This window comes from Haemophilus parainfluenzae ATCC 33392 (assembly GCF_031191205.1).
Lineage (GTDB): Bacteria > Pseudomonadota > Gammaproteobacteria > Enterobacterales > Pasteurellaceae > Haemophilus_D > Haemophilus_D parainfluenzae.
The window spans coordinates 1,332,703-1,448,045 of the sequence record NZ_CP133470.1 but is presented as its reverse complement, the minus strand read 5'-3'; the positions used below and the strand labels follow the sequence as shown (position 1 = coordinate 1,448,045).

At 40.1% G+C, this 115,343-nt stretch carries 103 protein-coding genes, 3 tRNA genes and 3 rRNA genes (2 of these 109 only partly in view); 40 read left to right on the top strand and 69 right to left on the bottom strand.

Annotated features, from left to right (window positions below; all coding sequences use genetic code 11):
• The 8 genes from orn to glnE form a co-directional block, all read left to right on the top strand.
• On the top strand, positions 1 to 395 hold the 3' portion of the coding sequence (gene orn / locus RDV53_RS07130; RefSeq protein ID WP_032822840.1) for an oligoribonuclease. It extends 154 nt beyond the left edge of the window; 395 of the gene's 549 nt are visible here — the last part of the coding sequence; the start codon falls outside the window, past its left edge; the stop codon is at positions 393 to 395.
• Between the two features lie 93 nt (positions 396 to 488).
• A tRNA-Gly gene (locus tag RDV53_RS07125) sits at positions 489 to 564 on the top strand.
• A gap of 20 nt (positions 565 to 584) precedes the next feature.
• A tRNA-Gly gene (locus RDV53_RS07120) sits at positions 585 to 660 on the top strand.
• A 115-nt stretch (positions 661 to 775) separates the two neighbouring features.
• Positions 776 to 1,246, top strand: a complete 471-nt coding sequence (gene tsaE / locus RDV53_RS07115; protein ID WP_005695630.1) for a tRNA (adenosine(37)-N6)-threonylcarbamoyltransferase complex ATPase subunit type 1 TsaE — start codon at positions 776 to 778, stop codon at positions 1,244 to 1,246.
• Positions 1,247 to 1,257: 11 nt separating this feature from the next.
• Positions 1,258 to 2,871, top strand: coding sequence for an N-acetylmuramoyl-L-alanine amidase (locus RDV53_RS07110; RefSeq protein WP_005695629.1), 1,614 nt, complete (start codon positions 1,258 to 1,260; stop codon positions 2,869 to 2,871).
• A gap of 8 nt (positions 2,872 to 2,879) precedes the next feature.
• Positions 2,880 to 4,727 (top strand): DNA mismatch repair endonuclease MutL, encoded by a 1,848-nt coding sequence (mutL, locus tag RDV53_RS07105; protein ID WP_005695628.1) that lies wholly within the window; start codon positions 2,880 to 2,882, stop codon positions 4,725 to 4,727.
• Between the two features lies 1 nt (position 4,728).
• Entirely contained in the window at positions 4,729 to 5,682 is a 954-nt protein-coding gene (gene miaA, locus RDV53_RS07100) for a tRNA (adenosine(37)-N6)-dimethylallyltransferase MiaA (RefSeq protein WP_005695627.1), read from the top strand.
• Positions 5,683 to 5,685: 3 nt separating this feature from the next.
• A complete protein-coding gene (glnE, locus tag RDV53_RS07095) occupies positions 5,686 to 8,619 on the top strand; it encodes a bifunctional [glutamate--ammonia ligase]-adenylyl-L-tyrosine phosphorylase/[glutamate--ammonia-ligase] adenylyltransferase (protein ID WP_005695626.1) in 2,934 nt (977 codons plus the stop codon).
• Positions 8,620 to 8,787: 168 nt separating this feature from the next.
• Here glnE and rrf read toward each other — a convergent pair.
• The 9 genes from rrf to gmk all read right to left on the bottom strand — a co-directional run bounded on the left by rrf (position 8,788) and on the right by gmk (position 20,225).
• A 5S ribosomal RNA gene (gene rrf, locus RDV53_RS07090) occupies positions 8,788 to 8,903 on the bottom strand.
• Positions 8,904 to 9,046: 143 nt separating this feature from the next.
• Positions 9,047 to 11,944, bottom strand: a 23S ribosomal RNA gene (locus RDV53_RS07085).
• Between the two features lie 180 nt (positions 11,945 to 12,124).
• Positions 12,125 to 12,200: transfer RNA gene (locus tag RDV53_RS07080), tRNA-Glu, on the bottom strand.
• Between the two features lie 112 nt (positions 12,201 to 12,312).
• Positions 12,313 to 13,852: ribosomal RNA gene (locus RDV53_RS07075) — 16S ribosomal RNA — on the bottom strand.
• The 16S, 23S and 5S rRNA genes sit together here with 1 tRNA gene alongside, the layout of an rRNA operon.
• 322 nt (positions 13,853 to 14,174) lie before the next feature.
• Complete coding sequence (murI, locus tag RDV53_RS07070) at positions 14,175 to 14,966, bottom strand: glutamate racemase (protein ID WP_005695625.1); 792 nt, start codon at positions 14,964 to 14,966, stop codon at positions 14,175 to 14,177.
• 30 nt (positions 14,967 to 14,996) lie between these two features.
• Positions 14,997 to 17,078, bottom strand: a complete 2,082-nt coding sequence (recG, locus tag RDV53_RS07065) for an ATP-dependent DNA helicase RecG (RefSeq protein WP_005695624.1) — start codon at positions 17,076 to 17,078, stop codon at positions 14,997 to 14,999.
• A complete protein-coding gene (gene spoT / locus RDV53_RS07060) occupies positions 17,078 to 19,198 on the bottom strand; it encodes a bifunctional GTP diphosphokinase/guanosine-3',5'-bis pyrophosphate 3'-pyrophosphohydrolase (protein WP_309201267.1) in 2,121 nt (706 codons plus the stop codon). The genes recG and spoT overlap by 1 nt, the downstream gene beginning before the upstream one ends.
• Before the next feature lie 74 nt (positions 19,199 to 19,272).
• Entirely contained in the window at positions 19,273 to 19,539 is a 267-nt protein-coding gene (rpoZ, locus tag RDV53_RS07055) for a DNA-directed RNA polymerase subunit omega (protein WP_005695622.1), read from the bottom strand.
• A 59-nt stretch (positions 19,540 to 19,598) separates the two neighbouring features.
• A complete protein-coding gene (gene gmk, locus RDV53_RS07050) occupies positions 19,599 to 20,225 on the bottom strand; it encodes a guanylate kinase (protein ID WP_032822854.1) in 627 nt (208 codons plus the stop codon).
• 219 nt (positions 20,226 to 20,444) lie between these two features.
• Here gmk and gap point away from each other — a divergent pair, with 219 nt between their 5' ends.
• Together gap and RDV53_RS07040 are read left to right on the top strand one after the other, a co-directional pair.
• Entirely contained in the window at positions 20,445 to 21,464 is a 1,020-nt protein-coding gene (gene gap, locus RDV53_RS07045) for a type I glyceraldehyde-3-phosphate dehydrogenase (protein ID WP_005695620.1), read from the top strand.
• Positions 21,465 to 21,692: 228 nt separating this feature from the next.
• Entirely contained in the window at positions 21,693 to 23,510 is a 1,818-nt protein-coding gene (locus RDV53_RS07040; protein WP_005695619.1) for an AMP-dependent synthetase/ligase, read from the top strand.
• 47 nt (positions 23,511 to 23,557) lie between these two features.
• Here RDV53_RS07040 and selD read toward each other — a convergent pair whose 3' ends face one another.
• The 3 genes from selD to RDV53_RS07025 form a co-directional block, all read right to left on the bottom strand.
• The gene (gene selD, locus RDV53_RS07035; RefSeq protein ID WP_080553567.1) at positions 23,558 to 24,595 is read right to left on the bottom strand and encodes a selenide, water dikinase SelD; all 1,038 of its coding nucleotides are present in this window, start codon (positions 24,593 to 24,595) and stop codon (positions 23,558 to 23,560) included.
• Between the two features lie 62 nt (positions 24,596 to 24,657).
• On the bottom strand, positions 24,658 to 25,926 hold the full coding sequence (locus tag RDV53_RS07030; protein WP_032822857.1) for an HlyC/CorC family transporter: 1,269 nt from the start codon (positions 25,924 to 25,926) through the stop codon (positions 24,658 to 24,660).
• A gap of 79 nt (positions 25,927 to 26,005) precedes the next feature.
• Complete coding sequence (locus tag RDV53_RS07025) at positions 26,006 to 26,791, bottom strand: cytochrome C assembly family protein (RefSeq protein ID WP_005695616.1); 786 nt, start codon at positions 26,789 to 26,791, stop codon at positions 26,006 to 26,008.
• Between the two features lie 139 nt (positions 26,792 to 26,930).
• On the opposite strand from RDV53_RS07025, the gene ffh reads away from it, so the two are divergent.
• Positions 26,931 to 28,322, top strand: coding sequence for a signal recognition particle protein (gene ffh, locus RDV53_RS07020; protein WP_005695615.1), 1,392 nt, complete (start codon positions 26,931 to 26,933; stop codon positions 28,320 to 28,322).
• Positions 28,323 to 28,738: 416 nt separating this feature from the next.
• Here ffh and RDV53_RS07015 read toward each other — a convergent pair whose 3' ends face one another.
• The gene (locus RDV53_RS07015) at positions 28,739 to 29,203 is read right to left on the bottom strand and encodes a hypothetical protein (RefSeq protein WP_005695613.1); all 465 of its coding nucleotides are present in this window, start codon (positions 29,201 to 29,203) and stop codon (positions 28,739 to 28,741) included.
• A 568-nt stretch (positions 29,204 to 29,771) separates the two neighbouring features.
• Here RDV53_RS07015 and RDV53_RS07010 point away from each other — a divergent pair.
• The 5 genes from RDV53_RS07010 (at position 29,772) to hda (ending at position 35,419) form a co-directional block, all read left to right on the top strand.
• A complete protein-coding gene (locus tag RDV53_RS07010) occupies positions 29,772 to 32,015 on the top strand; it encodes a nitric-oxide reductase large subunit (protein WP_005695612.1) in 2,244 nt (747 codons plus the stop codon).
• 182 nt (positions 32,016 to 32,197) lie between these two features.
• Positions 32,198 to 32,536 (top strand): PM0253 family protein, encoded by a 339-nt coding sequence (locus RDV53_RS07005; RefSeq protein WP_005695611.1) that lies wholly within the window; start codon positions 32,198 to 32,200, stop codon positions 32,534 to 32,536.
• 120 nt (positions 32,537 to 32,656) lie between these two features.
• A complete protein-coding gene (upp, locus tag RDV53_RS07000) occupies positions 32,657 to 33,283 on the top strand; it encodes a uracil phosphoribosyltransferase (RefSeq protein WP_005695610.1) in 627 nt (208 codons plus the stop codon).
• A 120-nt stretch (positions 33,284 to 33,403) separates the two neighbouring features.
• Positions 33,404 to 34,651, top strand: a complete 1,248-nt coding sequence (locus tag RDV53_RS06995; protein WP_005695609.1) for a nucleobase:cation symporter-2 family protein — start codon at positions 33,404 to 33,406, stop codon at positions 34,649 to 34,651.
• Between the two features lie 72 nt (positions 34,652 to 34,723).
• Entirely contained in the window at positions 34,724 to 35,419 is a 696-nt protein-coding gene (gene hda / locus RDV53_RS06990) for a DnaA regulatory inactivator Hda (protein WP_005695608.1), read from the top strand.
• A 55-nt stretch (positions 35,420 to 35,474) separates the two neighbouring features.
• Here the strand turns inward: hda and RDV53_RS06985 are convergent, their stop codons facing one another.
• From RDV53_RS06985 to ccmA, 12 genes are all read right to left on the bottom strand, one after another.
• Entirely contained in the window at positions 35,475 to 35,780 is a 306-nt protein-coding gene (locus tag RDV53_RS06985) for a hypothetical protein (protein WP_005695607.1), read from the bottom strand.
• 3 nt (positions 35,781 to 35,783) lie between these two features.
• On the bottom strand, positions 35,784 to 36,377 hold the full coding sequence (locus RDV53_RS06980; RefSeq protein ID WP_005695606.1) for a DUF8095 domain-containing protein: 594 nt from the start codon (positions 36,375 to 36,377) through the stop codon (positions 35,784 to 35,786).
• A 22-nt stretch (positions 36,378 to 36,399) separates the two neighbouring features.
• Entirely contained in the window at positions 36,400 to 36,798 is a 399-nt protein-coding gene (gloA2, locus tag RDV53_RS06975) for an SMU1112c/YaeR family gloxylase I-like metalloprotein (RefSeq protein WP_005695605.1), read from the bottom strand.
• On the bottom strand, positions 36,798 to 37,715 hold the full coding sequence (gene ccmI, locus RDV53_RS06970; protein ID WP_005695604.1) for a c-type cytochrome biogenesis protein CcmI: 918 nt from the start codon (positions 37,713 to 37,715) through the stop codon (positions 36,798 to 36,800). The genes gloA2 and ccmI overlap by 1 nt, the downstream gene beginning before the upstream one ends.
• On the bottom strand, positions 37,715 to 38,179 hold the full coding sequence (locus RDV53_RS06965) for a cytochrome c-type biogenesis protein (protein WP_005695603.1): 465 nt from the start codon (positions 38,177 to 38,179) through the stop codon (positions 37,715 to 37,717). Before RDV53_RS06965 ends, ccmI begins: the two co-directional genes overlap by 1 nt.
• A complete protein-coding gene (locus RDV53_RS06960; RefSeq protein WP_005695602.1) occupies positions 38,179 to 38,724 on the bottom strand; it encodes a DsbE family thiol:disulfide interchange protein in 546 nt (181 codons plus the stop codon). Before RDV53_RS06960 ends, RDV53_RS06965 begins: the two co-directional genes overlap by 1 nt.
• A gap of 54 nt (positions 38,725 to 38,778) precedes the next feature.
• Positions 38,779 to 40,728 (bottom strand): heme lyase CcmF/NrfE family subunit, encoded by a 1,950-nt coding sequence (locus RDV53_RS06955; RefSeq protein ID WP_005695601.1) that lies wholly within the window; start codon positions 40,726 to 40,728, stop codon positions 38,779 to 38,781.
• On the bottom strand, positions 40,728 to 41,258 hold the full coding sequence (gene ccmE, locus RDV53_RS06950; RefSeq protein WP_005695599.1) for a cytochrome c maturation protein CcmE: 531 nt from the start codon (positions 41,256 to 41,258) through the stop codon (positions 40,728 to 40,730). The genes RDV53_RS06955 and ccmE overlap by 1 nt, the downstream gene beginning before the upstream one ends.
• On the bottom strand, positions 41,255 to 41,458 hold the full coding sequence (ccmD, locus tag RDV53_RS06945; RefSeq protein WP_005695598.1) for a heme exporter protein CcmD: 204 nt from the start codon (positions 41,456 to 41,458) through the stop codon (positions 41,255 to 41,257). The genes ccmE and ccmD overlap by 4 nt, the downstream gene beginning before the upstream one ends.
• Before the next feature lie 29 nt (positions 41,459 to 41,487).
• Positions 41,488 to 42,228, bottom strand: a complete 741-nt coding sequence (locus RDV53_RS06940; protein ID WP_005695597.1) for a heme ABC transporter permease — start codon at positions 42,226 to 42,228, stop codon at positions 41,488 to 41,490.
• Between the two features lie 67 nt (positions 42,229 to 42,295).
• A complete protein-coding gene (gene ccmB / locus RDV53_RS06935) occupies positions 42,296 to 42,961 on the bottom strand; it encodes a heme exporter protein CcmB (RefSeq protein WP_005695596.1) in 666 nt (221 codons plus the stop codon).
• 6 nt (positions 42,962 to 42,967) lie between these two features.
• Positions 42,968 to 43,609 (bottom strand): cytochrome c biogenesis heme-transporting ATPase CcmA, encoded by a 642-nt coding sequence (gene ccmA, locus RDV53_RS06930; protein WP_005695595.1) that lies wholly within the window; start codon positions 43,607 to 43,609, stop codon positions 42,968 to 42,970.
• A gap of 284 nt (positions 43,610 to 43,893) precedes the next feature.
• Here ccmA and sodA point away from each other — a divergent pair, with 284 nt between their 5' ends.
• A complete protein-coding gene (gene sodA, locus RDV53_RS06925) occupies positions 43,894 to 44,538 on the top strand; it encodes a superoxide dismutase [Mn] (protein ID WP_005695594.1) in 645 nt (214 codons plus the stop codon).
• 51 nt (positions 44,539 to 44,589) lie between these two features.
• Here the strand turns inward: sodA and RDV53_RS06920 are convergent, their stop codons facing one another.
• From RDV53_RS06920 to rlmN, 7 genes are all read right to left on the bottom strand, one after another.
• Positions 44,590 to 45,033, bottom strand: coding sequence for a methyltransferase family protein (locus tag RDV53_RS06920; protein WP_005695593.1), 444 nt, complete (start codon positions 45,031 to 45,033; stop codon positions 44,590 to 44,592).
• 51 nt (positions 45,034 to 45,084) lie between these two features.
• Entirely contained in the window at positions 45,085 to 45,699 is a 615-nt protein-coding gene (locus tag RDV53_RS06915; RefSeq protein ID WP_005695592.1) for a YfgM family protein, read from the bottom strand.
• Between the two features lie 18 nt (positions 45,700 to 45,717).
• Positions 45,718 to 46,989, bottom strand: coding sequence for a histidine--tRNA ligase (hisS, locus tag RDV53_RS06910; RefSeq protein WP_005695591.1), 1,272 nt, complete (start codon positions 46,987 to 46,989; stop codon positions 45,718 to 45,720).
• A gap of 9 nt (positions 46,990 to 46,998) precedes the next feature.
• The gene (ispG, locus tag RDV53_RS06905; RefSeq protein WP_005695590.1) at positions 46,999 to 48,105 is read right to left on the bottom strand and encodes a flavodoxin-dependent (E)-4-hydroxy-3-methylbut-2-enyl-diphosphate synthase; all 1,107 of its coding nucleotides are present in this window, start codon (positions 48,103 to 48,105) and stop codon (positions 46,999 to 47,001) included.
• A gap of 18 nt (positions 48,106 to 48,123) precedes the next feature.
• A complete protein-coding gene (locus RDV53_RS06900) occupies positions 48,124 to 49,152 on the bottom strand; it encodes a RodZ domain-containing protein (RefSeq protein ID WP_005695589.1) in 1,029 nt (342 codons plus the stop codon).
• Positions 49,153 to 49,225: 73 nt separating this feature from the next.
• Positions 49,226 to 49,768, bottom strand: coding sequence for a type IV pilus biogenesis/stability protein PilW (gene pilW / locus RDV53_RS06895; protein WP_005695588.1), 543 nt, complete (start codon positions 49,766 to 49,768; stop codon positions 49,226 to 49,228).
• Between the two features lie 69 nt (positions 49,769 to 49,837).
• Positions 49,838 to 50,986, bottom strand: a complete 1,149-nt coding sequence (gene rlmN / locus RDV53_RS06890) for a dual-specificity RNA methyltransferase RlmN (protein WP_005695586.1) — start codon at positions 50,984 to 50,986, stop codon at positions 49,838 to 49,840.
• A 301-nt stretch (positions 50,987 to 51,287) separates the two neighbouring features.
• On the opposite strand from rlmN, the gene RDV53_RS06885 reads away from it, so the two are divergent.
• The 5 genes from RDV53_RS06885 to RDV53_RS06865 all read left to right on the top strand — a co-directional run bounded on the left by RDV53_RS06885 (position 51,288) and on the right by RDV53_RS06865 (position 55,776).
• Complete coding sequence (locus RDV53_RS06885; RefSeq protein WP_005695584.1) at positions 51,288 to 52,163, top strand: D-alanyl-D-alanine carboxypeptidase family protein; 876 nt, start codon at positions 51,288 to 51,290, stop codon at positions 52,161 to 52,163.
• A 154-nt stretch (positions 52,164 to 52,317) separates the two neighbouring features.
• Positions 52,318 to 53,199, top strand: coding sequence for a metal ABC transporter substrate-binding protein (locus tag RDV53_RS06880; protein WP_005695583.1), 882 nt, complete (start codon positions 52,318 to 52,320; stop codon positions 53,197 to 53,199).
• Entirely contained in the window at positions 53,199 to 54,095 is an 897-nt protein-coding gene (locus RDV53_RS06875) for a manganese/iron ABC transporter ATP-binding protein (protein ID WP_005695582.1), read from the top strand. The genes RDV53_RS06880 and RDV53_RS06875 overlap by 1 nt, the downstream gene beginning before the upstream one ends.
• Positions 54,096 to 54,098: 3 nt before the next feature.
• Positions 54,099 to 54,950, top strand: coding sequence for a metal ABC transporter permease (locus tag RDV53_RS06870; protein WP_005695581.1), 852 nt, complete (start codon positions 54,099 to 54,101; stop codon positions 54,948 to 54,950).
• Positions 54,943 to 55,776 carry a metal ABC transporter permease gene (locus tag RDV53_RS06865; protein ID WP_005695579.1) on the top strand — a complete coding sequence of 278 codons (834 nt, stop codon included), beginning with the start codon at positions 54,943 to 54,945 and terminating at the stop codon, positions 55,774 to 55,776. Before RDV53_RS06870 ends, RDV53_RS06865 begins: the two co-directional genes overlap by 8 nt.
• 33 nt (positions 55,777 to 55,809) lie before the next feature.
• Here RDV53_RS06865 and rlmC read toward each other — a convergent pair whose 3' ends face one another.
• The 11 genes from rlmC to rpmH all read right to left on the bottom strand — a co-directional run bounded on the left by rlmC (position 55,810) and on the right by rpmH (position 65,183).
• Complete coding sequence (gene rlmC / locus RDV53_RS06860) at positions 55,810 to 56,982, bottom strand: 23S rRNA (uracil(747)-C(5))-methyltransferase RlmC (RefSeq protein ID WP_005695578.1); 1,173 nt, start codon at positions 56,980 to 56,982, stop codon at positions 55,810 to 55,812.
• Positions 56,979 to 58,022, bottom strand: coding sequence for a beta-N-acetylhexosaminidase (nagZ, locus tag RDV53_RS06855; protein WP_005695577.1), 1,044 nt, complete (start codon positions 58,020 to 58,022; stop codon positions 56,979 to 56,981). The genes rlmC and nagZ overlap by 4 nt, the downstream gene beginning before the upstream one ends.
• A 3-nt stretch (positions 58,023 to 58,025) precedes the next feature.
• On the bottom strand, positions 58,026 to 58,373 hold the full coding sequence (locus RDV53_RS06850; protein WP_005695576.1) for a DUF1425 domain-containing protein: 348 nt from the start codon (positions 58,371 to 58,373) through the stop codon (positions 58,026 to 58,028).
• Positions 58,373 to 58,723, bottom strand: coding sequence for a purine nucleoside phosphoramidase (gene hinT / locus RDV53_RS06845; protein ID WP_005695575.1), 351 nt, complete (start codon positions 58,721 to 58,723; stop codon positions 58,373 to 58,375). Before hinT ends, RDV53_RS06850 begins: the two co-directional genes overlap by 1 nt.
• Positions 58,724 to 58,823: 100 nt before the next feature.
• Positions 58,824 to 60,701 (bottom strand): peptidylprolyl isomerase, encoded by a 1,878-nt coding sequence (ppiD, locus tag RDV53_RS06840; protein ID WP_005695574.1) that lies wholly within the window; start codon positions 60,699 to 60,701, stop codon positions 58,824 to 58,826.
• 67 nt (positions 60,702 to 60,768) lie between these two features.
• Positions 60,769 to 61,326 (bottom strand): manganese efflux pump MntP, encoded by a 558-nt coding sequence (locus RDV53_RS06835; protein WP_005695573.1) that lies wholly within the window; start codon positions 61,324 to 61,326, stop codon positions 60,769 to 60,771.
• Between the two features lie 10 nt (positions 61,327 to 61,336).
• The gene (mnmE, locus tag RDV53_RS06830; RefSeq protein ID WP_005695571.1) at positions 61,337 to 62,695 is read right to left on the bottom strand and encodes a tRNA uridine-5-carboxymethylaminomethyl(34) synthesis GTPase MnmE; all 1,359 of its coding nucleotides are present in this window, start codon (positions 62,693 to 62,695) and stop codon (positions 61,337 to 61,339) included.
• A gap of 126 nt (positions 62,696 to 62,821) precedes the next feature.
• Complete coding sequence (yidC, locus tag RDV53_RS06825) at positions 62,822 to 64,450, bottom strand: membrane protein insertase YidC (protein ID WP_005695570.1); 1,629 nt, start codon at positions 64,448 to 64,450, stop codon at positions 62,822 to 62,824.
• The gene (gene yidD / locus RDV53_RS06820; RefSeq protein WP_005695569.1) at positions 64,450 to 64,713 is read right to left on the bottom strand and encodes a membrane protein insertion efficiency factor YidD; all 264 of its coding nucleotides are present in this window, start codon (positions 64,711 to 64,713) and stop codon (positions 64,450 to 64,452) included. The genes yidC and yidD overlap by 1 nt, the downstream gene beginning before the upstream one ends.
• Positions 64,668 to 65,036, bottom strand: a complete 369-nt coding sequence (gene rnpA, locus RDV53_RS06815) for a ribonuclease P protein component (RefSeq protein ID WP_014064016.1) — start codon at positions 65,034 to 65,036, stop codon at positions 64,668 to 64,670. Before rnpA ends, yidD begins: the two co-directional genes overlap by 46 nt.
• A 12-nt stretch (positions 65,037 to 65,048) precedes the next feature.
• Complete coding sequence (rpmH, locus tag RDV53_RS06810; RefSeq protein WP_005539760.1) at positions 65,049 to 65,183, bottom strand: 50S ribosomal protein L34; 135 nt, start codon at positions 65,181 to 65,183, stop codon at positions 65,049 to 65,051.
• A 316-nt stretch (positions 65,184 to 65,499) separates the two neighbouring features.
• On the opposite strand from rpmH, the gene dnaA reads away from it, so the two are divergent.
• The 3 genes from dnaA to recF are packed head-to-tail and all read left to right on the top strand — an operon-like array spanning position 65,500 to position 69,066.
• Positions 65,500 to 66,867, top strand: coding sequence for a chromosomal replication initiator protein DnaA (gene dnaA / locus RDV53_RS06805; protein ID WP_005695567.1), 1,368 nt, complete (start codon positions 65,500 to 65,502; stop codon positions 66,865 to 66,867).
• 10 nt (positions 66,868 to 66,877) lie between these two features.
• Entirely contained in the window at positions 66,878 to 67,978 is a 1,101-nt protein-coding gene (gene dnaN / locus RDV53_RS06800; RefSeq protein WP_014064018.1) for a DNA polymerase III subunit beta, read from the top strand.
• 5 nt (positions 67,979 to 67,983) lie between these two features.
• Complete coding sequence (gene recF, locus RDV53_RS06795; protein ID WP_005695565.1) at positions 67,984 to 69,066, top strand: DNA replication/repair protein RecF; 1,083 nt, start codon at positions 67,984 to 67,986, stop codon at positions 69,064 to 69,066.
• Between the two features lie 63 nt (positions 69,067 to 69,129).
• On the opposite strand, the gene nagA is transcribed toward recF, so the two are convergent.
• From nagA to RDV53_RS06765, 6 genes are all read right to left on the bottom strand, one after another.
• Entirely contained in the window at positions 69,130 to 70,275 is a 1,146-nt protein-coding gene (gene nagA, locus RDV53_RS06790; protein ID WP_005695564.1) for an N-acetylglucosamine-6-phosphate deacetylase, read from the bottom strand.
• A gap of 36 nt (positions 70,276 to 70,311) precedes the next feature.
• Positions 70,312 to 71,115, bottom strand: coding sequence for a glucosamine-6-phosphate deaminase (nagB, locus tag RDV53_RS06785; protein WP_005695562.1), 804 nt, complete (start codon positions 71,113 to 71,115; stop codon positions 70,312 to 70,314).
• Positions 71,116 to 71,203: 88 nt separating this feature from the next.
• Positions 71,204 to 72,082 (bottom strand): N-acetylneuraminate lyase, encoded by an 879-nt coding sequence (nanA, locus tag RDV53_RS06780; protein WP_005695560.1) that lies wholly within the window; start codon positions 72,080 to 72,082, stop codon positions 71,204 to 71,206.
• A gap of 9 nt (positions 72,083 to 72,091) precedes the next feature.
• On the bottom strand, positions 72,092 to 72,958 hold the full coding sequence (locus RDV53_RS06775; RefSeq protein ID WP_005695559.1) for a MurR/RpiR family transcriptional regulator: 867 nt from the start codon (positions 72,956 to 72,958) through the stop codon (positions 72,092 to 72,094).
• Positions 72,951 to 73,889 carry an N-acetylmannosamine kinase gene (locus RDV53_RS06770; protein WP_005695558.1) on the bottom strand — a complete coding sequence of 313 codons (939 nt, stop codon included), beginning with the start codon at positions 73,887 to 73,889 and terminating at the stop codon, positions 72,951 to 72,953. The genes RDV53_RS06775 and RDV53_RS06770 overlap by 8 nt, the downstream gene beginning before the upstream one ends.
• 11 nt (positions 73,890 to 73,900) lie before the next feature.
• The gene (locus RDV53_RS06765; protein ID WP_005698367.1) at positions 73,901 to 74,590 is read right to left on the bottom strand and encodes an N-acetylmannosamine-6-phosphate 2-epimerase; all 690 of its coding nucleotides are present in this window, start codon (positions 74,588 to 74,590) and stop codon (positions 73,901 to 73,903) included.
• A 217-nt stretch (positions 74,591 to 74,807) separates the two neighbouring features.
• Between RDV53_RS06765 and nagE the strand changes: the two genes are divergently transcribed.
• Entirely contained in the window at positions 74,808 to 76,274 is a 1,467-nt protein-coding gene (nagE, locus tag RDV53_RS06760; RefSeq protein WP_005695556.1) for an N-acetylglucosamine-specific PTS transporter subunit IIBC, read from the top strand.
• Between the two features lie 507 nt (positions 76,275 to 76,781).
• Here nagE and crp read toward each other — a convergent pair.
• From crp to coaBC, 5 genes are all read right to left on the bottom strand, one after another.
• Positions 76,782 to 77,450, bottom strand: a complete 669-nt coding sequence (gene crp, locus RDV53_RS06755) for a cAMP-activated global transcriptional regulator CRP (protein ID WP_005695555.1) — start codon at positions 77,448 to 77,450, stop codon at positions 76,782 to 76,784.
• Positions 77,451 to 77,466: 16 nt separating this feature from the next.
• The gene (locus tag RDV53_RS06750; protein WP_005695554.1) at positions 77,467 to 77,685 is read right to left on the bottom strand and encodes a YheU family protein; all 219 of its coding nucleotides are present in this window, start codon (positions 77,683 to 77,685) and stop codon (positions 77,467 to 77,469) included.
• Positions 77,686 to 77,706: 21 nt separating this feature from the next.
• Complete coding sequence (slmA, locus tag RDV53_RS06745; RefSeq protein WP_005695553.1) at positions 77,707 to 78,360, bottom strand: nucleoid occlusion factor SlmA; 654 nt, start codon at positions 78,358 to 78,360, stop codon at positions 77,707 to 77,709.
• Positions 78,361 to 78,363: 3 nt separating this feature from the next.
• Entirely contained in the window at positions 78,364 to 78,819 is a 456-nt protein-coding gene (gene dut / locus RDV53_RS06740) for a dUTP diphosphatase (protein WP_005695552.1), read from the bottom strand.
• 73 nt (positions 78,820 to 78,892) lie between these two features.
• Complete coding sequence (gene coaBC / locus RDV53_RS06735; protein ID WP_005695551.1) at positions 78,893 to 80,095, bottom strand: bifunctional phosphopantothenoylcysteine decarboxylase/phosphopantothenate--cysteine ligase CoaBC; 1,203 nt, start codon at positions 80,093 to 80,095, stop codon at positions 78,893 to 78,895.
• Between the two features lie 201 nt (positions 80,096 to 80,296).
• Between coaBC and radC the strand changes: the two genes are divergently transcribed.
• From radC to mutM, 4 genes are all read left to right on the top strand, one after another.
• Positions 80,297 to 80,962: a RadC family protein gene (gene radC, locus RDV53_RS06730; protein WP_005695550.1), complete on the top strand. Its 666-nt coding sequence runs from the start codon at positions 80,297 to 80,299 to the stop codon at positions 80,960 to 80,962.
• Positions 80,963 to 81,180: 218 nt separating this feature from the next.
• A complete protein-coding gene (rpmB, locus tag RDV53_RS06725; protein WP_005599762.1) occupies positions 81,181 to 81,417 on the top strand; it encodes a 50S ribosomal protein L28 in 237 nt (78 codons plus the stop codon).
• Positions 81,418 to 81,428: 11 nt separating this feature from the next.
• Complete coding sequence (gene rpmG / locus RDV53_RS06720) at positions 81,429 to 81,599, top strand: 50S ribosomal protein L33 (protein WP_005613503.1); 171 nt, start codon at positions 81,429 to 81,431, stop codon at positions 81,597 to 81,599.
• A 72-nt stretch (positions 81,600 to 81,671) separates the two neighbouring features.
• On the top strand, positions 81,672 to 82,487 hold the full coding sequence (gene mutM / locus RDV53_RS06715) for a DNA-formamidopyrimidine glycosylase (RefSeq protein ID WP_005695549.1): 816 nt from the start codon (positions 81,672 to 81,674) through the stop codon (positions 82,485 to 82,487).
• Between the two features lie 23 nt (positions 82,488 to 82,510).
• Here mutM and RDV53_RS06710 read toward each other — a convergent pair whose 3' ends face one another.
• Together RDV53_RS06710 and RDV53_RS06705 are read right to left on the bottom strand one after the other, a co-directional pair.
• Positions 82,511 to 83,230 (bottom strand): DUF554 domain-containing protein, encoded by a 720-nt coding sequence (locus tag RDV53_RS06710; RefSeq protein WP_005695547.1) that lies wholly within the window; start codon positions 83,228 to 83,230, stop codon positions 82,511 to 82,513.
• Between the two features lie 114 nt (positions 83,231 to 83,344).
• The gene (locus RDV53_RS06705) at positions 83,345 to 90,847 is read right to left on the bottom strand and encodes a YadA-like family protein (RefSeq protein ID WP_115353565.1); all 7,503 of its coding nucleotides are present in this window, start codon (positions 90,845 to 90,847) and stop codon (positions 83,345 to 83,347) included.
• Between the two features lie 346 nt (positions 90,848 to 91,193).
• Between RDV53_RS06705 and nrfA the strand changes: the two genes are divergently transcribed.
• The 9 genes from nrfA to RDV53_RS06660 all read left to right on the top strand — a co-directional run bounded on the left by nrfA (position 91,194) and on the right by RDV53_RS06660 (position 101,137).
• Positions 91,194 to 92,717, top strand: a complete 1,524-nt coding sequence (nrfA, locus tag RDV53_RS06700) for an ammonia-forming nitrite reductase cytochrome c552 subunit (RefSeq protein WP_172461365.1) — start codon at positions 91,194 to 91,196, stop codon at positions 92,715 to 92,717.
• Between the two features lie 72 nt (positions 92,718 to 92,789).
• Positions 92,790 to 93,455, top strand: coding sequence for a cytochrome c nitrite reductase pentaheme subunit (gene nrfB / locus RDV53_RS06695; protein ID WP_005695544.1), 666 nt, complete (start codon positions 92,790 to 92,792; stop codon positions 93,453 to 93,455).
• The gene (nrfC, locus tag RDV53_RS06690; RefSeq protein WP_005695543.1) at positions 93,455 to 94,132 is read left to right on the top strand and encodes a cytochrome c nitrite reductase Fe-S protein; all 678 of its coding nucleotides are present in this window, start codon (positions 93,455 to 93,457) and stop codon (positions 94,130 to 94,132) included. Before nrfB ends, nrfC begins: the two co-directional genes overlap by 1 nt.
• Complete coding sequence (nrfD, locus tag RDV53_RS06685; protein WP_005695542.1) at positions 94,129 to 95,094, top strand: cytochrome c nitrite reductase subunit NrfD; 966 nt, start codon at positions 94,129 to 94,131, stop codon at positions 95,092 to 95,094. Before nrfC ends, nrfD begins: the two co-directional genes overlap by 4 nt.
• A 147-nt stretch (positions 95,095 to 95,241) precedes the next feature.
• On the top strand, positions 95,242 to 97,146 hold the full coding sequence (gene nrfE / locus RDV53_RS06680; RefSeq protein WP_005695541.1) for a heme lyase NrfEFG subunit NrfE: 1,905 nt from the start codon (positions 95,242 to 95,244) through the stop codon (positions 97,144 to 97,146).
• Positions 97,139 to 97,669, top strand: a complete 531-nt coding sequence (locus RDV53_RS06675; RefSeq protein ID WP_005695540.1) for a DsbE family thiol:disulfide interchange protein — start codon at positions 97,139 to 97,141, stop codon at positions 97,667 to 97,669. Before nrfE ends, RDV53_RS06675 begins: the two co-directional genes overlap by 8 nt.
• A 1-nt stretch (position 97,670) precedes the next feature.
• A complete protein-coding gene (gene nrfF, locus RDV53_RS06670; protein ID WP_005695539.1) occupies positions 97,671 to 98,726 on the top strand; it encodes a heme lyase NrfEFG subunit NrfF in 1,056 nt (351 codons plus the stop codon).
• A gap of 3 nt (positions 98,727 to 98,729) precedes the next feature.
• Complete coding sequence (locus RDV53_RS06665) at positions 98,730 to 99,932, top strand: BaiN/RdsA family NAD(P)/FAD-dependent oxidoreductase (RefSeq protein WP_005695538.1); 1,203 nt, start codon at positions 98,730 to 98,732, stop codon at positions 99,930 to 99,932.
• Between the two features lie 110 nt (positions 99,933 to 100,042).
• On the top strand, positions 100,043 to 101,137 hold the full coding sequence (locus tag RDV53_RS06660; RefSeq protein WP_005695537.1) for a 5-methyltetrahydropteroyltriglutamate--homocysteine S-methyltransferase: 1,095 nt from the start codon (positions 100,043 to 100,045) through the stop codon (positions 101,135 to 101,137).
• A gap of 151 nt (positions 101,138 to 101,288) precedes the next feature.
• On the opposite strand, the gene RDV53_RS06655 is transcribed toward RDV53_RS06660, so the two are convergent.
• From RDV53_RS06655 to RDV53_RS06635, 5 genes are all read right to left on the bottom strand, one after another.
• Complete coding sequence (locus tag RDV53_RS06655; protein WP_005695535.1) at positions 101,289 to 102,605, bottom strand: MFS transporter; 1,317 nt, start codon at positions 102,603 to 102,605, stop codon at positions 101,289 to 101,291.
• 53 nt (positions 102,606 to 102,658) lie between these two features.
• Positions 102,659 to 103,402, bottom strand: a complete 744-nt coding sequence (gene menH, locus RDV53_RS06650) for a 2-succinyl-6-hydroxy-2,4-cyclohexadiene-1-carboxylate synthase (RefSeq protein WP_032827503.1) — start codon at positions 103,400 to 103,402, stop codon at positions 102,659 to 102,661.
• Positions 103,403 to 103,468: 66 nt separating this feature from the next.
• Entirely contained in the window at positions 103,469 to 103,966 is a 498-nt protein-coding gene (locus RDV53_RS06645; protein WP_005695533.1) for a hypothetical protein, read from the bottom strand.
• A 54-nt stretch (positions 103,967 to 104,020) separates the two neighbouring features.
• Positions 104,021 to 105,727: a 2-succinyl-5-enolpyruvyl-6-hydroxy-3-cyclohexene-1-carboxylic-acid synthase gene (gene menD / locus RDV53_RS06640; RefSeq protein WP_005695532.1), complete on the bottom strand. Its 1,707-nt coding sequence runs from the start codon at positions 105,725 to 105,727 to the stop codon at positions 104,021 to 104,023.
• A gap of 5 nt (positions 105,728 to 105,732) precedes the next feature.
• On the bottom strand, positions 105,733 to 107,013 hold the full coding sequence (locus RDV53_RS06635; RefSeq protein ID WP_005695531.1) for an isochorismate synthase: 1,281 nt from the start codon (positions 107,011 to 107,013) through the stop codon (positions 105,733 to 105,735).
• A gap of 154 nt (positions 107,014 to 107,167) precedes the next feature.
• Here RDV53_RS06635 and RDV53_RS06630 point away from each other — a divergent pair, with 154 nt between their 5' ends.
• Complete coding sequence (locus RDV53_RS06630; RefSeq protein ID WP_032822871.1) at positions 107,168 to 108,382, top strand: pyridoxal phosphate-dependent aminotransferase; 1,215 nt, start codon at positions 107,168 to 107,170, stop codon at positions 108,380 to 108,382.
• A gap of 50 nt (positions 108,383 to 108,432) precedes the next feature.
• On the opposite strand, the gene RDV53_RS06625 is transcribed toward RDV53_RS06630, so the two are convergent.
• From RDV53_RS06625 to grcA, 8 genes are all read right to left on the bottom strand, one after another.
• Positions 108,433 to 109,365, bottom strand: a complete 933-nt coding sequence (locus tag RDV53_RS06625; protein ID WP_005695529.1) for a phosphatidate cytidylyltransferase — start codon at positions 109,363 to 109,365, stop codon at positions 108,433 to 108,435.
• 9 nt (positions 109,366 to 109,374) lie between these two features.
• Positions 109,375 to 110,007, bottom strand: a complete 633-nt coding sequence (locus tag RDV53_RS06620) for a lysophospholipid acyltransferase family protein (protein WP_005695527.1) — start codon at positions 110,005 to 110,007, stop codon at positions 109,375 to 109,377.
• 11 nt (positions 110,008 to 110,018) lie between these two features.
• The gene (locus RDV53_RS06615; protein ID WP_005695526.1) at positions 110,019 to 110,624 is read right to left on the bottom strand and encodes a CDP-alcohol phosphatidyltransferase family protein; all 606 of its coding nucleotides are present in this window, start codon (positions 110,622 to 110,624) and stop codon (positions 110,019 to 110,021) included.
• Between the two features lie 78 nt (positions 110,625 to 110,702).
• Entirely contained in the window at positions 110,703 to 111,617 is a 915-nt protein-coding gene (era, locus tag RDV53_RS06610; RefSeq protein WP_005695525.1) for a GTPase Era, read from the bottom strand.
• The gene (rnc, locus tag RDV53_RS06605) at positions 111,614 to 112,297 is read right to left on the bottom strand and encodes a ribonuclease III (RefSeq protein ID WP_005695524.1); all 684 of its coding nucleotides are present in this window, start codon (positions 112,295 to 112,297) and stop codon (positions 111,614 to 111,616) included. The genes era and rnc overlap by 4 nt, the downstream gene beginning before the upstream one ends.
• 1 nt (position 112,298) lies before the next feature.
• The gene (gene lepB / locus RDV53_RS06600; protein ID WP_005695523.1) at positions 112,299 to 113,348 is read right to left on the bottom strand and encodes a signal peptidase I; all 1,050 of its coding nucleotides are present in this window, start codon (positions 113,346 to 113,348) and stop codon (positions 112,299 to 112,301) included.
• A 12-nt stretch (positions 113,349 to 113,360) separates the two neighbouring features.
• Positions 113,361 to 115,157 carry a translation elongation factor 4 gene (gene lepA / locus RDV53_RS06595; RefSeq protein WP_032822895.1) on the bottom strand — a complete coding sequence of 599 codons (1,797 nt, stop codon included), beginning with the start codon at positions 115,155 to 115,157 and terminating at the stop codon, positions 113,361 to 113,363.
• A 168-nt stretch (positions 115,158 to 115,325) separates the two neighbouring features.
• Positions 115,326 to 115,343: the end of an autonomous glycyl radical cofactor GrcA gene (gene grcA / locus RDV53_RS06590; protein ID WP_005695520.1), read on the bottom strand. It continues 366 nt past the right edge of the window; only the last 18 of its 384 coding nucleotides appear in the window; its start codon lies off the right edge, out of view; its stop codon occupies positions 115,326 to 115,328.

Genomic DNA, 115,343 nt, shown 5'->3' with positions numbered 1-115,343 from the left:
ATGAATTATTAAACAAAATGTCCGAATGGTGCGTAAAAACCCACACAGCGAATGGCTTAGTGGAACGTGTTAAAGCGAGCAAAATTACTGAGCGTGCAGCTGAATTACAAACATTAGATTTTTTAAAACGTTGGGTACCAAAAGGCGCTTCACCGATTTGTGGTAATAGCATCGCCCAAGATAAACGCTTTCTTTACAAATATATGCCTGATTTAGCCGATTATTTCCATTATCGTCATGTGGATGTCAGCACATTAAAAGAATTGGCTTCTCGCTGGAAACCAGAGATTTTAGAAGGATTTAAAAAAGGCAATACTCATTTAGCCCTTGATGATATTCGTGAATCAATTAAAGAGTTAGCTTACTACCGTGAGCACTTTATCAATCTGGGTTGATGAAAACTTAGGCAAACTCAATCATTTGCAAAATCTACGCTTGCGTTGAATAAATTTTTTCGTATAATGTTGCCTCATTCACCAATGTGAAATGCGGGAATAGCTCAGTTGGTAGAGCACGACCTTGCCAAGGTCGGGGTCGCGAGTTCGAGCCTCGTTTCCCGCTCCAAATTTTCACATGAATACCCTGCGGGAATAGCTCAGTTGGTAGAGCACGACCTTGCCAAGGTCGGGGTCGCGAGTTCGAGCCTCGTTTCCCGCTCCAAATTCTCAATCCGTTGCTGAAAAGCAGCGGATTTTTTATTGTATTTTCCCTACATATTCCCTTCAAAATACGATAAAATCCCCCAGAAACTTTAACCTAAAAAATCACTCTAAGAATGACCGAATTAACCCAATACATTCCTGATGAAGGCACGATGCTCCGTTTTGGTAAAAAACTGGCAGAAGTGCTTGTAAAACAACCGAAAGATAATGCCATTGTGCTTTATTTTAATGGCGATCTTGGTGCAGGGAAAACCACCCTGACTCGTGGAATGGTGCAAGGTTTAGGCTACCAAGGCAATGTCAAAAGCCCTACTTATACGTTAGTGGAAGAATATAGCATTGCAGGGAAAATGATTTATCATTTCGATTTATATCGTCTTGCCGATCCTGAAGAATTGGAATTTATGGGCATTCGTGATTATTTCAGCCAAAATTGTATCTGCTTAATCGAATGGGCAGAAAAAGGTGAGGGCATCTTGCCTGAGGCTGATTTACTAGTAAATATTGATTATTACGACGATGCTCGCAACATTACGCTAATTGCTCAAAACTCAGTGGGTGAGCATATTTTGACACAACTATAAAATTGATTTACATGAAAGCAAAATTTTCGTTTCTTTTTGGAATATTTTCTCTAATTTCTACCACCGTATTTGCCGCACCACAATGGACAATCGCCATTGATCCTGGTCATGGCGGTAAAGATCCCGGTGCAATCGGAAAAAACCTCGGCATTTATGAAAAGAATGTCACCCTTTCTATCGCTCGAGAATTAAAAGCCTTATTAGATAAAGATCCTAATTTCAAAGGTGTCTTAACACGCAGTAGCGATTACTACATTTCCGTGCCAGAACGTTCTGAAATCGCACGTAAATATAAAGCTAATTTTCTCGTATCTATCCACGCCGACTCCTCCCTGAATTCAGACCAACGTGGTGCATCAGTTTGGGTGCTATCCAATCGCCGTGCCAATGATGAAATGGGACAATGGTTAGAAGATGATGAAAAACGCTCTGAGCTTTTAGGTGGTGCAGGAAAAGTACTTTCCAATAACAATGACAAATATTTAGATCAAACCGTACTCGATCTACAATTTGGTCATAGCCAACATACAGGCTATGAACTTGGTAACAGCATTTTACGTCGCTTTGCTCGAGTCACATCCTTAAGCCGTAGTACCCCACAACATGCAAGCCTTGGCGTATTACGTTCACCCGATATTCCTTCAGTTCTGGTGGAAACGGGATTCCTTTCCAATATGGAAGAAGAACAGAAACTGAATACCATTGCTTATCGTCGTCGTATTGCTTATATGATTTACGAAGGTTTGGTTGCTTATCGTAATGGTAATTTAAAAGCAATTGCCGTTCCACCTAGTGATGAGCAAGACAGCAAATCTACAAAATCAAACGATAAAAACAATGAAAAATCTGACCGCACTTCTGATGTGAAAGACAGCGGTATTCGCCATAAAGTGAAACCAGGTGAAAGCATTGGTAGCCTAGCAAATAAATATGATGTCAAAGTCAGCGAAATCATTGAGTTAAATAAACTGAAACGCAAAGAACTTTGGTTAAATGAAACCATTAAGATTCCTGATAATGGCAAAGGCAAAAAAACGGAAGAACCGATCAAAAAAGAAGAGAAAAACACCGAAAAAGCTGACCGCACTTCCGATGTCAAAGACAGCGGTGTACGTCATAAAGTGAAACCAGGTGAAAGCATTGGTAGCTTGGCGAACAAATATGATGTGAAAGTCAGTGAAATTATTGAGTTAAATAAACTGAAACGTCAAGAGCTTTGGCTGAATGAAACCATTAAAATTCCTGATAACGGCAAAGGCAAAAAGGTAGAAGAAAAACCTAAAGCAGATGATAAAGCCAAAGCCGACAACAAAGGAAAAAATAGCAAGATTGTTGAAGCTGAAAAAGCCGTTTCTAAAAAAGATAAAAAACAAGAAAAAACCGAGAGTAAAAAAGAACCTGAGAAAAAAGGTAACGATAAAAAAGACACATCTTCAAAAGAGAATGACAAGAAAGATAATAGTAAGAAAGAAACTCCGCTTTACCATACAGTAAAAGCTGATCAAACTCTCTATGCTATCTCTCGTGAATACAATGTACCGGTTAATCGTCTTTTAAAACTGAACCCGACATTGAAAAATGGCAAAGTCGTGACTGGGCAAAAAATCAAACTTAAAGAAAAATAAGGAATCCTATGGCAATCAAAATTCTTTCTCCACAGCTGGCTAATCAAATTGCCGCAGGTGAAGTGGTCGAACGCCCTGCCTCTGTGGTGAAAGAATTGGTGGAAAACAGCCTTGATGCGGGTGCCAATAAAATTCATATTGATATTGAAAACGGCGGCGCCAGTCTGATTCGTATTCGAGATAATGGCAGTGGCATTCCTAAAGAGGAATTAAGACTCGCACTCGCTCGACACGCAACCAGTAAAATTGCCGATCTCGATGATCTAGAAGCCATTTTAAGTTTAGGTTTCCGCGGTGAAGCCCTTGCCAGTATCAGCTCGGTTTCTCGTCTCACGCTTACCTCTCGCACTGCAGAGCAAAATGAAGCGTGGCAAGTCTATGCACAAGGACGAGAGATGGAAACCATAATCAAACCTGCGTCTCATCCAGTCGGCACGACAGTTGAAGTGGCGAATCTCTTTTTTAACACGCCAGCTCGTCGTAAATTCTTACGCACCGATAAAACAGAATTTGCTCATATTGATGAAGTCATTCGCCGAATTGCTTTAGCAAAATTTAATATCGCTTTTACGCTCACTCATAACGGCAAAATTGTTCGACAATACCGCCCTGCGGCAAATGAAGAACAACAACTAAAACGCGTTGCTACCATTTGTGGCGATGATTTTGTTCAACATGCCTTACGTATTGATTGGAAACATGATGATCTGCATCTTTCTGGCTGGGTGGCGACACCTGAATTTACCCGTTCTCAGAATGATTTAAGCTATTGCTATATCAATGGACGAATGGTGCGTGATAAAGTGATCACCCACGCCATTCGTCAAGCTTATGCGGAGCATTTGCATACTGAGCAATACCCTGCATTTGTACTATTTATCGATCTCAATCCACATGATGTCGATGTCAACGTGCACCCAACAAAACACGAGGTACGTTTCCATCAAGCTCGTTTAATTCATGATTTTATCTGCCAAGGCGTAACAAATGCACTCAATGCCATTCCTCAAGCTGAATTGGATTTAATGCCAGCGATGAATGAGGCAAGAGAGCCTTCGGCTTCATATCAACCTCACTATGAAACAAAACCTAATCGTGCAGCGGCAGGGCAAAATATTTTCGCCTCGCATTATAATCAGCCTCGTGAAAAACAATCAGAAAATCGACCGCACTTTTCAAACCGTAGTGAGTTCGTTCCGTCGTATGGTTATCGTGAACAACCTACAAAGATCGAACAACGCTTATATGGGGAATTAGTACGTCCAACAGAAGCATCTCAAGTTTTAACAACACCTGTCGTTGAACAACAACTCCCACAGACAAGTAATGCAGGCTATTTACGTGCATTGGCATTAATTGAAAATAAAGCATTGCTTTTACAACAAAATCAGCAGTTTTATTTGATGTCATTAGCTAAATTGCAAACCTTAAATTATGAATTAACCTTACAACAAGGTGAAATTTCACAACAGCCGTTGCTCATTCCGATTATTTTTCGCTTAGATGAAAAACAATTTGAACAATGGCAAAAACAAAAAGCCTATTTTCAACAAAGTGGTTTTGAATTCATTGAGAATGAAGCCCAGCTACGCCTTACATTAAACAAAGTACCAGCTATTTTACGTACACAAAATTTACAAAAATGTGTGGTGAGCCTGCTTGCTGAACATCTAGAAAATATGCCTGATTTCCTGACCGCACTTTGTCATACGCTAGAGATGAAACCGATTGAGGTGTTAGCGGATGCAGTCAGCTTATTAAGTGAAACGGAACGCTTACTGAATAAAGCTCATCAAGAAAAATTTAATACATTACTGAAACCAATTAACTGGCAGCCTTTTTTAACTGATTTGTAATATGACACAACAAACTGACTCCAAACCAACCGCACTTTTTCTGATGGGGCCGACGGCCTCCGGAAAAACGGATCTTGCTATTCAATTACGTCAAAGCCTGCCCGTAGAAGTGATCAGTGTCGATTCTGCATTAATTTATAAAGGTATGGATATTGGTACAGCAAAGCCTTCTAAAGAAGAACTATCCCTTGCCCCTCACCGCTTAATCGATATTTTAGATCCCGCTGAAAGTTATTCTGCGATGAATTTTCGTGACGATGCGCTCAGAGAAATGGCCGATATTACCGCGCAAGGCAAAATTCCACTTTTGGTTGGCGGCACCATGTTGTATTACAAAGCATTGATTGAAGGACTTTCCCCCCTTCCATCTGCTGATGAAAATTTACGCTTAGAGATTGAAGAAAAAGCGCAGAAATTTGGCTGGCCAGTACTTCATCAAGAATTACAAAAAATTGATCCTATTTCGGCAGAACGTATTAATCCAAATGATTCACAGCGCATTAATCGTGCATTAGAAGTATTCTATTTAACGGGCAAATCATTAACGGAATTAACTGAACAAAAAGGTGAAGAATTGCCTTATCAATTTTTACAATTTGCTATTGCTCCAGAAGATCGTGCGGTGTTACATCAACGTATCGAACAACGTTTCCATAAAATGATCGAATTAGGTTTCCAAGAAGAAGCGGAAAAACTCTACCAACGAGAAGATCTCCATCCTGATTTGCCTTCTATCCGCTGTGTGGGCTATCGCCAAATGTGGGAATATTTACGTGGTGACTATGATCATGAAGAAATGGTCTTCCGGGGGATTTGTGCAACTCGACAATTAGCCAAACGACAAATCACTTGGCTGCGCGGCTGGAAAACACCATTAAATTGGCTAGATAGTCTGCAACCGCAACAGGCTAAAGAAATCGTACTACGCAAGATTGACGAACATTTTAAGGGGTAAATTATGGCGCTTTCACTTCCGCTTTCGACTGAAAAACTCATTCAACTTGGCGAAGTGCTTTGCCAACATTTCCCTGCAATGAATCTTGATGAAATAACCCAACAAATCGAGCGAGACGCAATAGATCTCAAGACACCAATTGGACAAATCAACTATGCCATTAGTCTGTCTGATTTCTTGGAAAAAGTCTTAAAAAAACACCCGCACTTTTTAGCTCAATGGTGGCAAACGCCTCCTCAACTTTCAGATTGTCAACATTACGCTAGCCGTTTAGCTGACCAACTCTCCACTATCCAAAACGAAGAACAGCTTTACAAAACGCTACGAAATTTTCGTAATCAAGAAATGGCAAAACTCAGTTTCTGCCAAAGTTTAAATCTTGCTACCGTAGAAGAAATTTTTATTCGTCTTTCTCAACTTGCTGAAAGTCTTATTATTGGTGCGAGAGATTGGCTGTATAAACAAGCTTGTGAAGAAATGGGCACACCTTGTGATGAAAATGGCAACCCTCAGCAACTCTATATTCTTGGCATGGGAAAATTAGGTGGTTTTGAGCTAAATTTTTCCTCTGATATTGATTTAATTTTTACCTATCCTTCGCAAGGTGAAACTGTTGGTGCAAGACGAGCCGTTGATAATGCCAAATTTTTTACCCGTTTAGGACAACGTCTGATCAATGCTTTAGATCAATTCACGCCAGATGGCTTTGTCTATCGTACAGATATGCGCCTTCGTCCTTTTGGCGACAGCGGTGCGCTTGCCTTAAGTTTTTCTGCGATGGAACAATATTACCAAGATCAAGGGCGAGACTGGGAACGCTATGCCATGATTAAGGGGCGTATTTTAGGCGCTGATGCGCAAGATCCCTATGTAAAAACCTTGCAGCAATTACTTCGCCCCTTTGTGTATCGACGCTATATTGATTTTAGTGTGATTCAAGCTTTACGTGAAATGAAAGGTAAAATTGAGCGTGAAGTGCGTCGTCGTGGCTTAAAAGACAATATTAAACTAGGCGCAGGCGGGATTCGAGAAATCGAATTTATTATGCAAGTTTTTCAACTGATTCGTGGTGGACGTGAGATTAAGCTCCAACAACATGAATTGCTTAAACTTCTGCCCGAAATACGCGATCTTGGTTTAATTACGCCTCAACAATATCATGAATTAAGAGACGCTTATATCTTCCTTCGTCGTACTGAAAACGTACTACAAGCTATTGATGATCAACAAACGCAACTTCTCCCAACTGATGAAGAAAATCGCCTTAGATTAATGGTCGCTTGTCGAGAATACACTCGCTTAGATGAGAACAATCAAACTACGATGAAATCTTATCCAATTGAAAACTGGGATGATTTCTATCAAATACTACAAGCACACCAACAAAAAGTGCGGTCAGTTTTTGATGCATTAATTGGTGAAGAAAAAGATGAACGTACCGATGACAATAATCAGTGGATTGATTTTTTAGAAAGTGATCTTGATGACATTGAACAAATGTTGGTTGATAATCACATTGATGATGACGCAATTTCCGATATCTTAGATAAATTTATTCAATTCAAAGAGGGGCTTGCGCGCCGTGTTATTGGCTCTAGAGGTCGAGAAGTTCTAGCTCACTTATTACCAAATATCTTCACTCAAATATTTGAACAAAAAAATTACCGCACTTTATTGCCACGCATCCTCAACATTGTCGATAAAATTGTGAGTAGAACGACGTATTTAGAATTACTCTTAGAAAATCCTCAAGCCATTGAGCAGCTTATTGAACTATGTGCGCAATCACAGATGATTGCCGAACAAGTCGCTCGTTTCCCTATTCTACTCGATGAATTATTAAATACTGAAGCGCTACGTAATCCATTGCCGTTCACACAATATCCTGATGAATTGAAGCAATATATGCTGCGATTACCGCAAGATGATGAAGAACAATTTATTGACGGTTTACGCCAATTCAAACAGTCTATTTTATTACGCGTTGCAGCGGCAGATATTCTTGGCGTACTGCCTGTTATGAAAGTGAGCGATCATCTCACTTATCTGGCTGAAGCAATCATTGATGCCGTTGTCAATTTTGCTTGGCAACAAGTCAGTCAACGATTTGGTGTACCTGAACATTTAGTAGGTAAAACAGAAAAAGGCTTTTTAGTCATTGGCTACGGTAAATTAGGCGGAATTGAACTCGGATATAAATCTGATTTGGATTTAGTCTTTTTATATCAAGCGGTTGAAGGCCAAACTATTGGAGGGAAAAAATCCATTGATAGCAATCAATTCTATTTAAGATTGGCTCAAAAAATTGTCAGTATTTTTAGTATGAATACGAGTGCAGGCATACTCTACGATGTTGATATGCGATTACGACCTTCAGGCGATGCGGGCTTACTAGGCTGTTCGCTTCAAGCATTTGAAAACTATCAACTCAATGAAGCATGGACTTGGGAAAAGCAAGCACTTGTCCGTAGCCGTGCTATTTTTGGTGAAACTGAATTAAAAGCAGAATTTGAAAAAATTCGCTGTAATGTACTTTCCGCTCAAAGAGATATTAATCAGCTAAAAATTGAAGTAAGAGAAATGCGTGAAAAAATGTACGAACATTTATCTCATACAAAAGACGGCTTTTTTAATATCAAAACCGATCGTGGCGGCATTACCGATATTGAATTTATCGCCCAGTATCTGATGCTCGCGAACGCTCCAACTAATCCAATATTAACCAAATGGTCTGATAACGTCCGTATCTTTGATTCAATGGCAGAATATCACATTATTTCTCTAGCAGAGTGTGAAAAGCTCAAATCCTGCTACGTGACACTGCGTAATAAAATTCATCACCTGAACTTATTAGGGAATCCTGTCATTGTTGATGATTCGGAATTTATAGAAGAAAGAGCATTTGTTTGTTCTTTCTGGAATAAGCTATTTTCTTAAAAGATTAAAGGAGTCTATCACCAGATATTTGGGATAAGCTCCTTTTTATATATTCTTTACGTAAAAACAGACTAACTTTCTACCGCACTTTAACTTATCAAATTCAAATATAATAAAAATCCATAAACAAAAACCCCAAGCCATTCAGCTCGGGGTTCTACATTCACTACCTGGCGGTGTCCTACTCTCACATGGGGAAGCCCCACACTACCATCGGCGCATCGGCGTTTCACTTCTGAGTTCGGTATGGGGTCAGGTGGGACCACCGCTCTATCGCCGCCAGGATCATTCCTTTAATAACTTTTCTCTCTGCTCTCACTATCTCTAGTGCTCACAACCAAACAAGCTGATTCACTTCAAAACTTTCTTCTTCATCTCTGAGTCTTTTTATTTTAGTCTTACAACCTCAAAAACCCTTGAGCGTTGTATAGTTAAGCCTCTCGGGCAATTAGTATCTGTTAGCTCAACGGCTCGCACCGCTTACACACCAGACCTATCTACGTCTTAGTCTTAAACAACCCTTACTGTCTTAAAGACAGGGAGAACTCATCTCAAGGCAAGTTTCGTGCTTAGATGCTTTCAGCACTTATCTCTTCCGCACTTAGCTACCCGGCAATGCGTCTGGCGACACAACCGGAACACCAGTGGTGCGTCCACTCCGGTCCTCTCGTACTAGGAGCAGCCCCTTTCAATTCTCCAACGCCCACGGCAGATAGGGACCGAACTGTCTCACGACGTTCTAAACCCAGCTCGCGTACCACTTTAAATGGCGAACAGCCATACCCTTGGGACCTACTTCAGCCCCAGGATGTGATGAGCCGACATCGAGGTGCCAAACACCGCCGTCGATATGAACTCTTGGGCGGTATCAGCCTGTTATCCCCGGAGTACCTTTTATCCGTTGAGCGATGGCCCTTCCATTCAGAACCACCGGATCACTATGACCTACTTTCGTACCTGCTCGACTTGTCTGTCTCGCAGTTAAGCTTGCTTATACCATTGCACTAACCTGACGATGTCCGACCGTCATTAGCAAACCTTCGTGCTCCTCCGTTACTCTTTGGGAGGAGACCGCCCCAGTCAAACTACCCACCAGACACTGTCCGAGACCACGTTTCGTAATCTTCGTTAGAACATCAAACGTTAAAGGGTGGTATTTCAAGGACGACTCCATAATCACTGGCGTGACTACTTCTAAGTCTCCCACCTATCCTACACATCAAAATTCAATGTTCAGTGTCAAGCTATAGTAAAGGTTCACGGGGTCTTTCCGTCTAGCCGCGGGTACACCGCATCTTCACGGCGATTTCAATTTCACTGAGTCTCGGGTGGAGACAGCCTGGCCATCATTATGCCATTCGTGCAGGTCGGAACTTACCCGACAAGGAATTTCGCTACCTTAGGACCGTTATAGTTACGGCCGCCGTTTACTGGGGCTTCGATCAGGAGCTTCTCTTTCGATTACACCATCAATTAACCTTCCAGCACCGGGCAGGCATCACACCCTATACGTCCACTTTCGTGTTTGCAGAGTGCTGTGTTTTTAATAAACAGTTGCAGCCAGCTGGTATCTTCGACCGGTTCAACCTTCATCCGCAAGGGACTACAATCTACGCCGGCGCACCTTCTCCCGAAGTTACGGTGCTATTTTGCCTAGTTCCTTCACCCGAGTTCTCTCAAGCGCCTGAGTATTCTCTACCTGACCACCTGTGTCGGTTTTCAGTACGGTTTAGATAAACCTGAAGCTTAGTGGCTTTTCCTGGAAGTGTGGTATCGGTTACTTCAGCTCCGTAGAGCCTCGTCATCATCTCTCGGTGTTAAAGAAGTCCGGATTTGCCTAAACTTCACACCTACCAACTTAAACGCACATATCCAACAGTGCGATAACCTAACCTGCTCCGTCCCCACATCGCAGTTTATCCAAGTACGGGAATATTAACCCGTTTCCCATCGACTACGCTTTTCAGCCTCGCCTTAGGGGCCGACTCACCCTGCCCCGATTAACGTTGGACAGGAACCCTTGGTCTTCCGGCGAACGGGTTTTTCACCCGTTTTATCGTTACTTATGTCAGCATTCGCACTTCTGATACGTCCAACAGCCCTCTCGAGCCATCTTCATCCGCTTACAGAACGCTCCCCTACCCAACAGTATTGCTACTGATGCCGCAGCTTCGGTGCTATATTTGAGCCCCGTTACATCTTCCGCGCAGGCCGACTCGACTAGTGAGCTATTACGCTTTCTTTAAATGATGGCTGCTTCTAAGCCAACATCCTAGCTGTCTAAGCCTTCCCACTTCGTTTCCCACTTAATATAGACTTTGGGACCTTAGCTGGCGGTCTGGGTTGTTTCCCTCTCCACGACGGACGTTAGCACCCGCCGTGTGTCTCCTGAGTATCACTCTTCGGTATTCGTAGTTTGCATCGGGTTGGTAATCCGGGATGGACCCCTAGCCGAAACAGTGCTCTACCCCCGAAGGTGTCCGCTCAAGGCTCTACCTAAATAGATTTCGGGGAGAACCAGCTATCTCCCGGTTTGATTGGCCTTTCACCCCCAGCCACAAGTCATCCGCTAATTTTTCAACATTAGTCGGTTCGGTCCTCCAGTTAGTGTTACCCAACCTTCAACCTGCCCATGGCTAGATCACCGGGTTTCGGGTCTATACCTTGCAACTAGACGCCCAGTTAAGACTCGGTTTCCCTTCGGCTCCCCTATTCGGTTAACCTCGCTACAAAATATAAGTCGCTGACCCATTATACAAAAGGTACGCAGTCACCCTTAAAGGGCTCCCACTGCTTGTACGTACAAGGTTTCAGGTTCTATTTCACTCCCCTCACCGGGGTTCTTTTCGCCTTTCCTTCACAGTACTGGTTCACTATCGGTCAATCAGGAGTATTTAGCCTTGGAGGATGGTCCCCCCATCTTCAAACAGGATATCACGTGTCCCGCCCTACTTGTCGTTAGCTTAGTACCATGACCTGGACTTCGAGTACGGGGCTATCACCCTGTATCGCCAAGCTTCCCAGCTTGTTCCTCTGTCTCTGTCATTATCACTAACAGGCTCCTTCGCGTTCGCTCGCCGCTACTAACGAAATCTCGGTTGATTTCTTTTCCTCGGGGTACTTAGATGTTTCAGTTCTCCCGGTTTGCCTCACTTACCTATGGATTCAATAAGTGATAGTAGATTCTTCATCTACTGGGTTTCCCCATTCGGACATCTTGGATTAAACGCCTCTTATCGACTCATCCAAGCTTTTCGCAGATTAGCACGTCCTTCCTCGCCTCTGATTGCCAAGGCATCCACCTTGTACGCTTAGTCACTTAACTATACAACCTCAAAAATTCTTGATGTTGTGTTTTTAACTAAACACTTGATTGCTTTTGTTCAATCAAGATTTTCTTCTTACTCAGACTTTTTCTTATCCTTAAAGGACTTGAAAGTCTCTTCAGTTTTTCAGCTTGTTTCCTGGTTGTTAAAGAACAGAAGATAATAAAGTTATCTTTATTTGGCGTCCCCACGGGGATTCGAACCCCGGTTACCGCCGTGAAAGGGCGATGTCCTAGGCCTCTAGACGATGGGGACAACAAATAAAGATACTCTATCTTACACTTGCTTAACGCACTTTTCTCTCTTCATTCATTTTCTACAATATATCAATCAATCTGTGTGGACACTTATTGTCTCTCGTTTTTGGTAAGGAGGTGATCCAACCGCAGGTTCCCCTACGGTTACCTTGTTACGACTTCACCCCAGTCATGAATCATACCGTGGTAAACGCCCCCCCGAAGGTTAAGCTATCTACTTCTGGTACAACCCACTCCCATGGTGTGACGGGCGGTGTGTACAAGGCCCGGGAACGTATTCACCGCAACATTCTGATTTGCGATTACTAGCGATTCCGACTTCATGGAGTCGAGTTGCAGACTCCAATCCGGACTTAGACGTACTTTGTGAGATTCGCTCCAGCTCGCACTCTCGCTTCCCTCTGTATACGCCATTGTAGCACGTGTGTAGCCCTACTCGTAAGGGCCATGATGACTTGACGTCATCCCCACCTTCCTCCGGTTTATCACCGGCAGTCTCCTTTGAGTTCCCGACCGAATCGCTGGCAACAAAGGATAAGGGTTGCGCTCGTTGCGGGACTTAACCCAACATTTCACAACACGAGCTGACGACAGCCATGCAGCACCTGTCTCAGAGTTCCCGAAGGCACCAATCCATCTCTGGAATGTTCTCTGGATGTCAAGAGTAGGTAAGGTTCTTCGCGTTGCATCGAATTAAACCACATGCTCCACCGCTTGTGCGGGCCCCCGTCAATTCATTTGAGTTTTAACCTTGCGGCCGTACTCCCCAGGCGGTCGATTTATCACGTTAGCTACGGGCGCCAAGCTTAAAGCTCAACCCCCAAATCGACATCGTTTACAGCGTGGACTACCAGGGTATCTAATCCTGTTTGCTCCCCACGCTTTCGCACATGAGCGTCAGTACATTCCCAAGGGGCTGCCTTCGCCTTCGGTATTCCTCCACATCTCTACGCATTTCACCGCTACACGTGGAATTCTACCCCTCCCTAAAGTACTCTAGCGACCCAGTATGAAATGCAATTCCCAGGTTAAGCCCGGGGCTTTCACACCTCACTTAAGTCACCGCCTGCGTGCCCTTTACGCCCAGTTATTCCGATTAACGCTCGCACCCTCCGTATTACCGCGGCTGCTGGCACGGAGTTAGCCGGTGCTTCTTCTGTAGTTAACGTCAATCACCTAGTCTATTAAACTAAATGCCTTCCTCGCTACCGAAAGAACTTTACAACCCGAAGGCCTTCTTCATTCACGCGGCATGGCTGCGTCAGGGTTGCCCCCATTGCGCAATATTCCCCACTGCTGCCTCCCGTAGGAGTCTGGGCCGTGTCTCAGTCCCAGTGTGGCTGGTCATCCTCTCAGACCAGCTAGAGATCGTCGGCTTGGTGAGCCTTTACCTCACCAACTACCTAATCCCACTTGGGCTCATCCTATGGCATGTGGCCCGAAGGTCCCACACTTTCATCTCTCGATTCTACGCGGTATTAGCTACAGTTTCCCGTAGTTATCCCCCTCCATAAGCTAGATTCCCAAGCATTACTCACCCGTCCGCCACTCGTCATCAAAGAAGCAAGCTTCTTTATGTTACCGTTCGACTTGCATGTGTTAAGCCTGCCGCCAGCGTTCAATCTGAGCCATGATCAAACTCTTCAATTCAAGTTCAATCGCTCAATACTGCTGACATAAAATGTCACTACTTAAAAAAGTATTATGAATTTCTAGTTAGCACCTATTAAGACTTCAAAATTAAAAAATATTTTTAAAACAAGTCAATCAACAAGTGCCCACACAGATTGTCTGATATATTGTTAAAGAGCAAAAAAGAACGACGCACTGGTTTTTTCTTAATAGTCACAACAGCGCGTCGTTGTGTGGGGCGTATTATAGGCATTTCAGATGCCTTTGCAAGCTCTTTTTGTAAAAAAATGTAAATTTTTTTGCTATTTGCTTACAAACGCAGCAACACAACGAGAAAAAATCATTTTAAAACGGTAATTCCATCAAATCCCCAGAGAGCCAACGCTTGTTCTAATTGGTATTTATTCTCTACATCTTGCGTACAAAAAACCTGATTTTTCATCTCAGATTTTGATCGCACTTCTAATTTATCAAGTAAAAATTGTAGCCGTTTGGCAATCGCGAATCCAGGGTCCATAAAATTCTTCACTTGAGGTAAGCAAATTTGAATTTCATCTTTAATTAAAGGGAAATGGGTACAGCCTAAACAAATCGTATCTAAATTCTCTATTGAGGCCCAAGGAGTTAATTCATTTTTCAATGCAATCAAATCGACCGATTTTCCTTGGATTTTATGCTCTGCGATTTCAACCAGTTTAGTTGAGCCTAATCGTTCAACTACACAATGGGAGGCAAACTGATGAATAAGATCATTAACATAAGGGCGTTTAACTGTACCCTTTGTTGCCAATAGCCCAATATGTTTCGTTTGTGAGATTTCTGCTGCAGGCTTAATGGCGGGTACGGTTCCTACAATCGGAATAGAAAATTGTTCACGCAAAGGCGGTAACACCACAGTACTCGCGGTATTACAAGCAATCACAATAGCATCAAGTGGATAATCTTGATTAATCTTTTTACAAATATCCAATGTTCGCTGAATGATAGTTTCTTCTGATTTTTCTGAATAAGGAAAGCCTGCATTGTCAAAGCAATACAAATAATGGTTATCTGGCATGAGCTTTTTCGCTTCCCGATAAACGCTTAAGCCCCCCATTCCAGAATCAAAGAAGAGTACCGTTGATTTATTCATTTATAAAACTCTTTCAAAAATAACCGCACTTTAGGCATTCGAATAAATTTCTCGATTATTTAGCCAACGGCGGATTAAACTTTCTGCCACATCAGGATATTTCACTATTAATGCTTTAGCATAATGTTGAACAGTTGGAATCATTTTACGATCGCGCATTAAATTCGCCACCTTAAATTCGGCGATACCCGTCTGTTTAGTGCCCAACACTTCACCAGGTCCGCGAATTTCTAAATCTTTCTCTGAAATCACAAAGCCATCTTGACTATCACGCAATACCTGTAAACGTTTTTGCGAAACTTTACCCAACGGCGGTTTATACATTAAGACACAAAAAGAAGCCGTACTGCCACGCCCTACTCGCCCACGTAACTGATGGAGTTGTGATAAACCTAAGCGCTCAGCATTTTCAATGATCATGAGACTGGCATTCGGCACATCTACGCCCACTTCGATTACGGTTGTGGCCACAAGCAAATCGAGTTCTGCATTTTTAAAGGCAGCCATAATATCTTGTTTTTCTTGCGGTTTCATTCGCCCATGCACAAGACCAATTTTAAGCATCGGCAGCGCTTTCGTTAAATCTTCCCAAATGGCCTCGGCTGCTTGCGCTTCTAGCACTTCAGACTCATCAATCAAGGTACAAACCCAATAAGCCTGACGTTTTTCATTAATACAGGCATTTTTGACTCGAGCAACGATTTCATCACGGCGTTCTTCAGAAATAACAACTGTCGTAATCGGCGTTCTACCTGGAGGCAATTCATCGATAATAGACGTATCGAGATCGGCATAAACCGTCATTGCTAATGTTCTCGGGATTGGCGTAGCTGTCATAATCAGTTGATGGGGATAAAATCCTGCTTTTTCGCCTTTTTCTCGCAGCATTAAACGTTGATGCACACCAAAACGATGTTGTTCATCAATAATCACCAAGGCTAAATCGGCAAATTCTACTTCTTCTTGGAATAAAGCATGTGTACCCACCACCATTTGTACCGCACCAGACTTAATTTTTTCCAATTCAGCTTGGCGAGCTTTCCCTTTCACCTTACCCGCTAACCAGCCGACGTCAATACCAAAAGGCTCTAACCAACGTCGAAAATTATTTGCATGCTGTTCCGCTAAAATCTCTGTTGGCGCCATTAAAGCCACTTGTTTGCCATTATCAATCGCTAATAAGGCCGCTAAGGCTGCCACTAATGTTTTCCCCGAACCTACATCCCCTTGAACAAGCCGCATCATCGGATAATCTTTTGCTAAATCCTGTTCAATATCGGCCACCACTCTATTTTGGGCATTGGTTGGTTGAAACGGCAAAGATGCAAGAAAACGTTGTTTCAAATCAGTTTGATAATGCAATGGCAACGCTAAAAACTGCTGCGTACCCAACCGCACTTTTTGCATCGCAAGATTATGTGCAAGAAGCTCTTCAAAGATAAGTCGTTGTTGTGCCGGATGCTGTCCTTTCTCCAAAATATCTAATGAGATATCTGGCGGTGGACGATGCAAAAATCGAATAGCATCCTTTAAGCTAAAAGGATGCGGATTAAATTCATTAGGTAAAATTTCCGTTAATTGGATTTTATCGAGTAAAGCCAATGCTTGATCGGTTAGCTTACGTAATGAATTTTGTTTTAAACCTTCCGTTGTGGAATAAATTGGTGTGAGCGTTTCCTCTAAAACTAATGGCGCATTATCCCGTATAATTTGATACTCAGGATGATGAATTTCCGCCATAAAGCGCCCGCGTTTAATTTCACCAAACGCTTTAACGCGCGTACCAATCTGAAAACTATTTTTCATCCCTGCATTAAAATTGAAGAAACGAAGCATAATTTTGCTCGTTCCATCAGAAAGACTTACAGTTAAAATAGGACGGCGCCCAAAGGCAACTTCACAGGTTTGGACAACACCTTCAATGGTGGCATATTGTTCAGGGCGAAGATCGGCAATAGGCGTAATTCTCGTGCGATCTTCATAACGGATAGGTAAATGAAAAAGCAGGTCTTGGAGATTATGAATTCCAATACGGCTTAATTTATCGGAAATTGCCGCTCCCACACCAGACAAAGTAGTTAAAGGAACGGCATCAAGAAGTTGTTTGCTCATTATGCTTCATTAATATTGCGTTTCAAACGAATCACACTAGTAATTTGTTTAATTTTTCGCATAATGTTTTCTAAATGATAGATATCTCTTGCGCCAACTTGGATAATGACTAATAGGACATTATTTTCTAATTCTTCTGTCCAAATACTTTGAATATTACTTTCGCAAGTCGTAACTGCGGTCATGAGACTACCTAATGCATTTTGTTCATTAAGCATTTCGATGTGTAATTCGGCATCAAAATTGACCGCACTTTCAGCCTCTTCCCATTTTGCGGCAGTAAAATCTTTCGTATTACTTGACGCTAAATTAGAACAAGCTTGATGATGAACAACCACACCTTTCTTCGCGGTACTTATGCCCACGATAGGATCACCCGGAATTGGGTGACAGCATTGAGCGAAAGACGCTTTCATTTCACCATCTCGGCTCAATGTTAGTGTGCTTTGCGTATTTTCAGAAACGCCATCCACATCAATTTCAATAGCTTCATCCATTAATTGGTGAGCAATAACGCTCGACATTTGATTGCCCACACCAATTTCCTCAAAAAGCTCATTAAGGCTTGAGAGATTCAATTCATTCAATACTGCTTGGATTTTCTCTTCAGAAACTTCAGAGAGATAATGTGGTTTTAACGCCATTTCCAACTGTTTTTTGCCTGTCTGAACGGCATCATCTGCACGCAATAATTTTAAGAAATGACGAATACGAGTTCTTGCGCGAGCGGTCACTACAAAGTTTAACCAGCTAACGCTTGGATGAGTATTTTCACTGGTTACAATCTCAACGGTTTGACCAGATTCTAAAGCTTGTGATAATGGGTAAGGTTTATGCTCTACTACTGCCGCAACGCAATGATTTCCCACATCAGAATGCACGGCATAAGCAAAATCGACGGCTGTTGCCCCCATTGGTAATTCCACGATACGACCTTTCGGCGTAAAGACATAGATTTCTTTCGGGAAAAACTCAGATTTTACATTTTCAATAAACTCAAAGGAGTTGCCTACATTTTGTTGAATATCCACCAAGCTTTGCAACCAACGTTGTGCACGTACTTGAGCTGTGGTGCTATCGTTTTTACCACCTTCTTTATACACCCAATGAGCGGTAATTCCCATTTCGGCAACCTGTTCCATCTCTTCAGTTTGAAGATGAACTTCTACGGGGACACCATGAGGGCCAATCATTGATGTTTGTAGTGCTTGGTAGCCATTTGCACGTGGCACAGCAATATAATCTTTCACTTTACCAGGGCGAGGCTTATACAAACTATGCATTTGCCCTAATCCGCGATAGCAATCATCAACTGAATTCACAATGACACGGAAAGCATAAATATCCATAATTGAATGGAATTTCTGATCTTTCATGCGCATTTTTTGGTAAATTTTATAAAGATGTTTTTCACGTCCCCAAATACGATTTGTAATGCCTACATTATCAAGACGCTGTGAAATATCATTAGAAATACGTTGAATCAATTCTTGACGAGAGCCACGCGCTTGTTCGACAAGCTTTTTAAGCACTTCATAACGGCGAGGATGCATTGCTTCAAAAGATAAATCTTCTAATTCATTCTTGATATGCTCTATACCTAAACGGTGAGCTAATGGACAGTAAATCTCTAAGGTTTCTTTTGCAATGCGACGACGTTTATCTGGACGCAATGAACCCAGTGTTCGCATATTATGAGTACGGTCAGCCAGTTTGATTAAGACGACGCGAATATCTCGAGTCATCGCTAAAATCATTTTGCGGAAGTTTTCAACCTGTGCTTCTTGGCTGGTACGGAATTTCAATTTATCCAGTTTAGATACGCCATCTACAATTTCGGCTACGCTAGCACCAAACTCATCTTTTAATTGGGATTCGGTATAAGGGGTATCTTCGATAACATCATGCAATAATGCCGCCATGACAGCTTCATGGTCTAAATGCATTTCCGCAATGATTGAAGCCACTGCAACTGGGTGAGTAATGTAAGGTTCGCCGCTTGAGCGAAATTGTCCTTCGTGAGCATCTCGCGCAATGACGAATGCACGTTTGATTAATTCAATTTTATCGGCGGGCAAATACCCCTGAATAATTCGATCTAAATCGGCAAACAATTCCAAAGGACACCTGACTTTTTGTAGAGAGAAAGACTAGGCGATCAAAATACTTTAATTTTGACCGCACTTTAATGAGATTATTCTGCGATTAACGCTACTGCCACTTCTTCGTTACGTTGAGAAGCTGCCTCATCTAAATACTCTTTTGCATCCATGATTTCTTGGTTGATTAACCCTTTTTCAATTTCACGTAATGCAATTACCGTTGGTTTATCGTTATCTTCCGGCACTAACGGCTCACTTTGATGTAGCTCTAATTGTCTCGCACGACGAGCGGCGGTTAAAATTAAATCAAAACGGTTACCAATTTTTTCTACTGCATCTTGCACAGTCACTCGAGCCATGTTTTACTCCGATGTTAAAAATAATGTCTATAAGGGAAAACATTGTACTCAATTCAAGGTTATTTTGCTAGTAGCTGGTGAATTAAGTCTGCATTTTCTGTTTGTTGATAAGCTTTAGTCAAACGTTCTGCTTGCAAAATACTTTGAAAATCAGCCAATGCCTGTTCAAAATTATCATTCACAATAACGTAATCATATTCGTCATAATGGGAAATTTCGCTGATTGCTTTTGACATTCGTTCAGCAATCACTTCTTTGCTATCCTGTCCACGTCCCACCAAACGACGTTCCAATTCAGGTAATGAGGGCGGTAAAATAAAAATACTTTTTACTGAAGGCACTTTTTGACGAATTTGCTGTGCGCCTTGCCAGTCAATATCTAAAAAGACATCAATGCCTTTAGCCAGGTTTTCTTCGATTGCAGGCAATGAAGTGCCGTAATAATTGCCACCAAACACTTTTGCATATTCTAAGAAATGGCCTTTTTCAATTAAACGCTCAAATTCTTCTACGGAAACAAAATAATAATGCACACCATGACTTTCGCCTGGGCGAGGTGAACGTGTTGTGTGTGAAATCGACACCATTTTTTTCGTGCCTTGATTTTTCTCTAATAATGCTGAAATTAATGATGACTTGCCCGCCCCACTTGGTGCAGAAAGAATATATAAATTACCTTGAGACATAATTGAAACCTCTTCTTGTTGTTTGTTTTTATTATACAAAAAGAAAATGAAAAGTGCGGTCAAATTTTCAATTGTTTTACCAAATTGTTAAAAAGTGATCGAGATCACAAAAAAGTGGTATATACCCTTTTTTTTATCAAAATGCCCATGCTATAATCGACGGGAACTCGTTAGAGCAACGATTTTGTTTAACTTAAAAAAATAGAAGGTGAAAATCTTATGGCTATTAAAATTGGTATCAACGGTTTCGGCCGTATCGGTCGTATCGTATTCCGTGCAGCACAACATCGCGATGACATCGAAGTTGTAGGTATCAACGACTTAATCGACGTTGAATACATGGCTTACATGTTGAAATACGATTCAACTCACGGTCGTTTTGACGGTACTGTTGAAGTTAAAGACGGTAACTTAGTAGTAAACGGTAAAACTATCCGTGTTACTTCTGAACGTGATCCTGCAAACCTTAACTGGGGTGCGATCGGTGTTGATGTTGCAGTTGAAGCAACAGGTTTATTCTTAACTGATGAAACAGCACGCAAACACATCACTGCTGGTGCGAAAAAAGTCGTATTGACTGGTCCTTCTAAAGATAGCACACCAATGTTCGTACGTGGTGTAAACTTCGGTGCATACGCAGGCCAAGACATCGTGTCTAACGCTTCTTGTACTACAAACTGTTTAGCACCTTTAGCACGTGTTGTTCACGAAACTTTCGGTATCAAAGATGGTTTAATGACTACAGTTCACGCAACAACAGCGACTCAAAAAACTGTTGATGGTCCATCAGCTAAAGACTGGCGCGGTGGTCGTGGTGCGGCACAAAACATCATCCCTTCATCTACCGGTGCAGCGAAAGCTGTGGGTAAAGTATTACCAGCATTAAACGGTAAATTAACTGGTATGGCGTTCCGTGTTCCTACTCCAAACGTTTCTGTAGTTGACTTAACTGTAAACTTAGAAAAACCAGCAACTTACGAACAAATCAAACAAGCAATCAAAGATGCAGCTGAAGGTAAAACTTTCAACGGCGAATTAAAAGGCGTTTTAGGTTACACTGAAGATGCAGTAGTTTCTACAGACTTCAATGGCTGTGCTTTAACTTCTGTATTTGATGCTGATGCAGGTATTGCATTAACTGATTCTTTCGTTAAATTAGTATCTTGGTACGATAACGAAACTGGTTACTCAAACAAAGTATTAGACTTAGTTGCACACATTTACAACTACAAAGGCTAATCAAAAATAGCTAAAAAATTAACCGCTCTTTTTAGAGCGGTTTTTTTATTTCCAATCCATTTCACTTAATCAATATTTTTAAATTCTTTATTTCTCATCCAGAGATAAAAATAGAAAAATAAATATGTCTATTATTTATTCTATATTCACAAAATAACAACATTTCACTAGATTTTAAATTTATTTCGTTTATATTAGCGTACAGTTGTTCGCTCAAATAAGGCTTATATGAATTTAGAACGTCATTTCGTCAATCGAATTCGTCAACAGGCAAAAATTCGTCAAAATGCAACCGCACTTCGCCATAAAATTAATGGCTTATGGAAAGATATTTCGTGGAACTCATTTCAACAACAGCTTGATCAGCTTTCATTAGCTTTTCTTGCTTGCAATATTCAAGTACAAGATAAAATTGCGATTTTTGCGAATAATATGTCACGTTGGACAATCGCCGATATTGCGGCACTTCAAGTCCGAGCTATCACCGTTCCAATTTATGCAACCAACACGGCACAACAGGCAGAATTTATTTTAAATCATGCCGATGTCAAAATTCTGTTTGTTGGTGATCAAGAACAATATGACCAAGCGTTAGAAATTGCACATCAGTGTCCACAATTACAAAAAATTGTGGCCATGAAAGAACAAATTAAACTGACTGAAAGCACCCTTTCCTGCCATTGGGACGATTTAATTCAATTAGGTACAGCCGAATTTCAGGCTGAATTTGAAACTCGCTTAGCAAATAAGGCAATGGATGATTTATTCACGATCATCTATACCTCTGGCACAACAGGTGAACCCAAAGGCGTCATGCTCGATTACAGTAACTTGGCGCATCAACTTGAAGCCCATGATATTGCATTAGATGTTAATCAAGATGAGGTTTCACTTTCTTTTTTACCATTTAGCCACATTTTTGAGCGTGCTTGGGTTGCCTATGTGTTACATCGGGGAGCAATCCTTTGTTATCTCGAAGACACCAATCAAGTACGTGAAGCATTAACGGAAGTGCGCCCGACCTTTATGTGTGCGGTACCACGTTTCTATGAAAAAATTTATTCTGCTGTACTGGATAAAGTCCAAAAAGCGCCTTTTATTCGTCAAATGATTTTCCACTGGGCGATTGCAGTGGGGCAAAAACGTTTTGATCTTCTCTCGCAAAATAAAAAAGTCCCGTTCTTCCTGCAAAAACGTTATGCACTTGCTGATAAATTGGTACTTTCTAAACTACGTTCATTGTTAGGCGGACGAATTAAAATGATGCCTTGCGGTGGTGCAAAATTAGAACCAACCATTAGCCTTTTCTTCCATAGCATTGGGATTAATATCAAACTCGGTTATGGCATGACTGAAACCACGGCTACCGTTTCTTGCTGGGATGATCACCATTTTAATCCGAGTTCTATTGGTAAATTAATGCCAAATGCCGAAGTTAAAATTGGGGAAAATAACGAGATTCTGGTTCGTGGCAGTATGGTGATGAAGGGTTACTATAAAAAGCCTGAAGAAACTGCCCAAGCCTTCACCGAAGATGGTTTCTTGAAAACGGGAGATGCCGGTGAGTTTGATGCTGAAGGTAATTTATTTATTACCGATCGTATTAAAGAATTGATGAAAACCTCTAACGGCAAATACATTGCGCCACAGTACATTGAAGGGAAAATTGGTAAAGATAAATTTATCGAACAAATTGCGATTATTGCTGATGCCAAAAAATATGTTTCAGCCCTAATCGTGCCTTGTTTTGATAGCGTAGAAGAATATGCGAAAAAACTGAATATTAAGTATCAAGATCGCATGGAATTACTCAAACACTCTGAAATCATCAAGATGTTTGAACAACGTATCGAAAGCCTTCAAAAAGAACTGGCACACTTTGAGCAAGTGAAGAAATTTACGCTACTCTCTCAAGCATTTAGCGTAAAACTTGGTGAAATCACCCCTACGCTCAAATTACGCCGAAAAGTGATTATGGAACGCTATCGTCATATTATTGACTCAATGTATTCCAACAACAAAGAAAATAAGGAAAATAAAGAATAAAAAAGGCGGTGAATTTTCACCGCACTTTTTATTTTCACTAAAGCCATTTATTCGACTTCTACTAGTACGCCAGCTTGACGAGGTTTCAATACGCCTACCTCACTAAGCTCAATACCGGCTTTTTTCGCAATCTCTAAAATTTCCGCTTCACTTTCTGGTTTAACCGCAATCAACAAACCACCTGAAGTTTGAGGATCGCAAAGTACCGCCTTTTGATAATCGGTAAGAGGACCGATTTTATGTCCATAGCTTTCAAAGTTACGGTTAGTTCCACCTGGTACACAACCTTCTGCAATGTAATCTGCTACACCATCTAATAATTTGATTTTATCAAAATGCACAACTGCATTAAGATTTGAGCCTTCACAGATTTCAGCCAAGTGCCCTAACAAACCAAAACCCGTTACATCCGTCATAGCTGTTACGCCTGCGACTTCTGCAAATTGACTACCAATCAGATTCATTTGGCACATCGCCGCTGTTGCCAATCCTTGATGTTCAGGTTTTAATTTACCTTTTTTCTCTGCGGTAGTTAGCACACCGATACCCAATGGTTTCGTCAAATAAAGCTTACAACCCGCTTCTGCCGAGGCATTACGTTTTACACGATCGATAGCAATAACCCCTGTTACTGCTAAACCAAAAATAGGTTCTGGCGCATCAATCGAGTGTCCACCCGCTAGCGAAATCCCTGCTTGATGACAAGCAAAACGACCACCATCAACTATTTTCTGAGCCACTTCTGGTGGCAATTTATTAATCGGGAAGCCTAGAATAGCAATTGCCATAATTGGTTTACCGCCCATTGCGAAAATATCACTAATGGCATTGGTTGCAGCAATGCGACCAAAATCAAAAGGATCATCCACAATTGGCATGAAGAAATCCGTGGTACTGATAATTGCAGTACCATTACCAAGATCATAAACCGCAGCATCATCCGCTGTTTCGTTACCGACCAATAAATTGGGATCAGCAAATTTTTCGAGTTTAGTCTGTAAAATTGTCCCTAACACCTTAGGCGAAATTTTACAACCTCAACCTGCGCCGTGGCTGTATTGTGTTAAACGAATCTCATCTGTCATATTCAATCCTTTGTAAAAATAACGTACTTCTTAAACAAAAGAGCGGTTAGAAAAAGCCACATTTAAGAGGCCAATTTCTCTACTTTTGCTTGTTTAATCATATTATCGCTGACTTCTAAAATAGTAATTCGTAAGCCATCGATTTCACAAACGGTTCCTTCATCAGGAATATCTTCAAGATGCTCGAGAATCAAACCATTAAAGGTGCGAGCATCTTCTGTATCTAATTCCCAACCAAACATTTTATTTAAATCACGAAGATTAGCTGACCCCTCAATAATCATTGAACCATCAGATTGCTGAACGACTTCTTGTTCAATAGTCGGTGCAGTAGTGGTTGTAAAATCACCCACAATTTCTTCTAAAATATCTTCAAGCGTGACTAATCCTTTAATATCACCATATTCGTCCACCACTAAACCGATACGTTCTTTTTTCGTGCGGAAATTCGCTAATTGTGTTTTCAGTGGTGTCCCTTCTGGAATGAAGTACACTTCATCGACGGCACGTAGTAAAGTTTCTTTGGTGAATTCATTTTTTTCTAATAACAAACGAAACGCTTCACGCACACGTAAAATCCCTAATACTTGCTCATCAAGGCTGCCTTTATACAACACAATTCGGTTGTGTGGTGCATGATTAAGCTGGCGCATAATGGCTTTCCAATCGTCATCAATATCAATCCCAGCAATTTCATTACGTGGCACCATGATATCGTCAACCGTCACGGTTTCCATATCTAAAATAGAGAGCAACATTTGTGGATGCTGTTCATCCGGTGTAGCCTCACCAGCTTCCGATACGATACTACGGAGTTCTTCACGGCTAATCACTTGTTTTTGCATATCAGGTTTTAAACCCACCATTCGCATTAATGTCTTCGTGAAAAGATTCATTAACCAAACTAATGGATAGAATACTTTTAACAATAACGACAAAATGTGACTTGAAAATAAACCTACTTTCTCTGGATGCATCGCTGCAACGGTTTTAGGGAAAATCTCAGAAAAAACGAGCATCGTAAAGGTTAATAAACCCGTTGCAATTGCTACCCCCGCATCACCATATAAACGCATACCAATCATGGTTGCAATAGCTGACGCACTAATATTCACAAGGTTATTAAAGATCAGAATAAAACTTAACAAGGTATCAGGCTTTTCAAGCAGTTTTTCTGCTTTTTGCGCGCCTTTATTGCCTTGTTCCGCCAGAAAGCGAAGACGATATTTATTGAGAGAGAGTAAGCCGGTTTCTGAGCCAGAAAAATAGGCCGATAAAATTAAACAGATAATCAGTGTAATAAATAATGTACTAAGGGGAATACTGTCCAAGGGAAAGTCCTTTTGTTCGTTAATCAACAAAAAGTGCGGTCATTTTTTACCGCACTTTTTACTTGTTCTTTGATTCTTGCTAAATCAAACGGCTACCAAAATAACCAATCGTGAGCAGAATGATACCCGAAATTGCGTAAATAATCATCCTTTTTCCACGCCAGCCCAATCGCCAATGACCAAAACAAGCAATACCAAAACTAATCCAAGCAAGGAAAGAAAAAATCGCTTTGTGCAGATTTTCTAGGGTTACCGCTTGTAATACATGATAAGTACCTGAAATTAAAGTGAGCGTCAGTAATGCTTCACCCATCGCAAATAAACAGAAGAAATGACGTTCAACTGCCATTAATGGCGGAATTGCTGGTGAAAATTGGATTTTACGCTTTTTCAAATTACGGTCTAACCAAACCAATTGGATCACATACAGCGTTGCAATAAAACAGACCGCATAGGTAAAGAGCGACAAACCAATATGGAATAACATCAATGTATTTTGATTAAGCATTTGAATAATATGGCTTGATAAGAATGTGGCAAAGATCAAGCTAATGATCGAAAACGCATACACGATTGGTAAAACAAACCACATTGTGGAAACGAGAAACATGGAAAGCGTCGCCAATCCTGCAATAACTGCGCTCATTAAGGACGCGATTCCCATTAATGTAAAACGTTGTCCTGAAGCAAGATCCTCTAACAAAGGGAAAGTGCTGACAGCATGCAGAATAATGGCTGCAAGTGCGGTCAGAAAAAACGGGATTTTACTTTGACTCAACTTCCGTTCTGATGAGTTCATCAAAAACGGAGCGATCAACAATAAACTAAGAATGTAAAAAATAATCGAAAAAAGGGCAAACCACATAATGCTTTCTCTTTACTAGGAATTATTCTTATTTTAACGGATCTTTTCTCTAGATCGCCATAATTTTATTTGAAATGATGAAAAACGCCCAAATTTCGGTATAATCACGGCAATTTTTTAAGAAAAAACAGGATTTAAAATGTTTGAGAATTTATCGGATCGCCTTTCCAAAACGCTACGCAACATTAGCGGTAAAGGGCGTTTAACTGAAGATAATATTAAAGAAACGCTACGCGAAGTGCGCATGGCATTATTAGAAGCAGACGTTGCTTTGCCTGTCGTGCGTGAATTTATCGCTAAAGTAAAAGAAAGCGCGTTAGGTGAAGAAGTTAATAAAAGCTTAACACCAGGCCAAGAGTTCTTAAAAATCGTTCAGCGCGAACTCGAAAAAGCCATGGGTGAAGCCAATGAGAGCTTAAACCTAGCAACACAGCCACCCGCAGTTATTTTAATGGCGGGTTTACAAGGTGCGGGTAAAACCACTAACGTGGGTAAATTAGCAAAATTCTTACGCGAACGTCATAAAAAGAAAGTGCTTGTGGTCTCTGCCGACGTATATCGTCCTGCGGCAATCAAACAGCTTGAAACCTTGGCACAATCTGTTGGCGTGGATTTCTTCCCCTCTGATGTCAAACAAAAACCGGTAGAGATTGCAAAAGCGGCACTTGCTGACGCTAAACTGAAATTCTACGATGTATTAATCGTGGATACCGCGGGTCGCTTACACGTTGATAGCGAGATGATGGATGAAATCAAGCAAGTTCACGCGACATTAAATCCAATTGAAACGCTTTTCACGGTTGATGCAATGACCGGTCAAGATGCGGCAAATACCGCAAAAGCCTTCAATGAAGCTTTACCTCTTACCGGGGTTATCTTAACCAAAGTGGATGGTGATGCGCGTGGCGGTGCGGCTTTATCCATTCGTCAAATCACCGGCAAACCGATTAAATTCCTTGGTGTGGGCGAAAAAACAGAAGCCCTCGAGCCATTCCATCCTGATCGTGTAGCATCCCGTATTTTAGGCATGGGCGATGTGCTTTCCCTTATCGAAGATCTTGAACGTTCTGTGGATCGCGAAAAAGCGGAAAAAATGGCACAGAAATTCAAGAAAGGTGATGATTTCACCTTGGACGATTTTCGTGAACAGCTCCGCGAAATGAAAAAAATGGGCGGCATGATGTCAATGCTTGAAAAATTACCCGGTGCGAAAAACTTACCGGATCATGTCAAAAATCAAGTAAATGACAAAATGTTCATCAAAATGGAAGCTATTATTAATTCCATGACCTTAAAAGAACGTGCCAATCCAGATATTATCAAGGGATCTCGCCGTCGTCGTATTGCATTAGGTTCTGGCACACAAGTTCAAGATGTGAATAAGTTACTGAAACAATTTGACGAAATGCAACGTATGATGAAGAAAATGCGCAAAGGTGGCATGGCAAAAATGATGCGCGGCATGCAAGGCTTAATGGGCGGAGGCGGCTTAGGTGGCCTCGGTGGTTTAGGCGGCATGTTTAAACGTTAATCCCCTCTTCAAATAAAGTGCGGTCATTTTAAAAAACATTTTTTAGAATGACCGCCACAAATAAGTTGATAGTTTAAAAACGCGTGGTCAACTAAGCTGAAAATAATGAGTCATTTGATGATTTTCTCGAATAAACTCATTAAAATTCCTTAAAATAATAGCAGATGTAGGTTGGGTTGTGACCCAACATTTCAGGTTTTTGTTGGGTTTGCCAACCCAACCTACACTTGGCTATGCCAACAAATAATGATTTGAGTATAGTGGATTCAGAGTTAACAGAATAGTTTATAGCAAGTCATAGCCTACATTCTCGATTGTTTGGTAAAAGATCGTCTGAAAACTCTAAACTAGTTTTCAAACGACTTTGCTATTGCGTGCCACTTGAAATAAACAACGTAAATATGAGAGTTTGTTGCTTAATGTGGATTGTTAGGAATTAATCTGATTCCTGCAGCTTCCAATCTGGTTTCAGGTCTTCCTGTCATAAAATCCCAACCTTTTGGCATGGTGGATTTGAGTTTTAAATTGAAGTCCATAAACTTTGCTTCTTCTTTCGTGATATGTGCCACCTTCCAATTTTTCTGTAATGCATGCGCTAATTCTTCTTGTGTATATTTTTGTTCCTTAATTAACTCTTCAAGCTTTTCAATTATATACGCACAAGGGACAACATGCTCAATACGCCCCTGAACACCATCCAATAGTCTTTCTGATTTCCCTAAAGAAATAAAATGCTCCTGTGGGTGTAATAAAGCATCGAATATTCGGCTATGATAACCTATTCGTATTCCTGTACTCTTTTCATGTTCAACTAAATTTGTAATATGACCAACCAGCAATAAGCAAGTTTGAAAAATTAGCTTATTTTTTTCATCTAGCACTTCATTGTCTCCAAATAATTATTTGTCTAAATAAATTTACTATAAATGTTAGATTCTAACCCGATTTTATCGGTAAAGTGACAATAAATTACAATGAAAGGAGCGTTCTATATATGGTATTAAATATTTTTAGAGTAAACCAAATAGTTATTAAAGGTCGTCTGAAAACTTTTCAGATGACCTTTTCTTCATCCGCTTAGCATCTGCCATTTGGGGCTTGTATCTCTACTGCCCGTATCAATCGATTACGCCTAAGCGGGTGCTGATGGTATTTGAATTATTGGAAGGAATTTTGATGTGGCGTGAACCACAGTAAAAAAACTACAGGTTATTCTTAAACAAAGTGCGGTCAAAAACTGATAGGTTTTTGACCGTATTTCTTATCTTTTCATTCAGCATTTCCTATCTCCTTATTAAATTACTCAGTTTTAGGTAATATTTTCATCAATCGATAGTCGATATAATTGCTCAAGTATTTTACTTAGCGTAAAATCTAGCTCTTGATGGCTATTCCCGGAATAACTAGCCATCAAGGCATCGTATTTTCTAATAATCTAGGAGTGATAAAATGGGACAGTATAAAAAGTTCTGGTACCTATTAGTCGCCGTATTGATTGGGGCATTCTCCATTCTCGGCTACTACGGGTTCGAAGTTTATCGTGAAGCACCACCAATTCCGCAACAATATGTTTCTGAATCTGGCGAAAAAGTGATTACTCACGATGATATTTTACATGGCCAAACAGCTTGGCAAACTACTGGCGGTATGCAAGTAGGTTCTGTTTGGGGTCACGGTGCATACCAAGCACCAGACTGGACGGCAGATTGGCTTCACCGTGAATTAACTAACTGGTTGGACATTACAGCGAATCAAGAGTTCGGTAAAAACTTTGCAGATTTAAATGATGAACAACAAACTTTATTAAAAGCGCGTTTAACCAAAGAATATCGCGGCAGCAAAGTTGAAAATGGTACAGTTGTGCTTTCTAATACCCGTTTAGCGGCAATGGAAAAAACAGCGCAATACTACATCTCTTTATACGGGGATGATCCAGCAACCAAAGTGACTCGTGAACACTTTGCGATGAAGGATAACACTCTTCCTGATTTACAAGCTCGTAAAGACTTAGCTAAATTCTTCTTCTGGACAGCATGGACTGCATCAGCTGAACGTCCAAATACTCACGCAAGTTACACCAACAACTGGCCACATGAGCCGTTAATTAATAACATGCCAACTCCAGAAAACGTGATTTGGTCTATCGCTAGTGTGGTATTCCTCATTGCTGGTATTGGTTTTGTGGTATGGATTTGGTCATTCAAAAAACGTGAAGATGAAAAAGAACCAGCAACACCTGAGTTCGATCCTCTCACAAAATTACAACTTACCCCTTCTCAACGTTCGTTAGGTAAATACCTCTTTACTGTACTTGCTCTTTTCGTATTGCAAGTCACATTAGGTGCAGTTGTGGCACACTACACGGTTGAAGGTCAGGAGTTCTATGGTATTGATATTTCTCAATACTTCCCGTATTCATTAGTGCGCACATGGCATATTCAAGCAGCCTTATTCTGGATTGCAATGGCGTTCTTAGCTGGTGGTTTATTCCTTGCACCAATCATTAATGGCGGTAAAGATCCTAAATTCCAAAAATTGGGTGTGGATGTTCTCTACTGGGCATTAGTGGTATTGGTGGTAGGCTCATTCACTGGTAGCTACTTAGCGATTGCTCATATTCTTCCTGAAGAATGGAGCTTTATGTTCGGTCACCAAGGCTATGAATTCATTGACTTAGGTCGTTTCTGGCAAGCTGTGAAATTTGCAGGGATCTTGTTCTGGTTAGTCTTAATGCTTCGCGGCACAGTGAATGCGTTCAAACAACCAGGTGATAAAAACTTATTGGCATTATTCTTCGCCTCAGTAATTGCGATCGGTTTATTCTATGGCCCAGCATTATTCTATGGCGAGCATACTCACATTTCTGTGATGGAATACTGGCGTTGGTGGGTAGTTCACCTATGGGTAGAAGGCTTCTTCGAAGTATTCTCTGTAGCGGCACTGTCATTCATCTTCGTAAGTTTAGGTTTAGTTTCACGTCGTACTGCGACTGTTGCAACCATTACTGAAGCAGCATTGTTCTTAATCGGTGGTATTCCTGGTACTTTCCACCACTTATACTTCGCAGGTGCAACCACACCGATTATCGCAGTAGGTGCATCATTCTCTGCGCTTGAAGTAGTTCCATTAGTGTTATTAGGCCATGAAGCTTGGGAACACTGGGCAATGAAACAAAAAGCACCTTGGATGGAACGCTTAAAATGGCCTCTTTACTGCTTCGTTGCAGTAGCATTCTGGAATATGTTAGGTGCTGGCGTATTTGGTTTCTTAATCAACCCACCAATTTCGCTTTATTATATCCAAGGCTTGAACACCACTGCCGTTCATGCTCACGCCGCATTATTCGGTGTGTATGGTTTCTTAGCGTTAGGTTTCGTATTCTTAATCGCTCGTTATTTACGTCCAGATACACCATTTAACGATAAGTTAATGAAATGGGGCTTCTGGCTATTAAATGGCGGTTTAGTATTAATGATCGTATCAAGCTTACTACCAATTGGTATTATTCAAGGGTATGCTAGTATCTCTGAAGGCTTATGGTATGCACGTAGTGAAGAATTTATGCAACAACCTCTATTCGATACCCTACGTTGGGTTCGTTTCGGTGGCGACGTTGTCTTCATCTTCGGTGCTCTCGCTTTCTTCTGGCAAATCTTTACGATGGTATTCTTTAAACCGAAAAAAGCAGCATAATTAAATTTATTATTATGCAAAAGCGGCTAAGCAATTAGCCGCTTTTTATTTGTGAAAAATTAGTTAAATTTCTAACCGCACTTTGATCTTCATCAAATCATTTACCTTCTTTTAAGTATGATTAAATTCGTCTTTAGATCTATACTTTCTCTACTTTTCAACTTTTCTTATAACATTTCAACATGAGTGACAATCCATTCAACGCTAGTTGGCCATCAAAAGGCAATACGCTATGTCTAGGTCATTGGGATATTAGTTATCTCGGTTTACCTGTGGTACTGCCAATTGAACGTCGAGATAAAGATATGGGAACAAATAATATTTATAATTTCATGGATCCCGAAGATGAACTTTATCGAGAAGGCTTAATGGAAGATGATTGGATTGTGGAAAATATCGATTGGCTTTCCGATGTCTTTATTGAGCATAATATTCCCTTAGAAGAAGAAACCATGAGAGCATTTTATCAAGCAGTGAATAAGGAAGATTGGCGCTGTGGGAGCTGTGGTGGATGTATTTAATAGCAAAGTGCGGTCAATTTTATCCTTGTTTTTATACCGAACTGTCATAATAAAAATACTAGGAAATTCAATATTTCTGATATAGAATTCTCCGATTTGTTTTTTAAAAGGGAGAAAAGAATGAAACTTGTTGAAGTTAAACATCCGCTTGTTAAACATAAATTAGGCGTGATGCGCGAAGCTGATATTGATACCAAAAAATTCCGTGAACTCGCCACTGAAGTAGGTAGCTTACTCACCTATGAAGCCACTGCCGACCTTGAAACAGAAAAAGTGATTATTGAAGGTTGGAATGGCCCAGTTGAAATTGAACGTATCAAAGGTAAAAAAGTCACTGTTGTGCCAATTTTACGTGCGGGGCTTGGTATGATGGATGGCGTGTTAGAGCATGTTCCAAGCGCTCGTATCAGTGTAGTAGGGATTTATCGTAATGAAGAAACCCTTGAACCCGTCCCTTATTTCCAAAAACTAGCCAGTGACTTAGAAGAACGTTTAGCTATCGTTGTGGATCCAATGCTCGCAACAGGTGGTTCAATGATCTCTACAATTGATCTGTTAAAAGCAAAAGGTTGCCAACATATCAAAGTATTAGTGTTAGTGGCAGCGCCAGAAGGTATTAAAGCATTAGAAAAAGCACATCCGGATATCGAGCTTTATTGTGCATCTATTGATGATCACTTAAATGAACAAGGCTACATCATTCCAGGCTTGGGGGATGCTGGCGATAAGATTTTTGGGACGAAATAATTCCCTTTTAATAAGACGGCATTTATAGCCGTCTTTTTTCCGTGCGTGAAAACACAAAAGCTAAAAAAGCATAAAAACCGACCGCACTTTCAGTTAATTCAAACCGAGAGTTGAAACTAAATGAGTAATCAAACGACAACCGCACCTGTTGAGGTGCAAAGCATGGGCAAACAAGCGTTTGTCGGTTTACAGATGTTATTTGTGGCCTTTGGCGCCTTAGTATTAGTTCCCTTAATCACCGGATTAAATTCTAATACAGCCCTTCTAACCGCGGGTATTGGTACGCTACTTTTCCAACTTTGTACCGGTAAACAGGTTCCTATTTTCTTAGCCTCCTCTTTTGCCTTTATTGCGCCTATTCAATATGGCGTACAAACTTGGGGTATTCCAACCACAATGGGTGGACTTGCTTGCGCAGGTTTCGTCTATTTCGCACTGTCAACCTTAGTGAAATTACGCGGCAGTGCTGCACTCGAACGAATCTTCCCGCCTGTTGTTGTGGGGCCCGTAATTATCATTATTGGTATGGGACTTGCACCAGTTGCTGTTGATATGGCATTAGGTAAAAACAGTGCATATAGCTATGAGCATTCGGTATTAGTTTCGATGATTACCTTGGTCACCACCCTTTCTGTTGCGGTATTTGCCAAAGGCATGATGAAACTGATTCCAATTATGTTTGGTATTGTTGCTGGCTATGTGGTTTGTTTATTCCTAGGGTTAATTAATTTCCAACCTGTTCTAGACGCAAAATGGTTTGAATTACCTCAATTAACCAAACCAGAATTTAATTTAGAAGCCATTCTTTATATGCTACCCATTGCTATCGCACCAGCCGTTGAACACGTTGGTGGTATTATGGCAATCAGTTCTGTAACAGGTAAAGATTTCCTTAAAAAACCAGGCTTACATCGCACCTTATTAGGCGATGGTGTCGCAACGGCTGCAGCTTCATTAGTAGGTGGTCCACCAAATACCACTTATGCCGAAGTAACCGGTGCAGTCATGCTCACTCGTAACTTCAACCCTAATATTATGACTTGGGCAGCGGTATGGGCAATTGCAATTTCCTTCTGTGGTAAAGTAGGTGCATTCCTCTCGACTATTCCAACTATCGTAATGGGGGGCATTATGATGTTGGTATTCGGTTCGATTGCCGTTGTTGGGATGAGTACCTTAATTAAAGGCAAAGTAGATGTAACCGAACCTCGTAACCTTTGCATTATTTCTGTAGTTATGACGTTCGGGATTGGTAATATGTTTGTCAACGTCGGCGATGTTGTTTCCCTAAAAGGGATTAGCCTTTGTGCCATCGTTGCCATTGTACTGAACTTGATTTTGCCAAAAGCAAAAAATGAAGTAGAATAAAACTTCCCAAATAAAAGGGTTAAATGAAAGTTTAGCCCTTTCTTTTTTTATTTTAAATCAACTCGTTAATCCGTGAATCAGCAACTTTCTTTACCTATTCATCAAATTGATGATGAAACGCTTGAGAATTTTTATAGCGATAATAATGCATTATTGCTTAATTCTTTACGTCAAAACATGACTGATTTACAACAACAATTCTTCTACCTTTGGGGCAGCCAAAGCGTTGGGAAAACCCATCTGTTACGTGCACTCTGTAATGAATATATTCAGCAACAACGGAGCGCCATTTATGTCCCGTTGAGCAAATCACAATATTTTTCCACGGCAGTTTTTGAGAATTTAGAACAGCAAGAACTGGTTTGCTTAGACGATTTGCAAACAATTATTGGAAATTCAGAATGGGAAATTGCCTTATTTGATCTTTTTAATCGCATTAAGACTAATGGTAAAACCTTATTAGTTGTCAGTGCAGATCAATCTCCAACTTCCCTACCCGTTAAATTACCGGATCTTGCTTCTCGCTTAAAATGGGGAGAAAGTTATCAACTGATTCCACTCAGCGATGAACAAAAATTTGCAGTATTGAAGCAGAATGCCCATCAACGGGGTATCATACTTTCAGATGATACTGCCAATTTTATATTTACTCGTCTAGATCGTGATATGGCAACATTAAAAGAGGCGTTAGTTCAACTCGATAAAGCCTCATTGCAAGCTAAACGAAATCTGACCATTCCTTTCGTGAAATCTATTTTAGGTTTATAAACAGATAAAAAAATAACCGCACTTTTAAAGTGCGGTTAATTTTTTAGTCATTTAATTACCAGCAGTGATGGCAATAACCAAATGCAGGCATAATGGCCACAGGATATCGAGGATAGCGGGAATACCCAGTCATTTTTGGGCGATAATCGCTAGCATTCATTTCATTTGGAATACTGTCTCTTTGTGCAACTTCCGCTTTTTCTCGAGCACTTACCGTATTGCCACTTATTACTCGAGCATTATAATCTTGCACCGTATTCATATCATACGCAGCTACGCCATTCCCTATTGTTGAAGCCTCCTGAGGTGCGGTACAAGCCGTTAAAATAGTTAACACTGCGATAGAAATTAATTTCTTCATATTTTACCTCTTATTACAAACCACTTTATTGAGTGTATCTCTACCCTCTTTTATCCGCTCATTGGCTTTTCTTCTTACATTAGAATCTTCATGTTTCTCAATATATTTTGCTACCTTTGCATTCTTTACTGCATAAACAGGTACATATTGTGAATTTTTGGTTTCACCTTTTTTATAAATCGTTGCGCCTAAAATACTACCATAATATTCACTAGCATCATTCGGCTTCATATAATAACTACTAGAATTGGTTACGTCTACACCGTCATCACTTTTAAACCCACTACAAATTCCAGCTGGTGAAACGAAAGTTGTTTTTGAAGCAGCTATTTCATTAAATTTATATACTTCAAATTCAATACTATTAGCAAGTTCTTCCATATCTCTTTCTGATTTAGGATCTAAACTTCTCTTACCTCTTCCACCAATATATTTCACAGTTTCAGTAACATTACTCTCGGAAACATTCACTGAAACATGATTTTCAGATGTTTTCATCTTTGTTGCATATACAACACTGTTGCTTTCTGATAAAGCAACTGATGATGCAAACAAACAAAATAAATGAATACCAATTTTTTTCTTAATATGACTCATAATACTAATGTGATTCCCTAAGCTAATAATTGTTCTCGTATAATTCAATCGGTAAATAATCCGGGTCTCGGAAGAAAGTGTACGTCATTCCAGTTGATTCATCAACCCGAATTGGCTCACAAGAGATGCCTTTCTTTAGAATATAAGCAACATACTCATCAATATTATCGACTTTAAATGCCAAATGTCGTAAACCACGGGCTTCAGGGTTTGTGACTCTTTGAGGCGGATTCGGAAATGAAAACAACTCGATTTGGCTCCCATCAGGAAAACTTAAATCTAATTTATAACTATCTCGTTCTGCACGATAAGTTTCGTTTAACTGTTTCGCCCCTAAAATCTCCATATAAAAATGCTTCGAACGTGCATAGTTCGAAGCAATAATTGCAATATGGTGAAAACCTAATAATTGAGGTTTCATTATTTCTCCGGTGTGACACTTTTTGCTTTTTCTTCTTCCTGTAAAGCAAGGGCATCACGTGCAGCACGAATACTCTTTTCAAGCATTGGCACGCGAGGATCATCTGGTTCCAATAAACGTAGCATCATTGCCCAAGTGACAGCTGCCATTTTATAATCCTCACCTTCAAAATAACTGAAAGCAAGTAAACTTAATGCTTCAGGATTAGAATGATCTTGACGAATAATTCCACGTAAAAGTTGATTACCTTTCAGTTTATCCGTTTGATCTTCAGAAGACATTAACATACGCGCATAAGAAAGCTTATAATCTAAATTGTCCGGCTCAAGTTTATTCGCTTGTTGGTAACTATCAAAGGCTAATTTTCCATTACCTAAATTCATTCCTACCTGACCTAACAACCACCATTTTTTAGCATCCTTTGGTGTTTTTTGTAAATCCAAACGAAGTGCGGTCGAAAATTGCTGCATTTCTGCATCCGTCATTGGGTTTGTGTCTTCTTCTTTGATTCGTTCAAAGAAATAAGGTAATTTTGCCAATGTTTTTTCCATCATATCTTCGGCTTTCCAAGATCCCAAAGGGAAATAAGCCCCGCCGGCAATAATGGCCAAACCTAATAAACCAGAAACAAACCACAACTTACCGTAATTTTTGGTATTTTTATCGATGGTTTGGGTCTCTTGTTGAGGAATATCTTCCAATAATGTTTTTTGTAGTTCTTGTTTAAGTTGTTCAACGTTCTCTACTAAGCCTTGCTGATTATCTTGCTCAATCTCTTTTAAGCGAGAAAAATACAATGCTTTATTTAATTCATCACGCTTTTTGTCTTCTTTCGCTTTCACTGAACGCAACAACGGATAAAAACAAATCAATGCCACGACTAAAGTAAGCGCAATAATACTTAATGCAAAATTCATTATTTATCCTTTTCTTTGAGTAAAGCCGATAAACGTGCATTCTCTTCATCATCTAAAATTACGTCAGAATTGACCGCACTTGGGCTTTTGGATTTACGTTTAAATACAAATAAAATGCCAATCAACACTAACAAAATTGGGGCAATCCATAATACGATTGTTGACGTCGTCATTGGTGGATCATAAGTCACGAAATTGCCATAGCGTTGGATCATATAATCCACCACTTCATTTCGATTTTTACCTTCTTGTAACAGCTCAAACACTTTACCACGCATATCTACTGCAATGGTTGCATTCGAATCGGCAATATTGTTATTTTGACATTGAGGACAACGCAATTCTTGTGTTAATTGATGATAGTCCTTTTCTTGCTCTGGTGAAGCAAAATTCAATGCATCAATAGAAGCAGCCGCCGAGATACTCACCAAAAGTGCGGTTAAAAAAAGCCATGATTTTTTCATTATGGTTTCTCCGCGAGTTTGTCATAAATCGGTTTTAAGGTCTCATTCCAAACGCGTTCATTTACATCACCCGCTAAGCGATAATGAATCACACCTTTACCATCCACGATAAATGTTTCCGGTGCGCCATAAACACCCAAATCTAATGCAAAAGAACCTTTTTCATCTTTAAGCACAAGACTATAAGGATTGCCTAAATCTTTTAGCCATTTTACAGCTTTTGGTGATTCATCTTTATAGTCGATACCAATGATTGTTACACCTTGTTTAGCCAATTGATTCAAGTATTGATGCTCTGCATAACAAGTTGGACACCAAGTTGCCCACACATTTAATAGAATCGGTTTGCCTTGTTGGAAAATTTCATTACCGTAGGTTTTATTTTCCAATAAATCCGTTAATGTTTTCTGTGGCACAGGTTTTCCCACAAGCGCAGATTCTAACGCTTTTGGATCATCACCTTGTGCGTTACGTCCTAATTGAACTAAAAAAGCTGCCGCCACGGCAAGAAAAATAATAAGTGGGATAAGTAGTTTTTTATTCATAACACGATCAATTTACATCTATTTTTAGGGGCTTAATTTAGCCCCTCATCACGATTAAGACTGTTTTACCAAACGACTAAAACGGTAACGACGGTCAAACATACAGAGCAAGCCACCTAATGCCATAAACAATCCGCCAATCCAAATCCAACGGATAAATGGTTTATAGTAAAGGCGCAGCGCCCATGAGTTATCATCTATCTTTTCACCCAAGGCGACATAAAGATCGCGAGTAAAGCCCCAATTAATTGCTGCTTCCGTCATTGGCATTTTACTGACGGTATAAAAACGTTTTTCGGCAAATAATGTTGCTTCCAGTTTACCCGCTTTTGAAATGTCGATTTGTGCTTTACCGCCCATATAGTTAGGACCATTTGCATCACTCACGCCTGCAAATTTGAAGTCATAGTTAGCAATCTGTACCGTATCACCCACAGCCATTCGCACATCACGTTCTACACTGAAGTTTTGGCTAAAGGCAATTCCCCAAACGGTCATCGCCACACCAAGGTGAGCCAAAATCATCCCCCAATGGGAACGAGAAAGTTTGGTAATACCTTTAAAGAAAGATTCGCAGTGTGTTGCACGTTGTTTCATTTCGTAGAGACTCAGTAACACAATAATGACGGACATCATGGTACCAAGCACAGCACTGACGGTGAGTTTATTTTGTAGGAAATACGGTAAAGCAAAACCTGCAATCGCCATCACAATGACACTCACAACAACCGGTGTACGAATTTCAGAGAACTGATCGCGACGCCATTTTACTAACGGTCCAATACCCAATAATAAGGCAAACGGAGTCATAATAATCAAGAACATTTGATCAAAGAATGGTGCACCGATCGAAATAGATCCCAAACCTAATTGTTTGTGAACTAACGGTAATAACGTTCCTAAGAACACCACACAAAGTGCGGTCATTAATAGGATGTTATTTAATAATAATAAGGTTTCACGAGAATAACGTTCTGCATTATCACGTGAGCGAATTTGGTTTCCTTTGTAAGCATACAAGGTTAAAGAACCCCCAATTACCACAACCAAATAAGCAAGAATATATAAACCACGTGTTGGATCTGAAGCAAAGGCGTGTACTGACACCAAGATACCGGAACGAACTAAGAATGTACCCAGTAAGCAAAGTGAGAAAGCAAGGATAGCTAAAAGTACAGTCCAAGCTTTAAAAGAGCCACGTTTTTCAGTCACCGCTAAAGAGTGGATTAATGCGGTTCCCGCAAGCCAAGGCATTAAAGAAGAGTTTTCTACTGGGTCCCAGAACCACCAGCCGCCCCAGCCGAGCTCATAATATGCCCACCAAGAACCAAGCACGATCCCGAGTGTTAAAAACACCCAAGCTGCCATCGTCCAAGGGCGTGACCATCTAGCCCAAGCTGAGTCTAATTTTCCCGTCATTAATGAGGCGATCGCAAAGGCAAAAGCCACAGAAAAACCGACATATCCCATATAAAGTAATGGTGGATGGAAAATTAAGCCCACATCTTGCAACATTGGATTGAGTTCTCTGCCATCTACTGGGAAGTCAGGGAATGTACGGGTAAATGGATTCGAGGTAAATAATACGAAGAGTAAAAAGCCGATGCTAATAATCCCCATAATACCTAATACACGAGCCACAGCTTCTTGTGGCAAGTGTTTGCTAAATAAGGCTACTGCAGCCCCCCAAAGGGTTAATAACCAAATCCAAAGTAATAATGAGCCCTCATGTGAACCCCAAACGGCAGATAAACGATAATAAATCGGTAAGCTACTGTTAGAGTTATTCACCACATATTGCACACTAAAATCATTGACGGCAAAAAGGTAGAACAATGCTGCAAAAGCAATGGTTAAACTGAAAAATAAACCATAAGTCATTGGACGAGCCAATGACATTAATTGAGGGTGATCTTTTTCTGCGCCCCATAATGGGAAAATCGCTAAAAAGAATGAGACGGCAAGACTTAAAGCAAGCGCATAATTTCCTAATTCAGCAATCATTAGCGACCTTCTTGCGATTTTTGCTGGGTTTCTTTATAACGACGATCGGCTTCACTCTCGCCTTTTAATTCTGCCCCCATTGGTTTATGCACTTTCTGCATTTTCTCACCCAACTCTGGTGGCACATAATTTTCATCATGCTTAGCAAGCACTTCTGTTGCTTCCAATAAGGTTGGCTCTTTTAACACACCTTGCGCAACAATACCTTGTCCCTCACGGAAAAGATCCGGCAGAATACCTTCGTACTCTACTGTAATTGATGGACCAATATCATTTACATCAAAGCGAACTTTGAGACTTTTCGGGTCTCGACTAACGGAGCCTTCGACCACCATACCACCAACACGAATACGTTGCCCAACTTCAGGTTTTTGGTCAGGATTTCCATCTTTCCCTTCTACGACTTCCGAAGGGGTATAAAATAAATCAATATTTTGGCGAAGCGCATAAAGCACCAAACCTGTCGCAATCGAAATACCTAAAATCACAAAGATGATGATCGAAAGTCTTGATTTACGTCTTGGATTCATAGGGTATTTCCTTTATTTGCTTGGTTTAAACGTGCCTCACGTTGTTGCTCGCGTAACACTTCTTTTAATACGGCTTTACGCCCCTTGACGCTTTGTATCGCCAAAATAATCATTGCCACAAGGCTAATGCTATAGGAAAGCCACACATAAAAACCGTAGCCTCCCATATTGATAAAATCACTCCAACTTTGGAAAAACATTTTCCGCTCCCTAAAATAAAAATAAAAAACTATTTCAGCTTACTTGCTAACTCTTTTACCCATGGGCGTTTGCTGTCTTCTTTTAGCAATTCAACGCGGTAACGCACAAGCGTAAACCAAATGGATAAAAATAAAAATCCAAAAATACATAAAATCAGTGGAATTAACATCGGTGTTGCAATCGACGGTTTTTCAAACTTCGTGATACTTGCCCCTTGATGTAAGGTATTCCACCACTCTACGGAAAAGTGAATAATTGGTAAATTCACCACACCAACAATACACAAGATACCCGCTGATTTTGCACCCACAGCACGATCAGAAAATGCAGAATAAAGGGCTAATACACCGATATATAAGAAGAAAAGAATGAGTTCTGCGGTTAAACGCGCATCCCACACCCACCAAGTTCCCCACATTGGTTTACCCCAAATTGCACCCGTTACCAAAGCAATAAAGGTAAACATTGCACCAATCGGCGCCATGGCTATCATTGAAAGATGAGCGGCTTTAATTTGCCAAACTAACGCAATAATGGCAGCAACAGCCATCGAACCATAGACACCCATTGACCAAATCGCTGCCGGCACATGCACATACATAATTCGGAAACTATTGCCTTGCTGATAATCTGCCGGAGCATAAGCTAAGCCCCAAACAATGCCAACAGCCAATAATAGAACCGCAATCACACCAAAAAATGGACTTAATTTGCCACATAAATGATATTGGGTTTCATGTTTTGCGTAAGGATGTAACCACTTCCACATAAAAGATCCTTAATTCAAAAAATAAAAAACAGTTAAAAATCTGACCGCACTTTCACCGTCATGATGATTAATTATCTAAACTAATTCGTAGTGCCGCGGCAATAGCAAAAGGCGATAAGGTTATTGCGCCAGCCAAAATTGCACCTAAAATAGCAAGCTGTCCACCATAAGGGAGATTTAACGTAGCGGCATCTAAAATTGCTGAAGCAAAAATTAAAACCGGAATGAATAATGGTACCACAAGTAAACTCAGCAATACGCCACCTTTACGCAACCCCACCGTCAATGCCACACCAATTGCACCAATGCAGCTTAAAATCGGTGTGCCTACTAAGAGTGTAAGCACCAATGCCCACCAAATATTCACTTCTAATGAGAGTAATAAAGCAGCAATCGGAGAAAGTAGAATCAACGGCAAACCTGTTAACAACCAGTGCGCAACGACTTTTGCAAGTGCCGTTAAAGCTAAAGGTTGAGCCGTGAGCATCAATTGTTCTAAAGAGCCATCAATAAAGTCATCTCGGAATAAGCGCTCAAAAGACAGCAACGCAGAAAGCAATGCCGCCACCCAAGCGATTCCTGGTGCGATGCGAGAAAGTAACTTAGGATCCGGCCCAATGACTAATGGAAATAACGTGATGACGATTAAAAAAAACCAAAGTGGGTTTAAAATTTCCGCTTGCTTACGTGTCGCAATCTTCAGCTCACGCTTTATAATCTGTAAAAATATCATAAAAATCTAAGGGTTATATTTATAATCAGCAAGGTTGATTTTTTTCAATAGCGTACTTGGCACTTCTTGATGGCTCGTTAAAATCACCATTCCACCTTTTTTAGCATGATTTTCAAAAAGTGTGGTCAAAACTTCAACCCCTTTTTTGTCTATTGCTGTAAAAGGTTCATCCAAAATCCAAAGTGGCGCTTCCGAGATCCATAATCTCGCCAAGGCAATGCGCTTTTGCTGACCAGCTGAAAGTTGAGCTGCCGGCAAATCTTCACGTCCAAGTAAACCTACTGTATCCAAGACATCCCATAAAATATCGGTGCCTTGTTGGCTTTGACTAATCTGCTGATAAAATTTTAAATTTTCCCATGCGGTTAATTCAGGTTTCACGCCAGAATGATGACCGAGATAAAGCAGCTGATGATGGTATTCTTCGCGTTGTTTTGTGATCTCGTCTGAATTCCACCGCACTTTACCTTCTACTGGTTGTGCAAGGCCTGCTAAAATCCGCAATAAACTTGTTTTACCGATACCATTGTGCCCTTCAATTTGCACGAAATCACCACTTTGAAATTGCAGTGAAAGATCAGTGAACAACACGCGATCGCCACGTTGGCACGCTAATTGTTCTAATTGAAGTTGATGAGCAGGAAACATAGTCTCAGCCTTAAAAATAAAATCTTCTGAAAAATCAGCGGGTATTCTACCACAAGGGGAAATTTTGACGAGATTTTAAACCCCTCAGAATATAACCATTTAGAAGTAGATCGGCATGTTTATTGATTTAAAACAAACTAAATTTTCCTAGCTTTTTCATCGGATAATCAAATAATTAAAAGATTTGATGATCTAAATCAAATTTTCTGCTACTATTTAGTTATTTTTTGATGTTGTTTTATCAAAAAACATTACCTTAACTTCATTTAAAAAAGGAACATATTATGTCTTATACTCTACCTGAATTAGGCTACGCTTATGATGCGTTAGAACCACATTTTGATGCACAAACAATGGAAATTCACCACTCTAAACACCACCAAGCCTATGTAAATAATGCAAATGCCGTGTTAGAAACTTTACCTGCTGAATTTTCTGAAATGTGTGCAGGTCAATTAATCAGCCAATTAGATAAAATCCCTGCTGAAAAACGTACGGCATTACGTAACAACGCAGGCGGTCACGCAAACCACAGCTTATTCTGGAAATCATTGAAAAAAGGCACTACTTTACAAGGTGATTTAAAAGCCGCTATCGAACGTGATTTCGGTTCTGTAGAAAACTTCAAAGCTGAATTTGAAAAAGCTGCAGCGACTCGTTTCGGTTCTGGTTGGGCATGGTTAGTAATTAACCAAGGTAAATTATCTGTTGTTTCTACCGCAAACCAAGATTCACCATTAATGGGTAAAGAAATCGCAGGTTGTGAAGGTTTCCCTCTTTTAGGTTTAGACGTTTGGGAACACGCTTACTACTTGAAATTCCAAAACCGTCGTCCAGACTACATCAAAGAATTCTGGAATGTTGTAAACTGGGATTTCGTTGCAGATCGTTTTGCGAAAAAAGTCGCAGACTGCTGTGCAGCTAAATAATCGTTTCTCAAAATGTAAAAAATCGCCTTTATTAGGCGATTTTTTTATTGGTTAAATCCAACGTCTGACTTTTTTCTTGTACTCTAAATAAGACTCACCAAACTTTTTCTCTAACCAGTATTCTTCAGGTTTAATTTGCCATTGCGTGATGAAATAAATAAACAGAAAAACACCTAGAAAACTGACCGCACTTTGCAAATAAACCGCCCATGCAACTAGCAAGCTAGCTAAACTTAAATACATTGGGTTACGGCTAAAACGATAAATACCATTTGCCACAAACACATCACTTTTTTCTAAGTGAATTGGGTTGATATTCGCTTTATTTTTGTAGAATTGCCAAACACTGAAAAAACCAACAAAAGATGAAGCCAACGCAATCAGATAAGCAATCACGATATTGATTGTAACAGGGTAAGGATTAGGTAAGCATGTCATGATAAGTGCACAGCCAATAAAAATGACGGGTGGCGGCACAATAGGTTTCTGAATCATAAGATCAAAAATCCAATAAAAAAGCCCGAGCAATTCGGGCTAATTAAAACATTACAGATTATTTAATTTCATCTGCGCCATTTGTTTTTCTAATGGGTTACCGCTTTTTTGTGCATTCTCAAAGCTTGCTTTAGCACCATTTACATCGCCTTTTGCGATTTGAATATCGCCCGCTAAAAGATCTTTACGTGCACTAAAGCCTTGGCTTTTCACTTGATTTAGACTTGCTAATGCTGCATCAAATTGACCTTGTTGGAATTGCACAGCAGACAAACGAAGCGCTGCAAGAGACGTTAAGATATCATCTTGTGATTGAGCAATTGCTTGTTTCAAGCTATTTTCAGCAGAGGCGTAATCTTGTTTTGCAACAAAACCTTTTGCTTCATCTAATAAGCTAAATACCGCATAGCTGGTTTTATCATGCGCTTTCACAAATTCAGCCATTTTAGCTTGTTGTGCCGCGGCATCTTTGTTTGTGGTATAAACTAACGCATCATATTCAGCAGACGCTTGCATGATTTGATTGGCTTGATAAGACTGCCAATAACGCCAGCCCAACATCCCGCCCACACCAAGAATAAAAGCGGCAATAATGGTTTTGCCATTGTCTTTCCACCATTCTTTTAACTGGTTCAGTTCTTGTTCTTCTTCAATGGTATATGCCATTTTCCTATCCTTCTAAAATTAAAATTGGGCTTTTACGTGTTCAATTAAATTGGACACATCAATGGTTTGTTGCTCTGCTGCGCCAAGTAAGTGTTTTACCACAACTTGATTATTTTGCACTTCACTTTCACCAAGCACAAGAGCCAGAGTCGCACCAGACTTATCTGCGCGTTTAAATTGTTTTTTAAAGTTACCGCCGCTGCAATGCAACATGGTGCTTAAGTGCGGTAATTCTGAGCGAAGTTTTTCAGCGAACTGGAATGCGGCTAACGTTGTACCTTCACCTTGATAAACAACGTAAATATCTACCGCACTTTTTACCGGAATCGATTTATTCACTTCTTGAACGAGTAGCACTAAACGCTCTAAGCCCATTGCAAAACCGACACCACTGGTTGCGTGGCCACCAAGTTGTTCAACTAAGCCGTCATAGCGTCCACCACCACATACAGTACCTTGTGCACCTAATGCTGATGTCACCCATTCAAATACAGTTTTATTATAATAGTCTAAACCACGTACCAATTTTGGATTAATTTCATATTGAATGCCCACCGCATCTAATAGACCGCATAACTGCGCAAAATGCTCGCGACTTTCATCGTCTAAATAATCCAATAATTTTGGCGCGCCGTCCAATACATCTTGTAATGCTTGATTTTTAGTATCCAAAATACGTAATGGATTTTTTACAAGACGTTCTTTCTCTTCTTCGCTCATTAAATCTTGGTGATTTTCTAAGAAAGCCACTAATGCAGAACGATAGTTTGCACGTGCTTCTAATGAACCAATCGAATTTAATTGAAGAGAAACATGTTGATCAATACCTAATGCTTTCCACAAACGAGCCGTTAAAATAATTAGCTCCGCATCAATTTCAGGGGTTGCGATACCGAATACTTCTACACCTGCTTGATGAAATTGACGGTAACGACCTTTTTGTGGACGCTCATGGCGGAACATTGGTCCCATATACCATAAACGTTGTTCATTGTTGTAAATCCAACCGTGTTCAATCGCAGCACGCACACATCCTGCTGTACCTTCTGGGCGAAGTGTTAATTGCTCATCATTATCCCAGAATGTGTACATTTCTTTTGAGACAACATCTGTGACTTCACCAATTGCACGAGCAAATAATGGCGTACTTTCCACGATTGGCATACGCACTTCTGAATAGCCGTAGCTGCTTAAAATTTGGCGAACCTGTCCTTCAATCCATTGCCAAAGTGGAGATTCAGTTGGGGAACAGTCATTCATCCCACGAATTGCTTGAATATTTTTTGCCACGAGTTTTCCTTAAATAATTCGATTTTTTGGATCTTGTTGTGCAACTTTGGCACGAATTTTTGCTTCTAATTGGTCAATAATCGCGTCGTTGTCAAAACGTTCTTTTTGACGCTCACCATCTAAATAATAGCCACTTTTCTTATTACCACCGGTCACGCCAAGGTCAGACACTAATGCTTCACCCGGGCCATTTACCACACAACCAATAATAGACACATCCATTGGGGTGATAATATCTTCTAAACGTTGTTCCAGTGCATTCACCGTGCCGATCACATCAAACTCTTGACGAGAGCAAGTTGGGCAAGCAATAAAGTTAATCCCGCGAGAACGAATACGTAACGATTTTAAAATATCAAAACCAACTTTGATTTCTTCTACAGGATCGGCGGCTAAAGAGACACGCAAGGTATCACCAATGCCTTCTGCTAACAACATTCCTAAACCAATTGCTGACTTCACAGAGCCCGCACGTGCGCCACCTGCTTCCGTAATACCTAAATGCAACGGCTGTTTAATGGCTTTTGCCAGTAAACGGTAAGATTCCACCGCAAGGAAAACATCGGATGCTTTTACACTCACTTTAAATTGATCAAAGTTTAAACGATCCAAGATCTCAACGTGGCGTAACGCTGATTCTAATAAGGCTTCTGGTGTTGGCTCACCAAATTTCTCTTGGATATCTTTTTCTAATGAGCCTGCATTAACACCAATACGGATCGGGATATTTTTATCACGTGCGCAATCCACCACAGCTCGAATACGATCTTCACGACCAATATTGCCCGGATTAATACGTAAGCAATCCACCCCATATTCAGCCACTTTTAACGCAATACGATAGTCAAAATGAATATCGGCCACTAATGGCACATTCACTTGCTGTTTAATGATTTTAAACGCTTCGGCGGCATCCATGGTAGGTACAGAAACACGCACGATATCTGCGCCGACACGTTCCAACGATTTAATCTGTGCAACGGTCGCCTCAACATCAGTTGTGCGAGTATTTGTCATGGATTGTACAGCAATCGGTGCATCACCACCGATTGGTACATTGCCCACATAAATTTTTGTCGATTCACGACGCTTGATAGTAGGTTTTACTGCTGACATTCTTTCGTAAATTATTCGTTAAGGTTTTGGTAATTTAAATTTAGCCACACGGCCATCAACGGTAAGCGGATACGCTTCGCCTTTATAAGTAATACGAACGTTACCCGGCGCGCCGATAATCAATGCATAGTCATTACCATTAAAGGTTAAGACTTCGCCTTGTTTATATTCTTTTTGCGCTAAAACTTTACGGTTTTGGTCTTTCACACTAATCCAGCTTGAATTTTTGGTAATCTCAATAACGAGATCGCCTTTTACTGTTGTTGGTGCTTCAGAAATAGCGGGGGTTTCAACCGCACTTTGTGCATCTGGCACGGTCGGCTCTGTTGTGGGTTCTGTGTTAGGTAAGGTTTGTTCCACAACAGGGGCTTGAACTTGTTCAACGGTAGGGGCCGAAGTTGCGCCTGTTGAAACTTCTGCGTTTACTGGTTGAGATTGATTTTCTTGAGTATTTGAAACAACAGGTTCAGCAGCATTATTTTTTGCTTCCGTTACAGGTGCTGTTTCATTATTTGACGTTGCAGGCTGGCTATTTACCGCGACGGGAATTTCATTCGAATGAGTAACCGGTACCTCTGCTGTTTTTTCTTTTTCAACGTAGGTTTGCACTAAATTATCACGTTCTTCGTTTGATTTTTGATAATTCTGCCACCACCATAAGCCTGTCATTCCAACAGCCGCGAGTAAAATAATGGTTGTAAGTGTGCCGACCCAGCGACTATGAGAAGAGTATTGGTTTACTGAACGCGTCGCGCGTGCATTTTTACCTAAATCGTTTTTGTATGCTTCACCAAAGGTTAAATGCGCCCATTCGCTCTCAGGAATACGTAAAAATTTTGTATAACTACGCACATATCCTTTCATAAAAGTTGAGGGCACATTTTTTTGGACAAATTCATTATTTTCTAATTTTTCCAAAATACTTGGGCGCAAAGAAATTGCCTTTGCCGCATCTTCCAGAGAAAGATTTAACGCTTCGCGAGCTTGACGAAGTCTATCCCCAAAAGAGATGTCTGTTTTTTCGGTTTGTTCAAGGATTGTATTCATAGGTATAAAAAAAGAAATAGCAATAAAAAACTAAATGCTAAATTTTAAAGTCGAAAGGGGCTTTTGGCAATGATTATTTGAGTGAACGGAGCTTTTCCGCTCTAGAAGGATCAACTTGACGCAATTTATCCAATGCCTGTTGATAAACATCGGTTTGTTTTCCGGCGAAAGCACAAAGCGCCATGTTTTCGTAAGTATCGGCTTGATGGTAATAATTCGGCGCAGCGAGTGCCGCATTAAATTGTGAATAAGCTTGTTCAAACTCACCTTGCCCACATAAAAAAGCACCGAAGTTGTTATACACATCGCCTTGCTTATCATCTAACTTAATCGCCTGTAAATAAGCTTGCTTCGCTTTTTCCGGATCGCCTTGTAATTGATAAAAATGTGCAAGTGCTGAGTGCACAAGATAATATCGTTCATCATGCTCAAGGGCTTTATCTAAATTGAGTTTTGCTTGAACAAAATCATTTTGTTGAAGATAGCCTAATGCCAGTTCAACTCGCGCTTTTGCTGCTTGTTGTTTATTAAAGTCAACGGAAGACTGAGAGACACAAGCAGAAAAAACAAAAGGAAAAATGACCGCACTTAGAATGTTAATTGGGATTAATTTCATCTTATCACTCCTCTCTCTTATCACTCTTATCCGGGCAGTTTTCCCTTTACAAGTATTACTATATTTAGCTTAGTTAACAGCTTTCACGTCAATACCTTCACCAAACTTACGCTTCATTGCTGTACGTTTGGTTCGGTCGATCACATCCCCAGCCAACTGACCACAAGCAGCATCAATATCATCTCCGCGGGTTTTGCGTACAATCACCGTAAAGCCATATTCCATTAAGGTTTTTTGGAAGCGATCAACACGGCTATTTGAGCTTTTACCATAAGGCGCCTCTGGGAACGGGTTCCATGGGATCAAATTGATTTTACACGGTGTATTTTTCAACACTTTGGCTAATTGATGCGCATGCTCTGTACCATCATTCACGTGATCTAATAACACATATTCAATTGTCACTTTGCCATGGTTAGCATTCGATACTTCTAAGTATCTGTGCACTGAATCCATCAACATTCTGATGTTATATTTTTTATTGATCGGCATAATTTCATCACGCAATTCATCGTTCGGTGCGTGAAGTGAAATTGCTAATGCCACATCAATCTTATCGCGCAACATATCGAGTGCAGGCACGACACCTGAAGTGGATAAAGTCACGCGTCGTTTAGATAATCCATACGCAAAATCATCCAGCATAATTTCCATCGCAGGTACAACATTAGCCACATTCAGTAATGGCTCACCCATGCCCATCATCACCACATTAGTAATTGGACGAACACCAGTTACACCAAAATTACCGATAATTTTTGATGCACGCCAAACCTGACCGATAATTTCAGACACCGTTAAATTACGGTTAAAGCCTTGTTGTGCTGTTGAACAGAAAGTACAAGCTAAGGCACAGCCTACTTGCGAAGAGACACAAAGTGTTGCGCGATCCGCTTCTGGAATATAGACCGTTTCAACTTGTTGTTCGCCAACCTGCATCGCCCATTTAATCGTACCATCCGCAGAACGTTGTTCAACCGCAACTTCTGGCGCTTTAATTTCAGCGACCGCTTTTAATTTTTCTCGTAATTTTTTATTAATATTGGTCATATTATCGAAGTTATCTTCGCCAAAATGATAAATCCATTTCACTAATTGATCCGCACGAAATGGTTTCTCGCCTAATTCTGCAAAAAACTCACGCATCTGCTGACGCGTTAAATCCATTAAATTAATCTTTTTGGTATTCGTTTCAGATAAAAGGGGTTGTTCTAACATAAAGCCTCGTTATTACACATTACGGCGATGATGCTACTCAGAATTGAGCAACAAAAAATTCGCATATTAAAAATGAGCCGAGATTTTACAGATTTACCGACAGATAAGCTAGCAGATTTGAAAAACAACAAAAATTTTGACCGCACTTCTTTGCGATCAGCATCGCAAAAATCAAAAAAATGAAAGAAAAAAGTGCAGTTAAAAAACTTCAAATTTTTTCTCTTTCACACATCCCAAAGCCCTACAAAAACTGATAGAATGTGCACTTCGTTTTATTCTCTGAGTTAGCTATATTGAAGATATGTTAAAAAAAGTTCTTTCTGTATTGTGTTTAGTGCCTGCAGTCGCAACGGCACAATCTTATATTGTGTATGATTTCACTCATGATAGAGTGTTAGAAAGTAGCTCACCCAATCATGTGCAACCCATCGCCTCTGTCACCAAATTAATGACGGCGAATGTGTTTCTTGAAAATAATCGAAATGCAAACTGTACCGCATCGATTACTGACGATGATTACGATTACATCAAAGGCACTCATACAAAATTACCTAAATATACGCCGATTTCTTGTAATGAATTGTTAAAAGCAATGCTCGTTCATTCTGATAACTATGCTGCTCATGCACTTTCTCGTTCTGCAGGCATGAGCCGCTTACAATTCATCCAAAAAATGAATGAAAAAGCTCGAGAATTAGGCATGCGCTCTACTCGCTTTTCAGATAGCTCAGGTTTATCTGATAGCAACATTTCAAGTGCAATGGATTTGGTTAAGCTAGCCAAATACTCACTCAACAAAACTCAAATTAAAAATCTTTCTAATATGCCAAGCGCCTTTATTCAAGCAGGAGGACGTAGTGTTTTCGTCAAAAATACCAATAAATTAGTGCGTGAAGAAGTTTTCGATGCGGCAGTTAATAAAACCGGCTATATCCGCGAATCTGGCTATAATTTAGTCTTCGTAAACAAAAATCCATGTAATCACTCGACTATCGGCGTGATTAGTTTAAATAACCATTCATCTGCATTTCGTAGCAACTTTACGAAAGGAAAACTGGAACAATATGGTTGTACTGCTGGACGTAGCATGCAAAACTTTACCGTTGATGAAGCCCAATATGAAGAAGGCTATGATGAAGCGGGTATGGAGCGCCTGATCCAACAAGTTGGTGGTTAATCATTTCAAAAAAGAGCGGTCAATTTTTCACAAAATTTTCCGCTTTTTAATTTTAATCGCCTATGGATTTGATAATTATTTTCATTTGAAAATCTTATAAAAAATGGTATTATTCTGCAGAATGCTAATTAATCATTATTTTTAAGGAGATCTCATGAAGCATTTATTTAAAAGCCTATCTGTTATCGCTCTAGGTTTAGCTACTTTACAAGCCGAAGCGAAATTTAAAGTGGTAACCACATTTACTGTTATTCAGGATATTGCACAAAATGTTGCGGGCGATGCTGCGACGGTGGAATCCATCACTAAACCCGGTGCAGAAATTCACGAGTATGAACCTACCCCTAAAGATATTGTAAAAGCCCAATCTGCCGATTTAATTTTATGGAACGGATTAAATTTAGAGCGTTGGTTTGAGCGTTTCTTCCAAAATATCAAAGACAAACCAGCCGTTGTGGTAACCGAAGGCATTACGCCACTGTCTATTTATGAAGGCCCTTATAAAGATGCACCTAACCCACATGCTTGGATGTCGCCATCTAATGCGTTGATTTATGTCGAAAATATCAAAAATGCATTAGTTAAATACGATCCGCAAAATGCTGATGCTTATCAAAAAAATGCAGCGACGTATGCAGAAAAAATCAAACAACTCGATAAACCTTTACGTGAAAAACTCTCACAGATTCCTGCCGACCAACGTTGGTTAGTCACCAGTGAAGGTGCCTTTAGTTATTTAGCGAAAGATTACGATCTCAAAGAAGGCTATTTATGGCCAATTAACGCTGAACAACAAGGTACGCCTCAACAAGTGCGTAAACTTATCGATTTAGTGAAAAAAAATCACATTCCAGTGGTATTTAGTGAAAGTACTGTGTCAGCCAAACCTGCTCAACAGGTAGCAAAAGAAAGTGGAGCCAAATACGGTGGCGTGCTTTATGTCGATTCCCTTTCTGCTGCTGATGGCCCTGTACCGACTTATATCGATTTGCTCAATGTCACTGTATCTACCATTGTGAAAGGATTTGAAAAATAATGACCACACTTTCCGCTTCTATTTCCGTTAATGATGTAACCGTGCGTTACAACAACGGGCATACTGCAATTTATGATGTTTCTTTCGAATTACAGGGGGGAACCATCTGTGCCCTTGTCGGCGTAAATGGAAGCGGAAAATCAACGTTATTTAAAAGCATCATGGGATTAATCAAACCACAACAAGGCAACATAACGATTTGTGGTTTGCCAATTAATCGGGCGTTGAAACAAAATTTGATTGCCTATGTGCCGCAAGCGGAAGAAGTTGATTGGCAATTTCCTGTCTCTGTTTATGATGTTGTCATGATGGGACGCTACGGCTACATGAATTTCCTACGTATTCCAAAGGCTGAAGACAAACAAAAAGTGCTTGAAGCGATGCAACGAGTAAACATCGAGCATTTAGCTGAACGGCAAATCGGCGAACTTTCTGGTGGGCAGAAAAAACGTGTATTTTTAGCTCGAGCATTAGCACAACAAAGTAAGATTATCTTACTCGATGAGCCTTTTACGGGCGTGGATGTTAAAACTGAAAATGCCATTGTGGAACTTCTTCGCCAATTACGTGCTGAAGGACACTTAATTTTAGTTTCTACCCATAATTTAGGCTCTGTACCAGACTTCTGTGATCAAGTGGTGATGATTAACCGTACTGTGATTACAGCCGGTAAAACGGAAGATACATTCAATCAACATAATTTGGAAAAAGTCTTTGGTGGTGTATTACGACACATCAAATTATTGGGTGAAGATCTGCATAATGATGAAGATAAACGTGCTGTCACCGTGCTTACGGATGATGAACGTCCTGTTGTCTTCTATGGTGAAACCAAAAATGATCCGCCTGCAACGGCTGTAAAATCCTGTCGTCTGCCTCCGTCTGACAAGGAATAAGTCATGCTTGAATATTTACTGGAACCTTTCTCCTATGAATATATGCAAAAAGCCATGTGGATAAGTGCCGCAGTCGGTGGCATTTGTGCCTTTCTTTCTGCCTATTTAATGTTGAAAGGTTGGTCATTAATTGGTGATGCGCTTTCTCATTCCGTAGTTCCGGGTGTGGCAATTGCTTATGCCTTTTCACTCCCCTATGCTTTAGGTGCTTTTTTTGCCGGAATTTTGGCCGCACTTTCCATTTTATGGATCAAATCCATTTCTAAACTCAAAGAAGATGCCGTTATTGGCTTTATTTTCAGTACCTTTTTTGCCTTGGGATTGTTGATTATTTCCCTTAATCCAACCTCAATAAATGTGCAAAATATTATTCTCGGTAATATCCTCGGGATTGCCGATGAAGATATTTATCAAGTAGCCATTATTATGTTGATTTGCTTGGTCTTATTGCTTATTTTTTGGAAGGATCTGTTACTGATTTTCTTTGATGAAACGCAAGCAATAACAGTTGGGCTTTCGCCACTGTTTTACAAAGTTCTGTTTTTTACATTATTGAGTGCTTGTGTTGTTGCCGCATTGCAAACTGTTGGGGCGATTTTAGTAATTGCCATGGTAATTACACCAGGTGCAACCGCCTATTTACTTACCGATAAATTCAAAACTCTTATCCAGATTGCCGTAGCTTTGGGAGCAATCACTGGTTTTGTTGGTGTCTATTTAAGCTATTATCTGGATGGCGCAACAGGTGGTGTCATCGTGACATTACAAACCTTGTTATTTTTATTAGCTTTTCTATTCTCGCCGAAATACGGATTAATGAGTCAAAAACGACGTAAGGCGGTGGCCCATGAGTGAAATATTCGCTATTTTCGTTGAGCCATTTCAGTTTGACTTTATGCAAAATGCATTGCTCACTGCATTAGTGGTTGCCGTGATCTGTGCGCTACTCTCTTGCTATTTAGTGTTGAAAGGATGGTCATTGATGGGCGATGCCATTTCCCATGCAGTCCTGCCAGGTATTGTCTTAGCTTTTTTAGCTGGTATTCCATTAGTGATTGGTGCGTTTGTCTCAGGTATTACCTGTTCATTAGGGGTGGGTTATTTAAAAGAAAACAGCCGTATCAAAGAAGATACCGCTATGGGGATTGTATTTTCGGGGATGTTTGCCATTGGTTTGGTGCTGTTCACTAAAATCCAAACTTCACAACATCTCACACACATCTTATTCGGTAACGTATTAGGTGTAAGCCGACAAGAGCTGATTCAAACGGCTATCATCGCCTTGATCATTTTTATTTTACTAGGCTTAAAGCGTCGAGATTTTCTGCTTTATTGCTTTGACCCTAGCCATGCCCGTGTTGCAGGTCTCTCGCCTAAATTATTGCATTATGGCTTACTCACATTACTCGCACTCACCATTGTGAGTACGATGCAAGTCGTTGGGGTTATTCTAGTTGTAGCGATGCTAATTGCGCCTGGCATCACTGCTCTCACACTGACGAATCGATTCGATAAGATGCTAGTTATCGCGATTATCAGCGCAGTGACTGCAAGCCTATTAGGCGTACTACTTAGCTATCATTTTGATGCGTCCACTGGTGCATGCATTATTTTGTTACAAGCTTTATTTTTCTTAATTGCCCTGGTTTATAGCAAAATAAAAGTGCGGTTAAATTTCTAAATAGAAAAGCTAACAGAGATGTTAGCTTTTTTATTAGGGATTGAGTTTCAGCAATGCCAGGGCTTCATAATGCGCTGTATGCGGGAACATATCAAATAATTGAATTTGAGTAAGTTTATAATTGGTTAGATGCTGCAAATCTTTTCCCATGGAAATCGCTTTACAGCTGGAATAAAGAATAAAGTGCGGTTGCATTTCATTGAGAAATTCAGCGAGTTCCTTTCCGATGCCTCGACGAGGCGGATTGACGATCACCAAATCGGGTTTGTTTTCATCTTGTGTTAAAGCAAAATTAGCCGCATCCAAAGATTGGAATTTAACGTTGTTTAGACCTAACACCTGGGCGGATAGAGTCGCCGCTTGAATAGCTGATGGGGAAATTTCAATCCCAGTCAATTCCACTTCTTGTTGATGTTTATCTTGTAAAGCTTTGGCACAATGCAGTCCAAAACCTCCAACGCCACAAAAGAGATCCCAAAGTTTAGTAATAGGCAAATCTTGCACCCAATCTTGTGCCGTTGCATATAACCCTTGTGCGATAAGTGGATTCGTTTGGAAGAAACCTTGAGGGCGAATAAAGAGCGGAATACCGTTAAAGCTTTCTGATAAGATGTGCTGATCCGTTAAAAAGATTTCTTTCTCACCTTCTAAGATTGCGGCGTGTTGAGGTTGGATATTCACACTCACCACTTCAAGTTGTGGCAATTTTTCCAATAAGCCTTCAAATTCACGTTGAATTAACGGCAATTTAGTTTCTGAACGTAATACAAAACGCAACATCAATTTTTTTGTATGTTGGCTTTCTGTAAGCAGAATATATTTGAGCTCACCTTTTTGTTTAGCTACGTTATAAGGGACTAAGCCAGCGCGTCCAATAAAATCTTTTAGAATCGGGAATAGCTCTGCAAAACATTTTGGATAAAGCGGACAATCACATAAGTCCACCGCACTTTGAGGATCATTCGGGTCTTGTAAAATACCTAGAATGGGACGTTCCACCGCGCCACTTACAACCATCTTCGCTTTATTACGAAAGGCAGACTCGGAGGAAAAAAATGGCGGATGGCAAATTAAATTATTACAATCTAATTTGGCAAGTTGTTGCTTAAGATGCTCTTCTTTCTTGGCGAGTTGCTGTTCATAAGGCATTTCAAGCCATTGACAAGAACGGCAATCGCCCTTTTGATAATGGTGGCAATCAATCATTTAGAAGCAAGCCACTCTTGTTGAAGTGCGGTCAGTTTTTGATGATTTTCAATCCAACGTGAAGTTTTGGTGAGCGCTGACCAATCAAAGGATTTTTGTTTAAAGAGCGATTTCAAGCGAGCTTCGCGGGCTGCAAAATGCTCTGTGGTTTCCTCTAACTTCAGATTATCAAGCACTTGAATGACACCTTCACGTTCATTACAAAGCAATAATAAGTCACAACCAGCATTCAAGGCTTTTTCACTGCGAGCCACAAAATCGCCCATAAAACCAGCTCCCTTCATGCCTAAATCATCAGAGAAAATTGCCCCCTGGAAGCCCAGCTGTTTACGCAAAATTTCTTTTAACCAATAACTCGAACCACTTGCTGGTTGACTATCACATTGTGCATAAATCACATGAGCCGGCATAATCGCATCGAGCTTACTCTGTTGAATTAATTGCTGGAATGGCAAAATATCATGATTAAAAATCACGTCTTTTGCTCGCTCATCATAAGGCGTTTCAAGATGAGAATCAGCTAAAACATGACCATGTCCTGGGAAATGTTTTCCTGTTGTTGCCATGCCTGCTTGGTGCATACCATCAATAAAAGCAGCTGCCAAATTGACCGCACTTTTTACATCGCAGCCAAAACTACGATCGCCAATCGCACGACATTCATGCCCCAAATCCAACACCGGAGCAAAACTCAAATCAATATCTAGTGCCACCATTTCAGCCGCCATTTGCCAGCCCGCTTCTTTTGCTATTTGCTGTTGCTGAGTTGAATCCTCAACTAATGCCGCAAAAGCCTGCATTGCAGGGAGCTGAGTGAAACCTTCACGGAAACGTTGCACGCGACCACCTTCCTGATCGACCGTGATCAATAAAGGCTTTTTCACTCGTTGACGAATGGATTTGATTAGCGCTTGAACTTGCTGATGATCATAAAAATTGCGGGTAAATAAAATCAAACCAGCAACTAAAGGATGTTCCAGTAATTCAACTTCTTCTTGTTTGAGTTCATGACCTTCAAGGTCAATTAATAATGTGGACATAAACTATTGTAAATAAAGACGATAATTGGTGCTTTCTGTGCTTGGTTTTGGTAGTTCAAACACTTTCTTTTCTTGCGGTTGCAATAAAATATTGCCTGATTGGCTTTCTTGCTGATTTGGCCAAACTTGCGTTACACCTTGTGTGTTATACCAATAAAGATGGTAAAGCACATTGAGCTGTTGCGTAGTTTTATTTTTTAAAGCCGCGGTATTATCCGACAAATCGACATCTAAAGCCGGTGCTAAATTTGCCGCCATATTTAAAATTGGCTTATTGGTTCCCACAATATTTGGTGTAGATGAACAAGCAGTTAAAAATAATACCGTTGCTGTAATGAGGATCTTTTTCATTATTTCGCCAACATTCTACCTAAAGGTTCACCACCAACAAGATGCATATGGATATGGAATACTTCTTGTCCACCGTGTTTATTACAGTTCACGATTAAACGATAACCGTCTTCGGCAATACCTTCTTCTTTAGCGATTTTAGCCGCGACCGTAAATAAGCGACCTAAGGTGACTTCATCTTGTTCTGTCACATCATTAACCGTTGGAATCACTTTATTTGGGATAATCAAAATATGGGTTTTCGCTTGTGGTGAAATATCACGGAATGCGGTCACTAATTCATCTTGATAAACAATATTGGCAGGAATTTCTTTGCGAATAATTTTGCTGAAAATGGTTTCTTGAGCCATAGTCTTCTCCTTATTTTATATAAAAAAGTGCGGTCAAAATTTACCGCACTTTGCTTTTATTTTCCATCAGAAATTGATGATGAATGATATTTCAATCGGCTTAGTGAGCTGCACCTTCTTCTGAATCATCTTGATTAATAAAGGTATTATTAATCTCAATTTGTGCTTTTTCACGTAATGCTTGCATTAACTGTCCTTGCAATTCACCTTGACGTGCACGAACAAGTTGCGTGCTAAATTTCGCTAATTCTTGCTCACTTAAAGTAGGTTCTTCTACACGTTCAAGGGCAATCACAACCACATCACCTTTGCTGTTCCGGGCAACTTGATACGCCGCTTTATCATCTTGTGGTTTAGCAATAGCAAACACACCTTCATAAAGCATTGGATCTTTATTATCCATTAACGTAAAGGTTTGTGGTTCACTAAAACTAATGCCTGCTGGTAATTTTGTAGAATCAGTAGATAGTGCTTTAACCGCTTGCTCTGCTTTTTCAGCTAATACTTTATCGGCTTTTTCACGTTTTAAGAATTGCTCAATCGTTGATTTTGCTTCATCAAGGCTTTGTAAACCTTCAGCTTTATGATCCACGACACGTACCACTACAAATTCATTTTCACCTACAGTTAATGGCTCAGAATTTGCACCACCGTTTGCAATATCAGATTCAAAAATAGCAGAAGTCACATTTGGGAAATTTAATGCCGCAGGGACATTGTTTTTACCAAAGTAATCCGTTTCTTCCACTTTCACACCTGCAGCATCCGCTACCGCAGCTAATGAATCACTGCTTTCGGCTGCTTTTTCACGAACGGCTTTTTCTACTGCTTGGAAACGGCTTTCTGCTAAGTTTTTACGCACAGTATCCGCGATTTGTTCTTTCACTTCTTCTAAAGTACGTTCTTTACGATCTTGCACTAAAATAATATGGTAAGCCCCATCCACATTAACCGGTGTGCTGTATTGACCAACATTTAACAATAATGCTGCATCTTCAAAGTTTTTCGGTAATTCGTTGTCTTTTACCCAACCTAATTCACCGCCTTGAGCACCAGAAAGTTTATCTAGGGATTTTGTTTTTGCTAACTCAGCAAAATCAGCACCTTTTTTCAGTTCTTGATAAACGGAATCCGCTTCTTTCTCAGTTGATAATTGAATATGTGCTAATTTTTGGCTAATGAATTGCGCTTTATTTTCTTGATAATATTGTGCAATTTGTGTTTCAGTGACAGGTTGTAACTTACCTAATTCATTTGCTGAGACGTGAATATATTGCACTTTCGCTTGTTCAGGTTGAACAAGTGATTTCGCATTCGCATCGTAATACGCTTTAATTTCTTCGTCCGTTACTTTTTGTTTTGCAATTTCATCGGCTAATGGAAGAGTTGCAAGACGAGCGATACGTTTTTGGAAAAAGACTTGTGCGTTATCTTTCACTTGAGCCGGCACGACAAACTCACTGTCAGCCAAACCGTTTTGCATTTGTTCAAGTGTTAATGCATTACGTAAAATAGCCGCATAAGTATCGGATGTTAAGCCATTTTGGGACAATAATTGTTGATAGCGCACGTTATCAAATTTACCGTTAGATTGTAAGTTAGGATCGCTCACAATCGCGCGCTTGATCATCTCATCACTTACACCTAATTTTAATTCTTTCGCATATTGACGGATTAACTCTTGATCAACCAAACGTTGAATTAAATTTTGACGAAGTGCGGTCACAAATTCCACAGAGTCAGTTTTCGCTAGGAAGCTCTCGCCTTCTTGTTGAGCTCTAGCTTCAAACTCTTGGTTATAACGATTTAAGAAATCTTGTTGAGAGATTGTCTCGCCATTTACTTTTGCCGCAAAACTATCATTGCTGCTATACAGATAACCTGACATCCCACCAATCAAAAATGAAACTGGAATTAAAGCAAAGATCGCTTTTCCGATAAAACTATGGGCGATGCCATGCATTTTTTCAATTAACATTCAATTATTACCCTTTTAAAAAAGACAAAGTTCATAGGATTATAATCTAAAAGGCGAAAATTCGCACTTAAAAAACACCATGTTCGTGTAGGATTTTCACAGCCATGACTAATAACACTAAACCGCCAAAAATCTCTGCTTTGCTTTTGAATTTTTTCCCTAAAAAATGACCGCTCTTTACACCAATAAAAGAGATGACAAAGGTGATTAAACCAATGATAAATACAGCCAACACAATGTCTACGGAAAGAAAAGCAAAAGAGACACCAACGGCTAACGCATCAATGCTCGTTGCCACACCAAGTGTTAGTAAGTGTTTTAAACTAATCAATGATGGAGCGGGTTCATCATCTGAACTCAACCCTTCACGAATCATATTCACACCAATAAGCACAAGTAAAGCAAAGGCAATCCAATGGTCCCAATTTTGAATCATCTGACTAAATTGTAGCCCGACAACATAGCCGATTGCCGGCATAATGCCTTGAAATAGTCCAAAACAGCATGCAATGGCAAGCGCTTGTTTCCATCGAAAAGCCCGCATTGCCAAACCTTTGGAAATGGATACCGCAAACGCATCCATAGAAAGACCCAAAGCAATGACCCACAACATATGAAAAGTCATAACCTAAAACCTATTTTCCAATACAGAAAGAACTGAAAATATTCCCGAGTAAATCATCCGAGGTAAATTGCCCCGTAATTTCACTGAGGTTAGCTTGTACTAAACGAAGTTCTTCCGCTAACAATTCACCAGCATGAAACTCGGTTAATTGAACTAATCCAATTTGTAAATGTTCGGCCGCTTTTTCTAAAGCATCAAGATGACGACGACGTGCTAAGAAGCCACCTTCCATCCCTGTTTGGAAACCCATCGCCTGTTTTAAATGCTCACGTAATAAATCTACGCCTTGATGAGTTTGAGCCGATAAACAAATGGTCGTTGTTCCATTTTCTTCTTTTAGTCCAACTGCCTCGCCGCTTAAATCTACTTTATTGCGGACAATGGTCACCGGCATATTATTTGGCAATTTTGATAAAAATTCTGACCGCACTTTTTCAATATGTTGGCTATCAGGATCGCTGCTGTCCAACATCAAAATTATACGATCGGCTTGCTCAATTTCAGTCCACGCACGCGAGATGCCGATACGTTCAACTTCGTCTGTCGCTTCACGAAGTCCTGCAGTATCAATAATATGTAAAGGCATGCCATCAATATGAATATGCTCACGCAATACATCGCGCGTCGTTCCCGCAATATCTGTCACAATAGCCGCTTCTCTGCCCGCTAAAGCATTCAGTAAGCTGGATTTACCCGCATTTGGACGACCCGCAATCACCACTTTCATCCCTTCACGTAAAATCGAGCCTTGTTTCGCTTCGCTACGGACTAAATCAAGTTGATTAATAATTTCTCGTAATTTTGCTTCAATTTTACCGTCTGCCAAGAAGTCAATTTCTTCATCGGGGAAATCAATCGACGCTTCCACATAAGTACGAAGATAAATGACGGAATCCACCAACTGATTCACTTTATTAGAAAATTCACCTTGTAATGATTTTAATGCCGAACGAGCGGCTTGCTCCGAAGTGGCATCAATCAAATCTGCAATAGCTTCTGCTTGAGCTAAATCTAATTTATCGTTTAAAAAAGCCTGTTCTGAAAATTCACCGGGACGCGCAAGACGAACACCATCAAGTTGTAAGATTCGTTTTAGCAACAAATCTAATACTACTTGGCCGCCATGACCTTGTAATTCCAATACATCTTCACCAGTAAAGGAATTTGGTGATTTAAAATAAAGCGCAATGCCTTGATCTAATACTGTGCCATCGGCATCTTTAAAAGGTAAATAGTCTGCCATTCTTGGTTTAGGGCATTTACCTAGTACAGCTTGTGCCACTTCAAGGGCTTTCGGGCCGGATACACGCAAAATACCAATACCGCCACGTCCTGGCGCTGTCGCTTGTGCAACGATTGTTTCTTTCATAAAAACTCACTAAAAATTGACCGCACTTTTATTGGCGATTAAAAAATGAGAGGGCGCATTAATACGCCCATGAGATTATATATCAATCAATGATAGAAAAAGGCATCTTTCGATGCCTTCTATCTGTTATTTTTTACGGGTATGTAACCCTTTTTTCTCTAAACCACGGTAGATCATTTGTTGCTGTACGATAGTGATTAAGTTAGACACTAACCAGTAAAGTACTAGACCTGCCGGGAACCAGAGGAAGAAGAACATGAAGATCAACGGCATGAAGTTCATCACTTTTTGTTGCATTGGATCGGCAACTGGTGTCGGTGACATTTTTTGTAACAAGAACATTGATCCGCCCATTAAGATTGGGAGAATATAGTAAGGGTCTTGTGCCGATAAATCTTGAATCCAACCAAAGAATGGCGCATGGCGAAGTTCAACCGCTTCCATAAACGTCCAGTATAATGCAATGAAAATTGGCATTTGGAGGATTAATGGTAAGCAACCACCAAGTGGATTTACTTTTTCTTCTTTGTAAAGTTTCATCATTTCTTGGCTCATACGTTGACGATCATCACCAAAACGTTCGCGCATTTCTTGCATTTTTGGTTGCAACATACGCATTTTCGCCATAGAAGTGTATTGTGCTTTTGTAAGCGGATATAAAATCGCTTTAACCACTAAGGTGACACAAATAATTGCCACACCCCAGTTAGATACAATACTTTGAATGAACGTTAATAACCAGAATAATGGTTTTGCGATGAACCATGCCCAACCGTAATCAACGGTTAAGTCTAAGTGGTTAGCCACTTCAGCCATTTTGTTTTGTAATTTTGGACCAGTCCATAATGAGCTAGTAATAGTCTCTGTTGCCCCAGCTGGAATAGAAACGACTGGACCACGATAACCAATAGACGCAACGTTATTTTTGCTGTCTGTAATACTATAAAGTTGGTTATTTACATCTTGATTTGGGATCCAAGCTGATACGAAATAGTGTTGTAACACAGCAACCCAACCTGCTTTGGTATCGATAGAAAGATTTTTGTCTTTCATATCGCTGAAGCTGTATTTTTTGTAATTGGTTTCAGAAGAAGAATACGCACCACCGGTATAAGTAGGCATTGCCACGTTACCGCTGCTTTCAACTAATGTATGCTTTAATTGACCGTAAGGCTCAACTTCAATTGCGCTACCACTTTGATTCACAATTTCAAAGTTAACACCTACATCGTAACTATCACGTTTTAATACAAAGATTTTACGATAAGTCACACCATCTTTTTCAAGTGTTAATGGCACAGAAAGTTCATTTTGACCTTCTGCTAATTTGAAATTGTCGCCAGTAACTTGATATTGTGCACGACCTGCTTTTGTATCGATCCCGTTTTTACCGATCAAGCCGCTTTGTGCAATGTAAACATGCTCGTTTGTATCTTTTAACAAGACGAAAGGTTCTTTTGAACCTAATTCTGCATCATATTTTAATAATTCAGAACTGATTACATCACCACCTAATGTATCCACTTTCAAACGGAATACATCATTTTCTAATGTAATAATGTGACCTTTGGTTTGTGAGTCTGCCACTACTTCGGCAGATGAAGAAGAACTTGCCGGTACATCAGAAGAGGCGGTTGTTGTTTGTTCCGTGGTCTGTTGTTGAACCGGTGGATTTTTATCAAGTTGCCATTGCTGATAAACAAGGAAAGAAATAAAGAGTAGTGCAAGCACTAATAGGCTACGTCTTGAGTCCATTATTTTTTCTCATCGTTATTATTAATCTTTTTCGGTGGAACAGGATCGAATCCACCGGCGCTTAAGGGGTGACATTTTAATACACGTTTTAGAGTAAGCCAACTACCTTTTAACAATCCATGTGTTTTTAACGCCTCAATACCATAACAAGAACAGGTTGGCACAAAACGACAACGCGGCCCGATTAAAGGGCTAATCGCTACTTGATAAAACTTAATTAGAGCGATGAGGATTTTTGTGCCAAACGAATGTGACGTGCCCATAATTTATCCAAAGTTTGTAAAAACGTTTGATTATCAAGCTGACCAATGCCACGTTTCGCCACAAAGACAAAGTCACAAGAAGGCAAATTATGTTGGGATAAACGAAAACTTTCACGAACTAAACGTTTGATACGATTACGATCATGTGCTCGTTTAAGATGTTTTTTAGCCACAGTTAAACCTAAGCGTGGATGCTCAAGATTATTTTTGCGTGCGAGAATGGTAATTTCAGGGGTGCTTGCTCGAAACGGTTGTTCGAAGACATTTTTGAATTGAGTGGGAGTTAACAATCGTAACTCCCGAGAGAAGTTTAGCTTAATCACTAACAGAGGTGATTATGCAGATAAACTCTTACGACCTTTAGCACGACGACGAGCTAAAACTTGACGGCCGTTTTTAGTTGCCATACGAGCACGGAAACCGTGAGTACGGCTACGTTTTAATACAGAAGGTTGAAATGTACGTTTCATTGTAATCTACCTAAATCAAAATGGTTTACTGTTTTGATATTCAAAACACAACAAGGGTTATAAAAAATAGACCGCAATTTTAATCATAAATTGGGCTTTCGTCAAACAAGAAAAGAGAAAATTCCGAAATAATCTTCCGTTTCTTCTAAAATCGTGGGGATTATACGGATTTTGGACAAAATCTCAAGCAACCTTTTTGTCTTTTTTTGACGACCAACAGAAGATCTTTTGCCTAAATTATTGTAAAATTCTCTTCGATTTTTAACCGCACTTTTGCGGCTTTTATTTTATACGCATAACATAAGGATAATTTATCGTGAGCCTTTCTACCCTATGGCAAGATTGCTTATCACAACTACAAGATCAAGTTTCCCCGATGGATCTCAGCACGTGGTTACGCCCATTACAAGCGGATGTCATCTCGCAAGATCAAGTGGTGTTATATGCGTCAAATATGTTTGTGAAAAGCTGGGTAGAAAATCATTACTTGGCCCAAATTCATCAAATTTGCCAAGCCCTTGCTAAAAATCCAAATTTACAAATTATCGTAAAAGAAGGGGTAAAACCAGCTCCAAAAGCCGTTGAACCAGCCTCAACTCAAACGAATAATCATCAAGAAAGTGCGGTCAATTTTCAGCAAGAATCTGATGTTCCCACTAAATTTGAATCTCATCTAAACCATAAACATTTATTTGAAAACTTTGTTGAAGGTAAATCAAACCAACTCGCTCGTGCAGTAGGCCAAAAACTCGCCCTTGCACCTGGTGAACCAACGGCAAACCCATTCTTTTTATATGGTGGTACAGGTTTAGGTAAAACCCACTTATTACACGCAATCGGTAACGGCATTTTAGCGAATAAACCGAATGCCCGCGTGCTTTATATCCATGCAAATAACTTTATGCAGCACATGGTAAAAGCAATGCGTGATAATAAAATGGATCAATTCAAAAAATTCTATCGTTCTCTTGATGCATTATTAGTGGATGATATTCAATTCTTTGCAGAGAAAGAAAAAACACAAGAAGAATTTTTCCATATTTTCAACAATTTATTTGAAACTGGCCGTCAAATTATTTTGACCTCTGACCGCTATCCAAAAGAAATTGAGAAAATTGAAGAACGCCTAAAATCTCGCTTCGGTTGGGGTTTAACCACTGCGATTGAGCCACCTGATTTAGAAACCCGTGTTGCGATTTTGCTGAAAAAAGCGGAAGAACATCATATGGAACTGCCAGAAGAAGTGGCATTCTTTATTGCCCAGCGCTTACGCACCAATGTTCGTGAATTAGAAGGTGCCTTAAACCGTGTGAAAGCGATGCAAGACTTCAAAGGTGGTCACATTGATATTGATTTTGTCCGTGACACATTAAAAGATATTCTCGCCTTACAAGAACGTTTGGTAACCATTGAAAATATTCAGAAAGTCGTGGCAGAATACTATCGAATTAAAGTGGCGGATTTAAAATCAAAAAGCAGAGCAAGATCAGTCACTCGCCCCCGCCAAGTGGCAATGGCGTTAGCAAAAGAATTAACCAATAAAAGCTTACCGGAAATTGGCCGTGCCTTTGAACGCGACCATACGACAGTCTTAAATGCCTGCCGTGAAGTGCCTAAATTCCGTGAAAAAGACAGCAGTATTCAAGAAGACTGGGCGAATTTAATTCGCACATTATCTGCATAAGGAGCCAATGATGCAATTTAGCATTTCAAGAGAAAATCTACTAAAACCCTTACAGCAAGTTTGTGGCGTATTAAGCAATCGTCCGAATATTCCTGTATTAAACAACGTATTATTACAAATTGAAGATAACCGTTTAACGATTACAGGTACAGACCTTGAAGTTGAGCTTTCTAGCTATACTCAACTTTCTTCTTCAACCGCTGATGGTGCGTTCACCATTCCGGCTAAAAAATTCTTAGATATTTGTCGCACGCTATCAGATGAATTTGAAATTACGGTCACCTTTGAGGAAGATCGTGCCATTGTAGAGTCTGGTCGCAGTAAATTTAATCTCACTACGCTACCTGCAGAAGAATACCCAAATCTGACAGATTGGCAATCTGAAGTGGATTTTGCCTTACCGCAAAGCACCTTACGTCGCTTAATTGAAGCAACCCAATTTTCAATGGCAAATCAGGATGCCCGCTATTTCTTAAACGGCATGAAATTTGAAACCGAAGGTAATTTACTACGTACTGTTGCAACTGACGGTCACCGTCTTGCTGTTTGTACGATTGAATTAGATCAAGATCTGCAAACTCATTCGGTTATTCTGCCACGTAAAGGGGTATTAGAACTGAATCGCCTATTAGAAAGCAGTGATGAACTTGCTCGTTTGCAAATTGGTACAAATAATCTTCGTATCCACTTAAACCACATTGTATTTACCTCAAAACTCATTGATGGTCGCTTCCCTGATTACCGTCGTGTTTTACCACGTAATGCAACGCGTATCGTAGAAGGAAACTGGGAAACCTTAAAACAAGCTTTTGTACGTGCTTCGATTCTTTCAAATGAACGTGTACGTAGTGTGCGTTTAAACTTAAGTGAAAACCAACTTAAAATTACCGCATCTAACCCTGAACACGAAGTGGCAGAAGAAATCGTGGATGTAAATTACCAAGGTGAAGAAATGGAAGTGGGTTTTAATGTGACTTACATTTTAGACGTATTGAATGCCTTAAAATGCCAACAAGTACGTATCCGCCTCACAGATGCGTCATCAAGCTGCTTAATTGAAAACAGCGAAGATGCAAGCGCAGAATACGTCATTATGCCAATGCGCCTCTAGAAATAATGGCCATTTCCCGCTTAATTGTTGAAAAATTTAGAAATTTAAATGCCGTGGATCTTGAATTTGATCACGGCTTTAACTTTTTAGTCGGCAATAACGGCAGCGGAAAAACGAGCTTATTAGAAGCTATTTTTTATCTCGGGCATGGTCGCTCTTTCAAAAGTGCGGTCTCAAATCGCATCATTTCTTACGACGAACCTCATTTCACGCTTTTTGGCCAAATTCAAGAAAGCCAGCATCAATGGGCTGTTGGCTTACAAAAACTTCGTCAAGGTAATACCATCGCGAAAATAAACGGTGAAGACGGCAATAAAATTGCTGATCTCGCTCACCTTTTACCCATGCAATTAATTACGCCTGAAGGACTTACCCTATTAAATGGCGGACCTAGTTTTCGACGTGCATTTTTAGATTGGGGCTTATTCCACCACCATAATAGTTTCCATTCCTCTTGGGTTGCCTTAAACCGTTTATTAAAACAACGAAATGCCGCACTCAGTCAAAATCAGCCTTATTCTACAATAAAAATATGGGACATTGAATTAGCTAAATTAGCCCACCAAGTGAGTGATTGGCGAGCTGAATACGCAGAGGCCTTACGCCCAGAAATTGAAAAAACCTGCCAGTTATTTTTACCTGAATTAGAGATTACTGTGAGTTTTCATCAAGGCTGGGAGAAAGAGACAGAATATGGCGAATTACTGGCGCAAAACTTTGAGCGAGACAAAGCCATTGGCTATACGGTTTCAGGTCCACAAAAAGCCGATTTCCGTTTTAAAGCAAATGGATTACCGGTTGAAGATGTACTCTCTCGTGGCCAATTGAAATTATTGATGTGTGCGCTACGCTTAGCGCAAGGTGAACATTTAATGATTCAAAAACAACGCCATTGTATCTTTCTAATTGATGACTTTGCCTCAGAGTTGGATCAGCATAAACGCGCCCTGCTTGCGGAACGCTTGCAACAAAGTGGTTCTCAGGTCTTTGTTACTGCCATCACTCAAGGGCAACTCAAAGAAATGCAAGTAGAAAAAGGAAAATTGTTCCAAGTAGATACCGGTAAGATCTCCGAGCTGCAGCCATAAAAAATAATCCGATCTGTTTAAGGATCGGATTACGTTTAAAATAATACTATTTTTGACCGCACTTTAGTTCGGTTTCCATTCACCGTTTAATACGGTACCAATCACATCATAATCCTTTGTGAACACCGCCAAGTTTGCGACTTTACCCGCTTCAACTGAGCCTAAACGATCATCTACGCCAATTGCTCTCGCAGGGTAAAGGTTACTCATGCGAATCGCTTCTGCTAATGGAATTTCTACATACTCCACCGCATTTTTAATAGATTCCATCATGGTAATTGATGCGCCTGCAATCGTACCATTTGCATCGTAGCAACGGCCTTCTTTCACATAAATTGGTTTTCCTACAAAGGTGAAAGTTTCCAATTCAGGTGGTGCACCTGCAGCAGCAAGAGAATCGGTTACGATACAAAGTTTGTCACCTTTCGCTTTTTTATCTAAGCGAACATTACCAAAATTCACATGCACACCATCTACAATAATGCCCGTGTAAACATCGGAATCTAGCACTGCACCAACTACGCCCATTGCACGTCCTGAACTGATCGGCGACATCGCATTGTGTAAGTGAGTTGCAAAGGTTGCCCCTTTATGAAAGGCCGCTTTCGCCACTTCATAAGTCGCATTAGAATGACCAATAGACACAATAATGCCTGCTTTCACAAAATCAGGAATATATTGCACCGTTGGGTTTTCAGCGGCAATGGTCAGTTTGGTGATAACATCCGCGTTATCACATAAGAAATCTTTCATCTCTGGTGTCGCTTCACGGATATATTCTGGGCGATGCACGCCTTTTTTCTCTAAGCTCAAATAAGGTCCTTCGATGTGTAAGCCAAGCGCTTGATTTTTATGCTTATTCAAATACTCACGCATGGTATTTACTGCATATTTAATATCTTCATCCGGTGCAGTAATAAACGTTGGCAAGAAACTCGTACAGCCTGATTTCAAGTTAGTGGCTTGCATGATTTCTAATGTTTCTACGCTTGTTTGATCGTTAAACATCACGCCACCACAACCATTTAATTGCAGATCAATAAAGCCTGCTGTGAGATTATGCCCTTTTAAATCAATAGTTTTAATCCCACTTTCTAATTCACTTTGTGGAATAACAGATTGAATATATTCCCCTTCAATAACCACCGCATAATCTCTTAACACTTCATTTTTCGTGTAGATTACACTGTTAATTAATGCATACTTCATCATACCTTCCTAAAATCCAATTAAAATTAACCGCACTTATAATACACTATGAATCGCGCGTCCTTCCAATTCAGTAAAATATTTCACTGTTTTGACTTTCAATTCTTGCAATGCAGGCTCATCACATACCAAAACGAAATGACGATGAAGCTGTAAAGCACTTACCGTCCAAAGGTGATTAATGCCACCTTCTACTGCTGCTTGTACAGCTAAGGCTTTATTATGACCCGTTGCTAAAATCATCACTTCTTCAGCATCAAGTAATGTCCCTACACCGATTGTTAAAGCATATTTTGGTACTTGATTTACGTCATTATTAAAGAAACGAGAATTCGCGATAATAGTATCTGGCGTTAAAGTTTTAATACGGGTACGTGAACTTAAAGAAGACGCTGGCTCATTGAAGGCAATATGCCCATCAACACCTACACCACCCATAAACAAATGAATTTTACCGTAAAATTTAATTTTTTCTTCATAGCGGCGGCATTCTTCATCATGGTCATTGGTATTACCATTTAAAATATTGATATTTTGCGGTTGAATATCAATATGGTTGAAGAAATTATTATGCATAAAACTGTGATAGCTTTCTGGATGTTCTTTTGGCAAGCCCACATATTCATCCATATTGAAGGTCACCACATGTTTAAAACTCACTTCTCCTGCTTGATTTAATTTAATCAATTCTTGATAGGTCTTAAGTGGCGTACCACCTGTTGGTAAACCTAATACAAAAGGACGTTCTGCAGTAGGTTTAAAATGATTAATTCGATCAGCAATATGACGCGCCGCCCAACGGCTGACTTGTTGTTCATTGTTCAGAGGAATGAGACGCATAATAACCTTCCTTATCAGTACCACACCGACATTCTTTCCTCTCCGATAGAGAGAGGAAAGAAGTAAGTGCGGTCACTTTTCCATTAATTTATAAATATTTTGCTTTTAACTCTTTCGCTTTCGCTAATTGCTCTGGCGTTGCTTTCGCTGTCATTGGCTCACGGCAATAACCTGCATCCACGCCATCTAGTTTCAATAACTCTTTGATAGTGAGATATAAGCCATTCGCTAAAATGCCTTCGATAAGATCATTGGTCACATGTTGAACTTGAAGCGCATCAGCCAACTTACCTTGTTTGGTTAATTCAAAGATTTGTCTTGCGCGTACACCATTAACGTTGAATGTACTACCAATTGCACCATCCACACCTAAAGATACTGCAGGTACCATCATTTCATCAAAACCAGCCCAAATGAGATGATTTGGATAAGCTTTTTTCAAGCGTTCTAATAGATAGAAATCCCCAGCGGTAAATTTCACACCAAGCACTTTCGGGTTTTTATAAAGTTCGCCGAATTGCTCAATGCCCATATTCACGCCAGTTAAGAACGGAATTGAGTACACGATCATGTTATTGCCTGTTTCTGCAATAATGGTGTCGTAGTAATGTTTGATTTCAGGGAAGCTGAATTTATAGTAGAAAGGTGTTACCGCAGAAAGGCTGTCATAGCCTAATTCGGTTGCATATTTACCTAATTCCACTGCTTCATGTAAGTTCACGCTACCTACTTGTGCGATTAGCGCTACTTGGTCTTTTGCTTCATCTTTCGCGATACGGAAAATTTGTTTTTTCTCTTCCGTAGAAAGCATAAAGTTTTCACCTGTTGAGCCGCCTACATATAAACCATCAATTTTCATCTTATCAATGTTATAGCGAATAATCTCGCGTAAGCCTTTTTCATTGATAGAGCCATCTTCATTGAATGATACTAATAACGCACTAAAAATACCTTTTAAGTTACGCATTTTTCTCTCCTATTTGATACGTTGTTCTAAAATGACATTTAATGTTTTTTGCTTTATTTTGACCGCACTTTCCTGTGATGCCTGTACCAATAAAGCGTAAATCAAATCTAATACGAATAATTGGGCAATCTTCGTGCCAATAGAGTCGCCTTGTAGCTTGCCTTGTTTATTCCCATTCACTAAAACAAGATCGGCATATTCTGTAATGGGTGAACGCAAACTGTGTGTAATTGCAATAGTTTTGGCGCCATTTTCTTTGGCGATTTTCATGGTATGAGTGGTTTCTTGAGAATAACCAGAATGACTCAAACCAATTGCCACATCTTTTTTCGTCAATAAAGATGCCTGCATATACATAAAATGGTTGTTACCTGTCGCATCCACTTGCACACCGATACGCATGAGTTTATTTTTTGCATCTTCCGCAGTAATACCGGATGTACCCACACCAAATAAAAAGACACGATTTGCTTGCTGAATAGCTTTTACAGTCTCTTCCAACTGCTTAAAATCTAATAAATTAATGGTTTCATCCATCACGTTATTGATGGCAGATTTCAACTTATGCGCAATATTCAATGAGTTGTCAGAATCGGTAATATCTGAATCTAATACGGTGTTATCTTTGCCATCTTTAGTCGCAAGCTCGATGGATAATTCCAATTTAAAATCACTAAATCCTTTAAAGCCGAGAGTGCGGCAAAAACGCACAAAGGTCGCTTCCCCGACTTCTAAATGAGCCGCAATTTCAGCTAGAGGACATTGCACCGCAAGATCAGGATTCAATAAAATCGCATCCGCAATTTTCTTTTCAGTTTTCGTTAAACTGCGATATAACGAGCTGATGGTATTTAAAATATTGCCATTTTTAGCCATAAACCACTCCCGTATTTTTTGCTTGTAATAAGCAATCTTTTACCCAGTATGCAGCACCAATCAAGCCTGCATCTTGCCCGAATTTAGCACTTTCTAATTCACAATGATAAACAGCAGGAAGCTCACTTAATAAGGATTGAACCAACGGTAAATACCCTTCTGCCAACCCTACGCTACCGCCAACTACGACTTTCTGCATATCTAATCCAATCTTCAAATCTGCAATTAAGTTCGCAATGGCTTGTGCTGAACGAGTCACAAGTGCGGTCGCTTTTTCATCATTTTGACGGAAACGCACAAAGACTTCTTTTGGATCACAAGGATCATCCCATTGAGAAGAGGCAGCTTCAATGGCGCGACCTGATGCAATGGCTTCAACACAGCCGCGGCGACCACAGCCACAAACAGGGCCATTAGGATCAGCCAAAGTATGACCAATATGCCCTGCAATACCGTTTGGCTCAGTAAGTAAACGATGATTTAGAATTAAACCGCCCCCTACGCCTGTTGAAACTGTAATAAAGGTAAAGTTTTGAACATCATTAGGGTTTTGTAATTGATACTCAGCATAGGCTGCAGCTTGCACGTCATTAAGTAAACCAATCGGTTTATCGGTATGCTGTGCAATACTGTCTTTTAATGGGAATTGAGCTAATCCACCCAAATTTTTAGGGTTAAGTGCAGTCAGAATGCCTTGGTTAATAATGCCTGTTGAAGCAACGGCGACATAATCAAACTGTCCTTCATATTCTTTTAACAACTGAGCAAGGGTTTGATGCATCACTTGTGCGGCATCATCTTGTGGCGTGGAAATCTGTTTTCGCTGTTGAATCTCACCATTTTTTACTATAGCAGAAGCGATTTTTGTGCCACCAATATCTAATGCCAAACAACGCTGTAATGTCTGACCACTATCCACTGTTAATGACATGTCTTCTTCCTTTATTTTTTTGCTGAATGAATGGCTTTAGCAAACCAGCTTACAATATGCTCTAAACGCGTTAATGCAGAACCAACCGTCACGCAATAAGCACCAATTTCAATGGCAGTTTTCGCCAACTCAGGGGTGTTATAACGTCCTTCCGCCATGACACGACAACCTGCTGCTTTCAAATCTTTAACTAATTGATAATCAGGCTCCTCCGGCACAGTGCCACCGGTGTAGCCAGACATAGTACTGCCCACAATATCAAAACCCAGTTTTTGACAGTACAAGCCTTCTTCTAAATTCGAACAATCCGCCATGGCTAAACAACCTAATTCGTGGATTTTTTTGACCGCACTTTCAATATCTACCGGTCTAGGACGATTTGTCCCATCCACGGCAATAATATCTGCACCGGCTTTCGCTAAATCTTCAATATCATGCAAAAATGGGGTAATTCGCACTGGGCTGTCAGGTAAATCTCGTTTCACAATACCAATAATCGGTACATTCACGGTAGGGCGTGTTGCTTTGAGATTTTCTACGCCCTCAATGCGCAATCCCGCTGCGCCACCAATAACAGAAGCCTGTGCCATCGCCGCCACAATTTCTGGTTTATCCATCGGGCCGTCATCAACAGGCTGACAAGAAGCAATCAGACCAAATTTGATTTTATCTAAGACTTCATTATGTGATAATTTCGACATATAAACTCCTATATTAGACAGTAACACTTGGTGTCCTTTTGGCTCTTTCGTCATTATAGTAAAACACACGCCATAAAAAAATATTTTTTGAAGTTTAATTTCAAAATTTGTGATCGGCTTCTCAAATTTAAGATAAAGTGACAACATCTATACAAAATATTTTTTTTTACTTTAAAATATGAAGTAATACTTCATTACTTATAAATAGGAGAAAAAAATGAATGTACTAGGTTATGCGCAAAAAATTGGGCAGGCCTTGATGGTACCTGTCGCTGTCTTACCAGCAGCTGCTGTACTGATGGGTATCGGTTACTGGCTTGACCCTGATGGCTGGGGGGAGAATAGTCAACTTGCTGCATTTTTAATTAAATCAGGCGGTGCTATCATCGATAACATGGGCCTACTTTTTGCCGTTGGCGTTGCTTTCGGTTTATCTAAGGACAAACATGGTTCCGCTGCACTTTCAGGTTTAGTGGGTTACTATGTGGTAACCACTCTACTTTCACCAGGCAGTGTTGCTCAGCTACAACATATCGATGTAAGTGAAGTGCCAGCGGCCTTCGGAAAAATCAATAACCAATTTATTGGGATTTTGATCGGGGTGATTTCGGCTGAACTTTATAATCGCTTCTATCAAGTGGAATTGCCAAAAGCACTCTCCTTCTTTAGCGGAAAACGCCTTGTGCCAATCGTCGTTTCTTTTGTCATGATGTTCATCAGCTTCGTATTGCTTTACATCTGGCCATATATTTTCGGCGGTTTAGTATCATTCGGTGAAAGCATTAAAGACTTAGGCGCTGTTGGTGCTGGTCTTTACGGTTTCTTCAACCGTTTACTCATTCCTGTTGGCTTACACCATGCATTGAACTCAGTATTCTGGTTTGACGTAGCAGGCATCAATGATATTCCAAACTTCTTAGGTGGTGCAAAATCACTTGCTGAAGGCACTGCAACGGTTGGTGTAACCGGTATGTATCAAGCAGGTTTCTTCCCTGTCATGATGTTCGGTTTACCAGGTGCAGCACTAGCAATTTATCTCAGTGCGAAACCTAGCCAAAAAACAAAAGTTGCATCAATTATGCTTGCTGGCGCATTTGCCTCATTCTTTACGGGTATCACTGAACCATTAGAATTCTCTTTCATGTTTGTTGCACCAGTGCTTTACTTCATCCACGCGGTATTAACCGGTATTTCTGTCTTTATCGCGGCAACAATGCATTGGATCGCCGGCTTCGGTTTCAGTGCGGGTCTCGTGGATATGGTACTTTCATCACGCAACCCATTAGCCATTGAATGGTATATGCTCATCGTACAAGGCTTAGTATTCTTCGTGATTTACTATGCAGTATTCCGTTTCGCAATTAAAGCGTTCAACTTAAAAACATTAGGTCGCACTGAAGAAACGGAAGAAACCACTGCAGCACAACCAGCTGCGAGCCAATCTCGCGAAGAAAGAGCGGTCAAATTTATTGATGCTTTAGGTGGTGTTGATAACTTCAAAAATATTGATGCTTGTATCACTCGCTTACGTTTAAGCTTAGTCGATCAACACAAAATTAATGAAGAACAGCTTAAGTCTCTTGGTGCAAAAGGTATCGTGAAAATCGGTAACGATGGCTTACAAGTGGTTCTCGGCCCTGAAGCTGAACTTGTGGCAGAAGCCATGAAACAAAAAGTGAAATAACACACCAAATGAAATACCGACTCCGAAATGGGTCGGTATTTTTTTGCCAAAAAAAAAGCAAAAAGTGGCCGCACTTTAGCTGAGAATTTTTCGTTCGAAGTGAGTTAAATGAAAGTTTGAAAATTGAAGATTGTTTTGAAGGGTGGTGGAACTAAGCAGAATTGGTCTTAACAGCAAGTGGCTTACTGCATCGCATCCCTGCGGGATTTCTACCTAGCCCACCATAGATTTAAAGCATCTCTGGGGTTCCAGTCTGCGATATAAAATTAAAAGATTAAGAATCTTTTAAAAGCCACTTATATATTCAGGAGACCAATCCTGACTTCCAAACAAACCACGTTGAAAGGCAGTATTATGATAGAAGTCTTCCGCAATTTTGTCAATTAAGATATTGCACTAAAAGAAGTATTTTTTCGCTTTTCGTATAAAAATTAACAAAGACATTTCAACTATCACATCAATGTAACAAAAACAAAATAACCGTCTGATTAGAGACGGTTATTTTTGCTATCGAGTGCCGTAAACCACAATGGTTTTGCCGTGCGCATGGATTAAATTTTGATCTTCCAGCATCTTAATGATTCGCCCTACGGTTTCACGCGAGCACCCTACCATTTGACCGATTTCCTGACGTGTAATTTTAATCTGCATACCATCAGGATGCGTCATCGCTTCAGGTTGTTTTGCTAAATGCATAAGCGCCTGAGCAATACGTCCTGCCACATCTAAAAAGGCCAAGTTAGTCACTTGTCGCGATGTATTTTGCAAGCGTTTTGATAACTGAGCAGTAAGGAACATTAAAATTTCAGGATTAATTTGAATCAGCTGACGATATTTTTTATAGGAAATTTCCGCAATTTCACAAGGCGTTTTCGTTTTCACCCAAGCAGAACGTTTCGAGCCTTCATCAAATAAACCCGCTTCACCAAAAAATTGTCCGGCACCTAAATAAGATAAAATCATCTCTTTGCCTTCATCATCTTTCGATGAAACCATCACGGTTCCTTTAATTAAGAAATATAAAATATTGGCATCTTCACCCGCATGAATTAAGGTCGATTTTGCTGGATATTTATGTAAATGACAGTGAGTAAGGAACCAATCCAGAGCAGGATCGCGCTGCTGATCATCGTCCTGCGGCTTTTGTTCTTCTAGTAATTCTACATCTTCTGACATATAAGCTCCTATTGATTCATTTTAGAAATTCCATTTTATCTTTTATATCAATGGATTCATGTAATTCTGACCAAACAATCACTGCACTTCCATTGTGAATCTTGTTTAGTAGGTGTTGTTTTTTTTGTTCTAAGGAAAATTCGTGCGAACCATAATCGGTGCCTTCCCTAAGTACCACACTTTCCACAATATTTTCTAAAGTTTCTGTTGGAAGTTCCTGCCACGGAATAATCATATATTTATCAACTAAAGTCAATTAAGCAAAAAGCGGTTCAAGAAAACGCCATTGCTGTTCAAAACTTTGATTTGCACCTAAACGGAAGTTTGTGCGGACATAACGCATAAACTGCCCTTCACAAAGGGTTACCAAGTGCCCCGCAATGATACGTTCATCCACGTTAAAACCACGTCCTTCACGTAATTTTCGCATTTGTAAAATATTCACAAATTGCATTTCAAGACGATCGAAGAATTGGGCAACACGAGCCTGTAAAAGCGGCTCTTCAAACATCAATGCATGTCCGGTCAAAATACGCGTCAAACCAGGGTTTTTACGCGCAAAGTCGAGGATCATCTGCATAATGTCACGTACACGATTCATCGTATTGGTTTCATTGCGAATCGATGTGGTAATACGACTAAATAAATTCGTTTCGATATTATCGATCAACGCTTCAAACATTTTGGTTTTACTTGGGAAGTAACGATAAAGTGCAGCTTCTGACACACCCACTTCTTCTGCTAAACGCGCCGTTGTCATACGCTCCATTCCGCGTTCAGAATGCAGCATATGGGTAAGCACCGTCAACACTTGTTGGCGGCGTTCTTTTACCGTACGTTTTTCGATTTTTGGCGGTTTGATTTCCGCCGCAATCTCATCAACTTCTACAAGAGATAATTGTTCTACCATAGTCTATTTTTTACCTGAATGACCAAAACCGCCTTCACCACGCTCAGTTTCAGTAAATTCGCTGACAATATTGAATTCAGCTTGTACTACTGGCACAAAGACTAATTGTGCAATACGATCACCAACTTCGATTTTGAATGGTTCATGACCACGATTCCATACCGATACCATTAATGGACCTTGGTAATCTGAATCAATTAAGCCCACTAAGTTACCTAATACGATACCGTGTTTATGACCTAAACCAGAGCGAGGCAGAATCACCGCTGCAAGATTTGGATCGGCAATATAAATTGAAAGGCCTGTTGGGATAAGTTTAGTTTCGCCTGGTTGAATTTCAATGCCCTCTTCAAGCAATGCACGTAAATCCAAACCTGCTGAACCTTCAGTTGCATAGGTTGGTAAAGGAAATTCGTTGCCAATACGGCTATCTAAAACTTTGACATCAATTTTTTTCATGCTTATTTATCCTTTAAAAGAAATCTGTCATACAAAAGTGCGGTCATAAAATCCAACGAATGTTGAACGTATTTTATTTGTGATAATGCTCAACAATTTCAGTGACTAACACTTCTGCCAATTTATTTTTATCGGCTAATGGCAAGGCTTTTTCTCCCGTTCTCCAAAAGATCTGCAAGGCATTTTGATCTTGTCCGAATACTTGCCCACCTGATACATCATTAGCACAAATCATATCTAAATTTTTGCGTTGAAGTTTGCTCTTCGCATATTTAGCGACATTTTGCGTTTCAGCCGCAAAGCCCACCACAAATGGACGATCTTTTTCTAAATTTGCCACGCTTGCGATAATGTCTGGATTTTTCACCAATTTAAGAGAAAGCTCATCGTTATCATTGGTTTTCTTAATTTTTTGATCAGCAACTTCCGCAACCCGATAATCTGCCACCGCGGCACAGCCAATAAAGATACGATTTTTGACCGCACTTTCGAGAGAGGCTTGCCACATTTCATCGGCAGTTGTCACATCAATACGATGAACATTTTTCGGTGTAGCAAGATTAACTGGACCAGCAATTAAAGTAACATTAGCCCCACGTTTGGCAAAGGCCTCAGCAATTGCAAAACCCATTTTGCCTGAGCTGTGGTTAGAAATATAACGAACAGGATCGATAGCTTCACGCGTTGGACCTGCAGTAATAGTGACACTTAAATCAGCTAAATCCTGCTGAACAGCAAAAAGTGATTGAAGCGATTCAAAAATTTCAGCGGGTTCAGACATTCTCCCTGCACCCACATCACCGCAAGCCTGAAAGCCACTATTTGGCCCAACAAAATGAATGCCTCGCGCAGAAAGAGCGGTCAAATTTTGTTGTGTAATTGCCTGGCGGTACATCTGTTGATTCATTGCTGGTGCGAGCAAAATAGGCGCACTTGTCGCAAGACAAATCGTGCTAAGTAAATCATTTGCCATTCCAACGGTTAAACGCGCAATAAAATCGGCACTGGCTGGTGCAATCACTATCGCATCGGCCCATTTTGCGAGCTCAATATGCCCCATAGCTAATTCCGCTTGAGGATCAAGTAAAGATTGAGAAACCGCATTGCCAGAAATGGCTTGCAGCGTTAAAGGCGTGACAAATTCAACGGCGGAAGGCGTTAAAGCCACTCGAACTTCTGCGTTAGATTTGCGTAACAAACGAATAAACTCAATGGTTTTATAGGCGGCAATGCCCCCTGTAATCCCGACAACAATACGCTTTCCGCTCAAGCTCATTTGCTACTCCGCTACGACTTAATAGAATGGATATGTTTTTGTGTGTTAGTACTTAACAACTTAAGGTTACCTATTTTACTTCAAATTTCACCAATAAAAAATTTTATTTTTGTGATCGCCGTTCCAAAAATAAAACAGACAATTCGCAATGCTTAAAAACATCATGAAAATTGACCGCACTTTTTCTTTTCATTAATTAATATGCAAACAAACACTCCTTTAATGCCTCGTGAAAAACTGTTGAAATATGGCGTTGAAGCCCTAGAAGATCACGAATTACTCGCTATTTTCTTACGTACAGGGATTAAAGGCTGCCCTGTCATGGAATTATCACATAGCGTGCTGCAACATTTTGGCTCCCTTCGAGCCTTATTAAGTGCAGATAAAGAAGCCTTTTGTAAAGTAAAAGGATTAGGCATTACGCAGTTTATTCAACTGCAAGCCACCACAGAAATGACAAAGCGTTATCTGAAACAAGAATTGCTGATAGAGCACGTATTTAGCGACACATCCACGGTAAAACTTTATCTTCAAGCAGAACTTCACCACGAAGAACGTGAAATTTTTATGGTGTTATTTTTAGATAATCAACATCGTTTGATAAAAAAAGAGCGGTTATTTTTAGGCACAATTAATGTGACGAATGTTTATCCACGAGAAATTATTAAAGAAAGCCTTTCCTGTAATGCGGCCGCTTTAATTTTGGCTCACAACCACCCTTCTGGTCTGGCTGAACCGAGCTATTCCGACAAAATGATCACACAAAAAATTATTGAAGCTGCTGAGTTAATGGATATCCGCATTTTGGACCATTTTATTGTCGGCAAAGGCACTTGTTATTCTTTTGCAGAACATAATTTGCTATAGTGTTAGGGAATTTGATGATTTTTTTATCGTTCATTTCCATTTAAAGACGGAAAAATCGCTTTTGGACTTGAGAAATTAAAATAAAGTCAGTATAATTTGCGACCTTTAATATAGTAAGTGGGTCGGATACTGCGACCTGACGAGGAAGCAAGCTTAGTTTTAAGCTTCATTATCCGAACCATAAGCTCGAGCTTATATTTAAATTATTGGAGATTATTATGTCTAGAGTTTGTCAAGTAACAGGCAAGCGTCCAGCTGTGGGTAACAACCGCTCACACGCGTTGAATGCGACACGTCGTCGTTTTCTTCCAAACCTTCACACTCACCGTTTCTGGGTTGAAAGTGAAAACCGTTTCGTGACCTTACGTTTAACTGCGAAAGGTATGCGTATTATTGATAAAAAAGGCATTGATGCAGTGTTAGCTGAAATCCGTGCTCGTGGCGAAAAAATCTAAGGAGCTAAAACATGGCAGCTAAAGGCGCTCGTGAGAAAATCCGTTTAGTTTCTACAGCAGAGACTGGTCACTTCTACACAACTGATAAAAACAAACGTAATATGCCTGAAAAAATGGAAATCAAAAAATTTGATCCAGTAGTGCGTAAACACGTTATCTATAAAGAAGCAAAAATCAAATAATTTTGCTGATTTGACAAAAGCCCGACATTGTTCGGGTTTTTTTATACCACAAATTCATTACCGAGATTATCTATGCCTGAACTTCCTGAAGTCGAAACAGCCCTACGTGGTGTAAGCCCCTATTTAAAAGGTTTTACCATTGAAAAAATTGTAGTTCGCCAACCACAATTACGTTGGGTTGTCTCTCCTGAATTAACCACGCTCAAAAACGTCAAAATTTTGGATACCTCTCGTCGTGCAAAATATTTAATTATTCACACAGAAAAAGGTTACATCATTGGTCATTTAGGGATGTCCGGCTCTGTTCGAATTGTGCCACACGATAGTCCTATTGATAAACACGATCACCTTGATATTGTGATGAATAATGGCAAATTACTGCGTTATAACGACCCTAGACGCTTCGGTGCGTGGTTATGGACTGAAAGCTTAGATGACTTTCATCTTTTCCTAAAACTTGGTCCTGAACCGCTTTCGGATGAATTTAATGCCGAATACCTTTTTAAAAAATCACGCAAAAAATCGACCGCACTTAAAACCTTTTTAATGGATAATGCTGTCGTTGTGGGCGTAGGAAATATTTATGCCAATGAAACGCTTTTTTTATGTGGTTTACACCCCATGAAATTAGCCGAAAACCTCACACGAAAACAATGTGCATTGCTCGTTAAAACAATTAAAGACGTCTTAGCAAAAGCCATTACGCAAGGTGGGACAACATTAAAAGATTTCTTACAACCTGATGGTCGCCCTGGTTATTTTGCACAAGAATTATTAGTTTACGGAAACAAAGATAAACCTTGTCCCAAATGTGGCACTAAAATTGAAAGCATGATTATTGGGCAACGCAATAGCTTTTATTGCCCTCATTGTCAGAAAAAGAAATAGGCGTGATACACACCTAGTTTTTTTTAGAAAAAGGTACTCCAGAAATGAGAAATCGGCATGGCGAGAAAAAGAGCCGGTAGCATATTCGCCACATGGAACATTTGGATATTACAAATGCGAAAACCTGCCGCTATCATTAGCATACCGCCTACTGCCGCAAAATCAGCCCGCATTTCAGGTGTCACGAAAGGAATAATAAACACCGCAGAATAAGCTAAAATCACTTGAACCAATGTTTGTGGCACAAAAATACTCGCTACAGAAATACCGAGTGATGTAGCAAAGATCATCGCGGTGAAGAAATCGAGAAAGGATTTTACAATAAGGATATCAAAATCACCTGTCATCCCTTCATTCATCGCCCCAAAAATACCTGTTCCACTAAATGAAAACAAAATCACAATCGCAACAAATTTAGATAAGAACTCTTCTTGGCTATGCATGCTACTTGGTGTATCAGGGAACATCTTTTCCAGAAGACCTTTAGCTGATGAGGCGAGCTTATTGATCCCATGCTCTAATAAAAGTAATTCTCCAATTATCGTCCCTAATAACACCGATAAAATCATTACTGGCATATTAGTGGTTTTCGCTACCATCACAATGCCCATCCCCATAGAACACAAGCCAAAGATTAAAGTGAGATTAGTGCGCAAACGTTCTGGAATGCGTCCACCGAGCATCGAGCCAATGACTGCCCCACTAATAATTGCTAATGCATTGATATAAGGTCCGATAATCATATTCTTCTCCGAATTAAGTTCTTTCTATTATACGAAAAATAGATCGAAAATCGACCGCACTTTTGGCAATAAAAAAGGCATAGTTTCCCATGCCTTTTGTTTATTTACGATGAATTACCAGTGGTAACCTGCACCAACTGCTACACCCACTTTACCTTGAGTATCGCTCGTACCTGCTAAACGAATAATGATCTTACCATTATCTGAAATACGTGACATACCTAATGCCACAGCATTTTGACCTTGGTAATTACCCGCTGCCACAGAAACCATGCTCTTACCAGGAATGTACGCTTGTGGTAATTGAGACGCCGCTAACGCGCTTGCTGTACCTGCATTTACACGTTTACCTAACTTGTTCACTTGACCATTTAAGTGATTGATCTTGTTATTCACGTCAGCTTTTACTTCGTGTAATTGGCTACCGTTTACCGCATCAGTACTGTCTGCCGCAATACGTCCTGGTGCAACATTGGTAATTTGTTTATTACCTGCATCAATACCATTTTTAGTCATGCTTGGACCGTTTTTAATGGTTACACCATTGCTATCAATCACAGTATCACCCGCGGTGAATTTATTCGCTGTTACGCTTTCCACTTTAAGGTTTTTCTTAATAGCTACACGAACATTACCACTCTTATCAATGTTTGTCATCACATTATCGCCACCATCAAACTCACTCCAGTTTGTATTGCTATCTGCGCCTTTCACATTGATTTGGCTATTTAATTTCGCACCGTAAACATCGCCTACGTTTGCGCCAAATTTTAAGCCATCGCTTAATGTTGCGATAGTTTCACCACCAAAGTTCATACGATTTGGTGTTTTACCCTCAAGATTTGGTGCTGCATCTTTACCACTTACTACTGTAATTGGCGTTGAGTTATCACCTTCGCCAAGGTTGATAGTGGTGGTATTAACTGTTTTCGCGGTGACATTTTCAGCTTTCAAATCTTTTGTGGTTGAAATGGTAAAATTCATACCAGCTTGCTTAATTTTGATATTTTGTCCTGCGATATAAGTCACAGTATTACCTGGGCTTACTTTTTGAACTTGTTCACCCTCAGCTTCGCCGCCATCTTTATTCACAGTAACATTCCAACCAGAATTATTAATTGCATTCGCGACAGTTGTTGCATTCACTAATTTTGCTCCCTCTACTGGAACATCAATTTTTCCTGTAGCATTAGGCGTTAAATTAGTGGTCGCAACGGCATTATAAAGTTGACTACCATTTACTGCATCTTTGCTATTGGCATTAACTTCACCATCTGCGACATTAGTAACTTTGTTACTACCTGCATTCACACCAGTATTAGATATTGATACAGTTTTCTTTGGATCTTTAGCTGAACCATCCTGGTTCAAGTTATCCGCTTTATTAACTGTCACACCTGCCGGAGTGATTTTGGTTACATCACCTGTAGCATCTTTAAATTCAGCACTATTTAAACCCTTCAAGTCCTTCGCTAACTGAACTTCTAATGTACTTGCACCGTCTGCTTTAACATTGATATTACCTGTTGCAGATTTAAATGTGTTTGACTCAGCTTCACTTACACCTTCACCCTTGATTTTCACTAGAGTGTTTAGCTTATGTTTGTTTACTGTACTTTCATTATTTCCTGTAAACTTCAAGCCATCATTTAAAGTAGCAACACTTTCACCATTTACATCTAAACGCGGTTTCTTATCTGCATCCTCTCCATCAACACCTGCCGGACCCTCAACCGTCTTAAGAGTTAGTGCGTTTGCACCATCTTTACCCGATAAACCAATTGAACCATCCTTTCCGTTAATTGATACTGCAGAACCATCTTTACCTTTAACCGCTAATGAACCATCACTACCCGGTTGACCATTCTCAGCTTTTTCTCCTAGTGTCATGTTATCCGCTGTAGCAATTTCATAACCATTTGCTATTTGAGTTACCTTGATATTTTTACCTTGGTTTATTGCAAATGTTTCATTACTTACAATGCGTTTATCAGCATCAGATAGCGCCGGTGTTTCCGTACCATTAGTGGTTAAATTAAAGCCCATACCATCAATTTTCTTATTGATAGTATCGCCCAATGAGTATAGCTGACTACCGTTTACTGCATCTTTGCTATTGGCATTAACTTCACCATCTGCGACATTAGTAACTTTGTTACTACCTGCATTCACACCAGTATTAGATATTGATACAGTTTTCTTTGGATCTTTAGCTGAACCATCCTGGTTCAAGTTATCCGCTTTATTAACTGTCACACCTGCCGGAGTGATTTTGGTTACATCACCTGTAGCATCTTTAAATTCAGCACTATTTAAACCCTTCAAGTCCTTCGCTAACTGAACTTCTAATGTACTTGCACCGTCTGCTTTAACATTGATATTACCTGTTGCAGATTTAAATGTGTTTGACTCAGCTTCACTTACACCTTCACCCTTGATTTTCACTAGAGTGTTTAGCTTATGTTTGTTTACTGTACTTTCATTATTTCCTGTAAACTTCAAGCCATCATTTAAAGTAGCAACACTTTCACCATTTACATCTAAACGCGGTTTCTTATCTGCATCCTCTCCATCAACACCTGCCGGACCCTCAACCGTCTTAAGAGTTAGTGCGTTTGCACCATCTTTACCCGATAAACCAATTGAACCATCCTTTCCGTTAATTGATACTGCAGAACCATCTTTACCTTTAACCGCTAATGAACCATCACTACCCGGTTGACCATTCTCAGCTTTTTCTCCTAGTGTCATGTTATCCGCTGTAGCAATTTCATAACCATTTGCTATTTGAGTTACCTTGATATTTTTACCTTGGTTTATTGCAAATGTTTCATTACTTACAATGCGTTTATCAGCATCAGATAGCGCCGGTGTTTCCGTACCATTAGTGGTTAAATTAAAGCCCATACCATCAATTTTCTTATTGATAGTATCACCCAATGAGTATAGCTGACTACCGTTTACTGCATCTTTGCTATTGGCATTAACTTCACCATCTGCGACATTAGTAACTTTGTTACTACCTGCATTCACACCAGTATTAGATATTGATACAGTTTTCTTTGGATCTTTAGCTGAACCATCCTGGTTCAAGTTATCCGCTTTATTAACTGTCACACCTGCCGGAGTGATTTTGGTTACATCACCTGTAGCATCTTTAAATTCAGCACTATTTAAACCCTTCAAGTCCTTCGCTAACTGAACTTCTAATGTACTTGCACCGTCTGCTTTAACATTGATATTACCTGTTGCAGATTTAAATGTGTTTGACTCAGCTTCACTTACACCTTCACCCTTGATTTTCACTAGAGTGTTTAGCTTATGTTTGTTTACTGTACTTTCATTATTTCCTGTAAACTTCAAGCCATCATTTAAAGTAGCAACACTTTCACCATTTACATCTAAACGCGGTTTCTTATCTGCATCCTCTCCATCAACACCTGCCGGACCCTCAACCGTCTTAAGAGTTAGTGCGTTTGCACCATCTTTACCCGATAAACCAATTGAACCATCCTTTCCGTTAATTGATACTGCAGAACCATCTTTACCTTTAACCGCTAATGAACCATCACTACCCGGTTGACCATTCTCAGCTTTTTCTCCTAGTGTCATGTTATCCGCTGTAGCAATTTCATAACCATTTGCTATTTGAGTTACCTTGATATTTTTACCTTGGTTTATTGCAAATGTTTCATTACTTACAATGCGTTTATCAGCATCAGATAGCGCCGGTGTTTCCGTACCATTAGTGGTTAAATTAAAGCCCATACCATCAATTTTCTTATTGATAGTATCGCCCAATGAGTATAGCTGACTACCGTTTACTGCATCTTTGCTATTGGCATTAACTTCACCATCTGCGACATTGCTAATTTTCTTATTACCAGCATTAACACCTGATTTAGTTACACTTGGACCACCAGTAATAGTCAAACCATCTGTATTTAAAACAGTATCACCAGCTGTCACATTACCTGCAGCATTAACATTGGTCACATTAATTGTTTTATTTAAATTAAATGTTACATTATCGTCTGTTGCATTTTTGGTAATTTGAATATTGCCATCGGTGTTATTCAAATCAACTGTTTCACCTGGTGCAACATTACTACTATTGGAACCATTAGCAGTTAAATTCCAGCCTTTAGTAGCCACCTTTTTCACATCATTCAATTGCGAAACATTCACTGCATCTTTATCAGCGGTACCTGCTTCAACACCAGTGATTTTTTTGTTGCCTGCATTAATGCCTGATTTAGTTACACTTGGACCACCATTAACAGTTAAACCATCGTTATTGATAGTCGTATCGCCTGCTTTGACGCTAGTAACGTTAAGCACTTTGTTTAACTTAACTTGAACACCATTAGGTTTCGCTTCAGTCGTAATATTATCATCACCTGTAATTTCAACTTCATCGCCCAATTTTTTCACATTTGATTTGCTGCTATCACCAGTGAATGTTAAACCTTTTGTTGTAACCGTTGTATTTGCATCTACACCTTGTTTAATCTCATCTTTTGTTTTTTGAGATAAATCAAGATGATAGTTAGTTACAGAAGCATCCCCAACATTTTGGGCACCTTTATTTTCTACAGTTAACGCATCGGTTGTCGTTACATTTGCAGAGGTATCTACACTATCTACTTTATAAATAGTTTGCCCATTTGCACCTTTTTCTGGCGTAACACTTGTATTTTTACCCGCCTTAACTTCTGTTTTAGCTGCATTTAACTGAGAAACATTGACTGCATCACTTGGAGCTGTTCCATTTGCTACATTGGTGATTTTCTTATCACCTGCATTAACCCCTGCATCTTTATCGATTGAAATAGGACCAACACCAACATGGTCAAAACTTACATTATTACTGGTTGCAATAGTAAATTCCTTACCATTTTGAGAAATAGATATATTTTTACCATCAATAAATTTAACAGTATTGCCAGCCTTGACTGCTTCTTTAGTATTGTCATTTGCAACAACATTCCAATAAGTATTGTTGATTGCATCTGCAACAGAAGTTGCAGTCACTGGAGCATCCCCGTTAGCTGGTGTATTAACTTGTCCATCGTTACCAGCAGAAATCGTGGTTGTATTCACATCCACTTTGAAGGTTTTGACGCCATTCACATCTCGGCTACTTGCGGTCGTATTTTTGCCATTTTCAATATCAACTAAGCCTTTAATCACATTTTTGCCATCAGGGTTAATATTATCTAGGCTTTGATTTGCGGCATTATCAATTTTATTTTTCGTTGCAGTATCAATTTTTACTTCAATGCCATTTGCTTTAGCTTCTGTTTGCAAACCATTTGTACCAGTAATATTTAAACTTTGGGTAGCTAGATTCACTGAGCCAGTACCAGAATTGCCTGCAGTATTTAAGTTAATCGCATTAATTGCTGTATTTACTGCATCACCCGTAACAACTTTATTATCGCCAGCAGCCACACTATTAGATTTATTTAATCTAAATACAATATTATTTGTATCTGCAGCACTCGTGATATCTGCACCATCACCTTTGATAGCGAGTGAATCACCTAATTTTTTCGTAGTACTTCCAGTATTACCAGTAAATGTAATTGGTTTATTACGTACACTATTAATTGCATCTACAACATCACCAGCATTTGCAATCGCATTTCTATTTGGAGTAGACGCATTACTTTGTGCATCAGAAGAAATCGTCGTAGTATTTACATTAAACGTCACATCAGTTCCATTTGCTGTTTTCGTTACAACTGCGGTTGTTTGTGCGCCATTTTTAAAATTAACTACATTATTATTGTTAATTCTCGCTTTAGAAGCATTATTTTCTAATACATTAAAACCACTGTTGTTTAGTACCGTGTAAAGTTGAGAACCGTTTACAGCATCCGTTGACGTAGGTGAAAGACGCCCTGCTGCTACATTATGGATTTGGCGCTCTTCTCCAGTCTTACCAACAGAAAAAGCTCCCTTTAACGTAGATGAGTTTGCCGCAAATCTAATCGTTGTATCCGCACCGGCAGCATCTTTAAATGTCGCAGTTGAAGATGTTGCATCAAATGCATTTGCTCCTGCTTGAGAATGAGAACCTAAAGCAACAGAATGTTCTACAGCAGCATTAGACTGTTCCCCTATTGCAATAGAATGTCCGCCTGATGCATTTGAACTTAAACCAAATGCCATAGAGGAATCACCACTAGCACTACTTGCACCACCCATCGCAATAGTATTGTCTCTGCTACCAATCGCGTTAGTACCAAAAGCTAATGCGTTTATCCCCGAAGAATTAGCATTAGTACCTAAAGCTATTGAGTTTACTGCTGAGGTTTTAGCATTCCACCCTAATGAAATAGCATTAGGTTGGCTGGCTTGTGAATTTAAACCCACAGCAATGCCACGATCAGCTGTTGAACTTGCATTAGGTCCAATTGCAATCGCATCTGTTGCACTCGCCCCATCATTATTGCGGTTTTGTGCTACACTAGACTTCACAGAAAAATAACGAATTTTTTCTAATGAACTGAGAACTCCATACAATTGAGAACCATTAATTGCATCAGTAGAATTTGAAGATATGTCACCTGGCGCAACGTTAATTAACTGACGCTCATAGCCTTTTGCACCAAAAGAAACGACATCACCGGCATCAACGGTTGATCCACCAGCCCAGGTATAAGTTTCACCTAAAATAGTACGAGTCGCATAGGCTCTTCCTACTTCGTCAGTGACAGAGGCCGTACCGATAGCAACGGAATTGAGCTTATTCGCTTTAGCTCCTACGCCAAGCGCTACTGAACCAAATGCGCTAGCTTTTGATTTAGTTCCTAAAGCAGTAGATAAATCAGCATCAGCTACAGCTTGAGCACCAATTGCAACTGAGGCGTCTCCAGATACGGTGTTAGCATACACCGCATTTTTCATGGTATCACCCGTCATCTTATTATAAATATCACGGAGAGCCTTATTTGTTAAAGCATATTCACCAGTTTTATTTCCATTCTTATCATAATCAATAAATTTATCTGCTCCCGTATAATTTTTACTACCCGCACGATCAAGATCATCTCCACCAATTGCAATTGAAGAGTTACCATCTGAACGAGTATTTCCCCCTATTGCAATAGATTGGTCACCTTTTGCCCAAGCACCATTAATGAGATTTGCATTGTCCTCACCACCACCAGCACCAATTGCAATTGATTGATTCACGGCTTGAGCTTTAGTGCCAACCTGAGCATTTCCTCCAATAATCACATTATAACCACCGGAAGTAGAACCTTTTGCGCCAGCCCAGTTCCCAAGCACAATACCCGCTTGATAAGGGTTTTTAGCTGAATTGCCCATGGTAATTGAGTTAGCAGCAGTTGCTGTAGAATTAGCGTCAGCTATAGCAATAGAGGTAGCGCTAACATTTGAATCAGGAATGCCTCCCTGAGCAAATTTAGCTTGTACTTGGGAAGCGCCCCCCATCATACACATGGTAAAAATAGATAATTTAAAAAGGTTTACCACGTTTGACTTTTTCATTTCTGAGCTGAGCTTTCCTCTATTTCTTGCGAGTTCAGAAACTACTACAAAAGATTGAGTCACATTATTCCAAATAATTTTAAAAACTTTGTTCATAAAAAATCACCAATATAAAGTTAAAGAAGGAAATTGAATACATGTATAAATTTTCAACAAAAAATAAACGTTCGTATTATAAGGTAATTAAACTTAAGAGCAAGACATCGTTAGGTAATAATTAAACAAAAAATTCTCCCCACACCAAATAAAATACCCCTTTAGAGGTATTTTATTTGGAAATGTTGATCAACCTCAAATTTTTGAAAAAAAACCGTATAAAAACTACTACTTTTTGGTATCTTATGCTTGCGTTGAGCCATTTTTATGAGTGAATTCAAAAGCTTAATAGGAATTGTTCGCATTTTAAATTGTTTTTTTATTCTTTCCTAATGGAGTGATTATCGTGAACGCATTGAGAAAAAGCCTCGTTTTGGCGACTTCTTTCGCAGCTTTAGGTGTATATAATTCAGCGATGGCTGAAATGGTATATAAGCCTGTTGAACAACCTGTGGAAGCACCAAATCCTAACTTAAAAATCGAAGCAGTGAATGAAAAATTCGCTGAGAAATATCCTAGCCAATTCAATTCGTGGAAAGCGACTGAAAAAGGCGACAAAATCATCTATGCAGATGAACAAGATCCACGTTTAATCGTGTTATGGGGCGGTTATGCCTTTGCGAAAGAATATAACGCACCTCGTGGCCATGTTTATGCGGTAAAAGACGTACGTGATATTTTACGTACTGGGGCACCAAAAACAGCAACTGATGGCCCACAACCAATGGCGTGTTGGACTTGTAAAGGGCCAGACGTTCCACGTTTAATCGCGGAATGGGGTGAAGATGGTTACTTTGGTGCTAAATGGGCTAAAGGTGGCGCAGAAATTGTAAACTCAATCGGTTGTGCTGACTGTCACGACACCACTTCAAAAGACTTTGCAGAAGGCAAACCTGCATTACGTATTGCTCGTCCACACGTTCTTCGTGCATTGGATCACTTAAACACTGCACTTCAAGCAAAAGCGAAAGCTGAAGGTAAAGAGCAACCGAATTTAAGCTTTAACACAGCAGCTCGCACTGAAAAACGCGCTGAAATCTGTGCAAACTGCCACGTTGAATACTACTTCGCAGGCGACTTAAAACAAGTAACCTTCCCTTGGAACAACGGCCAAACTGTTGATGACATCGAAAAATACTACGATGATATCGGTTTCAGTGACTGGACTCACTCTCTTTCTAAAGCACCAATGTTAAAAGCGCAACACCCTGACTTTGAAATTTGGTCTTTAGGTATGCACGGTAAAAACGGCGTAACTTGTATCGACTGTCACATGCCTAAAGTACAAGGTAAAGACGGTAAAGTTTACACTGACCACCAAATCCAAAACCCATTCGATGCATTTGATAGCACTTGTGCAAACTGTCACGATCAAAGCAAAGAAAAACTTAAAGACATCGTCGCTTCACGTAAAAAAGAAGTGAAAGATGTAATGGGTCGTTTGGAAGATCAAGTTGTTCGTGCTCACTTTGAAGCGAAAGCGGCATGGGATGCAGGTGCAACTAAAGAAGAAATGGAACCTGCTTTAATGGATATCCGTCACGCACAATGGCGTTGGGACTACTCTGCAGCAAGCCACGGTGGTCACATGCACGCACCTGATGTAATGCTTCGCGTATTAGGTTCTGGTTTAGATAAAGCAGCGGATGCGCGTGCTAAACTTGCAGCAATCTTAACTAAACATGGCGTGAAAACTCCGGTTGAAGTACCAGATATTTCTACAGCTGATAAAGCATGGAAAGTAATGGGTATTGATATCGAGAAAGAACGTAAAGCGAAAAAAGAATTCTTAGAAACTGTTGTACCTCAATGGGTAAAAGAAGCGAAAGCCAATGGCAAATTAGCTGAAGATACCGCAACAAAACAATAAAAAAAGAACCGCACTTTGTAACTAAAGTGTCGAAGTGCGGTCATTTTTAACCATATATTTGAGGTAATCAGAATGAATTTAACTTCTTTAATCAGCAAATCGGCAAAATCCCTTGCATTGCTTGCAATGCTTGTGGCAATGCCAATGGCTGCTAGTGCGGAAGAGATGGCAAAAACACCTGCCTCTCAACTCACTTATGAGCCACAATTGGATAACCAACGTGATCCAAACCAATATTGTGCAAAATGTCACAAATTTGACCAAGTTGATAAAAACCAAACTTTAGATCAATCTGGTGGTGAATTACACTTTGGTAAATTCCACGGCGCACACTTAAATCAAAAAAGCCCTAACACAGGTAAACCAATTAACTGTGTAAACTGTCACGGTAATATTTCGGAAGATCACCGTCGTGGTGCAAAAGATGTGATGCGTTTTGATGGCGATATCTTTGGTGATAAAAAACCAATGTATACCGCGCAAGAACAAAACCAAGTTTGTTTTGCTTGTCACCAACCTGCAAAACTTCGTGAAAAACTTTGGGCGCACGATGTTCACGCAATGAAATTGCCTTGTGCAAGCTGCCACACATTACACCCGAAAGATGATGCGATGAAAGGTATTCAACCGAAAAATCGTGTGAAACTTTGTGTAGATTGCCACGGCGAACAACAAAAACGCAAAGCGGCAAAAGACGCACAATCACAAACGCAATCAACCGAACAAAAGGATAAATAATGACAGCTTGTTCACGCCGAAACTTTGTTTCCGGCATGGGGGCATTAATCCTTATGACGGGGACATCAGTTACCTCTTTAGCGAAAGAGGAAAAGGCGGATAAACCGAAACGCTATGCAATGGTACACGACGAAACAGCTTGTATCGGCTGTACCGCTTGTATGGATGCTTGTCGTGAAACAAACCACGTTCCTGAAGGCGTTTCACGTTTGGAAATTCTCCGTAGTGAACCTTACGGCGAATTCCCAAATCAAGAATACGAGTTTTTCCGTCAATCTTGCCAACACTGTACAAACGCCCCTTGCGTGGCAGTTTGTCCAACCGGTGCATCATTTATTGATCCTGAAACAGGTATCGTAGATGTGCATAAAGATCTTTGTGTAGGTTGCCAGTACTGTGTTGCAGTTTGTCCTTACCGCGTACGTTTCATTCATCCAGTACACCGTACTGCGGATAAATGTAACTTCTGTCGCGATACAAACTTAGCAGCTGGCAAACAACCTGCTTGCGTAGAAGCTTGTCCAACCAAAGCATTAACCTTTGGTGATATGAATGATCCAAGCAGTGCAGTTTCCCGCAAAGTGAAAGAAAATCCGGTTTATCGCACTAAAGTGGAATTAGGTACTCAACCAAATCTTTACCATATTCCATTCCAACACGGGGAGCCAAGAAGATGACATTAGATTATCCTGTTCCGTTTCACACACCTAATTTGGTGTGGGATTCAACAATCGCTATCTATTTGTTCTTACTTGGTATTTCTTCCGGTGCGGTACAATTAGCGATTGCTTATAAACGTAGTAACAAATTAGAAAATCCAAGCAAAAACTGGATTATCCGAGCAGCCGCCGTTTTAGGTTCTGTGCCAACATTAATTGGTTTAACCCTATTAATTTTCCACTTGGCACGTCCTTGGACATTCTGGAAATTGATGTTTAACTATCAATTCAACTCTGTAATGTCTATGGGGGTAATGTTATTCCAAGTTTATATGCTGTTCTTGGTATGTTGGTGTGCCGTTATCTTCAAAGAAGATATCATGGCACTTATCCAACGTTTTATGCCAAAACTTGGTTTTGTCGGTAAAATTATCAATGTATTAGAACGTTTAACTGGTCCTGTAGAAATCATTCTCTTCATCTTAGCCGCTGTGCTAGGGGCTTATACCGGTTTCTTACTATCAGCATTGATCAGTTACCCAATGTTAAATAACCCTGTTCTACCAGCGTTATTCTTGGCTTCAGGTACCTCTTCCGGTATCGCTGCAACCTTCTTATTTATCCTTATCGCAGGTAAATTAAAAGGTGATAGCCATGAATCACAGTTCATTCACAAATTCGAAGTGCCAATTATGGTAACTGAACTTGGTTTATTAATCTGCTTCTTTGTTGGTCTACACTTTGGTGGCGGTCAGAAAGTAGTTGCATTACACAATGCACTTTCCGGCTTCTGGGGGGCCGTGTTCTGGATTGGGGTATTCTTAATTGGTATCATCATTCCTCTACTTGCAAACCTTGCAGCAAAAGACAGCTTAAAATACAACAAGAACTTTATTATCCTTGTGTCAATTTTCGACTTAATCGGGGTTCTCTGCTTACGTTACTTTATCTTGTATGCAGGACAACTTACCGTTGCGTAAGGATAAATTTCTTATTTAATAAAAAGGCGTATACAATACGCCTTTTGTTTATTTAGAAGGCTAAAGTGCGGTTAATTTTACGCATGTTTTTCATGCTTAAAATCAACCTTATTTTGTAAAATACAACCTTTAATACTGAAGAATACTATGCTTCCCGAACTCGGATTTCTCTCATTGCTCTTTGCCACTACCGCGGCGCTCTTACTTTCCATCGTGCCGCAAATTGGTATTTGGCGAAATAAACCCACTCTAACCAATACAGCTTGGGGATTAAGTTATTGCTTCGGTATTTTTACAAGCGTTTCCATCGGTATTCTCGCCTACTCTTTTGCGACAGATGATTTCACATTAGAATACGTGGCAGCACATTCCAATTCTCAACTACCGACATTTTTCAAAGTGGCCGCTACTTGGGGCGGACATGAAGGATCCATTTTATTTTGGCTTTTCACATTAAGTCTTTGGTTGGTGGCTTTTGCCTTTTTCTCTCGCAAAAATGACCGCACTTTTTCTGCGCAAACTCTGTCTTTACTCGGCTTAATTTGCCTTGGGTTTGCTATTTTCATTTTGTTCTACTCCAATCCATTTGGACGTGCATTCCCAGCCCCTGTAGAAGGGCGAGATCTCAACCCTATGCTGCAAGATATTGGCTTAATTTTCCATCCACCGCTTTTATATGTGGGTTATGTGGGCTTTGCCGTTAACTTCGCTATGTCCATTTCAGCCTTAATCTTTAATCGTTCTGCACAAGCGATCGCACGTGCTATGCGAGCTTGGGTGCTCGTTTCTTGGTTATTCTTAACGTTAGGGATCGTGCTCGGTGCATGGTGGGCATATTACGAATTAGGCTGGGGTGGTTGGTGGTTCTGGGACCCTGTAGAAAATGCCTCGCTTATGCCATGGTTATTGGGACTTGCACTTTTACACAGCTTGATGGTGACTGAAAAACAAGGGATGTTTAGCTACTGGACAATACTCTTTTCCCTACTCGCTTTTGCATTCAGTGTATTAGGCACATTTATTGTTCGTTCAGGTGCATTAACCTCCGTTCACGCCTTTGCTTTAGATAGCTCCCGTGGTTATGTGCTATTACTCATTTTCTTCTTACTGACTGTCGGCTCGCTCAGTTTATTTGCGCTACGCACAAATACCAACGAAAGTGCGGTCAAATTTCCGCTTATTTCTAAAACCGGAGCGATTTTAGGCTTAAACATCGTATTGACCGTGGCAACCGTCAGCACATTCTTAGGCACTTTCTATCCAATGCTATTCCAAGCCATGAATTGGGGAAGTATTTCTGTGGGCGCGCCTTACTTTAATAGCATTTTCTTGCCCTTGCTCACACTAGTGCTTTTTGCCATGGCAGGCACACTTTGCTTAAACTGGTTTCAATCAGATAAAAAACGCTTTTTCAAACGCTTGTTATTACTTATTCCAGCTGCAGTAATTACTTATGGCATGATTTGGAATGCGCTGCAGAATGACAGTGCGTTACGTTTCTATTTCTTCGCTTATATATTACTTACCCTCGCTATTTGGGTATTATTCGTCACCTTATGGCAAAATTGGGCAAAAGTAAGACTGGCCTATTTCGGGATGATTCTCGCACACTGCGGTGTGGCTATTGCCACAATGGGCGCTGTAATGAGTAGTTACTTTGGCAGTGAATTAGGTGTTAGACTCGCGCCACAACAAAGCCAACAATTAGGTCAATTTGAATTCCACTACGATCGTTTTTCCAATGAAATTGGACCAAACTTTACCGCCGAAGTCGCTTTCTTTAGCGTATCAAAACAAGGCAAACCTTACGCTGAAATTGTACCGGAACGCCGCTATTATGACGTTCGTACCATGACCATGAGTGAAGTAGGGTTAGATGCTAGCTTTTGGGGCGATTTATATATTGTGATGGGTGATAACTTGGGCAAAGGCGAATTCACATTCCGTTTACATTACAAACCGCTTATTCGCTGGTTATGGCTCGGGGGTATTTTAATGGCACTTGGCGCATTATGTTCAGTCATCAATTTGAAGAGAAAACGCGATGAATAAAAAGTTTATTTTGTTTTTACCACTGATTTTATTATTGAGCGTTTGCTTACTACTTTTTGTTGGTTTACATAAAGATCCAAAACAAATTGCCTCTGCGCTCATTAATAAGCCCGTGCCGGAATTCTATCAAGCAAATTTGCTTGAACCCAGTCAAATCGTCAGCCCAAGAGATTTCCCAAAGAAACCTTTCCTGCTTAATGTTTGGGGAAGTTGGTGTGGCTATTGCCAACAAGAACACCCTCTCTTGATGGAAATTTCAAAAGACGTACCCATTGTTGGCATCGATTATCGTGACAAACCACAAAACGGTATTGCGATGCTCGAACGCATGGGCAATCCATTTATACTCACTATTGACGATAGCCGTGGTGAATTTGCGATTCAATTAGGCGTAGATGGTGCACCAGAGACCTATATTGTCGATGAACACGGCATGATCCGTTATCGTCATTCTGGCTATATGGATCGTGAAACGTGGCTCACTGAGATCAAACCAAAACTTGATGAATTAACAAAAAAGTAAAATGAAAAAATTAACCCGATTTTTGACCGCACTTTTACTGACTTTCACCCTTTTTGCTCACGCAGAAATGGTCGACACCTATGCGTTTAAAAACCAAGCCGATCGTACTCGTGCTGTTGAACTGGCAAAATCCTTACGTTGCCCACAATGTCAGAATCAAAACTTAGTTGAGTCCAATTCGCCGATTGCTTATGACTTACGTATTGAAGTCTATAAAATGGTAGATGAAGGAAAAACGAATCAGCAAATTATCGACACAATGACAGCACGTTTTGGTAATTTCGTGAACTATAAGCCACCTTTCCAATGGAATACCGCACTACTTTGGCTATTGCCTATTTTGCTATTAATTGGTGCTTTTGCGTTGATTTTGTTTTCCACCAAAAAATCAGAAGGCGAACCTAAACAACTTGAAAATCATCCTCATACAGCGCCTAAAGAAGAAAAAAGTGCGGTCAAATTTGAAACCAAATCCACCATTTGGGTCTTTGCTATTTTATTAGTTCTTCCTTTAGGTTATTACTTCTCCCTTGATCGTTTTGAGCGTGTTCAAAAAGGCGAAAAAGAGATGGTTGAGCTTGCCAATAAAAAAGCCGATACATCAATGGTGCACCAAAAAGAAGATATGGTGCTCAAAATTCAAAATAAAATTCGAGAAGATGTGAATAACCCTGAGCTTTGGGCTCAGCTAGGTGATGCTTATATGCAAAATGATGAATTTGATCATGCGCTCATCGCCTATAGCAATGCAGAAAAAATTTCAGGTACAACTCCCGCTATTTTAGGCTTAAAAGCGACCGCACTTTATTATCAAGCAGGCCAAACTATCACACCTGAAATCCAACAAGTAATGGATGAAGCCTTAAAACAGGATAAAAATGAAATTTCAGTCCTCACGTTATTAGCGACTGAGGCGTTTAAAAATCATGAAGCTGAAAAAGCCAAAGCTTATTGGCAGCAATTATTAGATTCAGGTAATGTTGCCGTGGATCGTCGTACTGTCATCCAACGAATCAAAATGATAGACTATTTTGAAAAAGGACAAACCTCACAATAAGCTATGTCTCATTATTCAGAAAATATCATCATTGGAGCCGGTGCTGCCGGCTTATTTTGTGCCGCACAGTTAGGAAAGCTGGGCAAACAAGCCACAATTTTTGATAACGGTAAGAAAATTGGCCGAAAAATTTTAATGTCTGGCGGCGGATTTTGTAATTTCACCAATATGGAAATCAGTCCAGACCGTTATATCAGTCAAAACAAGCACTTTGTCAAATCGGCCTTAACACGTTATACACACTGGGATTTTATTGCTTTAGTTGCTGAGTATGGCATTCCTTACCACGAAAAAGAATTAGGTCAGTTATTTTGTGATAACGGTGCAGAAGATATCGTGAAGATGCTCGGAACGGAATGTGGCAAATACGGTGTTCACATTCAACTACGCAGCGAAGTGAGTGATGTTGAAGCGGTTGAAAACAATCCTAAAGTGCGGTTTAAATTAAAGGTAAATGCGGTTGAATGGCAATGCCAGAATTTAATTATCGCCACAGGTGGACTCTCCATGCCTGGCTTAGGCGCTTCGCCTTTTGGCTATCAAATAGCAGAACAATTTGGATTAAATGTGATTCCTCCGCGTGCAAGCCTTGTACCGTTCACATGGAGAGAAAGTGAAAAATTCTACACGGCACTATCCGGTATTTCATTAGATGTGGCGGCGACGAATCAGCACAAAACCTTTACTCATCAAATGTTATTCACCCATCGCGGTTTATCTGGTCCTGCCATTTTGCAAATTTCAAATTATTGGCAACCGGGTGAGAGCATTCATTTAGATTTATTACCTTATAACGATATTCGTCATCACCTGGATGAAATGCATCAATCTTCACCTAAATTACAATTAAAGACCGTATTAAGTCGATTATTACCAAAAAAATTAGTCGAACTTTGGTTAGAACAAGGCTTGATTCAAGACGAAGTGATTGCAAATTTAAGTAAAGTGCGGTTAGAAAATCTAGAGAATTTAATCCACAATTGGCAATTTATACCTAATGGCACTGAGGGCTACCGCACGGCTGAAGTCACGATGGGTGGTGTTGATACCCATGAGATTTCATCAAAAACCATGGAAGCCACAAAGATTAAAGGCCTCTATTTTATCGGTGAAGTGTTAGATGTTGTCGGCTGGTTAGGTGGCTACAATTTCCAATGGGCATGGAGTTCGGCTGCCGTTTGTGCGATGGGAATTGCTGAAGGCTAATCTTTCTCTGCATTAATTATTTTCATTATGAATGAAAAAATCATTACTTTGATCATGAAATATCCTTACGTTAAAATCAGCATACGAAAATAAAAAAGAAGGATATAAACATGACATCAAAAACACTTCCCTTTCACGCTGATACTGTAGGCTCATATTTACGTTCTCAACCTTTAAAAGAAGCTCGTGCAAAATTTGCAGCTGGCGAACTTTCTCGTGAACAATTAACGGAAGTTGAAGATCAAGAAATTGCTAAATTGGTACAAGCTCAGTTAGATGCAGGTATTCAAGTCATCACAGATGGGGAATATCGCCGTGCATTTTGGCATATCGATTTCTTAGAACACTTAAATGGTATTGAAGGTTATCACCCTGAACACGGTTATAAATTTAATGGCGTGGAAACCAAACCTTACAATACTCGCTGCTGCGGTAAAGTATCTTGGAATCCAAACCACCCATTTATCGAACATTTCAAAAAATTAAAAGACATTGTTGGGGATCGTGGCGTCGTAAAATATACCATTCCAAGTCCGAATCAATTAATGTATCCAATTCAATGGGATACGGGCGTTTATGCGACACGTGCAGAATTTGCCAAAGATGTTCAACAAGCTTATAAAGATGCGATCAAAGCCTTCTATGATGCGGGTTGCCGTTATTTACAATTTGATGATGTGTATTGGGGTTCACTCTGTAACAATCACTTAAAACCAGAATTTGAAGCAGATAAAGCACAGGCGCTTGAAAATATTCAAGTTGTATTAGCGGCTAAACCAGCAGATATGGTTATCACAACGCATGTTTGTCGTGGCAATTTCCGTTCAACCTATTTATTAACTGGCGCATACGATCCTATTGCGGATGCGTTATTCGGCCAAACTCAATACGATGGCTATTTCCTTGAATATGATGATGAGCGTTCTGGTGGGTTTGAACCATTAAAACACTTTGCTAATAATCCACACAAAGGTCGTATTGTATTAGGCTTAATCAGTTCAAAATTCCCTGAATTAGAAGATAAAGCGGCTATTAAAGCTCGCATTGAAGAAGCAACTAAATATGTTCCACTTGAGCAGCTTTGCTTAAGCCCACAATGTGGTTTTGCGTCAACTGAAGAAGGAAATATCATGACGGAAGCACAGCAATGGGCAAAAGTCCGTTATGTTGAAGAAATTGCCAAAGAAGTATGGGGTGAAGATTAATTCTTTTCATATCTGATGTTAAAAACACACTGTTTTTTAACCGCACTTTTATAATCTGAGTGCGTAGCAATACGCTCTTTTTTACTGCGTCCTTTCAACAAATAAAAAAGCTGATGTAATTTACATCAGCTTTTTCATTATCAATTTATCACTAGATTTGCGTTAAATCGACGTTTTTCGTTTCTTTTGAGGCTAATAATGCTAACAAGGTTAAGAATGCATTAATGGCTAAATAAATCCCTACACCCATTAAGCCATAAAGTGCATTGATTTTTAATGAAATCATTGCCGCAATAGTGGCCCCGATAATCGATGCAATATTGTAGGCTAAAGAAGCACCAGAATAACGTACTTCCGTTGGGAATAATTCAGGTAATAACGCTGCCATTGGGCCAAATGTCATGCCCATTAATGCCATACCAATTACCAAGAAAGCAAATACAGAAGTTGGTGTGCCATTTCCAAGGAATAATGGCATACATAATGCAAAAATTAAAATGCTGACTGTTGTCCAAATCAACCATTTACGGCGACCGATTTTATCTGCATAAAGACCTGAAATACTGATACAAATCGCAAAAACAATCGCACTCATTAAAAGTAATCCCGTGAAGGTATTAGCAGGAATGCCTAACCCCATTGGATAACCCGCTTCTGAAAGGGTTGCCGGTGTACGAGAATACGCTTGAGCAAAGGCGGTCATAATATAGAACAAGGAATAGGTTGCCACCATGATAAATGTACCAATCACCATTGGTTTAAAGTGTTTAGTGAAAACCACACTCACCGGTGCTTTTAATTTTTTCCCTTTTTCTTCTGCTTCAATGAAAACATGGCTTTCATGTAGGGTTAAACGAACATATAACCCAACTAAAACTAAGGCTAAAGAAGAGATAAACGGAATACGCCATGCCCACTCAACAAGGGCTTGTTGCCCCCAGAAATAGCTCACTAAGAAGAAGGTCGCATTAGCCACAAATAAACCAATTGGCGCACCTAATTGAGGGAATGTGCCATACCAAGCACGTTTTCCTTCTGGCGCATTTTCTGTTGCGACTAGCGCTGCGCCACCCCATTCACCACCAAGGCCGATACCCTGACCGACTCGGCAAATACATAACAAAATCGGTGCCCAAATACCAATTTGAGAATAAGTCGGCAATAAACCGATAACGACCGTAGAGCCGCCCATTAAAACCAAAGAGGCGACCAAGGTTTTCTTACGACCAATCTTATCACCAAAGTGCCCAAATAAAGCTGAGCCAATTGGACGAGCAAAGAACGCTAAAGCTAACGTAGAAAGAGAAAGTAAATCATCTGAAAGCGGATCGCCGCTATGGAAGAATTGCGTGTTAAAAACTAATACTGCCGCAGCGGCATAGATATAATAATCGAAGAATTCAATTGCGGTACCCACCATGGATGCTAAAGCAACCTTAAGTGGATCATTACGAAGTTGTGAGGACATTTTGCTTCCTTAAAAGTTAAATGAAATAAAAGGGCTAAATCCTAGCATTTCCTTTAAGGTTGAGCAATTTTTAATACGATATTTTCGATTTTTTTAGCAAAATATATTGGATTTTCTAAATGGGCATTATGGCCTGCATCAGGAATAACCGTTAAATTGAGTTGATTAGCCTCTGCCATTTGACGAAACTTTTGATCTCGTTCACCACAAAAATAAAAAAATGGCAGCAAACTTGACCGCACTTTCTCTCGAAAATCAGGCTGCTTGGCAAGACTAGTTGCTAATAACATCTTACCAATATTTGCCCCGCAATTAGCTTTTCGCTTTTCAATTAACGCCTTACGCTGCTGTTCATTTAAATGAGAAAACACAGGCTGTTGATACCAATCTTCAAGCACGGTTTCAGGCTTTTCATGGGAAAAACGCTCCGCCCACATTTTATCATTAACTAAACGGCTTTTTTTTTCTTGCTCAGACTGAAAACCTAAATTCGCCCCTTCTAAAATCACTGCTTGTAAATTGCCTCTTTGCACTTGAGCCTGCAATGCATAATATTGTGCAATTCGCCCACCAAGTGAGTAACCGATAAGGATATAAGGTTCATCTTTTATGAGGCTTTGTATTTGGCTTTCAAGAAATTGAGCCGTTTGCTCAAAATCTTCAACCGCTACAGCTTTATTCTCTCCATGAAACGGTAAATCGAGAGAGAGACAACGAAAGTGCGGTAGATTTTCGATGACTTTTTGCCAGTCTGATTTTGTACCAAGTAAGCCGTGGAGGAAGATAAGATTGGTCATGATTTGTACGGAATACATAAAATTTAGGTCGGGTTGAGCCCGACCATATAGTAAAATGCATTAACCCTATGGCTTATCAATAATATCCACGTCGGAGAAGGTCTCGTTATATATAACGATATCATTTGGATTACTGCAACCCTCAATCAAACCATATTCACTTGAATTCACAATTTTTCCATCACGGAAATAAAAAATGTGTTCTTGCCAGCCTGTATAGCCACCATAGCTATTTTTCGCATTTACTCTGGCACAAACAATGTAGTATTTTAAGAAAACAGCTGGATTATAAGTATCTGTTTCTGCGTTATAGCGTCTGCTTGTAATTCGTAAGAATTTTTTCGGTTTACTAAAGCCATCAAGCATTAAAGAATTAGGATCAATTAAAGTACGAGCTAAATGCTGGCGAATGGCTTTTTCGTAATTTTTCGGATAGCTACCATAATCCATATTACGCACATCATTCATGGTGATTTTGGTGTTTTCCTCATAAGCGATACAACCCGTTAATAGGCTCGTTACTAATGCAGTAAAAATGGCTTTGTAAGCATGTTTCTTAAGCATACTCATCTCCTTTATTTATAAATGAATGAATTTTAGTTAGCATAAAGGTGCTAACTACTCCCCTATCACCGCATGACTAATTTGATCAATCAAACGTTTGTAAGTTGCACTGCCATCGCTAGGGTTCGTTTTGATTTCAATTAAGGTTGCACGGCGACGCGTGTAAGCCTGTTTTAATACCGCACTTAAATCCGCCCAGGTGTAAGGCAAGGCATATTTTAAGCCAAACATTGCCGCGACTTGAGAGAACTCACCATTATGTGGCAAGCGATAGAACTGCTCTTTCACCTCTTCATCCACTGGCAACATATCAAAGATTGCGCCACCATTATTGTTAATCACAAAAATAATAGTTGGTTGAGTCACATTCTTAAATAAGGCTAAAGAGTTTAAATCATAAAGCGTAGACGTATCACCAATCATGGCGACCACAGGTTGATCAGCACCGATACCGATACCTGCGGCCGTTGCTAATAAGCCATCAATCCCACTTGCACCACGATTGGTGAAAATTGGGTATCCTTCTGGTAGTTTCGTTAACGCATCAACCAAGCGCACAAAAAGGCTATTCCCTAAGAACAAAATACCGTTGTAAGGCAACACCCGCTCAATATGATGTGCTAGTGAGGCTTCATTAAGATTGCCGCCGACTTGTTGCTCGATAAAGGTTGCACAGAATTTTGAAAGTGCCAGAGGTTCGAGCAACCAAGGCTTTTGACGCAATGGCGGGTGTGCACGCAACCAATGATGAGCTTTGGCGTTAAAGCGAGTTTGCGTATGGTGGTTTGGATCAACTGCATTTTGACTGTGCTCCACCACCCAAAATTCGCCTTGGAATTCCGCTAAGAATTGGTTAATCCGTTTACTGATAAAACGAGAACCAAATTGAATCACGATATCAGCTTGAAGTAATTTTTGCTTCACGGTTTGGTTTGCCAGCCAAATATCCGCATAAGGCATGAGAGGTTCTACACCTGATTGAATATCCGTAAGCAAAATCCACCCCATGGTATTTGCCCATGAGTTAATACCCATTGCTTGTTCAGGCGTTAATTGTCCTACCACAATGACACCACGTTTCGTACGCCAGGTATCCCAATTCTCGTGCATCAACACTTCTTGTTGTAATGGTTGATGATCAACCCAATTTTTAGGCTGACTTAACCAACGTTGAATTGGCATGAGCCATGGATGGTTGTCAATTTCTTGCTCTTGCGCATTATAAAGTGGCTCAGCAAAAGGCACATTGATATGCACCACGCCGGCTTGTTGTTTTTGTTTATAGCAAGCTTGCTCTAACGTAGAAATTAACCATTTCGCCGCATAATCTGCTTGAGGTTTAGGTAAATTCACGCTTGCTACTGGATAATCTGCAAACATATTTTGTTGTACGATCGCTTGATTCGCACCACATTCCCATAATTCAGGTGGACGATCAGCGGTAAGAATAATTAAATTCACGCCTGTTTGGCGAGCTTCAATAATCGCTGGATATAAATTTGCTGCCGCAGTCCCTGAGGTCACAATCACAGCAACAGGCGCTTGCGTAGATTTTGCAATACCCAAGGCAAAAAAGCCTAAGCCACGTTCATCAAAGTGACTATGGCACGTTGCTCGAGAAGCATTTTGTAAACGCACAGCTTCTAGCGTTAAAGGTGTTGAGCGTGAACCTGGCGCAATACAAAAGTGACTGACCCCTTGGCGAACCAGGGTTTCTAAGATCACCTTTGACCAACAACGATTAAATACGCTTACAGACATTCTTCTTATTCTCCGTTATTCTCTGCAAACAGGGAAATTAGCCCTGCCGCTTTACGTTCAATTTCCAACCACTCTTCTACAGGTTGTGAGCCTTCCACAATACCGGCTCCAGCAAATACCCGCACTTGGTTTTCTTCAATAAAAGCCGAACGAATGGTGACACAAAATTCTGAGAGATGTTGACTCATTACGCCTAATGTACCGGCATACCAACGACGATCAAAAGTTTCAATTTCAGCCAGCGCTTTCTTCGCTTGTTGTTGCGGTAAGCCTGACACTGCGGCCGTTGGATGAATCGCTTTCAGCAAATCGGCATCCGTACAAAGTGCGGTCAAGTTTGCTTGCATTTTTCGAATCAAATGCTGCACTTTGCGTAATGGCTTTAATGCGACATCATCAACGGTAATTTGTTCCACTAAGTGACTGATATTTTGTGAAATATCCTCAACAACCAACCAGTTTTCATTGAGGTTTTTTTCATCATTTAGTAACCAATTCGCACGTTCATTATTTTCACTCGGATTATCACTAACAGGAGCAGTGCCAGCAAGGGCTTCCGTAAATAACTGACGTTCATCTCGCGCAAATAGGCGTTCTGGCGTCGAACCCACAAAACAGTTTTGGGCGTTATCTGCCCATAGAAAATGGTAACAACCGCTATTTTTGGCTTGGCTTGCAGCAAGAAAATCTTTTCCGTTTAATTCGCCATGAATGCGAAACACTGTTTCATTTGCTAAGACAAGCTTGGTTAATTCCCCTTGTCGAATTCGAGTGAGTGCTTGATTAACCCAATTACACCACGTGCCTTGATTCGCTTTTGGCTCTACGTTTTCGATGGTTAATTGATTAAGTGGTGAAAGTGCGGTCGTTTTTTCAAATGAATTCAAAATCATTTTTGCCGAATCAAGCTCATTTGGTTCAACAAAAACTGAAACCTCGGTCTCACCATTTTGCTGTTTAATTAAAACTTGCGGCAAAATAAACTGACTTTCACCTTCGAACTGTAAACCGCCCACTAAAGGGAAATCATGCTCTTGAATAAATTGCTGTGCCAAATTCACATCTGAAAATGACCGCACTTTACCCACGGCGGCGACGGTTTTAGCTTCATCACGAAAACGCAAATAAAATTGCGGATAAACTGGCTGCCCTTTCATCCACGCCAAAAGATCAACACCCGATTCCACCTTCGTTTGAAGATGTACAATAGATGCTTGTTGATCCGTTGTCGCCAAAGTTTCAAATTGGCGAATTAGCGCAGATTTGGCTTGTTCTAAAGGGCCCATGAAAAATAATAAAATACACAAAAAATTAGCCCATATTCTACCGCACTTTAATACTTTCAAAAAATTTTTTTATTAAATCTTTTCAAGATAAGAATTTAAGCGTAAATTAGACGTAATTTTTGAATGAAAATCTAATTATCATAGGATGTTATTAATGCGCTCATTTCCAAAATCAGACAAATTAGAACACGTTTGCTACGATATTCGCGGACCGGTTCACAAAGAAGCTTTACGCCTAGAAGAAGAAGGCAACAAAATCTTAAAACTGAATATCGGTAACCCTGCCCCATTTGGCTTCGAAGCGCCAGATGAAATTTTAGTGGATGTCATCCGCAACTTACCTTCTGCACAAGGTTATTGTGACTCTAAAGGCTTGTATTCTGCACGTAAAGCTATCGTGCAATACTACCAATCCAAAGGTATTCATGATTCAACGGTAAACGATGTGTACATCGGGAATGGTGTGTCTGAATTGATTACCATGTCAATGCAAGCCCTTCTTAATGATGGTGATGAAGTATTAGTCCCAATGCCAGATTATCCGTTATGGACGGCTGCGGTGACGCTTTCTGGCGGAAAAGCGGTACATTATTTATGTGATGAAGAAGCGGGTTGGTTCCCTGCTATTGATGATATTCGCGCGAAAGTCAATGCCAAAACTAAAGCTATCGTGGTAATCAATCCAAATAACCCGACTGGTGCGGTATATAGCAAAGCATTACTCGAAGAAATTATCGAGGTTGCACGTGAAAATAATCTGATTATTTTTGCGGATGAAATTTATGACAAAATTCTCTACGATGGTGCTGTCCACCACCATATCGCCGCCCTTGCACCAGATGTACTAACGATTACATTCAATGGTTTATCAAAAGCGTATCGTGTTGCAGGTTTCCGTCAAGGTTGGATGATTTTAAATGGGCCAAAACAACATGCAAAAGGCTATATTGAAGGCTTAGATATGCTGGCGTCTATGCGTTTATGCGCAAACGTACCAATGCAGCATGCGATTCAAACCGCATTAGGTGGCTATCAAAGCATTAATGAATTTATTCAACCTGGCGGTCGTTTACTTGAGCAACGTAATAAAGCCTACGAGTTGCTCACTCAAATCCCTGGTGTTAGCTGCGTAAAACCAATGGGGGCAATGTATATGTTCCCGAAACTCGACATCAAAAAATTCAACATTCACAGTGATGAAAAATTTGTACTCGATTTACTACGCAAAGAGAAAGTGCTTTTAGTACATGGTAAAGGCTTTAACTGGCACTCACCGGATCACTTCCGTGTAGTGACACTTCCTTATACCGGTCAATTAGAAGAGGCAATTGGCAAATTGGCACGTTTCTTAGAAACCTATCGTCAATAATAGAAAAAGAGCGGTTAATTAACCGCTCTTTTTTATTTCATGATTCATAACTAAGCCCAAAAATAGCGCACCACATGGAAAAAAATTGGTGCAGAGAAACAAAGCGAATCCATACGATCTAAAATACCACCATGTCCACTGATCATATTCCCCCAGTCTTTCACGCCCATACTGCGTTTCATTGCTGACATCACGAGCCCCCCTAAGAATCCCATTAAGCAAATTAACAGACTCATTAAAAAAGCTTGCCATGCGTTAAATGGTGTCATCCAATGAAGCAGCATACCTAATAAACTTGCGCTTAATACCCCGCCAACAAAACCTTCTACCGTTTTAGATGGCGATAAGGTTGGCGCAATTTTATGCTTACCGAAGAGTTTACCCCAAACGTATTGCAACACATCACTTGACTGTACTACCAAGATTAAGAAGATCATTAATAAAAGATTTTTTCCTTCATAACCAGAGATATCAAGGGTCAATAAAGCGGGAATATGTGAAATACAGAATACACTAATCATCAATGCCCACTGAATTTTCGTTGAACGGTCTAAGAAATGTGCCGGATCGCCGAGTAATGCCGACAGAATCGGTAAAAATAAGAAACCATACACGGGAATAAAAATCGTGAACATGCTAAACCAATCAATGGCGACTAAAAAATATTGCAATGGCAAGATCACATAAAAACAAGCGGCTAGCGCAAGATGATCGCCTCGACGAATATTCAATAGAGAAAGAAACTCACGCAATCCCATAAATGAAATAATCAAAAAGAGCCCAATTACGCCATAAAAGCCCAATAAACTCGCAATAAAGATAATCCCAATCATCACCCACCAAGCATTGATGCGTGCATTCAGGTTATCAATAACGCTATTCGGTGTATCCACACCCGATCTGCGTTTTAAAATATATCCCACTGAGGAAGCAAAAATTAAGGCGATAAATAAACCACCGAAGAGTTGCCATATTTCTGTCATCATTTGCTCCTAAGATTTGCCTTTTTCACTGACGTTTAAATTTAATAATGCCGATTGAGCGCGTGTCAGAAACACCTCTTTAGTTTCTTCTGTCCCAATCTTTAATGGCTCACCTACATAAAGATCACATAACAATGGGATCGGTAAAATAAAGCCTTTTGGTAAAACATTATTCATATTGCTAATCCAAACGGGCACAAATTCACAATCGGGGTTTTCTTTGGCTAAATAAAACAATCCACTTTTAAACGGCTGAAGTGGTAAATCATCATCCATCTTACGAGTTCCTTCAGGAAAAATAATCAGGGAGTCATTGACTAATGCTTCACTCATTTGTCGTATGGCAGCTTTTGGATCTTGGCTATTACGTTCAATCAGTAACATATTAAACACTTTATAGGCTAAAAAGCGACGAATTGCGCCTTTCGTCCAATAATCTTTGCCTGCAACAGGGCGAGTTTGTTTTCTTACTTCATAAGGTAATGAAATCCAAAGTAAGATAAAATCCCCATGGCTATTATGATTGGCAAAATAGACTCGATGCCCTTCTGAAGATTGTTCCGCAATTGCGGGTTGTGGTCGAACGCCTGTAATAAAAGAAGCAAAACGACACAATAAAAAATCGATTAATCTCGCAAACATATTTGCTCCTATTATTCCGTCACTTCGGCTAAACCATTTTTTACTCGCTTAATACAAGTCACAATGAGCAAAATAATGACGATATTGGCTACCCACCAGAAAAGTGAATGCAAGCTACCATTCACCGCATAGAGTAAACCGAACACACCAAATACGAATGCACGATCACTTTTACCCATTGGGCCATCATAACGACGCGTTTTGCCTTGAACTTGCCCTAAAATGCCACATAACTCACTCAACGCGGCAAGCCAAATAATACTTGAGATTTGAATACCATCAAAAGGTGCGACAAAAGCAAAAGGAAAATAAAGAGCCGCATCTGAAACGACATCAGTAATCTCATTAAGATAGCCCCCTAATCGACTTTTTTGATTAAATTCACGTGCGAGCATGCCATCAATGGCATTCAACGCCATACGCAAAAACAACCAAATAGGGATAAGGAAGAAAAGAGAAGAAAATGTCGGAAATAGTGCGAGAACCACACCGAGTAAAATAGAAAGTAAGCAGGCAATTAGCGTAACTTGATTTGCCGTTACGCCTTTTGCCGCTAATTGCCTAACTAAAGGCCGAAGTAAATTCTGAAATTTGGGTTTTAAGGCATAGATACTCATCTACCATCTCCTTGTTTTTATTAAAAAACATAAATATGTTTCTAATAATAGGACGGTATAGAGTATTACTCAAGTTTTTTATTCATCCATATAACCTAAACTTCTTAAGGCACGTTCATCATCCGCCCAACCGGACTTCACTTTTACCCAAAGTTCAAGGTGTACTTTATTATCAAATAAGCGTTCCATGTCAGCGCGCGCTTCCATACCAATGGTTTTAATTTTTTGTCCTTGAGCACCGATCACCATTTTCTTTTGGCCTTCGCGTTCAACTAAAATCAAGCCATTGATTTCATAAGTACCACGTTCATTTACTTTAAATTGTTCAATTTCAACTGTTACCGAATAAGGTAGCTCTTCCCCTGTGAAACGCATTAATTTTTCACGAATAATTTCTGACGCCATAAAACGCTGTGAACGATCCGTTACATAATCTTCAGGGAAGTGATGAACGCCTTTACGTAATGATTGACGAACAATTTTCTCTAATTGATGGACATTATTACCACGTTGCGCGGATATTGGCACAATGTGAGCAAAGTTAAACTTACTGCCTAAATCGGTAATAAATGGCAATAAATCATCTTTATTCTTGATGTTATCAACTTTGTTGATGGCGAGTACGACAGGCGCTTTGGCATTACGTAATTTATTTAACACCATTTCATCATCGGCATTCCAATGTGTACCATCTACAACAAAAATAATGAGATCCACATCCCCTATTGCTGAGCTTGCTGCACGGTTCATTAAACGGTTAATTGCGCGTTTTTCTTCAATATGAAGTCCCGGCGTATCGACGTAAATTTCCTGGTAGATACCTTCCGTTTTAATTCCCACAATACGGTGACGCGTAGTTTGCGCCTTGCGAGACGTAATCGAGATTTTTTGTCCCAAAATTTTATTTAACAGGGTAGATTTCCCTACATTTGGGCGACCTACGATAGCGATAAAGCCACAATAGGTCTCTTGTTCTTGATTTAATTCGGTCATTTTATTTCCAATATTTTTAAAATTTGTTCTGCGGCCGCTTGTTCTGCTTTACGGCGGCTAGAACCTTTCGCAATAAAAGTGCGGTCAATATTTGGTACGTTTTTTACCGTACATTCTACGGTGAAGGTTTGGCAATGTGCTTCCCCCTCAATTTTTATTACTTCATAGGTTGGTAAAGCGAAATGCTTACCTTGTAAATATTCTTGCAAACGTGTTTTGGCATCTTTTTGGTTATCACCCGGCTTAATTTCAGCGAGTAACGTTTTATACCAGCTACGCACAATATCTGCCGCTTTATCAAAGCTTGAATCCAATGCCATTGCGCCAATTACCGCTTCCACACAATCTGCCAAAATAGATTCTCGACGAAAGCCTCCACTTTTCAATTCCCCTGAACCTAAGGACATATAATCTCCAAGCTCAAAATTGCGGGCGAGCATTGCCAGAGTTGGCTCTCTAACTAATGTTGCACGCATTCTGCTTAGTTCACCTTCATTACAACGAGGGAATTGATGATAAAGCGCATCCGCAATGACATAATTGAGAATAGAATCACCTAGAAATTCTAGGCGTTCATTATGTTGAGTGGAGGCACTGCGGTGTGTCAGTGCCAATTTTAAGTTTTTTAGATCGGAAAATTGATAACCAATTTTTCGTTCTAGTCGATCTAAATGATTCATATTAATTAATTTTTGTAAAGAAACGGTCTAAACGGAAGCCTGTTGGCCACTCATTTGGTTCTTTTTCTAAACTCATCCAAATATAAGTGGCTTTACCCACGATATTTTTTTCTGGTACAAATCCCCAAAAACGGCTGTCATCACTATGATCACGGTTATCTCCCATCACAAAATATTGCCCCTCAGGCACAATCCATTCTGCAGCAGGTAAGCCTTCTTGTGGATAGAACTCAATCCCCGAATAACGGCGCATTGGCTCGACTAAAATCTTATGTGTCACATCACCGATTTCCAAATATTCCACTTGAGTTGGGAATGCTGGATTAGTTGGTTCTTGTTTATATTCAAATACTTTCGCTTGGCAGTCTATTTCACAAGGTTTGCCATCTTTACCGTGAACAATTGTTAAAGCGCTTTTTTCAACATCAAGGATAATGCGATCGCCACCTTTACCCACAATACGTTTAATGTAATCTGCTCCAGACATATTGTTTTTAGATGTTAACGCAAGGTTTTCAGCATATGCTGCTCGCGTTGCCCCTAAGCTAGTATGAAGCAACGCTTGCTCCGGTGCTTTAAACACGATCACATCACCACGTTCGGGCTTATTGCCTTCAATAATCGTATTTTGGAAAATCGGATCTTTGATGCCATAAGTGTATTTATTCACGACAATAAAATCCCCTACATATAATGTGGCTTGCATTGATCCTGATGGAATTTGAAACGGTTCAAAAATAAATGAACGTACAAGGAATACCACGGATAACACAGGGAAAAGCGAAGAAATAAATTCTGAACCTTCTGAAATTGGCTCAATTTTCGCTTTTTCTTCATCCGTTAACGCTTTGCCTGAGCGTTGTTCTGCGCGTGCGATTTGACGACGACGTCTCGGCATCACAGCAAAGCGGTGATAACACCATAAAATGCCGGAAAGTGCGGTCAAAATCAGCAACAAAATACTGAATGTGTTAGGTAGTTGGAAATAATCTAACGCTTTCCAACCGGCAAAGCCTACGGCTAACAACAGAATAAAAAATACATTCGACATTGCTCTACTTTCCTATTTATCTTTACCTACATGTAAGATCGCTAAAAACGCTTCTTGCGGTACTTCCACGTTACCTAAAGATTTCATTCGTTTTTTACCTTCTTTCTGTTTCTGTAAGAGTTTTTTCTTACGGCTCACGTCACCACCATAACATTTCGCCAATACGTTTTTACGCAATTGTTTTACAGTTGAACGCGCAATAATATGGTTGCCAATCGCGGCTTGGATCGCGATATCAAATTGTTGACGTGGAATCAGTTCACGCATTTTTTCAACTAATTCACGACCACGGTAAGGTGCATTATCTTTATGAACAATTAATGCTAACGCATCAACACGATCACCGTTGATCATAATATCCACGCGCACCATGTCCGCTGCTTGGAAACGTTTGAAACCATAATCCAAAGAGGCATAACCGCGAGAAGTCGATTTCAAGCGGTCGAAGAAATCTAATACCACTTCGCCCATTGGGATTTCATAAGTTAACGCAATTTGGTTACCGTGATATACCATATGAGTTTGCACACCGCGTTTTTCCACACAAAGAGTAATCACGTTACCTAAGAATTCCTGTGGCACGAGCATATTACACTCTGCAATTGGCTCACGAATTTCCGCAATATTATTTAATGGTGGCAGTTTTGATGGACTATCCACATAAACCACTTCACCATTGGTCATTTCAACTTCATAAATTACAGTTGGTGCTGTGGTAATCAAATCAAGATCGTATTCACGCTCTAAACGCTCTTGAATGATCTCCATGTGTAAAAGCCCCAAGAAACCACAACGGAAACCAAAACCTAAAGCCGTCGAATTTTCTGGCTCATAGAAAAGCGACGCATCGTTTAAGCTTAATTTACCTAATGCATCACGGAAAGCCTCATAATCGTCAGAGCTAACTGGGAATAAACCAGCATAAACCTGCGGTTTTACTTTCTTAAAACCTGGCAATACATGGCTTGCTGGATTGTGTTGATGGGTTAAGGTATCCCCTACTGGTGCACCTAAAATATCTTTAATCGCACAAACAACCCAACCTACTTCTCCAGTATTTAATACCGTCGTATCCACTTGTTTTGGCGTGAAAATCCCTAAACGATCAACGTTGTAAGCCTGTCCAGTAGACATTACTTTGATTTTATCGCCTTTACGCAATACGCCATTTTTAATACGAACTAATGACACCACGCCTAAATAGTTATCGAACCAGGAGTCAATAATCAAGGCTTGTAACGGTGCTTCAGGATCACCTTCTGGCGCAGGAATTTTCGCAACAATTTCTTCTAATACATCTTCAATACCCACACCGGTTTTCGCCGAACAACGTACCGCTTCCATCGCATCAATACCCACGATGTCTTCAATTTCTTCTGCAACACGTTCAGGATCCGCTGCCGGTAAGTCGATTTTATTCAAAATCGGCACGACTTCTAAATCCATTTCAATGGCCGTATAGCAGTTTGCCAAGGTTTGGGCTTCTACGCCCTGTCCTGCATCCACAACTAACAATGCCCCTTCACAAGCCGCAAGAGAACGCGATACTTCATAAGAGAAGTCCACGTGTCCTGGTGTATCGATAAAGTTTAATTGGTAAGTTTCACCGTCTTTCGCTTGATAATTTAAGGTTACACTTTGCGCTTTAATGGTAATGCCACGCTCGCGCTCAAGATCCATGGAATCCAACACTTGCGCTTCCATTTCACGATCCGAAAGTCCCCCACAGGTCTGAATTAATCGGTCAGAAAGGGTCGATTTACCGTGGTCAATATGGGCAATAATAGAAAAGTTGCGAATATTCTTCATAAATAGATTAGTTTTCTCAAAAATCATTAAATTTAACTGGCGGATTGTACCTGAAAAGCGCGGAAATCGCTAGGGATGAAAGGGAAAAGTGCGGTCAAATTTTCAAACCTTTTAGATAAAACAAAACCCCGAATTACTTCGGGGTTTCTTTTTTCATTCAAACTGAAATTATAGACTTTCAGTGAA

Excerpts from the sequence above, each read along its gene's own strand:
- recG (WP_005695624.1), bottom strand. The coding sequence starts at position 17,078 with ATGAGCAAACAACTTCTTGATGCCGTTCCTTTAACTACTTTGTCTGGT.
- RDV53_RS06655 (WP_005695535.1), bottom strand. The coding sequence starts at position 102,605 with ATGTCCTCACAACTTCGTAATGATCCACTTAAGGTTGCTTTAGCATCC.
- RDV53_RS06770 (WP_005695558.1), bottom strand. The coding sequence starts at position 73,889 with ATGTCATTAACAGTGGATAGTGGTCAGACATTACAGCGTTGTTTGGCA.
- upp (WP_005695610.1), top strand. The coding sequence starts at position 32,657 with ATGAAACTTGTTGAAGTTAAACATCCGCTTGTTAAACATAAATTAGGC.
- RDV53_RS06955 (WP_005695601.1), bottom strand. The coding sequence starts at position 40,728 with ATGATTGCTGAATTAGGAAATTATGCGCTTGCTTTAAGTCTTGCCGTC.
- rnc (WP_005695524.1), bottom strand. The coding sequence starts at position 112,297 with ATGAATCATTTAGATCGACTAGAACGAAAAATTGGTTATCAATTTTCC.
- RDV53_RS06960 (WP_005695602.1), bottom strand. The coding sequence starts at position 38,724 with ATGAATAAAAAACTACTTATCCCACTTATTATTTTTCTTGCCGTGGCG.
- gloA2 (WP_005695605.1), bottom strand. The coding sequence starts at position 36,798 with ATGAAACCTCAATTATTAGGTTTTCACCATATTGCAATTATTGCTTCG.
- pilW (WP_005695588.1), bottom strand. The coding sequence starts at position 49,768 with ATGAAATTAATCCCAATTAACATTCTAAGTGCGGTCATTTTTCCTTTT.
- ppiD (WP_005695574.1), bottom strand. The coding sequence starts at position 60,701 with ATGTTAATTGAAAAAATGCATGGCATCGCCCATAGTTTTATCGGAAAA.
- recF (WP_005695565.1), top strand. The coding sequence starts at position 67,984 with ATGGCCATTTCCCGCTTAATTGTTGAAAAATTTAGAAATTTAAATGCC.
- dut (WP_005695552.1), bottom strand. The coding sequence starts at position 78,819 with ATGAAAAAAATTGATGTCAAAGTTTTAGATAGCCGTATTGGCAACGAA.
- RDV53_RS06635 (WP_005695531.1), bottom strand. The coding sequence starts at position 107,013 with ATGGGCCCTTTAGAACAAGCCAAATCTGCGCTAATTCGCCAATTTGAA.
- RDV53_RS06900 (WP_005695589.1), bottom strand. The coding sequence starts at position 49,152 with ATGAATACAATCCTTGAACAAACCGAAAAAACAGACATCTCTTTTGGG.
- RDV53_RS07025 (WP_005695616.1), bottom strand. The coding sequence starts at position 26,791 with ATGTGGTTTGCCCTTTTTTCGATTATTTTTTACATTCTTAGTTTATTG.
- RDV53_RS06630 (WP_032822871.1), top strand. The coding sequence starts at position 107,168 with ATGCGCTCATTTCCAAAATCAGACAAATTAGAACACGTTTGCTACGAT.
- RDV53_RS06865 (WP_005695579.1), top strand. The coding sequence starts at position 54,943 with ATGAGTGAAATATTCGCTATTTTCGTTGAGCCATTTCAGTTTGACTTT.
- RDV53_RS06775 (WP_005695559.1), bottom strand. The coding sequence starts at position 72,958 with ATGGCTAAAAATGGCAATATTTTAAATACCATCAGCTCGTTATATCGC.
- ccmB (WP_005695596.1), bottom strand. The coding sequence starts at position 42,961 with ATGATATTTTTACAGATTATAAAGCGTGAGCTGAAGATTGCGACACGT.
- gap (WP_005695620.1), top strand. The coding sequence starts at position 20,445 with ATGGCTATTAAAATTGGTATCAACGGTTTCGGCCGTATCGGTCGTATC.
- RDV53_RS06765 (WP_005698367.1), bottom strand. The coding sequence starts at position 74,590 with ATGTCGAAATTATCACATAATGAAGTCTTAGATAAAATCAAATTTGGT.
- ccmE (WP_005695599.1), bottom strand. The coding sequence starts at position 41,258 with ATGAATCCAAGACGTAAATCAAGACTTTCGATCATCATCTTTGTGATT.
- tsaE (WP_005695630.1), top strand. The coding sequence starts at position 776 with ATGACCGAATTAACCCAATACATTCCTGATGAAGGCACGATGCTCCGT.
- yidC (WP_005695570.1), bottom strand. The coding sequence starts at position 64,450 with ATGGACTCAAGACGTAGCCTATTAGTGCTTGCACTACTCTTTATTTCT.
- RDV53_RS07005 (WP_005695611.1), top strand. The coding sequence starts at position 32,198 with ATGAGTGACAATCCATTCAACGCTAGTTGGCCATCAAAAGGCAATACG.
- RDV53_RS07110 (WP_005695629.1), top strand. The coding sequence starts at position 1,258 with ATGAAAGCAAAATTTTCGTTTCTTTTTGGAATATTTTCTCTAATTTCT.
- dnaN (WP_014064018.1), top strand. The coding sequence starts at position 66,878 with ATGCAATTTAGCATTTCAAGAGAAAATCTACTAAAACCCTTACAGCAA.
- RDV53_RS06915 (WP_005695592.1), bottom strand. The coding sequence starts at position 45,699 with ATGGCATATACCATTGAAGAAGAACAAGAACTGAACCAGTTAAAAGAA.
- hinT (WP_005695575.1), bottom strand. The coding sequence starts at position 58,723 with ATGGCTCAAGAAACCATTTTCAGCAAAATTATTCGCAAAGAAATTCCT.
- RDV53_RS06875 (WP_005695582.1), top strand. The coding sequence starts at position 53,199 with ATGACCACACTTTCCGCTTCTATTTCCGTTAATGATGTAACCGTGCGT.
- nrfE (WP_005695541.1), top strand. The coding sequence starts at position 95,242 with ATGCTTCCCGAACTCGGATTTCTCTCATTGCTCTTTGCCACTACCGCG.
- mnmE (WP_005695571.1), bottom strand. The coding sequence starts at position 62,695 with ATGAAAGAAACAATCGTTGCACAAGCGACAGCGCCAGGACGTGGCGGT.
- rpmG (WP_005613503.1), top strand. The coding sequence starts at position 81,429 with ATGGCAGCTAAAGGCGCTCGTGAGAAAATCCGTTTAGTTTCTACAGCA.
- ccmI (WP_005695604.1), bottom strand. The coding sequence starts at position 37,715 with ATGAATTTTGCATTAAGTATTATTGCGCTTACTTTAGTCGTGGCATTG.
- RDV53_RS06995 (WP_005695609.1), top strand. The coding sequence starts at position 33,404 with ATGAGTAATCAAACGACAACCGCACCTGTTGAGGTGCAAAGCATGGGC.
- rlmC (WP_005695578.1), bottom strand. The coding sequence starts at position 56,982 with ATGATTGATTGCCACCATTATCAAAAGGGCGATTGCCGTTCTTGTCAA.
- rpmB (WP_005599762.1), top strand. The coding sequence starts at position 81,181 with ATGTCTAGAGTTTGTCAAGTAACAGGCAAGCGTCCAGCTGTGGGTAAC.
- nrfC (WP_005695543.1), top strand. The coding sequence starts at position 93,455 with ATGACAGCTTGTTCACGCCGAAACTTTGTTTCCGGCATGGGGGCATTA.
- RDV53_RS06705 (WP_115353565.1), bottom strand. The coding sequence starts at position 90,847 with ATGAACAAAGTTTTTAAAATTATTTGGAATAATGTGACTCAATCTTTT.
- murI (WP_005695625.1), bottom strand. The coding sequence starts at position 14,966 with ATGAATAAATCAACGGTACTCTTCTTTGATTCTGGAATGGGGGGCTTA.
- RDV53_RS06675 (WP_005695540.1), top strand. The coding sequence starts at position 97,139 with ATGAATAAAAAGTTTATTTTGTTTTTACCACTGATTTTATTATTGAGC.
- gmk (WP_032822854.1), bottom strand. The coding sequence starts at position 20,225 with ATGTCTCAAGGTAATTTATATATTCTTTCTGCACCAAGTGGGGCGGGC.
- rpoZ (WP_005695622.1), bottom strand. The coding sequence starts at position 19,539 with ATGGCTCGAGTGACTGTGCAAGATGCAGTAGAAAAAATTGGTAACCGT.
- RDV53_RS06965 (WP_005695603.1), bottom strand. The coding sequence starts at position 38,179 with ATGAAAAAATCATGGCTTTTTTTAACCGCACTTTTGGTGAGTATCTCG.
- nanA (WP_005695560.1), bottom strand. The coding sequence starts at position 72,082 with ATGCGTAACTTAAAAGGTATTTTTAGTGCGTTATTAGTATCATTCAAT.
- RDV53_RS06620 (WP_005695527.1), bottom strand. The coding sequence starts at position 110,007 with ATGTTTGCGAGATTAATCGATTTTTTATTGTGTCGTTTTGCTTCTTTT.
- nrfD (WP_005695542.1), top strand. The coding sequence starts at position 94,129 with ATGACATTAGATTATCCTGTTCCGTTTCACACACCTAATTTGGTGTGG.
- menH (WP_032827503.1), bottom strand. The coding sequence starts at position 103,402 with ATGACCAATCTTATCTTCCTCCACGGCTTACTTGGTACAAAATCAGAC.
- RDV53_RS06710 (WP_005695547.1), bottom strand. The coding sequence starts at position 83,230 with ATGATTATCGGACCTTATATCAATGCATTAGCAATTATTAGTGGGGCA.
- lepA (WP_032822895.1), bottom strand. The coding sequence starts at position 115,157 with ATGAAGAATATTCGCAACTTTTCTATTATTGCCCATATTGACCACGGT.
- ispG (WP_005695590.1), bottom strand. The coding sequence starts at position 48,105 with ATGTCAGCAGTAAAACCTACTATCAAGCGTCGTGAATCGACAAAAATT.
- RDV53_RS06940 (WP_005695597.1), bottom strand. The coding sequence starts at position 42,228 with ATGTGGAAGTGGTTACATCCTTACGCAAAACATGAAACCCAATATCAT.
- RDV53_RS06870 (WP_005695581.1), top strand. The coding sequence starts at position 54,099 with ATGCTTGAATATTTACTGGAACCTTTCTCCTATGAATATATGCAAAAA.
- RDV53_RS06750 (WP_005695554.1), bottom strand. The coding sequence starts at position 77,685 with ATGATTATTCCGTGGCAGGAACTTCCAACAGAAACTTTAGAAAATATT.
- ccmD (WP_005695598.1), bottom strand. The coding sequence starts at position 41,458 with ATGTTTTTCCAAAGTTGGAGTGATTTTATCAATATGGGAGGCTACGGT.
- ccmA (WP_005695595.1), bottom strand. The coding sequence starts at position 43,609 with ATGTTTCCTGCTCATCAACTTCAATTAGAACAATTAGCGTGCCAACGT.
- RDV53_RS07040 (WP_005695619.1), top strand. The coding sequence starts at position 21,693 with ATGAATTTAGAACGTCATTTCGTCAATCGAATTCGTCAACAGGCAAAA.
- RDV53_RS06625 (WP_005695529.1), bottom strand. The coding sequence starts at position 109,365 with ATGACAGAAATATGGCAACTCTTCGGTGGTTTATTTATCGCCTTAATT.
- era (WP_005695525.1), bottom strand. The coding sequence starts at position 111,617 with ATGACCGAATTAAATCAAGAACAAGAGACCTATTGTGGCTTTATCGCT.
- RDV53_RS06660 (WP_005695537.1), top strand. The coding sequence starts at position 100,043 with ATGACATCAAAAACACTTCCCTTTCACGCTGATACTGTAGGCTCATAT.
- nagA (WP_005695564.1), bottom strand. The coding sequence starts at position 70,275 with ATGAAGTATGCATTAATTAACAGTGTAATCTACACGAAAAATGAAGTG.
- miaA (WP_005695627.1), top strand. The coding sequence starts at position 4,729 with ATGACACAACAAACTGACTCCAAACCAACCGCACTTTTTCTGATGGGG.
- RDV53_RS06985 (WP_005695607.1), bottom strand. The coding sequence starts at position 35,780 with ATGAAGAAATTAATTTCTATCGCAGTGTTAACTATTTTAACGGCTTGT.
- nrfB (WP_005695544.1), top strand. The coding sequence starts at position 92,790 with ATGAATTTAACTTCTTTAATCAGCAAATCGGCAAAATCCCTTGCATTG.
- glnE (WP_005695626.1), top strand. The coding sequence starts at position 5,686 with ATGGCGCTTTCACTTCCGCTTTCGACTGAAAAACTCATTCAACTTGGC.
- RDV53_RS06835 (WP_005695573.1), bottom strand. The coding sequence starts at position 61,326 with ATGACTTTTCATATGTTGTGGGTCATTGCTTTGGGTCTTTCTATGGAT.
- nagB (WP_005695562.1), bottom strand. The coding sequence starts at position 71,115 with ATGCGTCTCATTCCTCTGAACAATGAACAACAAGTCAGCCGTTGGGCG.
- lepB (WP_005695523.1), bottom strand. The coding sequence starts at position 113,348 with ATGTCGAATGTATTTTTTATTCTGTTGTTAGCCGTAGGCTTTGCCGGT.
- crp (WP_005695555.1), bottom strand. The coding sequence starts at position 77,450 with ATGTCAGAAGATGTAGAATTACTAGAAGAACAAAAGCCGCAGGACGAT.
- RDV53_RS06980 (WP_005695606.1), bottom strand. The coding sequence starts at position 36,377 with ATGAGTCATATTAAGAAAAAAATTGGTATTCATTTATTTTGTTTGTTT.
- RDV53_RS06645 (WP_005695533.1), bottom strand. The coding sequence starts at position 103,966 with ATGCTTAAGAAACATGCTTACAAAGCCATTTTTACTGCATTAGTAACG.
- rlmN (WP_005695586.1), bottom strand. The coding sequence starts at position 50,986 with ATGTTAGAACAACCCCTTTTATCTGAAACGAATACCAAAAAGATTAAT.
- coaBC (WP_005695551.1), bottom strand. The coding sequence starts at position 80,095 with ATGAGCTTGAGCGGAAAGCGTATTGTTGTCGGGATTACAGGGGGCATT.
- RDV53_RS06880 (WP_005695583.1), top strand. The coding sequence starts at position 52,318 with ATGAAGCATTTATTTAAAAGCCTATCTGTTATCGCTCTAGGTTTAGCT.
- RDV53_RS06665 (WP_005695538.1), top strand. The coding sequence starts at position 98,730 with ATGTCTCATTATTCAGAAAATATCATCATTGGAGCCGGTGCTGCCGGC.
- nagE (WP_005695556.1), top strand. The coding sequence starts at position 74,808 with ATGAATGTACTAGGTTATGCGCAAAAAATTGGGCAGGCCTTGATGGTA.
- RDV53_RS06850 (WP_005695576.1), bottom strand. The coding sequence starts at position 58,373 with ATGAAAAAGATCCTCATTACAGCAACGGTATTATTTTTAACTGCTTGT.
- rpmH (WP_005539760.1), bottom strand. The coding sequence starts at position 65,183 with ATGAAACGTACATTTCAACCTTCTGTATTAAAACGTAGCCGTACTCAC.
- RDV53_RS07010 (WP_005695612.1), top strand. The coding sequence starts at position 29,772 with ATGGGACAGTATAAAAAGTTCTGGTACCTATTAGTCGCCGTATTGATT.
- mutM (WP_005695549.1), top strand. The coding sequence starts at position 81,672 with ATGCCTGAACTTCCTGAAGTCGAAACAGCCCTACGTGGTGTAAGCCCC.
- menD (WP_005695532.1), bottom strand. The coding sequence starts at position 105,727 with ATGTCTGTAAGCGTATTTAATCGTTGTTGGTCAAAGGTGATCTTAGAA.
- nrfF (WP_005695539.1), top strand. The coding sequence starts at position 97,671 with ATGAAAAAATTAACCCGATTTTTGACCGCACTTTTACTGACTTTCACC.
- RDV53_RS06615 (WP_005695526.1), bottom strand. The coding sequence starts at position 110,624 with ATGAGTATCTATGCCTTAAAACCCAAATTTCAGAATTTACTTCGGCCT.
- ffh (WP_005695615.1), top strand. The coding sequence starts at position 26,931 with ATGTTTGAGAATTTATCGGATCGCCTTTCCAAAACGCTACGCAACATT.
- mutL (WP_005695628.1), top strand. The coding sequence starts at position 2,880 with ATGGCAATCAAAATTCTTTCTCCACAGCTGGCTAATCAAATTGCCGCA.
- RDV53_RS06885 (WP_005695584.1), top strand. The coding sequence starts at position 51,288 with ATGTTAAAAAAAGTTCTTTCTGTATTGTGTTTAGTGCCTGCAGTCGCA.
- RDV53_RS06920 (WP_005695593.1), bottom strand. The coding sequence starts at position 45,033 with ATGATTCAGAAACCTATTGTGCCGCCACCCGTCATTTTTATTGGCTGT.
- slmA (WP_005695553.1), bottom strand. The coding sequence starts at position 78,360 with ATGGTAGAACAATTATCTCTTGTAGAAGTTGATGAGATTGCGGCGGAA.
- yidD (WP_005695569.1), bottom strand. The coding sequence starts at position 64,713 with ATGGGCACGTCACATTCGTTTGGCACAAAAATCCTCATCGCTCTAATT.
- sodA (WP_005695594.1), top strand. The coding sequence starts at position 43,894 with ATGTCTTATACTCTACCTGAATTAGGCTACGCTTATGATGCGTTAGAA.
- nagZ (WP_005695577.1), bottom strand. The coding sequence starts at position 58,022 with ATGTCCACATTATTAATTGACCTTGAAGGTCATGAACTCAAACAAGAA.
- radC (WP_005695550.1), top strand. The coding sequence starts at position 80,297 with ATGCAAACAAACACTCCTTTAATGCCTCGTGAAAAACTGTTGAAATAT.